A 114699-nucleotide genomic window follows, 5' to 3' on the forward strand; every position below is an offset into this window, starting at 1 on the left:
GCGTGCTCCTGGCTCACGGTGGAAGGTGAGCCAGGAGCACGCACGGTGAGCCAGGACGGCGGGTCGCCGCCCACCCCCGCGCTCCTGGCACGCTGTCCGGCGTGACGCAGACCGACCAGCCCGCCACCGCGTTCGACACCGCCACCGCGCTCACCCGCACCGAGGGGGGCGGCCTGACCGCCGAGCTCGACCCCGGCTGGGACGTCGGCGGCGGGATCCTCAACGGCGGCTACCTGCTCTCGGTCGCCGCCCGCGCCGCGGTGCTCGAGTCGCCGCACCCGCACCCGGTGGCGCTCTCGGCCAGCTACCTGCGCGCCCCCGCGGCCGGCCGGGCGTCGCTGACCGTCGTCCCCGGCCCGGCCGGCCGCACCGTGGCGCACAGCCAGGTGGTGCTCGCCGACGACGCCGGCCCGGCGATCACCGTGCAGGCGACGACGGCGACCCTGGGCGACGAGCCGCCGCAGGTGGTGATGCCCCGGCCGGTGGTCGCCCCGGTCGAGGAGTGCCTGTCCATCGCCGAGCACGCGCACCTGGCACCGCCGGAGATCCAGGTGCCGGGGCTGGTGCGGCGGATCGACGTCCGGCTGGACCCGGCGTGCGCCGGCTGGGCGCTGGGGCAGCCGGGGGAGGAGCCCGTGCTGCGGGCGTGGCTGCGGTTCACCGACGACCGGGAACCCGACCCGCTGTCGCTGGTCGCCTTCGCCGACGCGCTGCCGCCCACGAGCTGGGCGCTGGGCCGATTCGGCTGGGCGCCGACGGTGCAGCTGCAGGTGCTCGTGCGTGCGCTGCCGGCGCCGGGCTGGTGCCTGGTGGAGGCCCGCGCCGGGGAGGTCGCCGATGGCTGGCTGGACGAGGACTACCGGATCTGGGACTCCACCGGCCGGCTGGTCGCGCAGAGCCGCCAGCTCGCCCGCGCCCCCCGGTAGCCGGCGGGGTCCTCCTACTGGCGGAGGACGGTCGCCGGGTCGGCGCGGTCGGCGGCGCGCTGGGCGTACAGCGCCGCCAGCCCGGCCACCACGACGACGACCCCCGCGCTGAGCCCCAGCGCCGGCCACGGCACGTCCAGCAGCGGCGTCGGTGGGCGGAGGAGGTCGACGTCCAGCCGGCGGTACACCAGGGCGACGGCACCGGCGGCCAGCAGCCCGCCGAGCAGCACGCCGACCGCCGCCACCCCGATCAGCTCCACCAGCAGCGAGCGCAGGTGCGCCCTCCGGGTCAGCCCCAGCCGCCGGGCCATCACGTACCCGGCGACCCGGGTGCGTGACCGGGCCTCCAGGTACAGCAGCAGCCCGCCGACGGCGATGACCCCCACGAAGACGGCCAGCGCCGACAGGTAGCCGAAGGTCCAGGTGATGCCGAGGAAGTTGGCGGTGTCCAGCACGGCCGCCGGGGTGATCTCCCGCCCCGGCAGGCCGCCTGCGTCGACCAGGGCGTCGACGGCGGGGGCGAGCCGCCCGTTGGTCCAGATCTCCGACTGCCGCGCGGAGCCGGCGCTGCGCTCGATGGTCGGCACCCGGTCGGCGGCGACCAGGACCACCGGGTCGACGGTGCGCCGGCCGGGGAGCACCCGGGCCTGCGCGACCACCTCGGCGGCCAGTGGCGCGGTGCCCAGCCGCAGCTGCGGATCGCCCAGCGGCACCCCCTGGGCCACGACCGGCACCCGGCCGTCGACCTCCGGGCCCTGCAGCGCGGCCATCAGCTCGGGAAGTGGGTCGTCGGCGAAGGAGTCGTCCCAGAACGCCGTCCCGGCGAAGGTCTCGGGGTCGACGGCGAGCACCTGGACGTCGGTGCGGGCACCCTCGGCACCGACGACGTCGCCGTCGTACCGGACGACGAACGTGCCGATCCGCTCGACCCCGGGGACGGCGTCGAGCCGGGACACCGACGTGAGCGCGCGCCCGGCTCCGACCTGCACCCCGACCTTCGCGTCCAGGGTGGCCTGCGAGCTGGCGGTCAGCGTCGCGGTGTAGCCCAGCACCGCGACCGGCAGGGTCACCGCGGCCAGCAGCGTGCCGGTGGCCAGCCGGGCGGCGGTGAGCCGGTTGACCGCGAGGAACACCGCGGGGGAGCGGCGGCCGGCCCAGCGGCGCAGCCGGGGCAGCAGTGCGGTGACCAGCCGGGCCAGCAGCGCCGCGGCACCGGCGATCGCCAGCAGCGGGAAGGCGACCAGCAACCCGTTCACCTGGGCGACGCCGGCATCGGTGACCACGGCGTCCCGGCCCTCCAGCAGCAGCCAGCACCACGCGGCGGCGACCAGCAGCGCCAGCTCCCACGGCACCGTCGCCGGCCAGCGGGGTGCCGCGCCCAGCGGGCGCTCGGCGGTGCCCCGCGCACGGAGCCCGGCGACGGCGGCCGCCGCGCCCAGGCCGACGACGAAGGCCGCCGCCCCGGCCGCGAGGGCGGCGGTGGTGGCCGAGGGGTCCAGGTCGTCGGCGGGGCCGATGCCGGCGATCAGCAGCCGGGACGCCGCCCAGCCCAGCGCCGCCCCGGCCAGTGCCGGCAGGCCGAGCTCGAGCGCTGCCTTGCCGGCCAGCGGCACCGGGCCGACGCCGCGGGCGGCCAGCAGCCGCACCTCGGTGGTCCGACGGTCGGCCCAGAAGCTGCCCGCCGCGGCGACCAGGACCAGCGCCAGCAGCCCCCCGGCCACCGCCACCGGCACCACCGGGCCGCGCAGACCGCGCTCGACCAGCTCCGCCCGTTCCACCGCGTCGACCAGCCGTGGGTTGACCCAGGTGAGGCCCATCTCGGCGGCAGCGGCGGCGGGGACGCCGAGCAGCTCCCAGGTGTCGGCCTGGGCGCGGTCCTGCGCCGCCAGCAGCGCCCGGGCGTCGGAGATCGACAGCTCGCCGGCCTCGACCGGCACCTGGGCCAGCTGCTGGACGCCGGTGAACCCGGCCGCCACCTCGTGGAAGGTCGCCGGGTCGGTGGCCAGCGCGAAGGCCGGTGGGGGGACGTTGGAGCTGGTGTCGTTGGCGTAGAGCAGCCGGTAGTCGCACCAGTAGGGGCCCGGGTCGACCGCGAAAAGATCCGTGTAGAGCCCGGTCACTGTCACGGGGGTGCCGGCGACGGCGATCCGGTCGCCCAGCGCGATGCCCGCGCCGTCGGCGTACCCCGCCGGCAGCCACAGCCCGGCGCCCGGCTGCTCCGCCACCACCTCGACGTGCTGCAGCGCGTCCGGTCGGTGGAAGAGGCTGACCGGGATCGCGACGTCCCGGCCCGCGGCGTCGGTGACCGAGGCGGCGCCGGGGCCTCGGTCCGGCCCGACCATCTCCGCGGTCGCCAGCACCGGGCGGCTGGTCCGGCCCTGCGCGGCCCAGGCGGCCGCGAGTGCGTCGTCGACCGCGGTGGACGCCGTTCCGCCGGTGGGGACGCCGTTCTGGTCGAACTGCCTGGTCGCGACCCCGGCCTGGACCCAGCCGGCCTCGGCGCACCGCTGCGCCAGCTGCTCCTGCAGGGCGGCGGAGCGGGCGGAGGAGAGGAACAGCGGGGCGGAGGCGACCGCGCAGGCCAGGATCGCGGTGGTCACCAGCACGGCGACCACGGCGGCGGGGGAGCGCAGGCCCAGCAGCGGCGCCCGGGTCCACGGCGCCAGCCGCCACAGCGGCGGCCGGCTCACGAGTGGCCCTCCTCGGTGACGGGGCCCTGGGTGATCCTGCCGTCGCGCATCGACAGCACCCGGTCCGCGCGGGACCAGGCGATCTCGTCGTGCGTGGCGACCAGCACCGCGGCGCCGGCGTCGGCGGCGCCCCGGACGGCGTCCAGCAGCCGGTCGGCGTGGCCGCGGTCCTGGTGCGCGGTGGGTTCGTCGGCCAGCAGCACCGCCGGGCGCAGCAGCAGCGCACGGGCGACGGCGGCCCGCTGCTGCTCACCCAGGGAGGCCTGGTGCGGGTAGCGGTCGGCCAGGTGGTCCAGCCCGAAGCCGGCCAGCAGGTCGGCGGCCCGCGGCTGCTCGTCGGCGAGCGTGCCGCGCAGCCGGGCCGGCAGCAGCACGTTGTCGGCCAGGCTGAGGTCGGCGACCAGGCCGAGGGCCTGAGGCACCAGCGCCAGCTCCGGCCAGCCCAGCGCGTCCGGACGGCGGCCGGACAGCTCCCCGGCGTAGGCCAGCTGCCCGGCGTCCGCGGTCTCCCAGCCGCACAGCAGCGCCAGCAGCGTCGACTTGCCCGACCCCGAGGGCCCGACCAGGGCGACGAACTCCCCGGCGGCCACCGCCAGGTCGACCCCGGCGAGCGCCGCGACCGTCTCCGTGCCCCGCCGGTAGCGCTTGACCAGCCCGGTGCCGGTGAACCCGCCGGCGCGCACCTCGGCGCCGCTCACCGTGCGACCAGCCGGCCGTGGTCGAGCCGGATGAACCCGTCGGCGATCGCCATCACCCGCGGATCGTGCGAGGAGACGACGAACCCCACCCCGTCGGCGGCCAGCTCGGTCATCGCGGCGAGCACCCGCTCGGCCGCGGCGGTGTCCAGCTCGGCGGTGGGCTCGTCGGCGACCACCAGCGCCGGGCCCCCGACCACCCCGCACGCGACCGCCAGCCGTTGCTGCTCACCGCCGGAGAGCTGCTCCGGGCGGTGGCCGGCCCGTCCGGCCAGCCCGAGCCGGTCCAGCAGCGCCCGCGCCTCGTCGTCGGTCACCCGCGCGCCGCGCAGCTGGGCGGCCAGCCGCACCTGGGCGAGGGCGTCGAGGTAGGGCAGCAGGTTGTCTGCGGGCCGCTGGAAGAGGTACGCGACCTGGCGTTGCCGGAGCCGTCGCCGGGCACGGGGGCGGAGCCGGTCGACCCGCTGCCCGGCGACGAGCACCTCGCCGTCGTCCGGGGAGTCGATGCAGGCCAGCAGCCGCAGCAGCGAGGACTTGCCCGACCCGGAGGGCCCGACCACCACCGTCATCCGGGCAGGGGGTACCGCCAGGGTGACGCCGTCCAGCGCGGTGACCGACTCGGTCGCCGTCCGGTAGGTCTTGACCACTCCCCGGCAGGTCGCCGCCGCGTCCGAGTCGCTCATCAGGGCGGGAGCCTAGGGCGTGCCCGGCCCGTTCCCCGGCAGCTCGACCGGCCCGGTGAGGTAACGCTGGACGGTGGGCCCGATCGCGGCGACCAGCTCCTCGGCCGGTGCGGAGGCCAGCGGTTCGAGCCGCAGCACGTAGCGGGTCATCACCACACCGACCAGCTGCGAGGCGGCCAGCGCGCCCCGGGTCTCCGCCTCGGCGGGCGGCAGGTCCAGCGTGCCGAGCACCCGGCGGAGCACCTGGGCGGTGAGGAACTCGCGCAGCAGCCGGGCGGTCCACTCGTTGCTCACCGCGGAGCGGACCAGGGCCAGCCCACCGGCGCGGGCCGGGCCGTCCCACACCCGCAGCAGCATCCGGACGACGTTGGCCCCGAGCTCGGCCGTGCCGCCCGCCAGCACCTCGGGCAGCAGCTCGGCCGGGTCGGCCGGCGCCTCGACGGCGGCGAGGAACAGCTTGTCCTTGCTGCCGAAGTAGTGGTGCACCAGCGCCGGGTCGACGCCGGCGGCGGTGGCGATCAGCCGGATCGAGGTGCCGTCGAACCCCCGCTCGGCGAAGGCGTCGCGGGCAGCGGCGAGCACCGCCTCCCGGGTGCCGGGGTTGCCGGGCCGGCGCCCGGAGGGGCGCCGGCGTGCCGGCCGGGGCGCGGGGTCGCTCAGCTGGTCCTCCTCCGCAGGGTGGTCGCCGCCAGCGCCAGGGCCAGCAGCGCGGCGCCGGCCACGACGGCGACGTCGGTCCACATCGTGCCCGTCGGGGTGGGGGAGCTGCCGACCTCCCGCAGCGCGTCGACGGCGTAGGTGAGGGGCAGGGCGTCGCTGACCGCCTGCAGCCAGCCGGTCAGCTCCTCGCGCGGCACGAGCAGGCCGCACAGGAAGAACTGCGGCAGCACCACCACCGGCATGAACTGCACCGCCTGGAACTCGCTGCGGGCGAAGGCGCTGGCCAGCAGCCCCAGCGCCACGCCGAGCACCGCGTCGACGACGGCGATGAGCACGACCAGGGCGGCCGGGCCGGCGACGTCCAGGTCGTACAGGGTGGTCGCGACGGTCACCGTGACGACCGCCTGCGCCGCCGCGGCAAGCCCGAACGCGGCCCCGTAGCCGAGCAGCAGGTCGCCGCGGGAGAGCGGGGTGGTGAGCAGCCGCTCGAGCGTGCCCGTGGTCCGCTCCCGCAGCATGGCGATGCTGGTGACCAGGAACATCACCACGAACGGCAGCACGCCGAGCATGGTCAGCCCCACCCGGTCGAAGGTGTCCGGCTGCCCGGGGACGGCGGGCACGTCGGCGTAGACCAGGTACAGCAGGCCCAGCAGCGCGCTGGGCAGCACCAGCAGCATCCCCACGGTGCGGTGGTCGTGACGCAGCTGCCGCAGCACCCGGACGGCGGTGGCCCCGGCCAGCGGCGGGTGCAGCGGGGCGGTCACGCCGGCACCTGCTCGGTCTGCCGGATCAGGGTGAGGAACGCCTGCTCCAGGTCGTCGGTGCCGGCGTCGGCGCGCAGCTGGGCGGGGGTGGAGTCGCTGAGCAGCCGGCCGTCGCGCAGCAGCAGCAACCGGTCGCAGCGGCCCGCCTCGTCCATCACGTGGCTGGAGACCAGCAGCGTCGTCCCGCCGTCGGCGAGGGTGGCGAACAGCTCCCACAGCTCGACCCGGAGCACCGGGTCCAGCCCGACGGTGGGCTCGTCGAGCACCAGCAGGGCCGGGCGGGCCACCAGGGCGCACGCCAGCGAGACGCGGCCGCGCTGCCCGCCGGAGAGGTCACCGACCAGCTGCCCGGCGGCACCGCGCAGGCCGACGTCGGCCAGCGCGGCGTCGGCGTCGGCTGAGCTCCGGCCGGCGAGGGCCGCGAAGTGGCGGACGTTCTCCCGCACGGTCAGGTCCGGGTAGACGCTCGGGGCCTGGGTGACGTAACCGATCCGGCTGCGCAGCGCCCGGGAACCGGCGGGGTCACCGAGCACGGTGACTCGCCCGGAGGTGATCCGCTGCACGCCGACGACGGCGCGCATCAGCGTGGTCTTCCCGCCGCCGCTGGGCCCCAGCAGGCCGGTGACCTGCCCGGGTGGGGCGGCGAAGCCCAGGCCGTGCAGCACCCGGCGTCCACCCCGGTGCACGACGAGATCGGTCACGGTCACGGCGGCGTCCATCCCGGCCTCCCGGAGTTCGACGACGGGAACTCAACGGCTGATGAACTCAACGCTAGGTGAGTTGCTGTCCGGTAGTCAAGCCCCGAAGAGGGAGACCCCCGTGCGGCCGGCCTTGGCCCGGTACATCGCGATGTCGGCCTGCCGGAACAGCGTCTCGGTGTCGGCGGCGCCCGGCCCGGAGACGGCGACCCCGAGGCTCGCGTCCACGTCCAGCTCGTGTCCCTCCACCGGGAACGGCAGCTGCAGCGCCGCCCGCAGCCGGGTGGCGGCCGAGACCGCCTCCGCGGGGGTCGCCCCGGGCATCAGGACGGCGAACTCGTCGCCGCCGAGCCGGCCCACCAGGTCGCCGTCGCGCACCAGCGGCCGCAGCCGGGGCCCCACCTGGGCCAGCAGCTGGTCGCCATGCCCGTGGCCGAGGGTGTCGTTGACCTCCTTGAACCCGTCGAGGTCCAGGAAGACCACCGCCAGCCGGCCGCGGCCGCGGGGGTCGTTCAGCAGCGCGTCGGCCCGGTCGAGCACCGCCGCCCGGTTCGGCAGGCCGGTGAGGTCGTCGTGGGTGGCCTGGAACGACAGCCGACGCTGCAGCTCCAGGCGCTCGGTGACGTCACGGGCGGTCAGCAGCACACCATCGATCACCGGGTCGTCCCGGCGGTCGGAGGAGCTGACCTCCAGGTGCCGCCAGCCACCGTTCCGGTGCCGGGCCTGCACCACGAACACCTGCGACCGGTCCTGGTCGCGGATGACCAGGTGCCCCTCGGGGGTGAACAGGTCGCCGTCCTCGGCGTGCAGCAGCTGCCGCACGTTGCGGCCGACGACGTCCTCCCGCGCCCAGCCGAGCACGTCGGTGACCGAGTCGGAGACGAACGCGACCTCCCCGGCCGGGTCGAGCAGGGCCATCACGTCACTGGTCGCGTGCACCACCGACCGGAAGCGGCGCTCGCGCTCCAGGGCGGTCAGCAGGGCGTTGAACGCCGTGACCGTCGTCCCCAGGTCGTCGGCCGACTCGACCGGCAGGCTCAGTCTCGTGGTGTCACCGCCGCCGGCCACCGGGTCACCGACGGTCCGGGCCACGGCGGTCAGCCGGTCGGCGAGCACCCGCAGCCGGCGGCCGAGCACCGCCCGCACCAGCAGCCAGTTGGCGCCGCCGAGCACCAGCCCGGCAGCCAGGCAGGCAGTGCGGAACGAGGGGGCGCCGGCGTACCGGGCCGGCACGCCCAGGAGCTCGGCGAACAGCGGGAACACCGCGCCGACGGCGAGGCCGAGCAGTGCCATGCCCACGGCGAGCCGCGGGAAGACGCCCCACCGGGCGGGGCTTCCCCCGGCTGCGGGTGGGGTGCGGCTCGACACCGGGGGAGCATCGGCCCGACCGGCGCGCTGCCGCAGGCCCGCCGGGCCGACCTCCCCCGGGAGAGTGGGCCTCGCGGGCGCTCGGTCAGCGGGGCGCGGCCAGCGCCCGGCCCAGCTCGGTGCCGGAGCGGAAGGCGCTCTCCACCTTCGGCGGTGCGGACCAGCCGTCGCCGCACACCCCGAGCCCCTCGGCGAGCAGGAACGGCTCCTCCCGCGGCGACCCCGGCCGGGCCATCGCCCAGCGGTGGGTGTGCACCCAGTCCGGGTCGCCGGCGACACCGAGCACCTGCCGGACGGCGGCGACCACCGCGGGGATCACGCCCGCCGGGTCGTCGAGGTGCCGGGCGGCGAGCTCCGCCGTCGTGTGCGCCACCAGCACCGCGGCCCCGTCGCCCCGCCGGGCGCCGTCGTCGGCGACCCACTCCAGGTCCGGGTGGTCGTGCACGAAGACCCCGTGCAGGTCCGCCGGCCAGCGCCGGTCGGGCCAGCCGAGGGCGACGGCGACCGCCGGGCGCCAGCCGTCGGCGTCCAGCCGGGCACGCACCGGGTCGCCGTCGGGCAGCAGCCGGGCCGCCTGCGGGTCGGGCACCGCCAGCACCACCGCGGCCACCGGGTCGCCGTCCACCGTGGGAGCGTCGCCGCCGGACACCGCCGTCACCGCGCGCTCGGGGACCACGTCCAGCCCCTCGGCCAGGTCGACGACGAGGCTGCGCAGGCCGCCGGGGGTGCCGTAGCGCACCGGCCCGGTCGTGGTCCGCTCGATCCCGTCCGGGCCGGCGACGGCGAAGGTGTCGGTCCACGGATGGGCCAGCCCGCGGCGCACCCAGTCGTCGACGACGGGGCGGAGCGGGGAGTCGTCGCCCGCGGTGAGGTAGGAGGCGCCCAGGTCGACGGGTCGCCCGTGCAGGGTGCGGCCGCCCATCCGCCCGCCCGGCCGGCGCCCCCGGTCGAGCACCTGCACCGGCCGGCCGGCCGCTGCGAGGGCCCGGGCGCAGGCGATGCCGGAGATGCCCGCGCCGACGACCACGGTGCTCAGGGAGTCCACGAGGCGATCCTGCGGTGCGCGCCGCCGTCCCGCCCCCCGTGGCCGCTCCGGGATCAGCTCAGCTCACCGTGCCTGCTCCTGGCTCACCTCCCAGCGTGAGCCAGGAGCACGCACGATCAGGTCACCTGATCCCGGGCGGACGGCGACGGGGATGATCGGCGCCGTGCCCGCCGAACCCGTGCTGATCACCGACCCGGCCGACGAGCGGGTCGCCGACTTCCGCGACCTCGTCTCCGGCGACCGCCGACCCGGCACGGAGCGGGGCACCGGGCCGGTCATCGTGGAGGGCGTCCCGGCCGTGGAGCGGCTGCTCGCCTCGCCGTACCGGGTGCGCGCGGTCTTCGGGGTGCCCGGCCGGGTCGCCGCGCTGGGCCTCCCGGACGACGTCGCGGCGTACGAGGCGGACAAGTGGGTGCTCTCCGACGTCATCGGCTTCCGGCTGACCCGCGGCGTGCTGGCCGCCGCTGACCGCCGCCCACCGACGCCGCTGGCCGAGCTGCTCACCGGCCCCGACCCGGCCGCGCCCCGGCGGCTGGCGGTCCTCGAGGCGCTCAACGACCACGAGAACCTCGGCTCGATCGCCCGCTCGGCGGTGGCGCTGGGCGTCGACGGGCTGCTGCTCGACCCGCGCTGCGCCGACCCCCTGTACCGACGCGCGGTGCGGGTCTCGATGGGGCACGTGCTGTCGCTGCCGTTCGCGGTGCTGCCGGACTGGCCGGCCGGCCTCGAGCAGCTGCACGCGGCCGGCTACCGGACCGTCGCCCTCACGCCCGCGCCGGATGCGGTGGACCTGGCCGAGGTCGACCCGGTCGCGCACCCGCGCACCGCGGTGCTGCTCGGCGCGGAGGGGCCCGGCCTCACCGCGGAGGCCCAGGCGGCGGCGCAGGTGCGGGCCCGCATCCCGATGCGCACCGGGGTGGACTCCCTCGGGGTGGCCGCAGCGGCGGCGATCGCCTTCGCCGCGCTCCGCTGATCGGCCGGCCGCGGCCCTGGTGCCCGGAGTTGCGCAGCACTACCGTTCCGCCATGACGTTCTGGGTGGTCGCCACGGTGGTGCTGGTCGTGCTGCTGGGCGGTGCATGGTGGATGGACCGGCGCACCCGGGCGCGGGGCGCCCAGGTGCGCGGCGACATCGGCGCCGGCGTGAGCCGCAGCGCGGTGCGGGGGAACGTCGATGCCTACCGCGGCGCCGACGCGCAGGGCCACCGCAGCGGGGGGTTCTGACCGCCGGGGACGGCGGCCTCCCGGCCGCCGTCCCGGATCGGGCTCAGCCGCGCAGCGACAGCCGCGCGAGCTCCGCGCGGGCCTGCTCGGCGAACTGCGGGTTGCACATCACGTCGTAGCGGTTGGCGACCGTCTGGCTGGTGCTGGTGAAGTCGCGCCGGCCGCCGGTGGCCGCGTAGCCCACCGCGGCGAACACCGCGCCGAACACCAGACCGATCAGCAGGCCGGTGAGCACCGAGCCGATCCAGCTGCTGCCGTCGGGCGCGAAGATGCCCAGCAGCAGGCCGACGAACAGACCGAACCAGGCGCCGCTGGCCGCACCGGCGCCGATCGCCCGGCCCCAGGTGAGCCGGCCGGTGACCTTCTCGACCAGCCGCAGGTCGCTGCCGATGATCGTCACGTTCTCCACGGGGAACTTCTGGTCGGAGAGGTGGTCCACCGCGCGCTGGGCCTGCTGGTAGTCGTCGTAGGACGCCACCTGCACGCCGCCGAGCGGCATCGAGACCGAAGCTGACACGTCTTCCTCCGTTCGGGGTCGGTCCGGTGGCGGCGGCGACCGGAGGGATCCGGCCACCCGTGCGTCCACCGCGGACGACGACCCGTTCCCTACCCGAACGATCATCGGGGAACCCGCGTTCCGCGCCTGGTGCAGCTGCTACACCAGGCTGTCGGCCCAGGCGCGGTGCAGGCCGGCGAACCGGCCGGTGCCGGCGACCAGCTCGGCCGGGGCGCCGTCCTCGACCACCCGGCCGGCGTCCATCACCAGCACCCGGTCGGCGATCTCCACGGTGGACAGGCGGTGGGCGATGATCAGCGCGGTCCGGTCGGCCAGCAGCGTCTGCAGGGCGCGCTGCACCAGCCGCTCGCTGGGCACGTCGAGGGAGCTGGTGGCCTCGTCGAGCACCAGCACCGCCGGGTCGGCGAGGAAGGCACGGGCGAAGCTGACCAGCTGGCGCTGCCCGGCCGACAGCCGCCCGCCGCGTTTGCGCACGTCGGTGTCGTACCCCTCCGGTAGCGACCGGATGAAGGAGTCGGCGCCGATGGCCCGGGCGGCCTCCTCGATCTCGGCGCGGGTGGCGTCGGGGCGGCCGAACGCGATGTTGTCGGCGATCGAGCCGGAGAAGAGGAAGCTCTCCTGGGTCACCATGACCACCGCGCGGCGCAGGTCGGCGTCGGAGAGCCGGTCCAGCGGCACACCGTCCAGCCGCACCTGCCCGGCCAGCGGGTCGTAGAACCGGGCGGCCAGCCGGGCCAGCGTCGACTTCCCCGCGCCGGTGGCGCCGACCAGGGCCACCGTCTGCCCGGCCGGGATGGTCAGGTCCAGCTCCGGGAGCACGGTGGCCGCGCCGTAGCCGAAGCGGACCCCGTCGAACACCAGCTCGCCGGCGGGGTGCGGCAGCGGGGTGGGGTCGGCCGGCTCGGGCACCGTGGAGCGCTCCTCCAGCACCCCGGAGAGCTTCTCCAGCGCGGCGCTGGCCGACTGGTAGCTGTTGTAGAACATCGCGATGTCCTGCAGTGGGTCGAAGAACCGGCGCAGGAGGAGCAGGAAGGACAGCAGCACGCCGACCCGCAGGTCGCCGTCCATCACCCGCAGCGCACCGAACCCGAGCACGCCCACCGTGACCAGGTTGGCCACGGTGGTGACCGCCGGCACGAAGACCGCGATCAGCCAGAAGGCGTGGTGGTGGGCCCGCCGGTTGGCCTCGTTCAGCTCGGTGTGCAGCTCGTCGTTGCGCGGCTCGCGGCGGAACGCCTGGACCGCGCGGATGCCCCCGAAGGTCTCGGTGAACTGCACGATCAGCGCCGCGACCGTCTCCCGGGTGCGGCGGTAGGCGATGGTCGAGTTGCGCTGGAACCAGCGGCCGATGAGGAGCAGCGCCGGGAAGCCGAGCAGCGCGACCGACCCGAGGGGCAGGTCGAGCACCAGCAGGACGACGCCGATGCCCAGGATGCTGAACAGCGCGGTGAGCAGCCCGTCCAGGCCCTCGTCGAGCAGCTCCGCCAGCGCCTCCACGTCGCTGGTCAGCCGGCTGATCGTCTTACCCGAGGTGTAGCGCTCGTGGAACGACAGCGGCAGCTGCTGGACGTGGGTGAACACCCGACGGCGCAGGGCGAGCAGCACCGCCTGGCCGACCCGGCCGGAGCCGGTGAGGAACAGGTAGCGCAGCCCGGCGTCGGCGCAGGCCGCGCCGACCATCGCGGCCGTCGTCCAGACCAGCGGCCAGGGATCCCCGCCCTGCAGCGCCGGCACCGCGACGTCGATGCCGATGCCGATGAGCAGCGGACCGGCCAGCCAGGCCAGGTTCTGCGCCACGATCACCGCCAGCAGCGCCCACAGCGCCCGGCGGTGCGGCCGCAGCAGCTCACCCAGCAGCCGGCGGGAGCGACCGCGCAGGAAGGTGCTGGCCGTGGTGCTCAGCTCGCCGGCGTCCTCCGCGGCGACCCCGCGCCAGTCGGCGTGCGCGTCGGCCGGCGCGCCACCGGGGGAGGTCGCGGCGGCCGCGCCGGTGCCGGGGGTGGTCACCGGGCACCTCCCTCGCCGGCCCCGGCCAGCTCCGGCGCCGAGGAGAGCAGCTCGCGGTAGGCCGGCGCCGTCGCCAGCAGCTCGCTGTGCGGCCCCACCGCGGTGATCCGCCCGTCCTCGAGCAGCGCCACCCGGTCGGCCAGCAGCACGGTGGAGGCCCGGTGGGCGACCACCAGCGCCGTCGTCTCGGCGAGCACCTCGCGCAGCGCCCGCTCGACCAGCGCCTCGGTGTGCACGTCGAGCGCGGACAGCGGGTCGTCGAGCACCAGCACCGACGGCCGGCCGAGCACCGCGCGGGCCAGCGCCAGCCGCTGTCGCTGCCCGCCGGACAGCGACAGGCCCTGCTCGCCGATCCGGGTGTCCAGCCCCCACGGCAGGTCGTGCACGAACCCGGCCTGCGCGACCCGCAGCGCCTCCTCGACCTCGGCGTCCCCGGCGCCGGGCCGGCCGAGCGTGACGTTCTCCCGCACGCTCATCGAGAAGAGCGTGGCCTCCTCGAACGCGGTCGCCACCACGCTGCGCAGCTGGTCCAGCGGCAGGTCACGGACGTCGTGGCCGTCGAGGGTCACCCGCCCGCCGGTGACGTCGTGGAGCCGGGCGACGAGCGCGGTCGCCGTCGTCTTGCCCGACCCGGTGGCGCCCACCAGCGCGACCGTCTCCCCGGGGGCGACGTCGAGGTCGACGTCGCGCAGCACGGGGTCGTCGCTGCCGGGGAAGCGGAAGGAGACGTGCTCGAAGCGCAGCCGGGCCGGCGTGCCCACCGGCTGCGGGCGCACCCCGGGGCGGTCGGTGACCGTGAGCGGTGCGTCGAGCAGCTCGCCGATGCGGTCGCAGGCGCTGGCCGTCTCCTGGGCCTGGGCCAGCAGGAAGCCGAGGGAGAGGATCGGCCACAGCAGCACCGTGAACAGGGCGACGAAGCCGATCAGCGCGCCGGCGGTCATCGCACCGCTGCTCACCGCCAGGGCGCCGCCGACCAGGATCAGCGCGAGCGTCACCTGGGGGTGGAACTCGAACAGGCACCAGATCAGGGCGAGCGTGCGCACCTTGCCCAGCTGCAGGTCGCGCAGCCGGACCGCCTTGCGGTCGTAGCGCCCGAAGACCAGCCCGCTGCGCCCCAGCGACCGGACCACCCGGATGCCCTGCACCGCCTCCTCGACGTCGGTGGCCAGCTCGCCCTGCTCGTCCTGCACCAGGCGCGACTGGGTGTTGTAGCGCTTCTCCCAGCGCATCCCGAGCACGACCAGCGGCGCGCTGGTGGCCAGCACGGCCAGGCCCAGCGGCCAGTGGATGGCCACCAGGACGCCGCCGACGACGACGCAGGTGATCAGGTTGACCAGCAGGAAGACCGCGCCGAACCCGACGAACCGCCGGATGGTGGCGACGTCGGAGGTGGCGCGGGAGAGCAGCTGGCCGGAGGACCAGCCCTCGTGGAAGGCGACCGGGAGCCGCTGCAGCCGCCGGTACAGCGTGTCGCGCAGGTCGCGCTCGATCTGCAGGCTGCTGACGTTCATCGCCCAGCGGCGGAGGAAGAACAGCGCGGCCTCGGCCAGCCCGAACAGCAGCGCCAGCGCCAGCAGCGGCACCAGCGCCCCGCGGTCGCCGTCGGCGATGGGGCCCTCGACGATGCCGCGGACGACCAGCGGGACCACCAGCTGGGTGAGGCTGGCCAGCAGCGCCGCCACGAAGGTCAGCGCGATCAGGCGGCGGTAGGGGCGCGCGAAGGGCCACAACCGGGCCAGCGCGGTGAGCCGCCCCCGGTCGGGTTCGGGAGGGGCGGCGGTCTCGGTCATGGCCAGCGCAGGCTATCCCCGGAGACGGACGGTTCCGACTGGTTTACGGCCTCCCTGCAGGACCCCACCGCGAGCGTGCGAGGGGTGCGGAGGACGGGATCCTCCGACTTCTTCAGCGGCGCCGGCGGACCCCGAAGACGATGTCCTCCCAGGCGGGGATCCGGGCCCGGGGGTCGTCCTCGTCCTCGAACTCGAACTCGTGGTCGCCGCCCGGCTCGGCGAGGCGGCCGAGGACCACGGTGTCCTGGGTGTCGGGGTCGACCTGGGCGGCGCTGGGCGCGGGGTCCGCGGCAGCCGGCCCGGCCTGGGCCGGCGCCGCATCGGGGTCGGCCTCGTCGATGCCGGCCTCGTCGACGCCGGCCTCGTCGACGTCGGCCGGGCCCTCGTCGGGAGCCGGCTCCTCGGCTCCGCCGGGACGCACCACGGAGATGCCGCGGCGGCCGGCCGGCGCGGCCGGCGACCCGGCGGGGACGTCCGGGACCACCCGGACCAGCCGGGTGCCCTCGGCGAAGTCCGTGGTGGCGGCGTCGACCGGCGTCACCGACTTGGCGGGGATCTCGTAGCGCCAGCGGGTGCTGCCGGACTTCTCGCCCGCGTCCCAGTCGGCGCGCACCTGCCAGGCGCCGTCCTCGGTGCGGTGGGCGTCCCAGCGGATCGCGTCGACGTCGGTGCCCAGCAGCCGCAGCCGCTCGGACATGAACTCCTCGAGCGGGATGCCGGGCGTGCCGTCGGACAGCCGGACGCGCGCCTCCCGGGCCTGCTCGGCGACCCGCGCCCGCTCCTGGAGCACCGGGTACGCGAACCGCATGATCCGCTCGACCCGCGTGCCGGAGGCGTGCGCGACCTCCTCCGGGGACTCCCCGGCCCGGATGCGGGCCTGGATGACCCGCGGCGGGAGCTGGTCTCCGGAGGTCTGCCCGGGGGGCCGGGAGCGCTCGGCCAGCGCTTCCCGCAGGCGGTCGTCGACGGGCAGCTGGAACTGCTCGCCGTCCTCGGACGGGGCCGACCCGTCGGCGGCGGGCACCGCGTCGGCGGCGAGCACCAGGTGCTTGCCGTCGTCGGAGAGAGCCACGAGGCGCAGGGCGCGCATGAGGGGCGACCTCCAGCAGGATCCGGTGCGAGCCCGGGGGAGCGGACCGGGGCAACGCTATCGGCCGCCCGGGCGACGCGCGCCACGGACACGCCCGGTCCGGCGCGTCGGCTCGACAACGGAGCCGGCCGTACCCCCGACCCTGGGCGACGGTGCGGTCGCAGGCTGCGCACGGCTCGACCAGAATGGGAGCTTCGGCGTTCGCCGAGCCCCGCCCGGGTCATGTGCTGGAAACACCCGCGGGGGATGGTGGTCAGACGGACGGCGCGGCGCGGCGCCTCCGCGACGAGCGGAAGGGGAGCACGTGTGCGGCATCTCCGGTGAGGTCCGGTTCGACGGCGGCGTGGCCGACATGGCGGCGGTGGCCGCGATGTGCGACCAGCTGCAGCGGCGGGGGCCGGACGGCTCCGGCGGCTGGCAGGCCGGCCCGGTCGCCCTGGGCCACCGGCGGCTGAAGATCATCGACCTGACCGACGCCGGGTCGCAGCCGATGGTGGACGCCGAGCTCGGGCTGACCTTGGTCTTCAACGGGATCATCTACAACTACAAGGAGCTGCGCGCCGAGCTGCAGGCTGCCGGCTACCGGTTCTTCTCCACCTCCGACACCGAGGTGGTGCTCAAGGCCTACCACCGCTGGGGCCGCAACTGCGTCGAGCGCTTCCTCGGCATGTTCGCCTTCGTCGTCGTCGAGCGGGACACCGGGCGCGTGGTCATGGGCCGCGACCGCTTCGGCATCAAGCCGCTCTACCTCAGCCGCGGGCCGGGCCGGCTGCGGTTCGCCTCCTCGCTGCCCGCGCTGGTCCGCGCCGGTGGGGTCGACACCACCATCGACCCGGTGGCGCTGCACCACTACATGTCCTTCCACGCCGTCGTCCCCGCGCCGCGCACGATCCTGGCCGGGGTCGGGAAGCTGCCGCCGGCGACCGTGCGCACCTACGAGCCCGACGGCACCGAGACCGACTGGGAGTACTGGCGCCCGGTGCACCAGCGGCGTCCGGAGCTCGCCGGTCTGCACCCGGCCGAGTGGCAGGAGCGGGTGCTCGAGTCGCTGCGGGTCGCCGTCCGCCGGCGGATGGTCGCCGACGTCCCGGTCGGGGTGCTGCTGTCCGGCGGCATCGACTCCAGCCTGGTCGTCGGACTGCTCGCCGAGGAGGGGCAGAAGGGGCTGGCCACCTTCTCCATCGGCTTCGAGGCGGTGGGCGAGCGCTCGGGTGACGAGTTCGTCTACTCCGACGTCGTCGCGAAGACCTTCGAGACCGACCACCACCGGCTGATGATCCCCAGCGCCGACGTGCACGCCGGGCTCGACGGGGCGATCGCGGCGATGAGCGAGCCGCAGGTCAGCCACGACGCCGTCGCCTTCTACCTGCTCTCGCAGCAGGTGAGCCAGCACGTGAAGGTCGTGCAGAGCGGCCAGGGCGCCGACGAGGTGATGGCCGGCTACGACTGGTACCCGCCGCTGGCCGGCGTTCCGGCCGACCAGGCCGTCGACGCCTACACCCGGCACTTCGTCGACCAGCCGCACAGCCGGCTGGCCCAGGCGCTCTCCCCGCAGTGGCTGACCGCGGACGACGTCAGCCGGCAGCTGGTCGCCGAGCACTTCGCCCGGCCGGGTGCGGAGACGACCCTGGACAAGGCGCTGCGCCTGGACTCCACGGTCATGCTCGTCGACGACCCGGTGAAGCGCGTGGACAACATGACCATGGCCTGGGGCCTGGAGGCCCGGGTGCCGTTCCTGGACCACGAGTTCGCCGAGCTCGCGGCCGCCGTCCCGCCCGAGCTGAAGCTCGCCCACGGCGGCAAGGGCGTGCTCAAGGACGCCGCCCGGAAGGTGATCCCGGCCGACGTCATCGACCGGCCCAAGGGCTACTTCCCGGTGCCGGCGATCATCGACCTGCACGGTGACTACCTGGAGACGGTGCGCGCGGCGCTGCACGCGCCGGAGGCGCGGGAGCGGGGTCTGTTCCGCCCCGAGCACGTCGACCGGCTGCTGGCCGACCCGAACGCCCACCGCACCACGCTGGGCGCCAACCAGCTGTGGCAGGTGGGGCTGCTTGAGCTCTGGCTGCAGCGGCACGGGATCCGCTGACCGGCGTGTGACGGACCTCGCGGCGTGGTGCGGAAGGGTGCGCCGCCGGCGTCTGCTCCACTCTGCCGGGGCCCGCTGACCGGCACCGGGCCCCCGAACGACGCCGACGAGGAGATGCCATGACCGACGTGCTGCGCCGGACCGGCCTCTCCACCGCCGTGCGGCTGGCGATCGCCGAGATCGCCGGCGCCTCCGGCGCCTGGACCCCCGCGCTCGCGCCGACGGGTGACCGGATCGCCTACGTCAGCGACCGCTCCGGGCTGCCGCGGCTGGAGGTGGCCGCGCTCGACCAGCACACCCCGCCGGCGGTGCTGTCGGGCGCCGGCGAGGAGGTCGTCTCGGTGGCCTGGTCGCCGGACGGCGAGTGGCTGGCCTACCTGGTCAGCCCCGGCGGCTCGATCTGCGCCGAGCTGTGGGCGGTGCGCCCGGACGGCACCGACCGGCACCTGGTCGCCGGTGAGGACCCGCGCGCCACGGTGTTCGCCGGCGGCTGGACGCTGCAGCCGGGCCACTACGTCTGCTCGATCGCCCCGGGCGACGGCCCGGACGCCGACGTGGTGCTGGTCGACGTCGTCAGCGGGGCGCACCGCACGCTGGCCCGCGGCGGCTTCCTCGCGGTCACCGCCGTCGCCGCCGACGAGCGGACCGTGCTGGCCCGGCGCGGTCCGCGCGGGCACCGGCACGTGGTCACCGTCGACGTCGCCACCGGCGTGCAGCGGCGGGTCATCCCGCTGGGGGCGCCGGGCGGCGCGGCCAGCGAGGACGGGCGGTTCGCCCTCGACGGCGCGGCGGTCTTCCTGCGCGCCGCGCTGCCGCCCCGGCCGGGGGTGCCCCGCAGCGACCGGACCGCGCTGCTGCGGGTCCCGCTGCACGGGGACGACCGCGTCCCCGGCGAGGCGGAGGTGCTCGTCTCCCGGCCCGACGCCGACCTGGACGCCTACGCGGTCCGCCTCGACGGGACGGTGATCTGCGTGTGGAACTGCGACGGCGTCACGCAGCTGGAGATCCGCCGGGTCGCCGACGGCGGGCTGGTGCGGTCGGTGCCGCTGCCGCAGCCGGTCATGCCCGGCTGGTCGCTGGCGGCCGACGGGCGCACGCTGCTGGCCGAGCTGACCGGCCCGACGGCGCCCCGCGCGCTGTACCGGGTCGCCCTGGACGGTGACGGGGAGGAGCCGGCGCCGCTGCCCTCCACGCCCCGCCGGCCCGACCCGCGGCTGCTGGTCACCCCGGTGCGCTGCGAGTACCGGTCGTACGACGGCACCGAGCTCGACGGCTGGCTGTACACCCCGCCGGGTGCGCAGGGCCCCAACCGCACCGTGGTCAGCTTCCACGGCGGCCCGGAGGGGCAGGAGCGGCCCGCGTACTCCCCGCTCGCCCAGTCGCTGGTCGCGGCTGGGCTCACCGTCTTCGCGCCGAACGTGCGCGGCTCCGGTGGTCGCGGGCACGCCTTCATGGCCGCCGACGACCTGTACGCCCGGGAGGCGTCCTTCGCCGACGTCCCCGCCACCGTCGACCACCTGGTCGCCAGCGGCATCGCCCTCCCCGGCCACCTCGGCGCCTACGGGTGGTCCTACGGCGGCTTCCTGACCCTGGTGGCGCTGACCCGCTGGCCGGAGCTCTTCGCCACCGGCGTGACGCTGGCCGGGATGAGCGACCTGCGCACCTTCTTCGCCGGTACCGAGCCGTGGATGGCGGCGGCGTCGGTCACCGAGTACGGCGACCCGGTCACCGACCGGGACATGCTCGCCGCGATCTCCCCGATGACGATGCTCGACCGGCTCCGCGCCCCGGTGCTGCTCACCCACGGCGACCGGGACACCAACGTGCCGGTGCTGGAGTCGGTGCAGGCGCACCAGGCGCTGGCGGCGCGTGACGCCCCCGCGGAGCTGCTCCTCTTCCGGGGGGAGGGCCACACGATCGTGGGGCGGGAGAACGTGCTGCACCTGTCGGAGCGGGTCACGGAGTGGTTCGATCGCTGGCTGTGAGCCAGCCGCCGGTCAGCCCCCCGGCCCACCCCGCAGGAGACGACCGGCGATGAGCGAGACGGCCGGCGTCTTCGCCCGCTACCCCGGCTCCACCACCGACGAGGCGGTCGACGCCTCCGGCCGGGTGCGCGCGGACTGGTCCCCCGTGGCGCGCGTGCTGGACGAGCTCGGTGGCGAGGGGATCGCCGCCACTGCCCTCGCGGTCGGCCGGGAACGCGAGATGCGCGGCGTCGTGCTCGGCAGCTGGTTCGACGGACGGTTCACCGAACGCCCACTGCCGCTGTGCCCCGTGCCGCGGCTGCTCCCGGCCGCCGACTGGGCGCACCTGGCGCGCGGGGTCGAGCAGCGCGCCCGCGCCCTGAACGCCTACCTCGCCGACGTCTACCGCCCCGCCGGCCGGCGCCGCAGCGACCCGGACGGCGGCCCGGAGGTGGTGCGCGCCGGGGTGGTGCCCGCCCGGCTGGTCAGCGCGAGCCCCGGCCACCGCCCCGACGCCGTGGAGCTGGGCACCCCGACCCGGGCCCGGGCCACCGTGGTGGCGTGCGACCTCGTGCAGGGGCCCCACGGCTGGGTGGTGCTCGCCGACGAGCTGCGGATGCCGGTCGGCATCGGCTACGCCCTGGCCAACCGGGACAGCGGCCGGGCCGCGCTGCCCGGCCTCTACGCCGACGCCGAGGCGCGCGGGCTGGCCGACCCGGCCGGTGCCGTGGCCGTGCTGCGGGCGGCTCTGGCCGAGGCGGCCCCACCTGCGTGCAGCGGCACCCCCCGGCTGGCGGTGCTCAGCGACGGGCCGGGCAGCACCAGCTGGTTCGAGCACCGGCTGCTCGCCGAGGCGATGGGCGTGCCGCTGGCCACCCCGGACACCCTGTGGGCGACGCCGGCCGGCGGGGTCGCCGTCCAGGTGCGTGGGGAGCGGGTGCCGGTCGACGTCCTGTACCGGCGGGTCGACGAGAGCGAGCTCGCCGGCCGCCTCACCGTCGGTGGGCCGCCGCTGGGCGTGTTGACCGGGCAGGCGGTGCGGGCGGGCCGGCTGACCCTGGCCAACGTGCCGGGCAACGGCGTCGCCGACGACCCGGCGCTGCACCGGTACGTGCCCGAGCTCATCCGCTTCTACCTGGCCGAGGAGCCGGTGCTGCCCGGCGTGCCCAGCTGGTCGCTCGCCGAGGACGCGCACCTGGCCGAGGTCCGCGACCGGCTGCACGAGCTGGTCGTCGTCCCGGTCGACGGCTACGCCGGGCAGGGCGTCGTGCACGGGCCGCGGTGCTCGGCCGCCGAGCTGGCCGAGCTGCACGCCGAGGTGGTGGCCGCGCCGCACCGCTTCGTCGTCCGCGAGCCCGTCGAGCCCTCCACGGTGCCCACCGTCGTCGACGGGGTGGTCCGGCCGCGGCGCGCGGGCCTGCGGGTGTTCGCCGTCGCCGGCAGCAGCACGCGGGTGCTGCCCGCCCCGCTCACCCGCGTCGCGGCCGACGAGGACGCCCTGCTCGCCGACGAGGACGCCGGCAGCAAGGACACCTGGCTGCTCAGGTGACGAGAAGGATCTCCCGTCCCCCTCGCAGGCTCGCGGCGAGCCTCCGGACGGGGCCTTACAGCCGGCCGACGACGTGGTCGATGCAGGCGGTCAGCGCGCTGACGTCGTCGGGGTCGACCGCCGGGAACATGCCCACGCGGAGCTGGTTGCGGCCCAGCTTCCGGTAGGGCTCGACGTCGACCACGCCGTGCGCCCGCAGCGTCTTCGCGACCAGCGCCGCGTCGACCGACTCGTCGAAGTCGACCGTGCCCACCACCAGCGAGCGGTGCTCGGGGTCGGTGACGAACGGCGTGGTGTAGGCCGTCTCCTCCGCCCAGCCGTACAGCCGGCTCGAGGACTCCTGGCTGCGCGCCACCGCACCGGACAGCCCGCCGAGGCCGAGCATCCAGTCGATCTGGTCGGCCAGCAGGAACAGCGTGGCGACGGCCGGGGTGTTGTAGGTCTGGTCCTTGCCGGAGTTGTCCACCGCGATGGACAGGTCCAGGAAGCCGGGGATCCAGCGGCCCGAGGCCTTGATCTCCGCGACCCGCTCCAGCGCCGCGGCCGACATCAGCGCGATCCACAGCCCGCCGTCGCTGGCGAAGGACTTCTGCGGGGCGAAGTAGTAGACGTCGCACTGCTGGACGTCGACCGGCAGCCCGCCGGCGCCGGAGGTGGCGTCGACCAGGACCAGGGCGTCGTCGTCGGCCCCGGCCGGGCGGAGCACCGGCGCCATCACGCCGGTGGAGGTCTCGTTGTGCGCCCAGCCGTAGACGTCGACGCCGGCCTCGGCGGCGGGCAGCGCCAGCGAGCCGGGGGCGGCCTTCGCGATCGTCGGGGCGTCCAGGAAGGGCGCCTCGGCGACCCCGGAGGCGAACTTCGCGGAGAACTCGCCGTAGCTGCCGTGCGCGCTCTTCCGGCGCACCAGCCCGATGGTCGCGGCGTCCCAGAACGCCGTCGTCCCGCCGTTGCCGAGCACCACCTGGTAGCCCTCGGGCAGGTCGAACAGCTGGGTCAGCCCCTCCCGCACCCGCTTGACCAGGCCCTTGACCGGGGCCTGCCGGTGGGAGGTGCCCATCAGGCCGGCGCCGTCGGTCGCCAGCGCCTGCAGCGCCTCCGGCCGGACCTTCGACGGCCCGCACCCGAACCGTCCGTCCTTCGGCAGCAGCTCGGTCGGGATGGTGATGCTCATGCTCGTCGTCCTCAACGTCCGGGGGCGGGGTGCACTTTCGGTGCCGAAAGTGGGGCGGTGCAGTCCTTCAGGCGCGGGTGGTGAGGGGCTCGATGGTGTCCCAGCCCTCGACGTCCTGCGGCTTGCGCGGGTCCGGGCCGACGTAGCGGGCCGAGGGGCGCACCAGCCGGCCGGTGTTCTTCTGCTCCAGGATGTGCGCGCACCAGCCCGCGGTGCGCGCGCAGGTGAACATCGAGGTGAACATGGAGCTGGGCACCTCGGCGAAGTCGAGCACGATCGCCGCCCAGAACTCCACGTTGGTCTCGATCGGCCGGTCCGGACGCCGCTCGCGCAGCTCCTTGAGCGCGGCCTGCTCCAGGGCGAGGGCGGCCTCGAAGCGCGGGGCGCCCAGCTGCTCGGCGGTGCGGCGCAGCACCCGGGCCCGCGGGTCCTCGGCCCGGTAGACCCGGTGGCCGAACCCCATCAGCCGTTCCTTGCGGTCGAGCAGGTCCTTGACGTAGGCCTCCGCGTTCCCCGACTGCTCGACCCCGTCGAGCATGTGCAGCACCCGCGAGGGGGCGCCGCCGTGCAGCGGGCCGGACATCGCACCGATCGCGCCGGACAGCGAGGCGGCGACGTCGGCGCCGGTGGAGGCGATGACCCGGGCGGTGAAGGTGGAGGCGTTCATGCCGTGCTCGGCCGCGGAGGTCCAGTACGCGTCGACGGCGGCGACGTGGCGCGGGTCGGGCTCGCCGCGCCAGCGGACCATGAACCGCTCGACGATCGTCGCGGCCTCGTCGACCCGCTTCTGCGGCACGGCGGGAACGCCGATGCCGCGGGCGGACTGGGCGACGTAGGACAGCGCCATGACCGCGGCGCGGGCCAGCTCGTCGCGGGCCTCCTCGGCGGAGATGTCCAGCAGCGGGCGGTAGCCCCAGATCGGGGTGAGCATCGCCAGCGCGGCCTGCACGTCGACCCGGACGTCGCCGGTGTGCACCGGGATCGGGAAGGGCTCGGCCGGCGGCAGGCCGGGGCCGAACTGGCCGTCGACCAGCAGGGCCCACACGTGCCCGAAGGTGACCTGACCGGCCAGGTCCTCGATGTCCACGCCGCGGTAGCGCAGCGCGCCGCCGTCCTTGTCCGGCTCGGCGATCGTGGTCTCGAAGGCGGTGACGCCCTCCAGGCCGGGGACGAAGTCGTCAGCCATCTCGCATGCTCCCTTGCGCGCGGGTGGGGGTGGACGCCGGTGCAGGTCGGTCCACAACTTAGGCCGTGCTGGGTGCCCGCGGTGCAGCCGGGCACCCGGTCGCCCGGCGGTGCGCGGTGCAACGGTGACAGCATGGCGGCGTGCCCGACCTGATCCGCATGCGCAGGGACTACGACGCCCAGGGCCTCTCCGAGGAGACCGTGGCCCCCACCTGGGTCGAGCAGTTCGACCGCTGGTTCGCCGACGCGGTCGCCGCCGAGCTGCCCGAGCCCAACGCGATGGTGGTGGCCACCGCGGACGCCGACGGCGTGCCCGACGCGCGGATCGTGCTGATGAAGGGCTACGACGCGGGCGGCTTCGTCTTCGGCACCAACTACGCATCGGCCAAGGGGGCGCAGCTGGCGGTCAACCCGCGCGCCGCCGTCGTCTTCCCGTGGCACGTCCAGCAGCGGCAGGTGCGGGTCTCCGGCACCGTGGAGCGCGTCGGGGAGGCCGCCTCCGACGCGCTCTGGGACCCCCGCCCGCGCGGGGCGCAGCTGGCCGCCGTCGCCTCGGTGCAGTCGACCGTCGTCGACTCCCGGGACGAGCTGGTCGAGCGGATGCGGCTGCTGGACGCCGAGACCGCGGACGGGCCGGTGCCGCGGCCGCCGAGCTGGGGTGGCTACCGGGTGGTGCCCACGCGGGTGGAGTTCTGGCAGGGCGGCCACGACCGGCTGCACGACCGGCTGGTCTTCGTGCGGGATGACGAGGAGGGGGGCGGCTGGGTCCTGCAGCGCCTCGCCCCGTGAAGGGTGAAGGACCGCGCCGCCCCCCACACCTCGCAAGCTCGGCGCGGGACCCTGCGCCGGGGCCTGGCCACCGCGACCCGCAGGCTCGGCGCGGGCCCCTGCAGCGGGGCCGATCACGCGCCGGTGACGGCGAGCGACTGACGCCGGTCGACCCGGTCGAGGGTGGGCTGGGCGTCGAGGAGCCGACGCCGGTGCCGCGCCGCCGGGGCTGGGCGATCGACACCACCCCGCTGCGCAACCGCGCCTACCGCCGGGTCTTCGGCGGGGTCGCGGTCACCATGCTCGGCCAGCAGATGACGCTGGTCGCCGTTCCGTACCAGGTCTACAGCCTCACCGGCTCGTCGCTGATGGTCGGGCTGACGTCGGTGGTCGCGCTGGTGCCGCTGGTGGTGTTCGGCCTGCTGGGCGGGGCGATCGCCGACGCGATGGACCGCCGCCGGCTGATGGTGATCAGCTCGGTCGGCGCCGCGGTGACCAGCGCGCTGCTGGCGGTGCAGGCGCTGCTGCCCGGCCGCGGCCACCTGTGGGTGCTGTGGGTGCTCGCCGCCGCGGTGTCGGCGTTCGCCGCGGTCAACCAGCCGGCCCGCAGCGCCGTCATCCCGGCCCTGGTCGGCGCGGACGGCGTCGCCGCGGCCAACGCGCTGGCGATGACGGTCCGGCAGGCCGGGGTGATCGTCGGCCCGCTGCTGGCCGGGCTGCTGATCGGCCTGGGCGACCTGTCGATCGTCTACACGGTCGACGCGGTGGGCTTCGTCGCCGCCGTCCTCCTGCTGCGCGGGCTGCCACCGCTGCCGCCCGAGGGGGTGTCCGGCCCGCTGCGGCTGGGCGCCGCGGTGCGCGGGGTGGGGGAGGGCTTCGCCTTCCTGCGCACCCAGCCGGTGCTGCTGATGACCTTCGTCGTCGACGTGATCGCGATGCTGTTCGCCTGGCCGCAGGCGGTCTTCCCGGAGCTGTCCGAGACGACCTACGCCGGCGACGCCAACAGCCTGGGCTGGCTGTTCGCCGGGGTGTCGATCGGCTCGCTGCTGATGGGGCTGACCTCGGGCTGGGTGAGCCGGGTCGACCGGCAGGGCGCCGTGGTGCTGGCCGCGATCGCGGTCTGGGGCGTGGCGATCATCGGGTTCGGGCTGGCCTCCACGCTGTGGCTGGCGGTGCTCTGCCTGGCCGTCGCCGGCGCCGGGGACATGGTCAGCGCGGTGCTGCGCTCCGCGATGCTGCAGACGGCGGCGCCGGACGAGATGCGCGGGCGGATGCAGGGGGTGTTCATCGTGGTCGTCGCCGGCGGCCCGCGGCTGGGCGACCTGCGCGCCGGCGTCATGGCCAGCAGCCTCGGGGTGACCGCGGCGATGGTCTCCGGCGGCGTGGTCATCGTCGTCGCGATGGCCGTGGTCGCCGTCGCCGTCCCGTCCTTCTGGTTCTTCCGGGCCTCCCGCGCGGACGAGGTCGCGGCGCGGGCCCGGGCCCGGATGGCCGGGCGCGCCGACCGCTGACACCTTCGGCGGGCTTGCGCGGGGCCGCAGCGGGTACCGACCCCCCATGGCGCTCCCGAAGGTCCTCGTCCTCGTGCTCGCCGGCGGCCAGGGTGGCCGGCTGGAGCTGCTCACCGAGACCCGGGCCAAGCCCGCCGTCCCGTTCGCCGGGGTCTACCGGCTGATCGACTTCCCGCTGTCCAACTGCGAGCACTCGCAGATCCCCGACGTGTGGGTGTCGGTGCAGTACCAGCCGACGTCGCTGTCCAAGCACCTGGCCGGCGGCCGCCCCTGGGACCTGGACCGGACCACCGGCGGGCTGCTGGTGCTGCCGCCGTTCCAGGCCACCAGTGAGCGGGCCGGCTTCACCGAGGGCACCGCCGACGGGCTCTGGCGGCAGGCCGAGCTCATCCGCGAGTTCGGCGCCGATGCGCTGGTCGTCGTCAGCTCCGACGCCGTCTACAAGCTCGACTACCGCGCCGTCGCCGACGCGCACCTGGAGTCCGGCGCCGAGGTGACCATGGTGACCACCGAGGTCGCCGCCGACGACGCGGCCCGCTACGGGATCGTGCAGACCGACGGCGACCGGGTGACCGACTACGCCTACAAGCCCGACGAGCCGGCGACGACCACCGCCACCAACGAGGTGTTCGTCTTCAGCCCGAACCCGACGCTGGACCGGCTCGAGGCGCTCGACGACGAGGTCGGCGAGGAGGGGCTGGAGGACCTCGGCACCCACCTGCTGCCCGCGCAGACCCGCGACGGCGCCGCCCGGGCGTACCCGCTGGGCGGCTACTGGCGCGACGTCGGCACGGTGGAGTCCTACTGGCAGGCCCACCGGGACTTCCTGTCCTCGGAGCCGCCCATCGACCTGGACGAGGAGGCGTGGCCGGTGCACACCCGTGGCGGCCGGCACAGCGCCGCCCGGGTGCTCGACGGCGCGGCGGTGGAGGGCAGCCTCGTCTCCGGCGGCACCCGGGTCGCCGGGCAGGTCCGCGGTTCGGTGCTGTCGCCGGGGGTGGTCGTGGAGCCGGGCGCCACCGTCGTCGACTCGGTGCTGCTGCCCGGCGCCCGGGTGCGCGCGGGCGCCACCGTGACCCGGGCGGTGCTGGACGACGACGTCGTGGTGGGGCAGGGGGCGACGGTCGGCGGCGACGGCGGGATCGCCCTCGTCGGCCGGCGGGCCCGGGTCGAGGACGGCGCGGAGCTGGCCGCCGGAGCCCGGTTCCCCGAGCCCGAGCGCGGCTGACCACCCCCGCACTTCGCTTTCCGCGCCGAAAGCGGGGCGGGACGGCTCGCTTTCGGCGCGGAAAGCGAAGTGGGGCCGGTCAGGCGAGGGCGGCGGAGACCACCCGCAGGTCGGCGACGAGCGCGTCGTAGGCGGCCTGCCGCCCCTCGTCCGGGGTGCGCAGCACCGCCGAGGGGTGCGTGGTCGCGATGATCCAGGTCTGGTGCGGGGCGTCCTCGTCCTGGTCGGCCTCCGGCACCTGCTCCGCGCCCGGCAGCGTCCAGGGCATCAGCTGGCCGTGCTCGCGGGTGATCCGGAACGACGAGGAGATCAACGCCTTCGCCGCCACCGCGCCCAGGCAGACGACGACCTCCGGCTGCAGGACGGCGAACTCCGCCTCCAGCCACGGCCGGCAGGCGGCGAGGTGCTCGGCGCCCGGTGACTGGTGGATGCGGCGCTTCGGGGTGGGCGTGAACCGGAAGTGCTTGACGCTGTTGGTCACGTAGGCGTCGCGGCGGTCGATCCCCGCCTCGACCAGCGCCTTGTCCAGCAGCCGCCCGGCCGGACCGACGAACGGCTCACCCGTGCGGTCCTCCTGGTCGCCGGGCTGCTCGCCGACGAACACCACGCGGGCGGTCTCCGGCCCCTCGCCGAACACGGTCTGGGTGGCCGGCTCCCACAGCTCGCAGGCGCGGCAGCCCGCCGCGGCCTCCCGCAGCCCGGCCAGCCCGACGCCCTCCGGTGGTCGGGCCGGGGAGTTCTCCGTCGTCATGGCCCGATGACACCGGAAACGGTGCTGTCCCGCAGCATGGGACGCCGCTACCGTCGCGGCCGTTGGGCGACACACCCAGCTGTTCACTTGACGGGACGGAAAGTCGTCCGCCACTCTTTCCGCGACGGAAAGTCAGTCTGGGCGGATCACTGCCCGGCGCCGCGACGACGACGGAGGGTCAGTGCTCGAGATCGACGGCCTGGTCAAGGCCTACGGCGAGAACCAGGTGCTCAAGGGGGTGAGCTTCACCGTCGCACCCGGCCAGATGTTCGGCTTCTGCGGCTCCAACGGCGCCGGCAAGACCACCACCATGCGCATCGCCATGGGCCTGGCTCGCGCCGACGCCGGCGAGGTGCGCTGGAACGGCTCCCCGGTCGACGAGGCGGTGCGCCGCCGGATCGGCTACATGCCCGAGGAGCGCGGCCTCTACCCGAAGATGAAGGTGCGCGAGCAGCTGGCCTACTTCGCCCGGCTGCACGGCATGGACGCCGGCGCGGCCGGCCGCGCTGCCGGCGAGTGGGCCGAGCGCCTCGGTCTCGGGGAGCGGCTGGGTGACCCGGTGGAGAAGCTGTCGCTGGGCAACCAGCAGCGGGTGCAGCTGGCCGCCGCCCTGGTCAGCGAGCCGGACGTGCTGATCCTCGACGAGCCGTTCTCCGGCCTGGACCCGGTCGGCGTCGACTCGCTCGCCGAGGCGCTGCTCGACCAGTGCCGGCGCGGCGTCCCCGTCGTCTTCTCCAGCCACCAGCTGGACCTGGTCGAGCGGCTGTGCGACGCCGTGGGCATCCTCGCCCGCGGCTCGATGGTCGCCACCGGCACCGTCGCCGAGCTGCGCGCCTCGGCCCAGGGCCGGCAGCTCCGGGTCGTCGTCCCCGACGCCCCGGCCGGCTGGGCCGCCGGCCTGCCCGGCGTGCGCATCGTCTCGGAGAGCCGTGGTGACACGGTGCTGGAGCTTGCCCCCGGCGCCGACGACCAGCAGGTGCTGCACGCCGCGGTCGCCACCGGCCGGGTGAACCATTTCGCCTGGCGCGAACCCACCCTGGTCGAGCTGTTCCGCGACGCGGTCAGCGCCACCCGGGCCCCCGAGGCGGTGGCGGCATGAGCACGCCGGTGCGGCACGAGACGACCCCGCAGAGCCCGGCGGCGCTGGTGCGCCTGGTCGCCGCCCGCGAGGTCACGACCCGGATCCGCGACAAGAACTTCCTCATCGGCTCGGCCGTCCTCATCGCGCTGATCGTCGGCATGCTGGTCTTCCAGGTGCTGATCAACAGCGGGGGCGACGAGTCCCGCATCGGCGTCGTCGGCGGCGACCCCGCGGTGACCGCGGCCCTGGAGGACCAGGGCGAGGCGCTGGGCACCGAGGTGACCGTCGTCGAGCTCGACGACGAGGCCGCCGCCCGCACCGCGGTCGAGGACGAGGACGTCGACGGCGCGCTGCTGAGCCCCTCGGGTCAGCAGCCCGAGCTGATCGTCGACAGCGGCGGCGAGAGCACCCGCAACCTGGTGCAGGGCGCACTGTCCAACCTGGCCGTGGCCACCCAGCTCGACCAGGCCGGGGTGCAGCTGCAGCCCGGGCCGGAGGTCCAGCTGACCGCCCTGGACGCCGACGCCGACGACCGGCTGGCCGCGACCATCGTCGCGCTGGTCGGCGTGGTCGTCCTCTACAGCCTGATCATCCTGTTCGGGCAGTTCGTCGCCCAGGGCGTGGTCGAGGAGAAGTCCAGCCGGGTGATCGAGCTGCTGCTGGCCACCATGCGCCCCTGGCAGCTGCTCGCCGGCAAGGTCATCGGACTGGGCCTGCTCGGCCTGGCGCAGATCCTGCTGATCGCCGTCATCGGCGTGGTCGGTGCCCTCGCCTTCGACATCGTGGCGCTGCCCGGCGACATCATCGGCCCGGTGGTCACCGTCGTCGCCTGGTTCGTGCTCGGCTACGCCTTCTACGCCTCGGTCTTCGCCGCGGCCGCCTCGCTGGTCAGCCGGCAGGAGGACCTGGGCACGGTGATCACCCCGACGACGATCCTGCTGGTGGCCGGCTTCGTCATCGCCATCCAGGCCGCGCAGGACCCGGCCAGCACGCTGGCCACGGTCACGTCGTTCGTGCCGGGCCTCTCGCCGATGGTGATGCCGGTGCGGATGGCCGCCGGGGAGGCCGCGGTGTGGGAGGTCGCCGTCGCCGTCGTCCTCATGCTGCTGGCGATCGCCGCGGTGGTGCGGATCGGCGGCCGGATCTACTCCGGCGCGCTGCTGCGCACCAGCGGCAAGGTCAGCATGCGCGAGGCGCTCAAGGCCGAGCGCACCTGAGGAAGGGCTCTCCTGCCCCCACCGCTCGCCAGCTCGCGGCGGGCCCCTGCAGGAGGGCCGCCACCGCTCCCGGCCCCTCGACGCGAGGGGCCGGGAGCTCAGGCTTCGCGCAGGCCGGTGAGCGGGCCGCGGTAGGGGTACGCCGCGGGACCGGTCACCCCGGGCCGGGCGGTGAACAGCCGCCCGGCCTCGGGCTGCGCGGTGCGGGCGGCGTAGTCCAGCCCGTGCGCGGAGGTGCTGATCACCAGCAGGTCGCGGTCTGGCCCGGCGAAGCAGCAGCTCGTGGCGTTCTCGGTGGGGACGTCGACCTCGGCCAGCGGCTCGCCGGCGGGTGACCAGCGGCGCACCGCGCGCCCGCCCCACATCGCCGTCCACACGCAGCCCTCGTCGTCGACGACCAGCCCGTCGGCGACACCGATCGAGCCGTCGAACCGCAGGAACTCCCGCCGCCCCGACAGCTCGCCGGTGTCCAGGTCGTAGTCGAAGGCCCACACCACCGAGTCACCGGAGTCCGACAGGTAGGCGGTGCGGTCGTCGGGCGACCAGCCCAGGCCGTTGGAGATCGTCAGCCCGGGCATCGCGACGGTGACCGTGCCGTCGAGGTCGACCCGGTAGAGGGTGCCGGCGCCCGGTGACTCGTCGAAGGCCATGGTGCCGGCGAAGAACCGCCCCGCCCGGTCACAGGCACCGTCGTTCATCCGCGTGCCGATCTCCTTGGTGCCACCCTCGCGGCCCAGCTCCAGCAGCTCGTGCGCCTCGCCGTCGGGGGAGAGGTGGGTGAACCCGCCGCCGGCGCCCAGCAGCCACCCGCCGTCGGCGGCCGGGACGACGACTCCGACGGTGTCCCCGCCGCGGTGCGCGGCCAGCTCGGTGACCGTCCCGGCGCCGTCCACCCGGCCGCGGCGGACCAGCCCGGCGGTGATGTCGACCCAGAGCAGCTCCCCGCGCGCGCCGTCCCAGACCGGGCCCTCCCCGTGCTCGGCAGGGGACGGGTCGGCGGGTGCGGCGAGCAGCTCGGGCATGCGCTGATCCTGCCCCGTCACCAGCCGGACACACCCGGCCCGGATACTCGTCCCGTGTCCGAAGCCACTGTCGACGTCGCCGACCTCCGCGTTCCCGGGGGCCAGTCCCTGCCCGACGACCGCACCGACGACCTCCAGCTCCGCGAGGACATCCGGCTGCTGGGCCGGGTGCTCGGCGAGGTGATCGCCGAGCAGGCGGGCCCGGAGGTGCTCGAGCTGGTCGAGTCCACCCGCGTCCAGGCGTTCGAGATCCGCCGCGACGAGCGGGACCGGTCCCAGCTCGCCGAGCGCCTCGCCGCCCTCGACCCGCGCAGCGCCAACCACGTCGTCCGGGCGTTCAGCCACTTCTCGTTGCTGGCCAACATCGCCGAGGACGTGCACCACGAGCGGCGCCGCAGGCACCACCGGCGCGAGGGCTCCCCGCCGCAGAAGGGGAGCCTGGCCGCCTCGCTGCAGCTGCTCGACGAGGCCGGCCTGGACGGCGCCACGGTGGCGCGGGAGCTGGCCGGCGCCCTCGTCGTCCCGGTGGTCACCGCGCACCCGACCGAGACCCGGCGGCGCACCATCTCCCAGGTGCAGCGGCAGGTCAGCGAGCTGATCCGGCAGCGCGGCCGGGAGCAGGGGGAGGCCGAGGACCCGGCGTGGTCGGCGCGGCTCTCCCGCGAGGTGCTCACCCTCTGGCAGACGGCGCTGCTGCGGCTGAGCCGGCTCCGGCTGGCCGACGAGATCGACGAGGCGCTGCGCTACTACGAGCTGTCGCTGTTCGACGTCGTCCCGGCGATCAACACCGAGCTGCGCCGCGCCCTGCGGGAGCGGTGGCCGGACGCCGACCTGCTGCGCGAGCCGATGCTGCAGCCGGGTTCCTGGATCGGCGGGGACCGGGACGGCAACCCGTTCGTCACCGCCGACGCCGTCCGCCGGGCCACCACGCGGCAGGCGGCCACCGCGCTGGAGCACCACCTGGCCGAGCTGCTCGCGCTGGGCGCGGAGCTGTCGATGTCCGACCGGCTGGTCCGCCCCACGCCCGAGGTCTACGCGCTGGCCGACGCCGCCCGGGACGACTCCCCGTTCCGGGCCGACGAGCCCTACCGGCGGGCGCTGCGCGGGATGCACGCGCGCCTGGCGGCGACCGCCCGGCGGGTGCTCGGCTCGGTGCCGGGGCAGCAGCCGGAGATCGACCTGCCGCCCTACGGCCTGCCCGAGGAGCTGCTGGCCGACCTGGACACCCTGGACACCTCGCTGCGCAGCCACGGCGCGGGCGCGCTGGCCGACGACCGGCTGGCCCGGCTGCGCGACGCGGTGGAGGTCTTCGGCTTCCACCTGTGCGGGCTGGACATGCGGCAGAACTCGTCGGTGCACGAGGAGGTGCTCGCCGAGCTGCTGGCCTGGGCGGGCGTCTGCGAGGACTACACCGCCCTGGACGAGCAGCAGCGGGTCGAGCTGCTCACCGGGGAGCTGCGGATGCGCCGGCCGCTGGTGCGCCGGGACGCCGAGCTGTCCGAGCTGGCGCGCGGCGAGCTGGACCTGCTGGTCGCGGCGGCCGAGCAGGTCGCGCTGCTGGGCCCCCGCACCATCCCGAACTACGTGATCAGCATGTGCGAGTCGGTCAGCGACGTGCTGGAGGTCGCCGTCCTGCTCAAGGAGGTCGGCCTGCTCGACCCCGACGGTGCCGACGGCCCGCGCTGCTCGGTGGGCATCTCGCCGCTGTTCGAGACGATCGACGACCTGCAGGCCGCCGGCGCGACCCTGAGCGCGATGCTCGACCAGCCGCTGTACCGCGCGCTGGTCGCCAACCGCGGCGACCAGCAGGAGGTCATGCTCGGCTACTCCGACAGCAACAAGGACGGCGGCTACCTGGCCGCCAACTGGGCGCTGTACCGGGCGGAGCTGGCCCTGGTGGAGGTGGCCCGGGCGAATGGGATCCGGCTGCGGCTGTTCCACGGCCGCGGCGGCACCGTGGGCCGCGGCGGTGGCCCCAGCTACGAGGCGATCAAGGCGCAGCCGCCCGGCTCGGTCGCCGGTCAGCTGCGGATCACCGAGCAGGGCGAGGTGATCGCCGCCAAGTACTCCACCCCCGACCTGGCCCGCCGGAACCTGGAGGCGCTGGTCGCGGCGACGCTGGAGTCGACGCTGCTGGACACCGAGGGCCTGGACGACGACGCCGAGGAGACCTACGCGCTCCTGGACGACCTCGCGGAGCGGGCACGCCGGGCCTACAGCGCGCTGGTGCACGAGACGCCGGGCTTCGTCGAGTGGTTCCGCGCCGCCACCCCGATCCGGGAGCTGGCGGAGCTGAACATCGGCAGCCGCCCGCCGTCCCGCAAGGCCGGCGACAAGATCACCGACCTGCGGGCCATCCCGTGGGTGTTCAGCTGGTCGCAGACCCGGATCATGCTGCCCGGCTGGTACGGCACCGGCTCGGCGCTGGAGTCCTGGGTGGACGGTGACGGTCCGGACGGGCGCGAGGCGCGCCTGGCCCGGCTGCAGGACCTGCACCGGCGCTGGCCGTTCTTCCGCACCGTGCTGTCCAACATGGGGATGGTGCTGGCCAAGACCGACCTGGAGCTCGCCGCCCGGTACGCCGCGCTGGTGCCCGAGGCGGAGCTGCGCGACCTGGTGTTCGGGCAGATCACCGCCGAGCACGAGCGCACGGTGCGGATGCTGCTGGCGATCACCGGCGACGACCGGCTGCTGGCCGACAACCCGGCGCTGGCCCGGTCGATCCGCAACCGCTTCCCCTACCTGGAGCCGCTGCACCACCTGCAGGTAGAGATGCTGCGCCGCCGCCGGGCCGGGGACGACGACGAGCTGGTGCGCCGCTGCATCCAGCTGGCGATCAACGGCGTCGCCACCGCGCTGCGCAACTCCGGCTGACGGCCCGGAGGATTCGCTTTCGGCGCTGAAAGTGGGGCGTACCGCCTCGCTTTCGGCGCCGAAAGCGAGGCGGCCCGTCAGCCGCGGGCTGCCTCGATCGCCTCGGCGAGGCGGCGGACGCCCTCGTCGACGTCGCCGGGCTGCACCGCGGAGAAGGCCAGCCGGAAGGCGTTCTCCCCGCCCTCGAGCAGGAAGTCGGTGCCCGGCACGATCGCCACCCCGCGCGCCGCGGCCTCGGCCGAGATCCGGGCGACGTCGTGGCCCTCGCCGGCCGGCAGCGACACCCACAGGAAGTAGCCGCCGTCGGGACGCCGGAAGGTGGCCTGCGGCAGGTGGGTGCGCAGCGCCTGGTCCAGCAGCCCGACCCGCTCGGCCAGCGCGCTCTTCACGGTCTCCAGCGCGCCCTCGTAGCGCGGCCCGGTGACGAACTGGAACACCGTGCCCTGGGCGACCATGTTCGGCGCGATGTAGGTGTTGGTGGCCCGCACCCGGATCCGGTCGATCAGCGCCGGCGGCCCGACCAGGTAGCCCACCCGGATGCCTGGGCAGACGGTCTTGGAGAACGAGCAGGCGTAGACCACGTGGGTGCTGTCGGCGCCGCCGTCGAGCTCCAGCATCCGCGGCAGCGGCTCGCCGCTGAACCGGATGTCGACGTACGGGTCGTCCTCGAACACGAGGAAGTCGTGCTCGTGCGCCAGCTCGAGCAGCCGGCGCCGCTTCGCCAGCGACAGCGTGTAGCCGGCCGGGTTCTGGAAGTTCGGGATGACGTGCGCGAACGCCGGCCGGACACCGCTGCGCAGCAGCTCCTCGATCTCGTCGACGGCGACGCCGTCCTCCTCCAGCGTGACCAGGTGCAGGTCGCCGCCCCGGTTCTTCAGCCCCAGCAGGGTGCGGTCGTAGGTGGGCCGCTCGGTGACCACCGCCGCGCCCGGGGTGACCAGCTCGTCGAAGAGGAACGCGTCGGCCTGCATCGACCCGTTGGTGACCAGCACGTGGCTCTCGGGCACGCCGTGCTTCTCGGCGATCCACCGGCGCAGCGGCACGTAGCCGATCGCCGTCCCGTAGCCGGTCATCCCGGCCGGGTCGGCGTCGAACGCGGCGACGGCGGCCTGCTTGAGGCCCTCGACGTCGACGATGTCGGTCGACGGCGCGCCACGCGCGAAGGAGATGGTGGCCGCGGCCGGCTTGGTCGCCGGGTCGGTCTCGGGCGTCTGGTCGGTGGTGGGACCGGTCACGCCACCGAGTCTGCCGTACCGCGGCTCACTGCTGCCCGGTGGCCGGGGGCCGGTAACGGGCGGTGGCCAGCCAGATCGCCCAGCCGACGGCCCCCGCCAGGAAGGCGACCAGCAGCACGACGGCCCAGCCGGACAGCCCGGTGCCCGCCGCGGCGGCCTGCCCGACGAGCAGGAGCATCGCCGTCAGGAAGAGCATCGTGGCCGCGCCGAACGCGTACAGGTCCGTGCTCAGCCGGTGGCGCAGCTCCGGTTCGTGCTCGGGCGTCTTCCAGTACCGGGCGTGCGGCACGTTGACCAGCTCCAGCGGCAGCCGGCGGGACCACCGGGCGAAGCCGCCGAGGACGCCGGCCAGCAGCACCCCGACCACTCCGGCGACGACGAGGAGCTCACCACGGGACCCCGTGCGGTCCACCTCCCCGCCCGCACCGAAGTGCAGCGGCACGGTGTCCGGCAGGGTCAGCGCCAGGACGGCGACGACGGCGGCGTACAGCAGGCACGAGACGGCGAAGGTGCGGGCGGCCACCCGGTCAGGGTGCCGCAGCGGCGGCCCGGACCGCGGCCAGCAGCGCCTCGCGCTCGTGCAGCGTCGTGCGGTCCCGCCCGCGGGTGGCGCCCAGCGCGACCTCGGCGGCGTCGATCGCCCGCCAGTCCGGCAGCAGCACCGGCTGCACGCCCCGGGCCTGCAGGGTGGACACCAGGTCGTCCGGGTCGCCGCCGGTGCCCAGCCGCCCGGCCGCGGCGTCGGCGAGCAGGCTCGCCACGGTCTCCCGGGCGTCGTGCTTGTTGGTGCCCACCACCCCGGTGGGGCCGCGCTTGATCCAGCCGGCCACGTACTCGCCGGCGCTGACCGCACCGTCGCGCAGCACCCGGCCCGCCTCGTGCGGCACCGTGCCGCCCTCCAGCGGCAGGCCGGGCAGCGGGTGGCCCCGGTAGCCCACCGAGCGGACCACCAGGTCGGCGGCGACGACGTCCAGCTCCCCGGTGCCGGTGGCCCGCCCGTCGGCGTCGACCGTCGTCCGCTCGACCTCGACCCCGGTGACCCGGTCGGTGCCCAGCAGCCGCACCGGGCGGGCGTGGAAGCGCAGCCGGACGACGGGGTTGCCGGGCTCCGCGGTGTGCCCGGAGTACTCGTGCAGCACCGCGAGGTTGCGGGCCACGTGCCGGTCGGCGGCGGCGAGCGCGTCGTCGCCGGGGTCGGTGAGGTCGGCCGGGTCGACGAGCACGGTGGCTTCGGCGAGGTGCCCGAGCTCGCGCAGCTCCTGGGTGGTGAAGGTGGCCTGCGCCGGGCCGCGGCGGCCCAGCACGGTCACGCGTTCGACGGGTGCGGCGGCGAGCGCGTCGAGGACGTGCTGCGGCATCTCGGTCGGGTCCAGCTCGGCGGGCGAGCGGACCAGCACCCGGGCGACGTCCAGCGCCACGTTGCCCACGCCGACCACCACGACGTCGCGGGCGCGGGCCACCGCCTGCTCCACCCGGGCCCGGTCGGCGTCCGGGTGCCCGCAGTACCAGGCGACGACGTCGGTGGCGGCGAGGCTGCCGGGCAGCTCCTCCCCGGGCACGCCCAGCCCCCGGTCGCCGGCCGCGCCGTAGGTGTAGACGACGGCGTCCACGTGCCGGCGCAGCTCGGCGACCGACAGGTCGGCGCCGATCTCCACGTTGCCGACGAAGCGCACCCGCTCGTGGTCGAGCGTGTGGTGCAGCGTCTCGCGCAGCGCCCGCATCTTCCGGTGGTCGGGGGCGATCCCGTGGCGGACCAGCCCGAACGGCGTGGGCAGCCGGTCGATCAGGTCGACGGCGACCGGGACGCCGTCCTGCGCGGCCAGCGCCTCGGCGGCGTAGATGCCCGCGGGGCCGGCGCCGACCACGGCCACCCGCAGCGGGCGCGGTCCGGTCCCGGTCGGCTCCGCCACGTCTGGCATCGTCGTCCTTCCGACGGCCGTGCGCCAGGTCACTCCTGCCGCCGTCCCCGACGACCTCAGGAGGTCTGCGTGTCGTTCGTCATCGTCGCCACCGTGATGCCCAAGCCCGAGAGCCGCGACGCGGTCCGGCAGGCCCTGCTGGCCGCCGTTCCGCAGGTGCACGCCGAGCCCGGTTGCGAGCTGTACTCGGTGCAGGAGGACGAGCAGGGCTTCGTCTTCGTCGAGCGCTGGGCCAGCGAGGAGGCGATGGCAGCGCACGGTCAGGGCGAGGCGCTGCGCACGATGATGGCGACCGTCTCCGAGCACCTGGCCGAGCCGCTGGCCGTGCGGGTGCTGCGCCCGCTGCCGGCCGGTGACCCGGACAAGGGCGCCGTCTAGCGGAAGGACCCCGTCCTCCTCGTCCCTCGCGAGCTCGGGACGAGCCTCTGGACGGGGCCGAGAGACCCCGGGCAGGGTGTCGGCATGACCGACGCCCCGCCCTGGGAACCGCCGCTGGCCGGTACCGAGGCCGAGCACCTGCTCGGCTCGCTGGACCGGCTGCGGACGACGTTCCGCTGGAAGGCCGACGGCCTCGACGCCGCCGGGCTGAGCAGCCGGATCGGCGCCTCGACGCTGACCCTCGGGGGGCTGCTCTCCCACCTCGCGGCGGTGGAGGAGCTGTACTCCACCCACCGGCTCAGCGGGGCGCCGATCGGCGGCGGCTGGGACCCGAGTCGCTGGGACACCGCCGCGGGCTGGGCGGAGACCTGCGCGGGGAAGGGCACGCCGGCGGAGCTCTACGCGCTCTGGGACGACGCCGTCGCCCGGTCCCGGGAGCGCACTGCGGCGGCGCTGGCCGACGGCGGGCTGGACCAGCTGGTGCACACCGGGTGGCCCGACGGCCGGCGGATCAGCCTGCGCCGGCTGCTGTGCGACCTGCTCGAGGAGTACGGCCGGCACACCGGCCACGCCGACCTGCTGCGCGAGGCGGTCGACGGCCGGGTGGGGGAGGACCCGCCCGACGACTGGCGCCCGGTCGGTGCTGGGTGATGGTGCCGGTCCGCGGTCGGCTCGGCGTCATCGGCCGGAGCTGACCCCTACACCGCCTGGCACGTGGGGCACCAGTAGAGGTTGCGGCCGACCATCTCCTGCGTGCGGATCTCGGTGTCGTCGATCCGGCAGGGCAGCCCGGTGCGCCGGTAGACGTAGTGGGCGTCGGCGAGCTCGGCCGGGCCCCGCTTGCGCTGCCGGTCGGCCCGCTCCGTGGTGACGATCCGCCCCTCGCGGACGCCGGCCCGCAGCAGCTTCACCAGGTCCGCCCACATCGCCGCCCAGGTGGCCTCGTCGACGTCCTTGCCGAGCCGAAACGGGTTCACCCGGTGCCGGAACAGGATCTCCGCGCGGTAGACGTTGCCGACGCCGGCGAGCACCTCCTGGTCCATCAGCAGCGCACCGATCGGCGTCTTCGACCGGCTGATCCGGGCGAACGCCTTCCCGGGGTCCGACCGGCGGCGCAGCGGGTCGGGGCCGAGCCGGCCGAGGATCGCGGTGACCTCCGGCTCGGTGATCACCTCGCACACGGTGGCGCCGCGCAGGTCGGTCCACACCCCGGCGCCGTCCGGGCCGTCGCCCTCCCAGCGCATCCGCAGCGCCCCCTTGGCGGGCGGCGGCGTGCCGGTGCCGGTCGTGTACTTCCCGTACAGGCCCAGGTGCACATGCACGGTGTCCGGCCCGAACCGGGCGAACAGGTGCTTGCCGTAGGAGGTCACCTCGTCGAGCACCCGGCCGTCGAGCAGCTCGGCGCCGGCGGTGAACCGGCCCTGCGGGCTGGTGACGTGCACCGGGCGGCCGGCGAACAGCTCGTCCTGCTCCTTCGCCAGCCGGAACAGGGTGTGGCCCTCAGGCACGGGCACCTCGCACGATCACGCCGTCCAGCTTTACCCGAGCCGCCGGTGTCTGCCACGGCGGGTGCCGGCGCCCGGCTGACGAGCCGCGGAGCGGCGGTGGGCAGGAACGGCGCGGCGTCACCCTGCCGGGTGCGGGTCGACCCGGCGAGGGGACGGTCGTTCAGCGGCGGGTGGCGCGGGTGTAGCGGTCCAGGGCGACCAGGCGTTCGTGGGCGTGGTCGACGATCGGCTCGAGGTAGCCGGCCGGGACGCCGCCGGGCGCCGTCCACGGCTCGTGCACGTGCTTGGCGTCCAGACCGCGCAGCTCGGGCACCCAGCGCTTCACGTACGTGCCGTCGGGGTCGAACTTCCTGCCCTGGGTGGTCGGGTTGAACACCCGGTAGTACGGCGAGGCGTCGGTGCCGGTGCCGGCGACCCACTGCCAGCCGTGCTGGTTGCTGGCGAGGTCGCCGTCGACCAGGTGCTGCATGAACCAGCGGGCGCCGAGGGTCCACTCCTGGTGCAGGTCCTTGACCAGGAAGGAGGCGACGATCATCCGCACCCGGTTGTGCACGTAGGCCTCGCCGAGCAGCTGCCGCATGCCGGCGTCGACGATCGGGAACCCGGTGCGCCCGGTCTGCCAGGCCCGCACCAGCGCCTCGGCGTCCGGACCGGAGTCGTAGCCCATCGCCTGCAGTTCGGGCTTGAGGTACTCCCGGGCCGACTCCGGCCGGTGCCAGAGGACGTCGGCGTAGAAGTCGCGCCAGGCGAGCTCGTTCGCGTAGCTCCGCGCCGACTCGGAGTCCTCGACGGCGGGACCGGTCAGGTCGGCCAGCAGGGTGCGTGGGTGGATGCAGCCGTACTTCAGGTACGCCGACAGCCGGCTGGTGCCGTTCGTGCCCGGGGTGTTGCGGCCCTCGGCGTAACCGGGCAGCCGTTCGTCGCGGAAGCGGTGCCAGGCCGCGGTCGCCGCCGCCTCCCCGGCCGGGGGCAGGGCGACCCCGTCGAGGTCCGGGGCCGGGGGTGGCTCGTCGGACCGGACGCCGCCGGTCCAGCGGACGCCGTCCGGGCGGGCGGCGGGGGAGTGCCAGCCGTGCTCCCGCCAGGCGCGGGCGAACGGGGAGAAGACCTGGAACGGCGTTCCGTCGCGCTTGACCACCCGGCCCGGGGAGACCGCGTACGGGGAGCCGGTGCGCACCAGCGGCGCCTCGCCCAGCGCCCGGTCGACGGCGGCGTCGCGGCGGCGGCCGTAGGGGCCGGCGTCGGCGGTGACGTGCACGCTCGACGCCCCGACCTCGGCGGCCAGCGCGGGCAGCACCCGCGCCGGGGCGCCCGACCGGAACACCAAGGCGCCACCGGTCTGCTCGCGCAGGTCGGTCAGGCAGTCGAGCAGGAACCGCCGGCGCGGTGCTCCCGACGGCCCCCACAGCCGGTCGTCGAAGACGAAGACGGGTGCGACGTCACCGCCCGGCCCGGCCGCGTCGAGCGCCGCGAGCAGCGCCGGGTGGTCGGTCAGCCGGAGGTCGCGGCGGAACCAGAGCAGCGCGGTGGGCACCCGGCCGAGCCTAGGGACGCCCCCGGCTCACCGCAGGTCACGGCGGGGGTGCGCTCAGTGGTCGGCGGTGGCCAAGCCGAACGTCGGCTTGTCGTCCTCGGCCACCAGGTCCAGCTCCTCGGGGTGCTCGACCAGGTACTTGCGGACGAACGAGCAGTAGGGGAGCACGGTCAGCCGGCGGTCGCGGGCGGCGACGAGGACGTCGTGCACCAGGCGGGTGCCCAGGCCGCGGCCGCCCATCGCCGGATCGATCTCGGTGTGCGGCAGGGTCATCGAGCCGCCGTCGACGTGGTAACTGGCCAGGCCGACGAGGCGCTCCCCGTCGCGGATCTCGAACCGCCCCTTCTCGGGGACGTCCACCACCGTGATGTCCATCTGCCCTCCACCTCCCGCGCCACCGGCGCCGTTGCCGGGGCTCGTTGCGTGCTGGGACAAGGTAACGGTCACAACACGTCGTCGCCTGCATCTCCTCCGACGAGTTGGACCCCCGCGGCGTTCCCTTCGGCGCCCGCCGGGCGTGGCGGGGCCGCGCCGCGCAGGGGTGGGGAGTGTCCGGCCCAGGCGCGCCCGGTGCCCCATCGGGCCACTCGGCGAGAATGGCGACGAGCGCATTCTTTGCGATCGCGTGAACATCCGCAAACACTTCGCAAACCGTGCGTCCCCTAGTTCTGGCACGAGTCGGTCGTGTCGCGGTCAGCCCATCGGTACTGGTCACGGGGGTGTCGCTCGGCCCTCAGGGGGCGTCCCGAGAGTCGGCTCGCCCGCCGGCGCAGTGTCGTCCGCCACATTGCCCGGGCGTCACGGGCCGATAACAGAATGGCTCGATCGGGCCATTCGTGCATTTTCCGGCCAGCTCCACTGTTAACGTCGTCCACCGAGATGGCGGGTCCTCCCGCCCCCGGCTCGTCGGCCGGCGTCGCGTGAGGCGGGTGGAAGCGCTCGCGGCGCCCCCCGATGCGCCGGAGCCGCGTCGCCAGGCGCTGCTCGCCCGACGAGGGCGGCGCGTCCGGCGGGATGATGAGGCGTTCGACATCGCTCCCGGAGCGGTGCGCCCAGCTGCGTCCCGCCCGGCGGCCGGGTTCGTCCGACGACGAGAGGTGATCGTGCCCGCGATACATGCCGAGGGGTTGTTCAAGGTCTTCGGTCGGCGTCCCGCAGAAGCGGTGCGCCGGCTCCAGGAGGGCGCCTCCGTCGCCGAGGTCAGGGAGCGGGGCGCGACGCCGGCCGTCATCGACGCAGGCTTCACCGTCGAGCCCGGCGAGATCTTCGTCGTCATGGGGCTTTCGGGTTCGGGCAAGTCGACGCTGCTGCGGATGCTCAACGGCCTGCTGCAGACCACCGCCGGCTCCGTGCGCATCGGGGACGCCGAGCTGACCTCGCTGGACGCCAAGGCGCTGCGCCGGCTCCGGCAGGAGCGGATGAGCATGGTCTTCCAGCACTTCGCGCTCTTCCCGCACCGCTCCGTGCTGGACAACGCCGCCTACGCCCTGGAGGTGCGTGGGGTCGACCGCGCCACCCGCCGGACCAAGGCGCGGGAGGCCCTCGCCCTCGTCGGGCTCGAGCAGTGGGCCGACCAGAAGCCGGGTCAGCTCTCCGGTGGCATGAAGCAGCGGGTCGGGTTGGCCCGCGCACTCGCCGCCGAGACCGACCTGCTGCTCATGGACGAGGCGTTCAGCGCGCTGGACCCGCTGATCCGCCGGGAGATGCAGGACCAGCTGCTGGAGCTGCAGGCATCCCTGGGCAAGACCATCGTCTTCATCACCCACGACCTCAACGAGGCCATGCGCCTGGGTGACCGGATCGCCGTCATGCGCGACGGCCGGATCGTGCAGATCGGTACTCCGGAGCAGATCCTCGAGTCCCCGGCCGACGACTACGTCCGGTCGTTCCTGGCCGACGTCGACCGCGGTCGCGTGTTCACCGCCCGGCACGTCATGGCCGAGCCGCCGACGCCGGTCGACCTGGCGTCCGCACCGGAGCCGGTGCTCGCGCTCATGCGGGAGCGGCGTACCGGCACGGTCCTCGTGGACGACGGTGACGGCCGGGTCGCGGGCGTGGCGACCGAGGCCGCCGTGCGGGCCGCCGTCGCAGCGGGGGACGCCTCCCTGGCCCGGGTGGCGCTGCTGCCCCCGGTGGAGGTGCCGGCGACGACCCTGCTGGCGGACCTGCTCGCCCCGGCCGCGCAGGACGAGGTGCCGGTGACGGTCGTCGACGACGACCGTCGCCTGCTCGGGGTGATCCCCCGCAGCGCCGTCCTCGCGGCGCTGGGTGGCGTGTCCCGCCCCGCGCCTGCTGCCGACCCGGAGCCGGACTCCCTGCACCGGGCCGGCGCGACCGCCCTGACCACGAAGGAGGCCGTTCGTGGCTGAGACCGCGATCCGGGCCGCCGAAGACGGCGCCCTGCCGCAGATCCCGGTGGGCGACTGGATCGACACCGGCTTCGACTGGGTGACCGACAACTTCTCCCCGGTCTTCGACGTGATCAGCGACGTGACCCAGGCCGGCGTGGAGGCCCTGCGCGATGCGCTGCTGTTCCCCCCGCCGATCCTGCTGGCCGTGCTGCTGGCCGTGCTCGGTGGCGTGGTGCGGTCGGTGCGCTTCGCCGTCGTCTCCCTGCTGGGCCTGCTGCTGCTGATCAGCATGCGGATGTGGGAGCCGGCCATGGCCACCCTGGCCCTGGTCCTGGTGGCCGCGATCGTCGCGCTGGTGATCGCCATCCCGGCCGGGATCGTCGCGGCCAAGAGCGATCGGGTCAGTGCCGCCATCCGGCCGGTGCTCGACTTCATGCAGACGATGCCTGCCTTCGTCTACCTCGTGCCCGCGGTGACGTTCTTCGGGATCGGCGTCGTCCCGGGCGTCATCACCACCATCATCTTTGCCATGCCGCCCGGCGTCCGGCTCACCGAGCTGGGGATCCGGCAGGTCGACCAGGAGCTGGTGGAGGCCGGGCACGCGTTCGGCAGCCCGCCGGGGAAGATCCTGCGCGGGATCCAGCTCCCGCTCGCCCTGCCGACGATCATGGCCGGGGTCAACCAGGTGATCATGCTGGCGCTGTCCATGGCGGTCATCGCCGGGCTGATCGGCGCGGCGGGGCTGGGTGGCGTCGTCGTCACCAGCATCTCCCGGCTCGACGTCGGGCTGGGCTTCGAAGGCGGCCTCTCGGTGGTCGTCCTCGCCATCTACCTGGACCGGTTGACCAGCGCGTTCGGCCAGCGGCGGGGGCGGTTGTCCGGCTTCCCGTCCTTCCTCAGCCGCGGCGGCACCGTCGCCAAGGGCGGCCTGGCCGCCAGCGGCCGATCCGCCAGTGCGGTCCTGCCCGCCGAGAGCGACCAGACCACCCGGACCGAACCTGCCCGGTAGCCGATCGGGACGGCCCGACCGGGTCGTCCGTCGGCACACCGGAGCACCAACGGTGCGCGGGGCAGTCGACCGCCACCAGAAGTAGGGAGAGGAACCACAGAAGAATGAACAAGAACCTGACCACCCGGGGCGCCCGCCTCGCCGCCGGCCTCGCCGCCGTCGCGCTCACCGCCACCGCCTGCGGCGGCGACAGCGACGAGGACACCACTGCCAGCGGCGGGACGTCGTCCGGCAGTGACTGCGAGAGCGTCAACCTGGGCTTCATCCCGTCCTGGACCGACGGCCTGAGCATGGCCTGGCTGTGGGACGGCATCCTCGGCGAGCAGGGCATCGAGGTCGAGATGACCGAGATCTCCGAGGCGGCCCCGCTGTACGCCGGCCTGGCCGGCGGCGACGTCGACGTCTACCCCTCCGCCTGGTCCGAGGTCACCCACGCGGCCTACATGGAGGAGTACGGCGACCAGGTCGAGGACCTCGGCGCCTGGTACGAGGGCGCGGTGCTGACCTTCGCCGTCCCGGAGTACACCGACATCGACTCCATCGCCGACCTGGCCGGCAACGCCGAGATGTTCGACGGCCGGATCGTCGGGATCGAGCCCGGCGCGGGCCTGACGGCGACCACCAAGGACAGCGTCATGCCGACCTACGGGCTGGAGGAGGACTACACGCTGGTCGAGTCCTCCACCACCGCGATGCTCGCCGAGCTGCAGGCGGCGACCGACGCCAACGAGGACATCGTCGTCACCCTCTGGCGCCCGTTCTGGGCCAACAGCGAGTTCCCGATCAAGGACCTCGAGGACCCGGAGGGCGCGCTGGGTGAGGCCGAGGGGCTGCACACCCTGGCCCGCGAGGGCTTCTCCACCGACTGCGCCGACGTGGCGTCGATGATGGAGAACGCCACCCTCACCGACGAGCAGTACGGCTCGCTGGAGAACCTGGTCGTCAACGAGTACGGCGAGGGCCGGTACGACGAGGCCGTCCAGGCCTGGCTCGAGGAGAACCCGGACTTCGTGGACTCCCTGCAGAGCTGACCGTCCGCCGCGTTCGCCGCGGCAGCAGCGAGGGGCCCGACGGCGACGCCGTCGGGCCCCTCGCCCGTCCGGGCCCAGCTACTCGGTGGCCGCCGCCCGGCCGCATGCCAGGATGGACGCCGCCGCCCCCGTAGCTCAGGGGATAGAGCATCGGTTTCCTAAACCGTGTGTCGCAGGTTCGAATCCTGCCGGGGGCACCAGCAAGACCGCAGGTCGGCGGCCTGCGGTTCATCGAGCGAGGGCCAGCACCGTCCCTTCGGGGCACGAGGGGGGCACAACAGTCCGCTGACGGGCCTCGTCGAGGCGGTCGGCGACGGCGTCCAGGACGTCGTCGAAGAGGTGCGAGTAGCGGTCCAGAGTCATTGCCGCGCTGGCGTGCCCGAGCATCGACTGGACAGCCTTGACGTTCGCGCCGGAGGCGATGGCGAGGCTGGCGGCCGTGTGCCGGAGCTCGTGGGGCACGAGTCCCGGGAGTCCGAGCCCGGTCGCCGCTCGATCGAAGTGGCGCCGCCGGAAGCCGTGCACCCGGAGAACTTCTCCGCGAGGGGACGTGAACAGCAGGTCGTCCGGCCCCTTGCCGGCCATGAGGGCACCGATGGAGTCCCGCAGGAATCCGGGCACTGCCACCCAGCGGTCGGCGTGCGTCTTGGGCGGACCGAAGATCGCCTGGCCGTTGACTTCGGACATGGCCTCGGCGATGTGCACCCGGCGGACGCCGGGAGCCACTCGGCCCACCCGTATCGCAGCCAGCTCGCCCCAGCGGATACCCGTGTAGGCCAGCATCAGCACCACGACGCCGTCGGAGCCGCACTCCTCGGCCAGGCGGGTGACCTGCTCGTGGCTGAGGTAGCGCTTGTGGACCTTCGGCAGCCGGGGGAGTTCGACGCCGGCCGCCGGGTTGGAGGGGAGGCGTCGGCCCTTGACCGCCTCGTCGAGCATCGACGTCAGCAGGTGGTACGCCTGCCGGGTGGTGGAGGGTGAGACCTGCGTGGACATGTCGGACACCCAGGCGGCGACGTCCTCGTACGTGATCCGGTCCAGGCGGACCTCCGCCCAGCGGGGGAGCACCCGGTTGTTCAGCAGGGACCGGTAGGACGCCACGGTCTTCGGCTTGAGGCGCGTGCGGCCTCCCATCCACTGCTCGGCGTATGCCCCGACGGTCACCCGAGAGCGGGACGGGTCCACGTAGGAGCCGGTGTGCAGGCTGCCCTCGATGAACGTCTTGTACCGCTCGGCATCGGACTTCTTCGTGAAGGTCTTCTTGCGCTGTCGGTTGTTCAGCTCCCGCCACCTGGTCTCCCAGGTCACCAGGTCAGGCTTGCCCTCGCGGGGCCGCACGCGCTTGTAGACGCTAGCCACGGGCTGGCCCCTTCCGCGTCTCCCGCTTGCCGGTCTCGACGGTGAGGTACCAGTCGATCGCCGCGAACAACCAGCGCCTGGTCAGGGTGTTCTTGCCCTCCTTCGGTGTCATGGCCTCGCGCACGGCGTGGACGACGGCCCGGACGTCGTCCTCGCGGGTGTAGAGGTAGGACGGCGCGAACATGTAGCCGCCGAAGGGGTCGTGCGGTCGCGCGGCGAAGTGCCAGTCGGCCTCGGCCTCGGCCTCACCCTCTTGGTCGCTGGCTCCCCGGCTCGGACTGGCCGAGTCGTCGACCCAGTAGTCCCCGCACATCCACTGCCACGCGCGGTGCCAGCCCACGCGCCGGTGGGGGGTGAGGGCCACGACCTGGTCCTCACCTTCAGCGGGCGGCTCAGGCATCAGGAGCTGGCTCGGCGTCACGTTCAGGACGACGGCCAGGGCGACGAGGTCGTCCACGTCGACCCGTCGATCGCCGAGTTCGAGCTTCGAGAGCTGCCCGAGCTTGAGGGGGTGGCCTTCCTCGGCGAGCAGCTCGGCGAGCTCGCGGAGGTCCAGACCCCGTTCGCGACGGAAGCGCCGGACCGTGGGACCGATGCGCTTGCTGATGGGCTCTGGGGTCGGTGTGACAAGTGTGTTCTCCATAACCATGAATCTCCGGTATGTCGTTGCGCGTCGCCGAGAACGTGTGCTGTTCTTGGTCTGCGCGAACGATAGCGCACTGATTCCCGGAAATGGAGAACGATGATCGACAACCTCATGACCGTCGACTCGGTGGCGACGTACCTCGGCGTCCCCGTGGCCACCGTCTACGCCTGGAACAGCCGCGGGCTGGGGCCGAAGCGCTACCGCCTCGGCAAGCACGTGCGGTACCGCCGTGCGGACGTGGACACGTGGGTGGATGCGCGGGCGGCGCCGACCTACGCCCTCCCGTGACGGCCACGACCCTGGACCACTCGTGGGGACCGTCCCTGCAGTCCCTCGGTGCCCGGACCGTCGGCGAGGTGCTGGTGGCGAACCGAGGCAGGTCCCGGTTCGTGGTCGAGGGCCTGATCCACGCCACCACTACCCTGGTCTACGGGCTGAGCGAGGCCGGGAAGAGCTGGCTCATGGTGGACCTGGTGGCCGCCGTGGTACGGGGCGAGAAGTGGCTCGGGCGTGCCGTCAACGCGGGCCCACGGCGTTGCCTGGTCCTGCCGTCCGACTCCGGAGGGCAGTGGGAGTACGCCGAGCGACTCGGGGACAGCTTCGCCGATGGGGTGCTGCTCCACGAGCCGCCTCCCGTCGACCCGGACGCGTGGTCGGCCCTCGCTCGGGCCGCCGTCGAGGCGCAGATCGGCCTGGCCGTGATCGACAACCTCTACTCGTGGGCAGGGGCCGTCGACATGAACTCCAACGCCGAGGTCTCTCGTCCGTTGGCATGTCTCGGCGCCCTGGCTCGCGAAGGGATCGCCGTCGTTCTGGTTCACCACACGAATGCGGGTGGTCGCAAGCCGGCCGGCGTCCACGCGATCCCGGCCTACTTCCGCCACTCGCTGGAGGTCAGGCGCGACGGGTTGCGCAGCCACGGCAACGACGCGGCTACGGCGTCCTACTGGCTGACCCGGGACGGTGGACGCGTCCAAGACGGGGGACGGCAAGTGGGATCGAGGACGGTCGAGGAGAAGCCGAATGCCGGCGGCGGCAAACGGGTTCTGCCACGGCACCAGGAAGCCGTCGCGGCGCTGCAGGAGGCAGGGCCGCCCTACTCCGAACGCGCCCTGGCTCGGCACCTCATGGCCTCCATGCCCAGCGTGAGCACGGAGGAGGCGGGCCGGAGCCTCGTCAAGGCGGTCCGCGCCAAGGGCCTTTGGGCACCCCCCCGAAGGGACAGAGAGGCCCTGACCGCCGGGTGAATCTGCGGGGCGACACCCCGTGGGTGGGTGGGTTGGTTCCCCCCTACAACCCCCCTCCCCACCCCGGTACCGATCACCCCGTGTGCCCGCCCCTGTGGGCGGGGCACCCGACACCCGGGACGGGCGCCAAAAAGCGCCCGGACCAGGTCGTTCATCGGTCAAGGCCTGCCGCGCAGAGGCGCGGCTCGTACGCACGCCGAACGGCCTCATGGCCGGAGGCGCCGAAAGGGCGCCACGCAGGGCGCCCGACGCCCTGGTCCGACCCGCAGCGAGGGAAGGCGCTCCGCGCCACGCCCGAGACCGCGGAGGCCTAGGGCCGCCTCGACCGCCCCCGAAGACCCCACCGCTAGCACCCGCTGGCGGCAACAACCCCTGCCCTCAGCAGGGCCCACAGAGAGCCGCACATGATCGACAAGAACCTGAAGTACTTCGCCTACGACGAGCTCGACGGCGGCCAGCTCAAGCCGCACCAGGCCGAGGGGATCGCCGTCATGGCGACGACGTCGAAGACGGTGTGCGCGGACCCTGTCGGGGCCGGCAAGACCGTGCAGGCCGCCGGTCTGATCGCCCACCTCGCAGAGCGCGGAGGCGTGAGCGAGCACCGGCCCGTCCTCTGGCTCACTGAGGGCACCACCCTCGCCGAGCAGACGGCCCGGGAGCTGAGGCGCTTCCTCCCCGCTCTGACCATCCGAAACCTGGCCGGCCTGCGTGCCATGGACGCATCCGAGGAGCGGCGACAGAGGGCCGTGGCAGAACTCGCCCACGTCAAGGTCATGACGTTCGCCCAGTGGGCTGTCCGCGGGCACCTCTGGCACGGACCCATGTCGGTCGTGATCCTCGACGAGGTGTCGGCCCTCAAGGGCGGTGGAGCGCGCTACACCGCCGCCCGGAGCGCGACGGCGGAGGCTGGACGAGTTCATGCCTTCACCGCGACCCTCTACGAGAACGACCCGATGGAGGTGTGGCACGTCTACTCCCTCCTGCACCTGACCCAGCTGCCCAGCAAGCGCGACTTCGGCATCGATTTCGTCGAGTGGCGGGTCTACGAGACCAACGACCAGCCGTGGGGCTGGATCAGCGCGGCAGCTGCAGCTCGGTTCCGGGACCTGACCTCCGCCCACTACTTCCGTCGAGAGGACTGCCTCGCCACGCTGCGACGACCCGAATACGTCCGGCGCGACGTGCTCTGGGTGCCGCTCTCACGTGAGCAGGCCCAGAGCATGAGGAGGATCGACCGCGAGTCGTGGGGCCTGGAGCGCCTGCAGCGGCAGGAGCAGGTCATCACGGGCAAGTGGGTGCCAAGCACGAGGGCGCGCCGTGCCGCGCAGCTGGTGGACGAACTGGTCAGCAGTGATCGCACGGCGAAGGCCTTGCTGATCGCCGAGAGCATGCTCGAACTGGACGCGGTTGCCGCCGAGCTGAGGACGCGCGGGATCGGCTACGTCGAGCTCCGAGGTGCCACCCGGAAGCAGGACCGTTCCAGCCTGGTCGAGGACTTCCGGGCTGACCCGGACGTGTCGGTCCTGCTCGGGTCCAAGGTGGTCGAGCGAGGGCTCAACCTGCAGTTCTGCCGCTACCTCATCTCCGTCGGGTTGCCGGACAACCCGGCGAGGCTCGATCAGGCGGTCGGAAGGGTCACCCGTCACGGCTCCCCGTACCCCCGGGTGGATCACTGGGTGGTCCTCAACGACCACGAATTCGACCGAAAGGCCGTCGACCGCCTGGCACGAAAGGACGAGCAGGCCGGGCTCTTGCGCAGCCAGGTGCTCTGAGACGTCACGAGGCGCCCGTTCCACACCCCACTTCAGGGGTGTGGAACGGGTGTCTTGCATTCCTCCGTCACGGTCGTTCTTACGCTTGCTCTAGGATTCGAGAGTGGACCTAAGGGAGGCACTCTCAGGCGTTGCCGGGTACAGCCATTCGGCAGGCAAGCTGCAGCCGGCCCAGCAGCACCTCAACGCCGTCCGCTCGTCTCCGCCCGCCGAGACGCCTCTTGGTCTCCGTATCCGTGTGAGCGGTAGCGCCTTCAGTCTTCCTCTTGTGCCGTGGATCGCTCTTCTTGACCCCGACGTCACCACCACGGCGACCGACGGGCTCTACCTGGTCTACCTGTACCGAGCGGATATATCGACTGTCTTCCTCTCCATGAACCAAGGAGCTACGCAGCATCGGAGGGTGGCCGAACAGGCTGGCGCGAAAGGTGTTGCGGCGGACAACGCGGCACTTGTCCAGATTGCTAACGAGACCGAAAAGATCCGCGCTGCACTCGATCCGGCCTTCCTGTCGGGCAGGCTAACCACCATCGACCTCGCGGCGCCCGGCTACCTGCCCCGGGCGTACGAGGTTGGCAACATTGTGGCCGCGGCGTATCCGTTGGACGATCTACCTGAGAACGAGACACTCGCAACCGATCTGCAACAGTTTGCCATGATCTACACCGAGGCCGTGTCCATCAAGAAGGACCTGGCTAGCAAGGGGCAGATCGCCACGTCGAGCGTTTCGGAGAAGAAGAGCGACTCGAAACCGGCTACCGCTCCGATATTCGCTCCGAAGGACAGTGCTGAATACTTCGCGAAGGTGGGCGCAGCGCACCAGAAAAAGACCCGCAAGCATGAATCCCTAATTAAGGCGTTTGGGGAAGACGTCCTAGCCGCTGGGGGGGTACCAGCTACTAACGTGCACCCGCGGGACCTCACGGTGGACAGCGGCGGAGCGCATTGGCTCGTAGAAGCGAAAACGGTGGGGCCTAACGCGGAGGTTGCCGTTCGAGAGGCGATCGGGCAGCTCTACAGCTATCGCCACTTCTTTTACCGTGAATTGGGTGAACCTGACCCTCTACTGTTGGCCCTGTTCAGCGACCCCATAGGCGAGGCGCTCGCCCACCTCCTGCAGTCACTGGATATCGACTACGTCGTCCGCGACCAGTCCTCTTGGGCGGGCACTGAGGCGGCATTGGCGCTGATTGACGCCGCGGGCTGACGGAGCGAGAGACATAATCGACTGCGCATCGTTCACAATGCCCACTAAACTGGGCCGATGTCGTGGACGCTTCACCTGCAGCCCATTCGGAATCCGTGGGCTGATGCGGCCCTACTCGTCGGGGGTCGCGCCCTCTATGTGGCCCAGGCTTTCGAAGATAAGTGCCGATCGCTCCTTCGCTTCGGCCATCTTGTAGACGCCCTTCAGGCGGACCCCGTAGCGAAATTGGAAGAACTTATCGGCTCGGTGCCCCGGGATCGTTTACTCAAGCCGACACTTGTCGAGCTTGCCCGACTCTTCCCTGAGGTGGGTGAGCATGAGGCGGTGCTAACTAGGGCTCGCGAAGCGCGCAACTACATCGCCCATGAGGGGCTGCGCTTCTCAATCCATGACGAACGAGCGGCCGGATTGAAGGCTCGGCTACCTGAACTACATCAGCACGTGGAGCACCTCGCAACGGGCGACAACCTCGTATCGGCGCTGTCGTTTCGCCTCCACGAACCGGATCAGCTCTTCCCTGACTGGCTCGTTGAAACGTATGAATCCATGATTGAAAGCTGGGTGTTTGAACCCCTTCAGGACTTCATTGGTGGAGGTGAGCCGGCCGACTAGGCGATCAGCTCCTTAAAGCGCTTGTGAAGCAGTCCACCAATGGCGGTGCAGGTCCCCGTGGTCTTCATTTCATCCACTAGGCCCTCCAAATCAGCATCATCGAGGGCGAGTACGAACCCGCGGTCGTCAGCGGCAGTGTCGTGGCACGAGGCGAGAACCTTTTTCTTGTCCTCGTAGTGGCGGTACACCAGAAGGCCAACCTTCCCTCGCGAGGGCGAGAACCTTCCTGCGATCTGGTCGAACTCGGGATTAGCAATCGGGCGATCGTAGTTCTTGCACTCGGCTACAACGTTTGCGGCAGGGTAGTGCATAGCGACCCAGTAAAAGAACCCTCCTTCCGCGCCCGCATTCGTGAAGGAGATATCTATTCGCTTGCGGTCCTCATGAATCTTCTCCTGACGAATCGGGTTGACCAGGTCGGGGTAAAGTAGGGCGGCCAATAATGACTCCACCGCGCGCTCGTATTTCGTGGCATCCGTTGGCCCCGGCTTCAGCGTAAGAACCGCCTCCAAGAGTGCGCCATAGTCCGGAGTCGAGGTGGCGGTCGCATCCGCGACCTCCTTGTGGGAAGGGGGCGTAGGGGGGTTCTTTAGTTTATCCGACTTGTACTTGCCCAGCAGGTCGGGTTGCTGTTGGGTTCCATCGACGTTAATTCGCTTTTCTACACCCGGGTCACCCTGGTGCTTAGCGCGGTACTTTCTTTCTACGTCGGACTTGTTCACCTTCCTCTGCCCCGATTTGAGCAGGTAGACGAGCGGCGATTCGGCATTGTTCAACTCTTTGTACTTGAAGAGTTCGAGTACGTAGTGGCGGTAATACTCACTAGGATTGAAGAAAAGCGACCGCCGCACAATCGCCTTGGGGACAAGTATCAGCGGGCCATGCTGCGTGACAGGCAGCGTAAAGGCTTGCTGCCTCCATTGCCTTGTTGCCGCATCCCAGTAGGGCCCAACTGCAACGCCGGGCTGCATCGGTATCCCATGGTAAGTCGCGGTGTCTTGTGTGAATTCGATCAACTGACGGCGGATGATATTTGTGGTGACATCCGAGATTCGATCCTCCCGGACGCCCTCGATGAGTAGGGCAGTATCTTCTAGGTCCTTCACAAGCCCGGTTGCTACCGCCTTGCTGGTGGAGAGCTCCTCGAAGAATCGCTCGGAAAGCCCGTAGCCCACGCCGCTGCCCCTCGATGTGGATGAGAAGCCGAGGTGGGTTGCGTTGTCTTCACCCAGGTAGTCCATGAGCGCCATCGCGCCCTCGGAGTCCTTCGCGACCACCCGATCCAGGACTTGTTGAAAAAACGTTTGAACCGCTGCAGTGCAGGCGTCGCCCCATGGCGACTTGAGCTGCGCGATGGCTGCAGGGTCGATGAAGAGAGGCACGTCGCCGTCTACATCAACGTCGACGAACTCGAACGTCCCCTGACTCCCGTTGAGCTTGTAGAGCTGCGAAACACGCATGTCAGGCCCCCGTTCGCACCCTTGGGTGCCGTCGTCTTGAGGTGCGGAGCTTAGCGTCGCTCACTCCTCCTCGTCGTGTAACCGAGTAGATACGGCAGAAGTCAGCCGGCATCGGGTGTTCGAGTCCGATGCCAGCCGGCTTCTGGTCGTGGAGCTTGTGGATACGCCGCCGATGCGGAGCCGTGCTATGCCAGCCTTCGGCGGTGGAGGTAGAGGTCTGGGATAGCTCCGTCACCCTGACGCTTACGTGCTCACGCTGCGGCAGAGTTCCGATGGTCGAAGTTGGACGAACTCCTCTTCCGGGGATTCATGGTGGACCGGCGACCGTGCTCGCGACGTGTAGCCGCTGCACTCGTCCGTCGGTCCATCGGTTGAGCGCCTCCGGGGATCGGCGTTTATGGCAATACGGTGATCGCGTCAGCCGGAGGGCGGATAAGGACCAACCCTGAGTCGGACCCCTTGACGGACTTGATGTCAGGGGTCAGCTACCGAGCGCCGGAGCTCCTATGCGACTCAGCGTTCGGTCCGCTTGACGTCCCGAACGCTCATCCCGAACAACACGTTCGGACCGTCCGTGTACTTGAAGCTGTAGCCGGCGAGGAGTGCTGCAGCGATCAGTTCACCGTTGGTGACGTACCGGCCGATCGCGCGCTCCACCACGTGCTTCATCGTGTAGCTCCCGACACTGGGTGTCTTGATAGGCGCGATGTTTTCGCGGAGCCACGCGGCGACGTCCACCACCGTGGTCTCGTGAGCGGCGAGCACCGCGCGTTCGGCTGCGAGCTCGGCTCGACGCTCACTGGGTGACTTCCGGCGAGAGTCGAAGACGCCGATGCCGAAGCTGTTGAGGAGCGGGTGTTCGCGCATCACGTCGCCGAGAGTCGGTGAGGTGAGCTGTCGGCGGGCCTCCATGTACGGCGCGCCGGTGGCGGCCATCTGTGCCCGTACGGCGGCCTTCTGGCCACGATTCCTGGTCATCATGTTCTCCAAGTCGCGGAGCGCCCCACGTTCGCCCCGCCATGGATGGATGAAGACCTGGCGGAACGCTGTTGCGCGATTCGGAGAACCTTGTCCTCGACGTCAAGGTGAACGTGGGTCACATGACTCGGAGCGGGCAGGCGCGACTGCCGACGTCGAGTGTACTCCTGCCTAGGCCTGGACGGACCATCTGGCTGGCGTCCGCCAGGGTCTGGGCTAGAAGCGTGTCTCTGTCCGGTGGGGCCGCAGACCCACAGGCGTGCCAGCATCGTTGCGATGACCGCGCGTGACCGAACCCGTCAGGCTCTGCTGGCGCTGCGGGAGGAGCTCGTCCGCTTCGAGGCTTCAACACGATTCGTGCCGCAGTCGTCCCTGGACCCCGCTTTCGTCTCCTGGTGGGCCAGGGTCCAGTTGGCGCTGCCGAGAGCTCTGGGGCATGACCACCCCATCACAGCTCAGATTCTCGGTATCGACTGGCAGAAGCCGCTGAGGGTCGGGGATCAGGTGATCCGGCCGCAAGGGCTGTCCATCGTGGCGCGACGGGAAGTCCTGGGTCTACTGGACGCTGCTGTCCACGAGCTTGAGTGGTTAGCGGCCGACGCCGGCGTCTTTGATGCCTCCGGAGTGGACCCTGAGCTGTGGGCCTTCATCGCCACGGACGTTCGATCCGAGCACTGGGGGAAGGCAGTCACGCAGACAGGACTTTTCACGGAAGATCGGGTCCGTCGTTGGACGGGCCAGCCGGCCGTCCTCGTCGGCCAGGCTCTCATGAGCTCGGTGTTCGGAGACAAGGGCAATACCGCCTCGGGGCTACTGACGCGGAGAGGGAGGGGTGGCACCTTCTCGCCCGAGGTATTGCCATGGCGCTGCGCAACCCTGCGGCTCACCGCATCGTCAACCGATCAGATCACCGCCTCTTCGCGTTCGGCGTCATCGGGGCCAGCAGTCTCTTGCTCACCCAACTCCGCTTCGATCACGCGAGTCACTTCATCGACTTGTCGCCGGCCCACCCGGACGAGGCACCCGCCGACGCGGCGGCGGTGACCGAGTAGAACCCGCTTCCGGGCCACTCCCTACCCCTGTTCCTCCGGCGATTGTCGGCGGGGGTAGTACCTGGAAGAACAGCATGCAGGCTTAACAACCCCGGGTCGCCCGGGCGGGGCCGGGGCACGACGGGGGCACGTGAAGACGATGACCGGCGAAGATCACTGACAAGCGACGGAGGCAAACCGGCTGGTCAGCTCGGCGGTGAATCGAAGCCGAGCAGGTAGCGGCGTAGCCCGAAACGGATTCCTAAACCGTGTGCCGCAGGTTCGAATCCTGCCGGGGGCACTCCCGTGGTCGGCCGCTGTCCGACGCTGATGGCGGACTGCCTTCGCCTGGCGGCGTGGGCGGCCGCCCGGGAGCATGACCCTCCGTGCCACCGGAGCCCCTGCCGCGGTTGTTCGTCGTCGGCTGCCCGCGCTCGGGGACGACGCTGCTGCAGTCCTTCCTCGCCGCGCACCCGGACGTGCAGGCGTTCCCGGAGACGCACTTCTTCTACCGGCTGCCGACCGATCTCGACGCCCCGATCGCACCGGACCTGGCGCGGGACCTGCCGGAGATCGCCGGCTTCCTCGGCCGGCCGGCGCTGCGCTGGCCGGAGCCCGCCACCGGGCGGTCGGTGGCCGAGGCGTTCCTGGCCACGGCGGGGGGAGTCACCCGTGCACACGGCCGGCGCACCTGGGTGGAGAAGACCCCGGCCAACCTCTACGCGATCGACCGGGTCGAGCAGCTGGTGCCCGGGGCGCGCTTCCTGCACATCCTGCGCGACGGGGCCGACGTCGTGGCGAGCCTGCGCTCGGTCTCCACGGGGTGGGGGAGCACCTACACCGTCGACCAGGCGGTGGACCTGTGGGCCGAGTGCGTCGGGATCACCGCCGAGCACCGCGGCCGGCCCGGGCACACGGTGCTGTCCTACGCGCGGCTGGCCCAGCACCCCGACCAGGTGCTCCGCGCGGCCTGCGCCGACGTCGGGCTGCCTTACGACCCGGCGATGGTCGCCGGGCGGGCCGGCGCGGCCCAGGGGCTGATCAAGGACTTCGAGACCTGGAAGGGCGACAACACCGGCCCGCTGGTGCACCGCCCCCGGGAGAAGTTCGGCCGGGTCTTCGACGCCGAGACCCAGCGGCACGTGGAGAAGCGGGTCGCCGAGGTCCCCGTTCCCGAGCTCACCGCCGACTGAGCAGGAGCACGGGCCGCCGGGGCTGGCTACCGTGCAGGGATGGGTGCGGTGATCGCGGTCGTCGTGGTGCTGGCCCTGCTCGGCGTCATCGCGGCGTGGGGCTGGGCGGTGGCGCGCGGCCCGGCCGGACCGCCGGCGCTCTCCGAACGTGACCGGGCGCTGCGCGCCCAGGCGATCGCCACGGCCCGCTGGACCACCGCCCACGACGAGGTCGACGGGGTCACCCGGGTGCTGCTCCGCCGCGCCTGCACCGGTCCGGACGGGCGCCCCGAGGTGCTGGAGGAACGGGTCTTCGAGACCTTCCCGGCCCGCGACCCGCTGTGGGAGGCGCGCTTCACCGAGGCGATGGCCGGCGCGCGGTTCCGCTGCCAGTACCTCAACAACGAGGAGGGGCTCGGCGGGACCTGACCGGGGCAGGGGAGGATGGCCGGCATGGGTCAGGTCGTCGCCACCACCGAACGGATCGTCCGCGCGCCCGCCGAGCAGGTGCGCGCCGCGCTCGCGGACTACGCCGTCACCCGCCCGCGGATCCTCCCCGAGCAGTACAGCGAGTACCGGGTGGACGCCGGTGGCGACGGCGCCGGCACCCGTGCGCACTGGCGGCTGCAGGCCACGTCCAAGCGGGTGCGGGTGCAGGACGTCACCGTCAGCGAGGCGCCCGACGGCTCGCTGGTGGAGACCGACGCCAACTCGAGCATGATCACCACCTGGAGCGTCCGGCCCGCCGACGAGGGCGTGAGCACGGTCCGGGTGAGCAGCACCTGGACCGGCGCCGGTGGCATCGGTGGCTTCTTCGAGCGCACCTTCGCGCCGAAGGGGCTCGGCCGCATCCACACCGCGGTGCTCGACCGGCTGGAGCAGGCCGTCACCACCGGCTGAGCCGCCTCCCTCCTGGGGATGAGGTGCCGTCAGGGATCCGCCGCGACCTGTCGACAACACTCCGGTGAGCGATCTCCAGCACGGCACCGGGCTCAGCTCGGACCCGAGCGCGGCCGTGGCCGGCCGCAGCGCCGCCGCCGCGGCGGTCGCCGGCCTGCCGTCGGGCAGCCCCGCGCTCGTGCTGGTGTACGCCTCGGTCCGCTACGACCTCGCCGAGCTGCTCTCCGGGATCCGCTCGGTGACCGGGGACGCGCCGCTCGTCGGCGCCACCAGCTGCGGCCACTTCGCCGGCGCGCAGGTCGCGGGCCCGGGCACCGGCGTCGCCGTCCTGGTCCTCGCCGACGGCGACTACCGCTTCGGTGTCGGCTGGGCCGAGGGCATGAGCACCCGGCCCACCGAGGTCGGCGCCGAGGTGGTGCGCGCCGCGCGCGCCGCCACCGGCGACCACGACCTGCCGCACGCGGCGCTGCTGCTGCTCACCGACGGACTGGTCGGTGGCCAGCAGTCCGTCGTCGCCGGGGCGCACCGGGCGGCCGGGGCCAGCGTGCCGATCGTCGGCGGGGTCGCCGGGGACGACTGGCAACTGACCAGCACCAGCGTGCTGATCGACGACACCGCCCGCACCGACGTCGCCGTCGGTGTGTGGATCGCCTCCCCGCGCCCGCTGCGCGTGGCCACCGCGCACGGCTGGACACCGGTCGGGCCGCCGCAGCTGGTCACCCACGCCGAGCAGGCCGTCATCCACGAGATCGGCGGGCAACCCGGCGCGGCCGTCTACGCCGCCGCCGTCGACCGGGACGAGGCGCCTCGGCGCGGGCTCAGCGAGGCCGTCGCCGAGAGCTCCTACGCCCTCGGCGTCCTGGAGCCCGACGGCTCGCACCTGGTCCGCGCGGTCTTCACCGCCGAGTCCGGCGACCTCACCTGCTTCGAACCGGTGCCCACCTTCGCCGCCGTCCAGGTGATGAGCGCCGAGCGGGAGGTGCTGCTCTCGGTCGTCGACGACGTCGCCGCCGGGGCGCTGGGCACCGGGGAAGAGCAGGTGCTGCTCACCTTCGACTGCGCGGCACGGCAGACGATCCTCGGGGACGCCATCGGCGAGGAGATCTCCCGGCTGCAGCGCGCGGCGGGCGAGGCCACCGCGTTCGGGCTCTACACCTACGGCGAGTTCTCCCGTTCCCGCGGCGCCGGTGGCGTGCACAACGCCACCCTGACCGCGCTGGCGTTGTGACCGCCGACCCCGCCGCGCTGCCCCGGCTGCGGTGGCGCGGCAGCTCGGGAGCGGCGGAGCCGGAGACCGGCGAGCTGTGGGCGATGGTCGCCCAGGCGCAGTCCGCCGCCCAGGACGCCTACCGGCACTCCGCAGGCCTGGTCCGCATGCTCGACGTCATCGGGCAGGGCGGGCCCCCCGAGCAGCTGGCCGCCCGTGCGGTCGAGGCCCTGTCGGAGGTGTTCTCCGCCGACCTCGTGCTCTGGGGCCGCATCGGGTCCGACGGGATGGACGTCGCCGCCGCCTGCGGCTTCGGCGACCAGCACGCCGTCGCCCTGCCGGAGCTGCCCGGCGCTGCCGACCTGTTCACCGCCCGCACCCCGGCGGCCTGGTCCGTGCCGGCCGGCACCCGCCCGCCGGTCGTGGCCGGGGTGGCCGTGCAGCAGGTGGTGCACGTCCCGGTGGCGACCGGCGACCGGCCCGGCCCGGCCCTGCTCCTGCTCTTCTCCACCCCGTCGGGCCTCGGCCCGGGCGACCTGCTCATGCTGCGCGCGGTCGCCCAGCGGCTGTGCTCATCCCTGGAGGACGCCGACCGTCGGCGCACCGTGGAGCGGCTGGCCACCACCGGCTCACGGCTGACCCGTCAGCTCCATCGCCAGCCGCTGCTGGAGGAGGCGGCCCGGATCCTGGCGACCATCAGCGGCGCCCCCTGGACCAGCGCGGTCACCGTCGAGGACGGCATGGCGGCGATGACCGCCACGGCCGAGTGGGTCGAGGACGACACCGCGCAGTGGCCCCGCCCGGTGCAGGAGCTGCGGGCCTGGCCCGCGGCCTGCCGCGGCGAGCCGCACGTCATCCACGACATGGCCACCGGCCCCGGCGCCCTGCCCGGGCACCTGCGAGGTGACGGCCGGGCGCTGCTGTGCATCCCGGTGGTCGTCGACGCCGAGCCGGTGGCGCTGCTGTACGCGGTCGACCCCCGGCCCGGGGCGTTCACCTCCGCCGCGGTCGACGCCGCCTGCCTGCTGGCCGGCTACGTCGCCGCCGCGCTGGTCAACGCCCGGCTGTACTCCGCGCTGGCCGAGAGCGAGTCCCGGCTGCGGGTGCTCACCGACGCGATCAGCGACCTGGTGGCCGTCGTCGAGCGGGCCGGTACGGTGCGCTGGGCGTCCCCGTCCTACGCCCGCGGGCTGGGTGCCGGGCCGTCGGAGCTGGTCGGCACCGACTGGCTGGACCGGGTGCACCCCGACGACCGCGCCGCCGTCCGGGAGGCGCTGGCCGCCTGCCCGGAGGTGAGCAGCGTGGAGCACCGGCTGCGCCAGGGCACCGATGCCTGGGCCTGGGTGGAGACCCGGCTGGCGGTCGCCCCCGGTGACGCCGGCAGCACCGTGCTCTCCTCCCGGTTCGTCGGCGAGCGCCGCCGGCTGGAGGACGAGCTGCGGCTGCAGGCCACCTCCGACCCGCTCACCGGGCTGGCCAACCGGGCGCTGGTGCGCCAGGTCCTGGCCGACCGGCTGACCGGCCCGCGGACGGGGCCGGTGGGCGTGCTCTTCTGCGACCTCGACGAGTTCAAGGCGGTCAACGACCGACTCGGCCACGAGGCCGGCGACGACCTGCTGCGCCAGGTCGCCGACCGGCTGCGCGAGTGCCTCCGCCCCGGCGACCTGCTGGCCCGCCTCGGCGGTGACGAGTTCGTCGTGGTGCTGGACGACGCCGCCGACCGGACCGCGCTGGCCACCGTCGGCGACCGCATGCTGAGCGTGCTGCGCCGCCCGTTCTCCCTCGACGACGAGCTGGTCCGGATCGGCGCCAGCATCGGCGGCGCGCTCGGCGACCGGGCCGGGGCGGCGGCCGTCAGCGACCTGCTGCGCGACGCCGACGCCGCGATGTACGAGGCCAAGCGCGCCGGGCGCGGGCGGGTGCAGGTGTTCGACGCCGCCGCTGCCGAGCGGTCGGTGCAGCGGCTCTCGCTGCGCCAGGAGGTGCAGGGCGCGCTGGCCCGCGCCGAGCTGAGGGTGGTCTTCCAGCCGATGGTCGCCCTGGCCAACGGGCGGCTCGAGGGCGTCGAGGCGCTGCTGCGCTGGCGGCACCCCGGCTTCGGCGACGTCCCCCCGGACGTCTTCGTGCCCCTGGCCGAGGAGACCGGGGCCATCGGCCCGATCGGCGACTGGGTGGTGGAGCAGACCTGCCGCGAGCTGGCCCGCTGGCGCGGCCTGCCCGACGCCGACCACGTGCGGGCGTCGGTGAACCTCTCGGCGGTCCAGCTGGAGGACCCGTCGTTCGTGGACCGGGTGCTGGCCACCGTGCAGCGGCACGGCGTGCCCGCCGGCTCGCTGCGGCTGGAGGTGACCGAGAGCCTGGAGAAGACCGCCGGGCAGCTCGCCCAGCTGCACCGGCTGCGCGCCGCGGGCGTGGGCCTGGTCCTCGACGACTTCGGCGTCTCCTACTCCAACCTGGCGCACCTGCGCGACCTGCCGGTCGACACCCTGAAGATCGACCGGTCCTTCGTCGCCGGGCTCGGCACCGACGGGGACGACGCCCGGCTGAGCACGGGGATCGTCCGTGCGGTGCTGGCGCTGTCGGAGGCCGCGGGCATGGCGGTGATCGCCGAGGGCGTGGAGACCGAGCAGCAGCGCGACGCACTGCTGCGGCTCGGCTGCCGCACCGCGCAGGGCTGGCTGTTCGCCCCGGCGGTCGACGCCGCCGCCGTCACCGCGCTGCTGGTCGACGGCGGCGTGCTGGCCACCACGGGCTGAACGGCACGGGCCGAACGGCGCGGGCTGGACGGCACGGGCGCGCCGGGGCTCCGGCGGGGACGATGGTGCGGTGACCGCAGCACCTCCCGCCGTCGACGGCCTCGACGAGCTCACCGGCCTGCTCACCGACGGCGGTGCGCTGGTGCTCTCCGGCGCCGGGCTGTCCACCGACTCCGGCATCCCCGACTACCGCGGCGTCACCGGCTCGCTGCGGCGGCACACGCCGATGACCTGGCAGACCTTCACCGGCGACCCGCGGGGGCGGCACCGCTACTGGGCGCGCAGCTACGTCGGCTGGCGGCAGATCGCCGGAGCGCGGCCGAACGCGGGGCACGTCGCCGTCGCCGGTCTGCAGGCCGCCGGTGCGCTGGGCCCGGTGATCACCCAGAACGTCGACGGGCTGCACCAGGCCGGCGGCGCCCGGGACGTCGTGGAGCTGCACGGCGGGCTGGACCGCACCGTCTGCCTGGCCTGCGGCGACGTCGCCGACCGGGCGGCGCTCGATGCCCGGTTGCGGGCGGTGAACCCCGGGTTCCGGCCCGAGGTGACCGATGAGGTGAACCCCGACGGCGACGTCGAGCTGCCCGAGGAGGCGCTCGACGGGTTCGTGATGGTCGACTGCCTGGCCTGCGGCGGCGGCCCGCTCAAGCCCGACGTCGTCTTCTTCGGCGAGACCGTGCCGCGGGACCGGGTGGACGCCTGCTTCGCGCTGGTCGAGGAGGCCGGCTCGCTGCTGGTGCTCGGCTCGTCGTTGACCGTGATGAGCGGCTACCGGTTCGTCATCGCCGCGGCCAAGCGCGGCATCCCGGTCGGGATCGTCAACTCCGGCCCGACCCGCGGCGACGCCAAGGCCACCGTCCGGGTGGACGCGCCCCTCGGCGTGGTCCTCCCCGAGCTGGCCCGCCGGCTGCGCTGAACCGGCGGGGCGCGGCCGGTTGACCGAGGATGGACGGCGATGCAGACCTTCCTGCCGGTCGCCGACTTCACCGAGTCCGCCCGGCTCCTGGACAACCCCCGCCTCGGCAAGCAGCGGGTGGAGTGCCTGCAGGTGCTGCGCGCGCTGGAGCTGCCCGACTACGGCTGGGCCAACCACCCGGTGGTCACCATGTGGCGGGGGCACACGGCGGGACTGGTCGTCTACGCGCTGGCGATGGTGCGGGTCTGGCGCGAGCGCGGTTTCGCCGACAGCACCGAGACGCTGATCAGCGAGTTCGCCCCGGACGCCGCACGCATGAGCCAGGACGAGGCGGCCGCGGCCGGGCTGCTGCCCAGCTGGGTGGGCGACGAGGAGCTGCACCTGTCGCACCGGTCGAACCTGCTGGCCAAGGACCCGGGGTTCTACCGCGCGCGCTTCCCCGCCGACCCCGACGACCTGCCCTACAAGTGGCCCGGTGCGGATGACGTGCCCTCGGCCCCGGCACCCGAGGGCGTGCCGGTGTGGGTGGTGCGGCCACGGGCGCACAACGAGCTGGGCGCCGCGCTGGCCACCGGGATCGTGGGGCTGGGCACCCAGTCCGGCGTCGACGTCGACGCGACCGGGATGTCACCGGCCGAGCTGCGCGCGCTGTCCAAGGAGCTGTCCGGCCGGCGCCCGGCCAAGGACCTGCGGCAGCTGTCGGCCTTCCTCGACGAGGTGCGCCCCGGTGACCTGGTCGGGCTGCCCGTCGAGCACGGGGCCGGGCTGCTGCTGGGCGAGGTGGTCGGCGACTACGCCTTCGCCGGCCGCGAGCTGCTGCCGCACCGGCGGGCGGCCCGGTTCGACCGGGTGGTCCCGCGCGCGGCGGCCCGCCCGCCCGCGACCCTGCAGGACCCGCGGGCGCTGTTCCGGGTGGTGCTCGACCCCGATGCCGTCCCGGGGGAGCTGCGGCGTCCGGACCCGTTGACAGGCAAGTCATTGCTTGCCTAACGTCTCGTCCCGTGGGTGACGTGTTCAAGGCGCTCGCCGATCCCACGCGCAGGGCGATCCTCGACGAGCTGACGGACCGGGACGGGCAGACGCTGTTCGAGCTCTGTGCCCGACTCGCCACCAAGCACGGTCTGGGGTCGAGCAGGCAGGCGGTCTCGCAGCACGTCGGCGTCCTGACGTCGGCCGGTCTCGTCCGGACCAGGCGCGAGGGTCGCTACACGTTCCACCACCTGGACCCGGCGCCGCTGCGCGAGCTCACGCGCCGGTGGACCGATCCCCACCCGGAGGAGGACCCATGAGGATCAACGTCATGAGCGTGATGGTCGACGACCAGGCGAAGGCGCTGCGCTTCTACACCGAGGTGCTCGGCTTCGTGCCGAAGCGGGAGATCCCGCTCGGGGAGCACTCCTGGCTGACCGTGGTCTCGCCCGAGGACCCCGACGGCACCGAGCTCTCCCTCGAACCCGACGAGCACCCGGCCGCCCGGCCGTTCAAGCAGGCGCTCGTGGCCGACGGCATCCCGTTCACCTCGTTCCTCGTGGCCGACGTGGCGACCGAGTACGAGCGGCTGGCCGCGCTGGGCGTGCGCTTCACCCAGCCGCCCACCGACATGGGCGTGGTGACGACGGCGGTGCTCGACGACACCTGCGGCAACCTGATCCAGCTCGCGGCCGAGAAGAACTGACCCCGGGCGTCACCGGAGGCCGGCGCCGACCTCCGTGACCGCGGCGGCCAGTCGCTGCCGCGCCTCGGGCAGGTCGGCCGGTTCGCGCGCCGCGTGCACGAACCACCAGGCGGCGGAGTGCAGCTGTCGCAGCTGCAGGAACGGCGCCAGCTCGGCGTCGCCCACCGGGTCGGGCATCGCGTCCAGCGCCTTCCGGCCGTCGAGTCGGGCGGTGGCGCGCAGGCTGGCCAGGTCCCAGGCGCGCGGGCCGCGGGAGGTGTCCTCCAGGTCGGTCCAGCGCAGCCCTTCGCCGGTGACCAGAAGTAGAAGGACCCCGGACTTCTCACCACTCGCAGGCTCGCGGCGAGCCTCGGACCGGGGCCGGCAGGTCACCGGTCTGCCGCAGCAGCGCGGGGTCGGCACCCAGGGCGGTGCCCGAGTCGAGGAAGACCGCCAGGTCGGCCAGCGGCCGGTCCAGCGGCGCGCCGTCCCACAGCGGCGGCAGGGTGCCCAGCACCTCGTGCAGCTCGGTCAGTGACCGGCCGGTCTGCTCGGCGGTGGGTCGATCCGGCGACACGTCGACATGTCGCCAGAACGACACGGTGAGGCCGTCGTGCTCGTGCGGGCCCGGCGGGAGCAGGTCCGATGGTGGGACCACCGCCGCACCCGCCGCGGCCAGCGCCGTCGCGAGGGCCACCTCCCGGGTGAACGGCTCGCGGATCCGCGGGCGCAGCAGCGGGGTGTACACCGCCACCCCGGCCACCACCGGAGCCGGCGGCAGGTGCACCACCGCGTTGACGCCCCAGGACAGCAGGGCGGGTTCCTCGGCGCGGATGCCGTGCTGCCGGGCGACGGCGACCGCAGCGGTGACGGCCTGGTCCGCGGCGGCGGTCACGCCGTGGGCAGCGGCACGTTCTGCAGCCGCACCTGCCCACGGGCGACGATCTTGCCGTCGTCGGCGCGGGTGATCGTGACCAGCCACAGCTGCAGCGTCTTCCCCTGCTGCACCGGCTCGGCGAGCACCTCGACCCGGCCGGCCGTCATCGGGCGCAGGAAGTCGGTGCTGTTGTTGACGCCGACGGCGAACTGGCCGCGCTCGGTGACCGCCAGGCTGGCACCGACGCTGGCAGCGCCCTCCACGATCGTGCAGTAGACGCCGCCGTGCACCACGCCCCACGGGGTGTGGTGCTGCGGCCCCAGCTCCACCGAGCCGGTGACGCGGGCGCCGCTGACCTCGGCGAGCTCCAGCCCGCTGGCGGCGACGAAGGCGCTCGTGTTCGTCAGGTCCGGCGTCACGGGGCGTCCCAGACCAGGCAGAACGGGTGGCCCACCGGGTCGGCGTAGACGCGGAAGTCCCCGCCACCGCCGGGCAGCCGTCGCGCGCCCAGCTCGAGCACCTGCGGCTCCGCCGCGTCGATGTCGGCGACCCGGATGTCGAGGTGGAACTGCTGGGGTCGGGCCGGGTCCGGCCAGTCCGGCGGCACCAGGTCGGGGGCCTGCTGGAAGGAGATGCGGTACCCGGCGCCGGTGATGGTCACCCAGTCGTCGCCGGGGGAGCCGTGCACCTCCATGCCGAGCAGCCCGGCGTAGAAGGTCGCCAGGGCGTGGGCGTCGGGCGCGTCGATGACCACCGAGTGCAGCTGACCGATCATGACCGCATCCTCTCCCGGGCGCTCCGGGCGGCGACAGCGGTGGTCCGGCCACCGACCGCAGCACCCCGGCCGTTCGGCGGACCGGGGCGTGCCGCACGATCGGGGGCATGGCCGACGTCGCACCGTCCCTGGGCACGCTGAGCTGGCTGCCCGCCGCCGAGCACCCCGAGCTGCTGGCCGCACCGGTGGCGGCCGCCCTCCCGGCGCTGGCCGGCCCGGTGTGGGTGGCGTCCATCGACGACGGCGCTGCCGACACCGCGGACTTCACCGACACCTACCAGGTGCCGCTGGCCGCCTCGGCCAACTGCGTGGTGGTCGCCGCCCGGCGCGCGGGGGAGACGACGCTGGCCGCCTGCCTGGTGCTGGCCACCACGCGCGCCGACGTGAACGGGCTGGTCCGCCGGCACCTGGGGGCGCGCAAGGCCTCCTTCGCCCCGCAGGACGTCGCCGTCGCGGAGAGCGGCATGGCCTACGGGGGCATCACCCCGGTCGGGCTGCCGGCCGGGTGGCCGGTGCTGGTCGACGCCGCCGTGGCCGCCAGCGACCTGGTGGTGATCGGCTCGGGCACCCGGGGGAGCAAGCTCGCCGTGCCCGGGCCGGTGCTCGCCGCGCTGCCGGGCGCGGAGGTGCTGGAGGGCCTGGGCCGGCCGGTGGGCTGACCCGGCCGACCTACGCTCGGGGCGTGACCGGATCCGACGCGCAGCCCGCTCAGCCCCCACGGCCCGCCGTGCAGCCGTCGCGGCCCGAGCGCGCGCCGGACGACAGCGACGTCGGCTGGGGCGAGCGGCTGACCGACCCCGACGACGCGGACCGCCGCTACCTGGAGGACCGGCCGCCGCACTGGGGCAGCGACTGAGCGAGGAGCTCGTCCAGAGGCGTTCCAGCACCCCGCCTCGTGAGTTCGGCACCGGCTCGCGGTCACGGCCGGCCGAGGGTGACGGTGAGCGTGCCGGTGGCTGCGGCAGCGGCGAGCCGCCCGGCGGTGTCGGGATCGACGGCGAGCACCAGGAGCCCCGCGTCGTTCGTGGGCGGTCCGTCGCCGCCCGGCGCCGGGGTGGTGACGACGAGCGCCCCCGTGGCGATGACCGCGACCGACGGTTCGGCGCCCTGGCCGGCAGCGGCGAGCACGTCGACCCGGTCGCCCGGGCGCAGCAGGCTGGCGACGGCGAGGTCGGCCAGCCGGACCGGGGCGGCGACCTGACCGTCGGGGACGGCCGACCACAGGCCGGGCCCGACCAGCCGGACGTCGGTGACCGGCTCCCCGGCGCGCACCGGGGACGCCAGCACCTGCCCTGCGAGCGCGCCCGGCTCGGTGGCCGCCCCCGCGGGCGCTGCGGTGCCCGGCAGCCGGACGACGGTGAGCACGTCGGCGGTCAGCGCCGCGCCGGCCGGCAGGTCGGTGGCGGCCACCACGACCGGCACGGTGACCGGCCCGGCCGGGGCGACCGGCGCCGGTCGGGTCGCCAGCACCAGGGCGAGCCCGGCGAGCGTGGCGGCGGCCGCCTGCCGGAGCAGGTGCACGGGGGAGCGCGGGCGGTGGAGGCGGATCACCCACCCAGCGTCGCCCCGGCGCGAGCGGCTGTCGCCGTCGTGCCGGGACCTGGGGACGGAGCGGCCGGCTGTGGACGACGGGCGGCGTGAGCCGGCCGGCGTCAGCTCAGCTGGCGGCCTTGCTGCCCGAGCCGGAGGTGCTGCTGCTCGACCCCGAGGAGCTGCTGGTCGAGCTGGAACTGCTCGCCGAGCCGGAGCTGCTGGAGTCGCCGCTCTTCGCGGTCGAGGTGCTGCTGCCGCCGTCCTTGTTGCCGCTGCCGCCGTCCTTGGTGCCGCCGTCCTTGCTGCCGCTGCGGCTGTCGGTGCGGTAGAAGCCCGACCCCTTGAAGACGACGCCGACCGAGCCGTAGACCTTGCGCACCGGCGCCTCGCACTCCGGGCAGGTCGTGACCGCCGGGTCGCTGAAGGACTGCACGCGCTCGAACTCGTGCTTGACCTCGGGGTTGGTGCAGACGTACTGGTAGGTGGGCACGGTGCTGTGAGCTCCTCGTCTCGTGGCCGGGCTGGCACTCGGCCCCGGCGACTGCCAATGATGCGCTGCGCGGGGCCGCGCCGTCCACGTCGGACACCCGTGCCAGGGGAGTGGGCCGCGTCACACAATGCTGGCGGGTCAGCGCAGGTGCCGCAGGAACGACTCCGGGGCGGCCAGGAACTGACGCCAGCTGGCGGTGAGCTCCAGCTCCGACCACACCGCCGGCCGCAGCCCCCACTCGCCGACCTCCAGCAGCGTCGCGCCGGGCAGCGCGGCCACCACGGGTGAGTGGGTGGCGACGACCACCTGCGCGCCCCGGTCGACCAGCGCCAGCAGGTGCGAGACGAGCGCGAGGCTGCCGCCGAAGGACAGCGCGGCGTCCGGCTCGTCGAGCAGGTAGGTGCCCTCGCCACCGGCCCGGCTGGTGAGCACCTCGAGGAACGCCTCGCCGTGGGAGAGCTCGTGGAAGGCGGGGCCGCCGCCGACCGACTCCAGGTAGCTGTAGAGGCCGTGCAGCGTCTCGTCGCGCAGGAAGTAGCCCCAGCGGGAGGCGCCCGGGCTGCGCTCGACCAGCAGCCCCAGCGACTCCGGTTCGCTGGGCCGGGTGCGGTGTCGGACGTTCGCCGAGCCACCCTCCGGGTTGAGCCCGAGCGTCACCGCCAGCAGCTCCATCACCGTCGACTTGCCCGACCCGTTCTCCCCGACCAGCACCAGCGCACCGGCGGGCAGCTCCAGCCCTTCGTCGACCAGCTGGGCGACCGCCGGCACGGTCAACGGCCAGCGGGCCCGCTGCTCGGCGGTGGGCGGCGCGGTGCGGTCGGGCTTGATGCGGCGGATCGGTCGCTGGTCCACGCCGGACATCCTGGCCGGGCGGTACGACGAACCGGACGTCGTCCTCCCGCACCAATGGCTGTCCTCCCGCACCGACGCTGGTGCGGGGGGACAGCCGGTGATCAGGTCACCTGATCACCGCTGGGCGAGGCGGGGGCAGCGGGGGCCTGCGTCAGCGGCCGAGGTGGCGGTACCGGCGGGTGCGGCTGCGCATCCGCTCGACGTCGTCGCGGCCCAGCAGCCCGGCCAGCTCCTCGGCGAGCACCCGGCCCAGCCGGCGGCAGAACTCCACCGGCTCGTCGGCGGCGTCGGGCCGCTCGGGCACCACCCGGTCGACGATCCCGGCCCGCCACAGGTCGGTGGCCCGCACGCCCTGGGAGGCGGCCAGCTCGTCGGCCCGGTCGACGGTGCGGTGCACGATCGCCGAGGCGCCCTCCGGCGGCAGTGGCCCCAGCCAGCCGTTCGCCGTCGCCAGCACCCGGTCGGCCGGCACGAGGGCCAGCGCACCGCCGCCGGTGCCCTGACCCAGCAGCACCGTGAGGGTGGGGGCGGGCAGCATCACCAGGTCCTGCAGGCAGCGGGCGATCTCCCCGGCCAGCCCGCCCTCCTCGGCCGCGGCCGACAGCGCCGCGCCGGGGGTGTCGATCAGGGTGAGCAGCGGCAGGCGCAGCTCGGCCGCCAGCCGCATGCCCCGCCGGGCCTCCCGCAGCGCCGCCGGCCCCAGCGGCGCGGTCAGCGACTGCCCGCGCCGGTCCTGCCCGAGCACGACGCACGGGGCGCCGCCGAAGCGGGCCAGCGCCAGCAGCAGCCCGGGGTCCTTCTCGCCGGCGCCGGTGCCCGACAGCGTCACGACGTCGGTCGCCGCGGTGCGCAGCAGCTGCCGGACGCCGGGCCGGTCGGTGCGTCGGGACGCGGTGACCACCTGCCACGCCGTCCGGCCGTCCTCGGGGTCGTCGGCGTCGGTGCCGTCGCCGTCGACCGGGCCCTCGACCGACGCGGCGCGGTGCCAGGTCTCCCGGGCGGCCAGCACTCGCAGCGCGCGGTCGGCCACCTCGGCGACGTCCGCGTGCGGCACCACGCCGTCGATCACCCCGTGCTCGGCGAGGTTCTCCGAGGTCTGCACGCCCTCGGGGAAGGCCTCGCCGTACAGCGCGGAGAACACCCGCGGGCCGAGGAAGCCGATCGCCGCCCCCGGTTCGGCGATGGTGACGTGCCCGAGCGAGCCCCAGGAGGCGAGGACCCCGCCGAAGGTGGGGTCGCGCAGGTACACCAGGTAGGGCAGGCCGGCCTCCTTGTGCCGGGCGATCGCCTGGGTGATGCCGATCATCTGCAGGAAGGCGACGGTGCCCTCCTGCATGCGGGTGCCCCCGGAGACCGGGGCGGCCAGCAGCGGCAGGCCCTCGGCGGTGGCCCGCTCGACGGCGGTCATCAGCCGCTCCGCGGTGGCGACGCCGATGGAGCCGGCCAGGAAGCCGAACTCCCCGGCGACGACGGCCACCCGCCGTCCGCGCAGCAGCCCCTCGCCGGTGACCACCGCCTCGTCCTGCCCGGTGCGCTCGACGGCGCGGGCCAGGTCGCGGGCGTAGTCGTCGTCGACCTCCCGCGGCGGTACCGGGGTGTCCCAGCTCCGCCACGACCCGGCGTCCAGCACCAGGTCGCGCAGCGCGCGGGCGTCCAGGCGGGTCACGAGTCGCCGGCCAGCCAGGCGCGGATCGCGTCGCCGTCGGCGCCGAGCACCGGGGGAGCGGTGTGCTCGCGGCGGGTGGTCTCGGTCTCCCCGTCCGGTCCGGGAGCGAAGAACCGGAGTGGCGGGCCGGGCAGCGTCAGCGCACCCGCCGTCGCGTGCTCGACGGTCACCTTCAGCCCCTGCGACTCGACCTGGTCCCAGGCGTAGACCTCGTCCAGGGTGCGCACCTTCCCCGCCGGCACCCCGGCGGCGTCCAGTCGGGCCAGCAGCTCGGCGGCGGGGATGTCGGCGAAGGCGTCCTCCAGCAGCTCGATCACCTGGTCGCGGTGCTCGACGCGCTCGCCGTTGGTGGCCATCCCCGGCGCCGCGGGGTCCAGCCCGAACTCGCTGCACAGCCGCCGCCACAGGCCCTCGCTGCCGCAGGACAGCTGCACGCTGCCGCCGGCGCAGCGGAACAGCCCGTACGGGGCGATCGACGGGTGGTGGTTGCCCTGCGCGCGCGGCACCCGGCCGGCCACCGTGTGCGCCGTGCCCTGGAAGGCGTGCACGCCGACGACCGAGGCCAGCAGCGAGGTGCGCACCACCTGGCCGCGACCGGTGCGCTCGCGCTCGTAGAGCGCGGCGACGACGCCGTAGCCGCCGTACATGCCGGCGAGCAGGTCGCCGATCGGCACGCCGACCTTCTGCGGGTCGTCCGGGCCCGGGCCGGTCAGCGACATCAGCCCGGCCTCGCCCTGGGCGATCTGGTCGTAGCCGGCCCGCTGCCCTTCGGGCCCGTCGTGCCCGAACCCGCTGATCGACAGCTGCACCAGCCGCGGGTTCAGCTCGGCCAGCACGTCGGTGCCGAAGCCGAGGCGGGCCAGCGTGCCCGGGCGGAAGTTCTCCAGCAGCACGTCGGCGCGGCGCAGCAGCTCGGTGAGCACCGCCTTGTCGCCGTCGTCCTTCAGGTCGAGGGTGATCGACTCCTTGTTCCGGTTCGCGGAGAAGAAGTAGGTGGACTCGCGGCCGTCGGGGGTCTCGACGAACGGCGGGCCCCACCCGCGGCTGTCGTCCCCGCTGCCGGGGTTCTCCACCTTGATCACCCGGGCGCCCAGGTCGCCGAGCATCATCCCGGCGTGCGGCCCGGCCAGCGCTCGGGTCAGGTCGACGACGAGCACGCCGTCCAGGGGGCCAGTCACAGCTCGCGGGTCCTCTCGTCGGTGGGTGGTCCGGTCAGCGTCCCACCGGGACGGGACCGCGTCAGGCCGTCTGCCATCCGCCGGTAGGCCGGCGGTCACAGCCAGCCCGGGACGACGAACACCAGCCAGGCCAGCAGCGGCCCGGCGGCGACGACGAGCCCGGAGTAGCCGAGCATCTGCTTGTAGAACCGGTCGCGGTCGACGTGCTGCGCGTTGGCCAGCACGAGCGCCCCGTTGGTGGAGAACGGGCTGACGTCGACGATCGTCGAGGCCACGGACACGGCGACCACGACGCCCACCGCCCCGATGTCCCCGGCGAGCAGGAACGGCACGGCGAGGGAGATCGCGACGCCGATGATCGCCGTCGACGAGGCGAACGCCGAGACCACGCCGCCGATGTAGGCCAGCAGCAGGGCGATCAGCAGGGGTGCGCCGAGGCCGATGACCGCGTCGCCGACGAAGTCGATGGTGCCCGCCTCCTCGAGCACGAAGACGAACGTCAGCACCCCGGCGATGAGCAGGACGGTCGACCAGCTGATCTGCGCGACGGCGCCCTTGTGCTTCTGCGCGGAGAACAGCGCCAGCACCACGGCGACGGTGATCGAGACGAAGCCGATGTCGAGGTCGAAGACCAGGGCCAGGACGGCGAGCGCCGCCAGGCCGACCAGCGTCAGGACCTGCTCGAACCCGACCGGCTCGGGGCGGTCCGGGTGCACGTGCTCGTCGTCGTCGCCGCCGACGCCGGGTCCGGGGGCGGCCCCGTGCCCGCGGACGACGGTGCCGTGCGCGTGCTCGGTGTGCGGCACCGGCCCGGCGGCGACCTTGCGGCCGAGGAGCGTGCGCCCACCGAGCGCGAAGAACAGCACCAGGGCGATCGCGATGTTGAACAGCAGCGCGCCGAGGAACACCACGAGCGGGCTGCCCTCGAGGTCGGACCGGTCGACGATGTCGTTGACGGTGACGCCGTAGACGCTGATGGGCGAGAAGCCGCCGCCCTGCGCCCCGTGGACGACCATCATCCCCATCAGCAGCGGGCTGATGTCGTGCCGCGCGGCGAAGCTCAGCGCGATCGGCGCGATGATCGCCACGGCCGCCGGGGAGAGCGCACCGATGGCGGTGAGCACCGCGGTGACGGCGAACATGACCCAGGGGATGGCTGCCACGTGGCCGCCGACGAGCCGCACCGCGCCCCGGACCAGCAGGTCGACCGTGCCGTTGTTCTGCGCGATGGCGAACAGGTAGGTGACGCCGATCAGCGTCAGCACCAGCTCGCCGGGGAACCCGGCGATGATGTCGTCGGTGGTCATGCCCACCGCGAGGGTACCGACCCCGAAGGCGGCCACGAACGCCAGCGCGCCCATGTTGATCGGCAGGACCGTGGCGATCGCGAAGATCACCACCAGGGCGATGATCGAGATGATCTCGGGCGACACGGGACCTCCAGGGCGTGCTCTTACGGGCCGGGCGCCCGGAGACGGAGGTCACCTTCTCTCACGGTCCGCGCGCGTGCACGCCCGGGTGCCCGGTGGCGCGTGCTCCGACATGTGCCCGGTGGCATGTGCGCAGCGTCGCCTCCCGCCTCACCACCTCGGGTGAGTCGACGACCCGCGCGGGCTGGCTAGGGTGGCCCGCATGCCGAGCCAGCCTGCCGAGCGCCCGACCACGACGAAGGCCGTCATCCCGGTCGCCGGGATGGGAACCCGGTTCCTGCCCGCGACCAAGTCGGTGCCCAAGGAACTGCTCCCGGTCGTCGACCGCCCGGCCGTGCAGTACATCGTCGAGGAGGCGGCTCGCGCCGGCCTGGGCCAGGTGCTCATGGTGACCGGCCGCAACAAGGGCGCGATCGAGGACCACTTCGACCGGACCCCGGAGCTGGAGACGGCGCTGGAGGCCAAGGGCGACCAGGGCCGGCTGGACGCCGTCGCCGAGTCCACCGACGTCGCCCAGGTGTTCTTCGTCCGCCAGGGCGAGGCGAAGGGGCTCGGGCACGCCGTCCTGCAGGCCGACGGCTTCGTCGGGGACGAGCCGTTCGCCGTGCTGCTGGGCGACGACATCATCGACGCCCGCGACCACCTGCTGGAGCAGATGCTCGCCGTCCAGGCCGAGCACGGCGGTGCGGTGATCGCGCTGCTGGACGTGGGTGCGGAGAACATCTCCAAGTACGGCGCGGTCGCCGTCGAGGACGCGCACGTCTCCGGCGACGCCGCCGGCGACCCGGTGTTCCGGGTGACCGGCATGGTGGAGAAGCCCCCGGCCGACGAGGCGCCCAGCTCGCTGGCGATCATCGGCCGCTACGTCCTCCCGCCGGAGGTCTTCCCGGCCATCCGCGACACCCCGCCCGGCCGGGGCGGGGAGATCCAGCTGACCGACGCGCTGCTGAAGCTGGTCGACGACGGCGTGCCGGTGCACGGCGTGGTCTTCTCCGGCCGCCGCTACGACACCGGTGACAAGCTCGACTACCTCAAGGCCGTGGTCCGGCTGGCCTCCGAGCGCGACGACCTCGGCCCCGCGTTCGGCCCCTGGCTGCGTGAGTTCGTCGCCGACCTGCCCGCCGAGGGCGCGTCGCCGGCCTGACCGGAGCCGTCAGGGGGCACCATCGGAGGCCAGGCCCGTCGAACGGCGGCCCGGCCGGGCACCCCGGCCGGCGGAGATGACCGACGACGGTCGGACGACGGTGGTGGGGATGAGCGAGGACGACACCCGAGGCTGGCTGGCCACTGGGACCCGGGACGCGAGCGGCCCGGATCCGGCGGCGGTGGGCGTGCCCACCCCGCGGGACACCCAGCTGATCGACCCCGGCAGCGGCCCGCGGGCGCTGGGCCGGGACACCGTGCAGGTCGACCGGTCGGTGTTCGCCTCCGACCGGGTGCCCTCCCCGGCGATCGCCACCGGTGACCGCACCCCCGACCCGCAGGCCGACACCGGCTCCGTCGACGTCTCCGGCGTGCGGCTGCGCACCGTCGAGCACCACCTGGACGTGATCCTCGGCGCGGTGCCGCAGCCCGACCCGATCGAGCTGGCCGTGCTCGACGCGCAGGGCCTGCTCTGCGCCGAGCTGGTCACCAGCGAGCTGGCGCTCCCGGCGTTCGACCAGGCCGGACTCGACGGGTACGCGGTGCGGTCGGTCGACATCGCCGCGGCCACCGTCGAGGAGCCGGTCGACCTCGCCGTCGTCGGCGACACCGAGGCCGGGTCGACCGGGGCGCCGGCGATCTCCGCCGGGTTGGCCGTGCGGGTCGCGGTGGGCGCGATGCTGCCCGCCGGGGCCGACGTCGTCGTCCCGGCCGCCTGGACCGACCAGGGTGTCGCCCGGGTCCGGGTGTTCGCCGCGCTGGCGCCGGGCAGCTACGTGCGCCGGGTCGGGGACGACGTCTCCCCGGGCGACGTCGCGGTGCAGGTCGGCACCCCGATCGGCCCGGCGCAGATCAGCCTGCTGGCCGCGGTCGGGAGGGAACGGGTGGCGGTCCGGCCGCGCCCGCGGATCTCGGTGCTCGCCGCCGGCGACGAGCTGGTCGACGTCGGCACCCCGCCGGCGCCCGGCCGGGTGGTCGACGTCAACAGCTACGCCCTGGCCGCCGCGGCCCGCGACGCCGGGGCCGAGGCGTACCGGGCCGGCATCCTGCCGCCCGACCGGCGCCGGATGGTGGAGCTCATCGAGGGGCAGACGCTGCGCAGCGACGTCGTGCTGATCGCCGGCACCTTCGCCAACGCCGGCCCCGACCTGCTGCAGGAGGCGCTGGCCGAGCTCGGCGGGCTCACCTTCACCCAGGTCGCGATGCACCCCGGCCCGGTGCACGCCTTCGGCAAGCTCGGGCCCAACGACGTCCCGGTCATCTGCGTGCCGGGGGAGCCGGTCGCCGCGCTGGTGGCCTTCGAGGTGTTCGTGCGCCCCGCGATCCGGCTGATGCTCGGCAAGCGGCAGCTGTTCCGCCGCACCGTGCAGGCCGTCTCAGCGCAGCAGCTGCTCTCGCCGTTGGGCTACCGCCAGTACCTGCACGGTCAGGTGATGCGCCACCCCGACGGCGGCTACGTGGTCGAGCCGATCGGCGACGGAGACCAGGCGATGCTCGCCCGGATGGCCAAGGCCAACTGCCTGATCGTGGTGGACGAGGACGTCACCGAGGTCGCCGCCGGCGGCCTGGTCACCGTCATGCCCATGCTGCTGGGCGGCTGAGCTGGAACCGGTTCCGCACCCGGGCTGGCCGGCGCGGCTGGCCTGGGGCGCGGTCGAGCTGCACCCCCTGCGGCGCGGCGACGCCGCCAGCTGGTCCCGGCTGCGGCTGGACAATGAGCAGTGGCTGGCGCCGTGGGAGCCGTCGTCGGAGGTGCCCTGGGCGCAGCGGCACAGCCCGTCGGCCTATCGCCGGATGCGGCGGGTCGCCGGGCGGCGGGCCCGGACGGGCAGCTCGCTGCCGTTCGCGATCCGCTGGCAGGGCCGGCTGGTCGGGCAGGTCACCGTGGACAACATCGTGCGCGGGGCGCTGCGCTCGGGGCACCTGGGCTACTGGGTCGACCGTTCGGTGGCCGGGCAGGGGGTCACCTCGCTGGCCGTGGCGCTGGTCTGCGACCACGCGTTCGGCCCGGTGGGGCTGCACCGGCTGCAGGCCGACATCCGACCGGAGAACCGGCCCAGCCGGCGGCTGGTGGAGCGGCTCGGCTTCCGGCAGGAGGGGCTGCTGCGCAGATACCTGGACATCGACGGGGCCTGGCGGGACCACCTGGCCTACGCGCTGCTCGCCGAGGACGCGCCCGCCGGGGTGTTCGAGCGCTGGCGCGCCCGCGTCCCGGACGCACCACCCCGGGCGTAGGAGGCTCTGCACCCGGTTCCCCGCCGGAGACCGGGTGCAGAGCTCCCTGTGCCTCGGGGGGGCCCCGTGCCGCGCAGTCCGGCGGTGACGAGGGGGATCGGGCGACGCCGGAACGGGCCCGCTCCGAGACCCGCCGGGGATGCCGACACGCCGGTGCGGGCAGGCATCGCGCCGACACACCGGTGAACGTCCCGTCCATCGGCAGACCGCGCCCTTACCTTGACTCCGCGAGTGACTGATGTGACTCGTGTGGCCCCAGGGATCGGGGTCGTGTCGTGGTGCCAGGGATGGATCGGGGTGTTCGTGATGGGATCAGGCGTGCTGCTGGCCGCTCTCGTCGTGTTGTGGTTCGTGGTCCTGGTGCCGATGGTGGTCACCCGGGGCGACGGCTCCAGCAGGACGGCGGCTCCCGACTCGGGTCGCACGCTCCAGCGTCGGCGGCCGGTGGACCCGGTGGTCCACGCCGAGACCGAGCGGGTGTCGATCGACCGCGCCCTGCTGCGCAGCAGCGGTGAGCTGCAGGTCGACGTGCACGCGCTGCGCCGGCGCACGCTGGCAGGCCTGGTCGCGCTCGCGCTGCTGGCCCTCGTCGGGGCGCTGGCCTGGCGCAGCTGGATGTGGGCGCCGCAGGTGCTGCTCGACGTCGCCGTCGTCGGCTACCTGATGGTCACCCGCGCCGCTGCCCAGCGGGAGCGCCGCGCGGCGGCCCGCCGCGCCGCCCGCGCTGCCCAGCGGCCGGTCCGCCGGCCGGCGCCGCGCGCCGAGGGCCACCCGAGCGCCCGCCCCGCCGCGGGCTGGGACGACGCCCGCCCGGCCTCGGCCGTGGTGCCGCCCCAGGCACCGGCCGCGCAGCACCCCAGCCTGCCGCTGGCGCCGGTGCACCCGCTGCGCCCGGGGCGCGTCGTCGCCGCCCGCACCCCGGCGCCCGCCGGCTGGCAGCACAGCGCGGTCGTGGGCCTCGACGACGACGACATCGGCTTCGCCGACGTCGACGTCTACCAGCCGCGCCGGGTCGCCAACGGCTGAGGCGGACCCGCCGGCGCTGCCCCCCTGACAGCGCCGGCGGGAGCGGGAGGTAATCTCGTTCCCGCACCACGGGGCTGTGGCGCAGACCGGTAGCGCACCTCGTTCGCATCGAGGGGGTCAGGGGTTCAAATCCCCTCAGCTCCACCACCCAGGCCGGGTCCCACCAGGGGCCCGGCCTGTTGCTTTCCCCGGTGGCGGTGGCGGTGCCGGTGCCGGTCCCGGTCGACGGCCGACCACGCCGGCCCGGCGTCCTCGACCACCGGGAGCCGGTCGGCGCCGCCACCCGACCGCGACCCCGTCGGCGGCGCTGTCCTGGACGCCGAGCCCCAGCGCCTGGGCGACCGGACACCGGTTCGAGCGCAGCGCCGGCAGGGCGGTGCAGGGTGGCGGCAGCGTCAGCCCGGTCTCCACCGGCTCGGCCACCGACGGTCCGCTGGTCAACGGCACCGCGCACACCTACACGCTCAGCGCCTACCGGGGGACGTGGATCTCGCCCCGCGGTGACCGTGACGCTGACGCCGTCCTGCTGGGTCCCGCGCGGGGGTGGGGCCCGGCCGCCCTCCCGGCCGGACAGCTCCTAGAACCAGGAGGGGAACCACATCCGCTGCAGCCACTCCGCGTGCGACAGCGGCGACCCGGTGAGCACCGGGTGGAAGAAGACGAACGTCATCGCCACCACCGCCAGGTACAGGCACACCGCGCCCAGGCCCACCTGCCGGCGGAACGTGCCCGCGCCCGGTCGGCCCAGCGCGTCCTGCAGCACCAGCGTCACCGCCAGCACGAAGAACGGCACCGCCGGTGCCATGTAGAAGATGAACATCGTGCGCTCGGTGTTGATGAACCAGGTCAGCCAGCCGGCGGCGATCCCGGTCGCGGCGACGGCCGCGGCCCGGTCGCGGCGGGCCACGATCCGCCAGAGCAGCCACAGCGTCGCCGGCAGGAAGAGCCACCACAGCGTGGGCGTGCCGAGCATCAAGATGTAGCGGACCACCTGCCCGCCGTCGGCGTCGGTGAGCCCCTGCGGGTTCCACAGCAGGATCGGCCGGCCGTCGACGATCCACGACCACGGCCCGGACTCCCACGGGTGCGGGCTGGACAGCCCGCTGTGGAACCTCAGCCACTCGGCGTGCATGTGCCACAGCGCACGCAGCGCCCCGGGGACGAACGGCCAGTCGGTGTCCGGGTTCTGCTCCGCCCAGTGCCGGCCCTGCGCGTTCTCGCCGCGGAACCAGCCGGTGAAGGTGGCCAGGTAGGTGAGCACCGGGACGACCGCCAGCGCCCACGTGGCGCCGGGCAGCCCCCGGCGCAGCGCGGCGAGCGTCGGCCGGGCCGCCCCGGCCTCCCGCCAGGTGGCCCGGTCCCACCACAGCGACAGGACGGCGAAGGCGGCCAGGAACCACACGCCGCTCCACTTCACCCCGCAGGCGCAGCCGAACAGCACCCCCGCGGCGATCCGCCAGCCGCGTGGCCCCAGCCGGAACCCGGTCGCGGTCACCCGGTCGGCGCCGTCGCGGACGCGCTGGGCCACCCGGTCCCGGTCGACGACCAGGCAGGCGACCGCGGACACCACGAAGACCTGCAGGAAGACGTCGAGCAGGCCGATCCTGCCCAGGGTGAAGGAGAACCCGTCCAGCGCCAGCAGCAGGCCGGCGACCAGTCCCAGCAGCGTCGAGCCGGTCAGCCGCCGGGCCAGCCGGGTCAGCACGACGACGGCGATGGTCCCGGCGACCGCGCTGGGGAACCGCCAGCCCAGGGAGTCGTAGCCGAACAGCTGCTCGCCCACCGCGATCAGCCACTTGCCCAGCGGCGGGTGGACGATGAACGTGTACCCGCGGTTGTACTCGTAGCCGAGCTCCAGCAGCTCGGCGGCCTCCGGCGGGTAGTACGCCTCGTCGAAGACCAGCTCCCGCGGGTAGCTGATGCCCCACAACCGGGACGCCAGCGTGGCCAGGCCCAGCAGCGCGGTGAGCACCGCGGCCAGCCGCCGGTCGTCGGGCAGCCGGGGCACCGGCTGACGACTCGGCCGTGGCGGGCGCCGGAGCCGGCGCGGCCGAGCGGGGTCCTCCGGTGCCGACTCGATCCGCTCGGGGGCCAGCACCGCCATGCCGGTCAGGGTAGACAGCGGACCTGCCCGCGCCCGGGAGCTCGCGCCGGGCCCTGCGGGCGGGCCGACGGCGGGCGGCGTGACAGGCTCGGCACCGTGACTGGACGACTCGTGCTCGGCGGTGCCCCGCTGGGTCAGCCCGGCGACGTCGGCCCGCGGCTGCGGCAGGCGATGGCCGAGGCCGACGTCCTGGCGGTCGAGGACACCCGGCGGCTGCACCGGCTGGCCAAGGACCTCGAGGTGACCCTCAGCGGGAAGGTCGTGACCTTCCACGAGAGCGTGGAGCGGGCCCGGCTGCCCGGGCTGGTCGCCGCGCTGACCGAGGGCCGCACCGTCCTGCTGATCACCGACGCCGGCATGCCCTCGGTCTCCGACCCCGGCTACACGCTGGTGCGCGCCGCCATCGAGGCCGGCATCGAGGTCACCTCCGTGCCCGGGCCCTCCGCCGTCGTCACCGCCCTCGCCGTCTCCGGCCTGCCGTGCGACCGGTTCACCTTCGAGGGGTTCCTGCCCCGCAAGGGCGGGGAGCGGCGCTCGACGCTGGCCGCGCTGGCCGCAGAGCCGCGGACGATGGTCTTCTACGAGTCCCCGCACCGGCTGGCCGACGCGCTCACCGACGCCGCCGCGGTGTTCGGCGCCGACCGGCCCGCCGCGGTCTGCCGGGAGCTGACCAAGACCCACGAGGAGGTCCGCCGCGGCGGGCTGGGGGAGCTGGCCACGTGGGCCGCCGAGGGCGTGCGCGGGGAGATCACCCTGGTGGTGGCCGGCGCGGTCGCCGGGCCGGTCTCGCTCGAGCCGGCGGAGCTGGCGGCCGAGGTCGCCGCCGAGGAGGCCGCCGGGGCCGACCGCAAGGAGGCGATCCGCACCGTCGTGGCGCGCACCGGCCTGCCCCGCCGGGTGGTCTACGACGCCGTCGTCGCCGCCAAGTCCCCCTGACGTCCGCGCCGTTGTGCGCTGGTCGTCGGTTCGGCTCACCCGGACCGACGATCACTGCACACCGGCGAGGGCGGCGGCGATGCGGGCGACCAGCCGGCCCGGGTTCCGCAGGTCGGCGCTGGTCACGAAGACCACGCGCCAGCCCGCAGCCGTCAGCCGGTTCAACCGCTCCCGGTCGCGGGCGAACTGGCCGGGTTCGGCGTGCCAGAGCCCGTCGTACTCCAGGGCCACCCGCTGCTCCGGCCAGGCGAAGTCCACCCGCGCGACGAACCGGCCGCGATCGGTCACCCGGTACTGCGCCACGGGTGCCGGCAGCCCACTGCGGCCCAGGATCAGCCGCAAGCGCGTCTCCTGGGGCGACTCCGCGAGCCCGTCGGCGAGCGCGACCGCCTGCCGGGCGCGACGGCAGCCCGGGCCCATCGCGGCGCCGGCCAGCCAGCGCACCTCGTCCAGGTCGGCGCCCGCGAGCACCACCATCTGGTCGACCGCAGCCACCGCGTCGTCCAGCGGGAGCGCTCCGGCCAGCCGGACGGCGGTCGCTTCGGGCGTGGTCAGGTGGACGCCCCGTTGCCAGACCACGTGCTTCTCCTCCAGCTCCGCGCGCCGGACGCGCAGTCCTCGCACGCGCACCGGGTGACTGCCCCGCCAGCGGGTGACCTCGACGTCCTCGTCGGCCCCGGCGAGTGGCAGGCCCCAGAGCACCGCCGCGCTGACCCCGGTGACGACGTCGTCCGGCAGCAGCAGGGCAACGGCCGCGCGAGCCCGCAGTTCGTGCGTGACCTCCACGTCCCGGTGCACGTAGACGTCGGGGAAGAGGCGGACCCAGCAGGACCGTCGCAGCTGTGCCGGGGTCAGCGCACCGTCCCGGACCGCGGCGGAGCCGCGGAACGGGGCAACGCGGAGGTGGTGGGGCACGGCCAGCACCCCTGCACCCTGCCGCGCCCACCGGGTGCACCCCGTTCGTCGTCCACAGGCGCGTCCGTTGTGCGCTGGTCGTCGGTCAGGCGGCCGCGAACCGACGATCAGTGCACAACGGTGGGCGGCGGGGGCGAGGTCAGATCCAGCCGCTGCGCTTGAAGCCGCGGTACAGGCCGAAGCAGACGCCGACCATGAGCAGGAGCGCCGCCGGATAGCCCCACACCTGGTGCAGCTCGGGCATCACGTCGAAGTTCATCCCGTAGATCCCGGCGATGAGCGTGGGGGTCGCGATGATGCCGGCCCAGGCGGAGATCTTGCGCATGTCCTCGTTCTGCGCCACCGAGATCCGGGCCAACGCCGCCTGCAGGATGTTCGACAGCAGCTCGTCGAGCCCGGCGACCTGGTCCCGGGTGCGCAGCGCGTTGTCCTGCACGTCGCGGAAGTAGGAGCGCATGTTCTCGGGCACCAGCTCCAGGGGCCGGTCCGCGAGCGTGGACAGCGGCAGCTCCAGCGGGCCCACCGCCCGGCGCAGCTGCATCAGCTCGCGCTTGAGCTGGTAGATGCGCGGGGTGTCGTCGGTGCGGGCCGCGCTGAACACCGAGACCTCGAGCTCCTCGACGTCGTCCTCGACCGCCTCGGCCACCTCGACGAAGTCGTCGACGACGTGGTCGGCGATGCCGTAGAGGACGGCGGCCGGGCCGAGGCAGAGCAGGTCCGGCTGCTGCTCCAGCGCCTTGCGCAGCCGGCTGAGCTCGCTGTGGTTGCCGTGCCGGACGGTGATCACGTGGTCGGCGCCGACGAACACCATGATCTCGCCGGTCATCACCACCTCGCTGGTGGCGGTGAGCTCGTCGTGCTCCACGTACGCCGCCGTCTTCAGCACCATGAACAGCGCGTCGTCGTAGCGCTCCAGCTTGGGCCGCTGGTGGGCGTAGACGGCGTCCTCCACGGCGAGCGGGTGCAGGCCGTAGTGCTCGCCGATGGCGGTGAGCTCCTCCTCGGTGGGCTCGAACAGCCCCAGCCACACGTACCCGCCCTGCTCGCGGGCCACCGCCAGCGCCTGGTCGGGAGACGTGTCGCGCCGCTCGCCCGCCACGTAGACGGCGCAGTCGACGACCGGGTCGGGGGTGTCGCGGGTCGACCGCCGTGGCAACCGCGGCGCCCCGGCCGGCCGCGGGCGCACCGTCTCGGGGAGAGTCGCCGCCGGCGGGGCCCCGGCAGGTCGCTGGGCACGGGGGTCGGTCTCGCTCACGGCTCTCCTCGAGTGGTCGTGGGGACGGCGGGTGGGCGCCGGCCGGACCCGGGCACGCCCCGCGTCGATGATCACCGCTGCTTCGCCGCTTCGCCCACCCGGGGCCGCGCCGGGGCCTCACCCCTCCGGGTGAGTGCTCGCCGATGGCCCTCGGGCGCCTGCCCGCAGGGGCCGACGGAACCGGTGACACCCGTCCCCGGCCCGGAGAGCTCCCGTGACCAGCGCAGTCCTCGACGTCCCCCGCCCGGCCCTCCGCCCGTCGGCACCGGTCGCGGCCCGCTCGCTGCGGATGCCCGCCGCCGTGGTCGCCGCGGGGGTGCTGGCCGTGGTGGAGGCCCTCGGCCTGCTCGCCCTCGGCCTGGCCGGGCTGGACGGCGTCTTCGGCACCGGCGTGCGGCCCTCCGGGGTCGCGGTGGCGGTCAGCCTGCTGCTGCTGGCCGGCTGGGTGGTGCTCGCCGCCGGTGGCGGGGCCAGCCTGGTCGACGGCGCGGGGCGGGGCCTGCTGGTCGGCGTCAGCTGCGCGGAGATCGCACTGCTGGCGGTGCTCGGCACCGCCGGACTGCTCGGCGCCGAGCTCACCGTGGCCGGGGGGCTGCCGCTGCCCGGCCTGGCCCTGGTCGCCCTGGGCGTGCCGACCGGGAAGCTGCTGCTGGCCACCAGCCCGTCGGCCGGGGCCTGGGTCGCCGCCGGTGGGCGCCCGCGCCCCGCCCGGCGCGCCGTCCCCGTCGTCGAGCGCCGCGGCCTCCGGCTGGTGACGGTCGCCTGCATCGGCCTGGCGCTCACCGCCGTCGCCCTGCTGGGCGCCCCCGCCGCGGAGGCCCCCGCGCCCAGCACCGCCGCCGTCGTCGACGCCCCCTGACCTCCCCGTACCCTCGTGCCGTGACTGATCGGCACATCCTCACCGCCGTCGCGTGGCCCTACGCCAACGGCCCACGGCACATCGGCCACGTCTCCGGGTTCGGCGTCCCCTCCGACGTGTTCAGCCGGTACCACCGGATGACCGGTGACCAGGTGCTGATGGTCAGCGGCACCGACGAGCACGGGACGCCGATCACCGTCGCCGCCGACGCCGAGGGCATCACCCCCCGGGAGATCGCCGACCGCAACAACCGGGTGATCGTGAACGACCTGGCGAGCCTCGGGCTGAGCTACGACCTCTTCACCCGGACGACGACGGCCAACCACCGCGCGGTGAGCCAGGAGATCTTCCTGGGCCTGCTGAAGAACGGCTACGTCTTCCCGCAGACGACGCTGGGCGCGATCAGCCCGTCGACCGGGCGCACCCTGCCCGACCGCTACATCGAGGGCACCTGCCCGATCTGCGGCTACGACGGCGCCCGCGGCGACCAGTGCGACAACTGCGGCAACCAGCTCGACCCGACCGACCTGGTCAACCCGGTGAGCCGGATCAACGGTGAGACGCCGAAGTTCGTCGAGAGCGAGCACTACTTCCTCGACCTGCCGGCGTTCACCCGCGCACTCGGCGACTGGCTGGCCACCCGCAGGAGCTGGCGGCCCAACGTGCTCAACTTCAGCGTCAACCTGCTGGAGGACCTCAAGCCGCGCAGCTACACCCGGGACATCGACTGGGGTGTGCCGGTGCCGCTGGACGGCTGGCGCGACCGCAACGACAAGCGGATCTACGTGTGGTTCGACGCCGTGGTCGGCTACCTGTCGGCGTCCATCGAGTGGGCCCGCCGTTCCGGCGACCCGGAGGCGTGGCGGCAGTGGTGGCAGTCGCCGGACGCCGATGCCTACTACTTCATGGGCAAGGACAACATCGTCTTCCACTCCGAGATCTGGCCGGCCCAGCTGCTCGGGTACAACGGCGCCGGCGACAAGGGCGGGACGCCGGGTTCCTACGGTGCGCTGAACCTGCCCACCGAGGTGGTCTCCAGCGAGTTCCTCACCATGGAGGGGCGCAAGTTCTCCTCCTCGCGCAACGTGGTCATCTACGTGCGCGACTTCCTGTCCCGCTACGACGCCGACGCCCTGCGGTACTTCATCGCGGTGGCCGGGCCGGAGAACCAGGACACCGACTTCACCTGGGCGGAGTTCCTGCGCCGCAACAACGACGAGCTGGTCGCCGGCTGGGGCAACCTGGTCAACCGCACGGTGTCGATGGCCGCCAAGAACGTCGGCGCCGTCCCCACGCCCGGTGAGCTGACCGACGCCGACCGGGCGCTGCTGGCCACCACCTCCGGCGCCTTCGCACCGGTGGGCGAGCTGCTGGGGCGCAACCGGCAGAAGGCGGCGGCCACCGAGGCCATGCGGGTCGTCGGCGAGGCGAACAAGTACCTCTCGGACCAGGCGCCGTGGAAGCTCAAGGAGGACCCGGCCCGCCGGGACACCGTGCTGCACACCGCGCTGCAGGCGATCAAGGACTGCAACGCGTTGCTGACGCCGTTCCTCCCGCACTCCGCGCAGCAGGTGCACGAGCTGCTCGGCGGCACCGGCCCCTGGTCGGTCGCGCCGAGCGTGGTGGAGACCGAGGACCTCGACGACGGCTCGCCGTACCCGGTCATCACCGGGGACTACGCAGCCGGTCAGGCGGTCTGGGCGTCCACGCCGCTGCCGCCGTCGGGCACCCCGCTGGCCCCGCCGAAGCCGGTGTTCACCAAGCTCGACGACTCGATCGTCGCCGACGAGCTCCGGCGGCTCGAGGAGGGCGGCCAGGGCGGCACGGGGAACGGCGAGGCATGAGCCGCTCGGCCGCGTCCCGGGCCAACCGCCGGGGTGAGCCGCCGCCGTCCCCGGAACCGCTGCCGGCGCCGGCGGTCGACAGCCACACCCACTTCGACATCGCCGTCGGCGGTGACGACCGGGCGCCCACCGACGCGGAGGTCGACGAGGCGGTCGCGGCGGCCGTGGCCGTCGGCGTCCCGAGGCTGGTGCAGGTCGGCGTGGACGTCGAGTCCTCGCGCTGGTCGGCCGAGCTGGCCGCCCGGCACCCGAACGTGCTGGCCGCGGTCGCGCTGCACCCCAACGACGCCGGGGCCGGTGCGGCCACCGAGGCGGCGCTGGCCGAGATCGACCGGCTGGCGGCGCAGCCGCGGGTGCGGGCGGTGGGGGAGACCGGGCTGGACCGCTACCGCACCGGCGAGGACGGCTGGGCGGCCCAGGAGGCGTCGTTCCGGGCGCACATCGACATCGCCAAGCGGCACGGCGCCGCCCTGGTCATCCACGACCGCGACGCGCACGAGCACGTGCTGCGCGTGCTGGAGGAGGAGGGCGCACCCGAGCACACGGTGCTGCACTGCTTCTCCGGCGACGCCGCGTTCGCCCGGCAGTGCATCGACCGGGGCTACGTGCTCTCCTTCGCCGGCACCCTCACCTTCGGCAGCGCCGGGTACCTGCGGGAGGCCGCGGCGCTGACCCCGCTGGACCAGCTGCTGGTGGAGACCGACGCCCCGTTCCTCACCCCGGCACCGCTGCGTGGCCGGCCCAACGCGGCCCGGCTGGTGCCGCACACGGTGCGGGCGCTGGCCGAGGTCACCGGCACCGACCTCGAGCAGCTGTGCGGTGCCCTCACCGCCACCGCGGAGCGCGTCTTCGGCGCCTGGGACTGAGGACCCGAAGCGGCTCCGCGCGCACCGGGAACGACACCTGGCCGCGGTGCGGTGCGGAGCACCGCGATGCGCGTGGTGGCGGTGTCGTCCGGAAGGACGACAATGGGCAAGGTGGGCCGCCTCATCGCCGTCGTGCTGTTCATCGCCCTGATGGCACCCGCTGCGCTGCTCGTCCGGGCGTGGGCGCACGCTGCCGGCCGTCGGGCCGTGGCCGCTGCCGCCGTGGCCTTCGTCCCGGTGAGCGCGGGGACGGCGACGGAGCTGCAGCGGCAGGCCGCGCACGGCCGGCGGCTGCGCCGGCTGGGCCTGCTGCTCGGCATCGCCGGGGTCATCGTCTCGGTGGTGCTGCTCGCCGAGGCCTCGGTGTTCCTCTGGGTGCCGTTGCTGGCGGCCGGGCTGCTGGCCGGCGTGCTGCTGGCCGAGGCCACCCGGCCCCGCCCGCGCTGGGCCGTCGCCTCGCCGGCCCGCCGGCCGCGCCGGTCGGACCAGATCTCCCCCTGGCTGCTGTGGACGATGCGCGGCGCCGTCGCCGGGGAGGTGGCGATCGCCCTGCTGCTGCGCGAGGACCTCCCGGAGCCGGTGCTGGTGGCGGCCCTGGTCGCGCCGCTGACCGGCTGGGTGCTGGCCGAGGTCGCGCTGCTGCGGGTGCTGCTGCGGTCGCTGCCCGCCGAGGGCGCCGACGTGCCGGTCGACGAGGCGCAGCGCACCTGGACGGCGCACCTGGTGGTCGCGGCGGCCAGCGTGCTCGCGCTGCTCCCGGCGGGCGGGCTGCTGCTGCGGGCGGCCATCGACCTCGACGAGCGGGTCACCTCCGACGCCGGTGGGCTGGTGCCGGTGGCGCTGGTGGCCGGCGGCTTCTCCACCCTGGTGGCCGGGCTGGCGGTGGCCGGTTTCCTGATCACCTGGCTGCGGCCGGTCCAGCAGCGCTCCCCGGCGCTGACCTGAGGGCCAGCGGCTGCGCACCCGTGTGCGGTTGCCCACGCCACTGACCGATGGACGACGCGCGGACACGCCGTCCAGTCTCACGCCCCGTGTCGGCGTGCCTGCGAAGCGACGTGTCGACACGGTGATCTGCTGTTCCGGCACGGTTGTGTCAGCGAGCCCGTTCGTTATCGTGTCGTGACCGACAGCCGGGGTGGGGAACGCCCAGGTGGTCGTCCACCGCCCCGGGAGAGCCGGGACCACGACGACGACGGGTCCGCATGGTCCCGGGCGCCACCTCTCCGGTGGAGCCCACCGCCTGCTGCCCGGTTCCCCTGCCCGGGTCCTGTGAACCTGGATGTGTTGTGCGCCGATCGCTCCGAGTCAGCCTGTTCGCCCTGGTCCTGCTGGGCCTGGTCGGCGGCTCCGCCGCCTTCTACCTCGCCCAGAAGTCGGTGACCCTCACCATCGACGGCCAGTCGCGGGAGATCAGCACCTACGCCGGCACCGCCGGTGAGGTGCTCGCCGACGAGGGGTTGACGCCGGCCGCCCACGACGTGGTCCTGCCCACCGCAGACTCGGTGGTGCACGACGGGGACACCGTCGTGCTCAACCGGGCCCGCCCGCTGACGCTGACGGTCGACGGCGTGCGCAGCGAGGTGCTCACCACGGCTCTCTCGGTCGACGGCGCCCTGCAGGAGCTGGGCCTGCGCGGGGACGACCTGGTCCTCTCCGCGTCCCGCAGCGAGCGGGTGCCGCTGAACGGCATGGACCTGGCGATCAGCACCAGCAAGGACATCACCCTCATCGCCGACGGGCAGCACCGGACGCTCACCACGACCGCCGCCACCGCCGGCGACCTGCTCGCCGAGCAGGGGATCGCCCTGTCGGCGACCGACCGGATCTCGCTCTACCCCGACCAGCCGCTGCTGGACGCCATGGTGCTGCAGGTGACCCGGGTCCAGGTCGCCGAGGTCGTCGAGGTCCAGCCGGTCGAGTTCGCCACCGTGGAGACCCCGGACCCGGACGTCGTCACCGGGCAGAAGACGGTCACCCAGGAGGGCGTCCCCGGCGAGCGGACCGTCACCTGGCGCGTCACCGTCACCGACGGCGTCGAGACCGGCCGCGAGCAGCTGTCCACCGCCGTCACCAAGGCCCCGGTCGACCAGCTGGTCACCGTCGGCACCAAGCCCCGGCCCGCCGGCGCCGTCCCGGCGACCGCCGACGGGCTGAACTGGGCCGCGCTGGCCAACTGCGAGTCCGGTGGCCGGGCCGACGCGGTCAGCGGCACCGGCAAGTACCGCGGCATGTACCAGTTCTCGACGAGCACCTGGGCCGCCGTCGGTGGCTCCGGTGACCCGGCCGCCGCCTCCGCCGAGGAGCAGACGATGCGGGCCCAGATGCTCTACGCGCGATCCGGTGCCGGTCAGTGGCCGCACTGCGGGTCCCGCCTGTTCGGCTGAGTCGGACGCTGAGCAGCATCCCGGAGCAGCCCGGCGGGCTGCTGGGCCCGGCCGCGATCCGCGAGCTGGCCCAGCAGCTCGACCTGCGCCCCACCAAGACCCTCGGGCAGAACTTCCTGCACGACGCCAACACGATCCGGCGGATCGTGCGCACGGCCGACCTCGCGCCCGACGACGTCGTCCTGGAGGTCGGCCCCGGACTCGGCTCGCTGACCCTGGGGCTGCTCGGCGCCTGCGCGCACGTCACCGCCGTGGAGATCGACCCCCGGCTGGCCGACCAGCTCCCGCACACGGTGGCCGACCGGCTGCCCGGGCTGGCCGGGCGCCTCACCGTGGTCACCGCCGACGCGCTGCGGGTCACCGAGCTGCCCGGCCCGCCGCCGACGGCCCTGGTCGCCAACCTGCCGTACAACGTCGCCGTGCCGGTGCTGCTGCACCTGCTGGAGCTGCTGCCCTCGCTGCGCAGCGCGCTGATCCTGGTGCAGGCCGAGGTCGCCGACCGGCTCGCCGCGGGGCCCGGCAGCCCCGCCTACGGGGTGCCCAGCGTGAAGGCCGCCTGGTACGCCGACGTCCGCCGGGCCGGCAACGTCCCCCGGCCGGTCTTCTGGCCGGTGCCCAACGTCGACTCCGGGCTGGTGGCGCTGACCCGCCGCCCGCACCCGTCCGGTGACCGGGCCGCCACCTTCGCCGTCGTCGACGCCGCGTTCGCCACCCGGCGCAAGGGCCTGCGTGCGGCGCTGGCCCGCTGGGCGGGCAGCCCGGCCCTGGCCGAGCAGCGGCTGCGCGCCGCCGGCATCGACCCCACCACCCGGGGTGAGCAGCTCTCCGTCGAGCAGTTCGCCCGGCTCGCCGCGACCGACCCGGTGGGCGGGTAGCGGATGCCGGCGACGACGGGCAGGGTGCTCCGGTGAGCAACGCGACCGCCGGTGGGCCCGGCCGGCTCGCCGGCAACGGTGCGGTGAGCGCCCGTGCGCCGGCCAAGATCAACGTGCACCTGGGGGTCGGGCCGCTGCGGCCCGACGGCTTCCACGAGCTGGAGACGGTGTTCCTGGCCGTCTCCCTGTTCGACACCGTCACCGTGCGCCCCGGCGACGGGCTGTCGCTGAGCCTGCGCGGGGAGGGCAGCGAGACCGGCCACGGAGCCGGCACCGTGCCGACCGACCGGGGCAACCTGGTGTGGCAGGCGGCGGAGCTGCTGGCCCGGCACGCCGGGGTGCGGCCCGACGCCCACCTGGAGATCGACAAGTCGATCCCGGCCGCGGCCGGGCTGGCCGGGGGCAGCGCCGACGCCGCCGCCGCGCTGGTGGCCCTGGACGCGCTCTGGGGCACCCACGCGACCCGCGGCGACCTGACCCGGCTCGCCGCCGAGCTGGGCAGCGACGTCCCCTTCAGCCTGCTCGGCGGCGTCGCGCTGGGCACCGGGCGGGGGGAGCAGCTGTCCCCGGTGCTGGCCCGTCGCCGGTGGGACTGGGTGCTCGGCATCGCCGGCGAGGGCCTGTCCACGCCGACGGTCTTCCGGGAGCTCGACGACATGCGGGCGGCCGGCGCCGTACCGGACGGCGAGGCCGGGGCCGGCACCGAGCCGGTCATCGCCGCCCTCCGGAGCGGACCACCGTCGGCGCTGGCCGCGGTGCTCGGCAACGACCTGCAGGCCCCGGCGCTGCGGCTGCGGCCCGGGCTCGGCCGGGCGCTCCGCGCGGCCACCGAGGCCGGCGCCCGCGCCGCCCTGGTCAGCGGCTCCGGCCCGACCGTCGCCGCGCTCGCCGAGGACTCCGACGCCGCCGTCGCGCTGGCCGCGCAGCTGGCCGGCGCCGGCGTGTTCCGGACGGTCCGCGCGGTGCACGGGCCGGTCCCCGGAGCGCGCCTGGTCGGTTGAAGGACCCTCCTGCCCGCCACCGCTCGCGAGCTCGCGGCGGGCCCCTGCAGGAGGGCCGGGAGGAGGGGGTCCTTCAGCGGCGGCGGTCGACGAGCCTCGGTTCCGGGTCCAGGTGGGACAACCCGTTGTAGGCGAGGTTGACCAGGTGGGCGGCCACCTCACGCTTGTCCGGTGAGCGGGTGTCCAGCCACCACTGCCCGGTGAGCGCGACCATCCCGACCAGCGCCTGGCTGTAGAGCTCGGCCAGCCCCGGGTCGTAGCCGCGCAGCGCGAAGTTCTCGCCCAGGATGTGCTCCACCTTGCTGGCGACCTCGCTGATCAGCGAGGAGAAGCCGCCCTGGGTGCCGGCCACCGGGGAGTCGCGGACCAGCACCCGGAAGCCGTCGGTCTGCTCCTCGATGTAGTCCAGCAGCACCAACGCGGCCCGCTCGGTCAGCTCCCGCGGGTGCCCGCTGATCGACAGGGCGGAGGTGAAGCGGTCCAGCAGCTGCTGCATCTCCCGGTCGACGACGACCGCGTAGAGGCCCTCCTTGCCGCCGAAGTGCTCGTAGACCACGGGCTTGGAGACGTCGGCGCGCGCCGCGATCTCCTCGATCGAGGTGGCCTCGTAGCCGCGCTCGGCGAACAGCTCACGGCCCACGTCGAGCAGTTGCCTGCGCCGCTGGGCGCCGGTCATCCGCACCCGGGCACGGCCCGTGCCGCCGCCGGAGGGTGCGCTGCCGGCCGCCGGCCCCGGGGTGCTCATCGCCCCATGGTGCCCCGGGAGGCGCCGGCCGGGGCGGTCACCCGGTCCGCGTCGCGCGGCGGACGCCGGGCGGTGGTGGATGCCCCGATCGGGGCGCGGCCCTACGCTCAGGACGGCCCCGGTCGCTCGCGACCGCCGGCCGCGCCACCCGCGCGGACCTCCGCGCGGATGGGGGATGGGGTAATCGGCAGCCCGCCGGCCTTTGGAGCCGGGAAGTCTCGGTTCGAGTCCGAGTCCCCCAGCCAGCGCACACCCCCGCACCCCTGCCGAGGAGACCCGTGAGCCCGTCCGACCCCCGTGCCGCCGTCGGCGCCGTCATCGTCCTCGCCGCCGGGCAGGGCACCCGGATGCGCTCGCGCACGCCCAAGGTGCTGCACGAGATCGGCGGGCGCAGCCTGCTCGGGCACGTCCTCGCCGCGGCCGAGCCGCTGGGCGCGACGCAGACGGTCGTCGTCGTCGGCTCCGGGCGCGAGGCCGTCGAGGAACACCTCGCGCGGACCGCGCCGCTGGCCCGGCCGGTCGTGCAGGAGGAGCAGCGGGGCTCCGGCCACGCCGCCGCCGTCGCCCTCGACGCGCTGCCCGGGCTCACCGGCTCGGTGGTCATCCTCAACGGCGACGCCCCGCTGGTGCGCCCGGAGACGCTCAGCGGGCTGGTCGCCGCGCACTCCGCCGCGGGCGCCGTCCTCACCGTGCTCACCGCCGAGGTCGACGACCCGACCGGCCTCGGGCGGATCGTCCGGGACGACGACGGCGCGGTGCGCGCCATCGTCGAGGAGAAGGACGCCGACGCCGCGCAGCGGGCCATCACCGAGGTCAACGCCGGGGTCTACGTCGGTGACGCCGCCGCCGTCCGGGAGGCGCTGTCCCGGGTGGGCTCGGCCAACCAGCAGGGCGAGCAGTACCTCACCGACGTGCTCGGCCTGCTCGTCGCCGACGGGCGGCCGGTCGGCGGGCACCGGGCCGACGACCCGGACGACACCCTGGGCTGCAACGACCAGCGGGAGCTGGCCGCCCGCCGCCGCACGCTCAACGACCGGGTGCTCGACCGGTTGATGCGGGCCGGTGTCGTCGTCGTCGACCCGCTGACCACGTGGGTCGACGTCACCGTCGAGGTCGCCGCCGAGGCCGTGCTGCACCCCGGCACCCAGCTGCTGGGGGCCACCACCGTCGCCGCCGGCGCGGTCGTCGGCCCGGACACCACCCTCGTCGACACCGAGGTGGGGGAGGGCGCCTCCGTGGTCAGGTCGCACGTCCACCTGGCCGAGATCGGCCCGGAGGCCTCCGTCGGGCCGTTCAGCTACCTCCGCCCGGGCTCGCGGCTGGCCCGCAAGGCCAAGGTGGGGGCCTACGTCGAGACGAAGAACGTCCAGCTCGGCGCGGGATCGAAGGTGCCGCACCTGTCCTACGTGGGCGACGCGACGATAGGCGAGGGCACCAACATCGGGGCCGCCACCGTGTTCGTCAACTACGACGGCGTGGCCAAGCACCACACCACCGTGGGCGACCACGTCCGGATCGGCTCCGACACCATGCTCGTGGCGCCGGTCACCGTCGGCGACGGGGCCTACACCGCCGCCGGCTCCGTGATCACCGGCGACGTCCCCCCGGGCGCCATGGGCGTGGCCCGGGCCACTCAGCGGAATGTGGCAGGCTGGGTGAGTCGCAGGCGTCCGGGATCCCCCGCGGCGCAGGCCGCGGAAGCGGCGCAGCGATCAGCAGCACCGGCCGCGGACGCGGCGGGCGCAGGACCGATCCCGATCACGGACGAGGGCACCACCCCGTCCGCTGGCTCGGGGGCCGACCAGTAGGGGCGGGGCAATGAGCGCCATCCGGCAGACCACCAACAAGAGCCTGATGCTCTTCTCCGGGCGCGCGTACCCGGAGCTGACCGACGAGATCGCCGGGCACCTGGGCGTCACCGCGACCCCGACCGCGGCCTACGAGTTCGCCAACGGCGAGCTGTTCGTGCGCTTCGAGGAGTCGGTGCGCGGGTGCGACGCCTTCGTGGTGCAGAGCCACACGGCGCCGATCAACACCTGGCTCATGGAGCAGCTGATCATGGTCGACGCGCTCAAGCGCGCCTCGGCCAAGCGGATCACCGTCGTCGCGCCGTTCTTCCCCTACGCCCGGCAGGACAAGAAGCACCGCGGTCGCGAGCCCATCTCCGCCCGGCTGGTCGCCGACATGTTCAAGACCGCCGGCGCCGACCGGCTGATGACCGTCGACCTGCACACCGCGCAGATCCAGGGCTTCTTCGACGGGCCGGTCGACCACCTGTTCGCCATGGACCTCCTCATCGAGGAGGTCAAGCGCAAGTGGGGGCACTGCGACCTCACCGTCGTCTCCCCGGACTCCGGGCGGGTCCGCGTCTCCGAGCGGTGGAGCGACAAGCTCGGCGGCACCCCGCTCGCCTTCATCCACAAGACCCGCGACGTCACCCGGCCGAACGAGGTCGTCGCCAACCGCGTCGTCGGTGAGGTCGAGGGCCGGGTCTGCATCCTGGTCGACGACATGATCGACACCGGCGGCACCATCGCCAAGGCCGCCGAGACGCTCTTCGAGGCCGGTGCCGCCGACGTGATCATCGCCGCGACCCACGGCGTGCTCTCCGGCCCGGCCGTCGACCGGCTCAAGAACAGCCGGGTCAGCGAGGTGATCGTCACCAACACGCTGCCGATCGAGCCGGCCCGCCAGTTCGACAAGCTCACCGTGCTCTCCATCGCCCCGCTGCTCGGCCGGGCGATCAGGGAGGTCTTCGAGGACGGCTCGGTGACCAGCCTCTTCGGGGGAGCCAGCTGATCTGTCGTCCTACCGGACGACACCGCGGCCAACGGCCGTCCCCGACGGCCGTTGAGCCGTTGCCCGCGGCGGCGGCAGGAACCCTCCGGGGCGGGCGGTCCGGGCGCTCTCGGCTGGTCACTCCGCTCGTCCCCGACCCGCGGGCTCGTGGCGGGGCTCGTGTAATCTCGCTCCCGTTGCCCGGCGAGGGAGCGGTTCGTCCGACTCCGTGATCGACGTGCGTGTGCTCCTCACGGTGTGCTGCGCGCCGAGCGCCGGCCCCCGACCACTGATCTAGGAGCACACCACCGTGGCTGACTTCCGCCTCGTCGCCGAGCCCCGCACCGAGTTCGGCAAGGGCAGCGCCCGCCGCACCCGCCGGGCCGGCCGCGTCCCCGCCGTCATGTACGGACACGGCCAGGACGTCGTCCACCTGTCCGTGCCGGCCCTCGAGTTCGCCGCGGTGCTGCGCAACGGCGGCACCAACGCGCTGATCACCGTCACCCTGGACGGCAAGGACCAGCTCGTGCTCATCAAGGCCGTGCAGCGCGACCCGCTGACCCGCGTGCACGAGCACGTCGACCTCGTGGTCGTCCGCCGGGGCGAGAAGGTCACCGTCGACGTGCCGGTCCTCATCACCGGCCAGGCGGCCCCCGACGCGATCAGCAACCACCAGCTGAACGCCGTCTCCCTCGAGGCCGACGCGACGAACCTGCCCGAGTCGATCGAGGTGGACATCACCGGCCGGGGCGCGGGGGAGAACATCACCGCCGCCGACCTCACCCTGCCGGCCGGCGCGACGCTGATCACCGACCCGGAGGCGCTGGTCATCGGCTTCCTGGGCGCGCCGTCGGCGGCCGAGCTCGAGGCCGACCTGGGCACCGACGCGACCGACGCCCCCGAGGGCGACATCGTCCCCGAGCCGCTGGACCAGGGCAGCGGTGAGTCGATGGACTCCGCCGAGAAGTCCAGCGACGACTGAGGCGATCCGCTGACCGAGAGCACGACCCGCAGGGGCGCCGGCGCTGCCGGCGCCCCTGCGGCGTCTCCCGTCTCCGAGGGGCCCTTCCTCGTCGTGGGCCTGGGCAACCCCGGCCCCGGCTACGCGGGCAACCGGCACAACGTCGGCGCGATGGTGCTGGCCGAGCTGGCCGCCCGGGCCGGGGTGAAGCTGTCGGCCGGCAAGGGGCCGCGCGCCCGGGCGCTGTCCGGTGAGGGGCGCCTGGCCGGCCGCCGGGTCGTCCTCGCCCAGCCGCTCACCTACATGAACGAGTCCGGCGGTCCGGTGCGCGGGCTGCTGGACTACCACCACCTCCCCGCCACCGACCTCGTCGTCGTGCACGACGAGCTGGACCTCGACTTCGAGGTGGTGCGGCTCAAGCGCGGTGGGGGAGAGGGCGGGCACAACGGGCTGCGCTCGATCACCCGCTCCACCGGAACCAAGGACTACCTGCGCGTGCGCGTCGGCATCGGTCGCCCGCCCGGGCGCCAGGACCCCGCCGACTTCGTGCTCAAGGACTTCTCCGCCACCGAGCGCAAGACGCTGGACCTGCTGATCGCGGAGGCCGCCGACGCCACCGAGCTGCTCCTGGAGCGCGGCCTGGAGGCCGCGCAGAACGTGGTGCACCCCCGCGGCTGACCAGTCCGTCCGTCCCGGTCGCGGCCGGAGCCCGGTCGGGTGAACTGCCGCACCAGCACGGTCCCTGACGGGTGAACTTCCCCATCGCCGGTGGTCGGCGTCGTCACGGGGTGTGAGTGTCCCGGGGGGAGGTCCGGTCCGGGGAGGCCTTCGTCGGACGAGGGGGCAACGCGATGGTCGTGCACACCAGCCCGCGCTGCCGTCTCGGTGATCCGGCGGAGGGGACATGTCGTCGGCCGGGGATGCCCCGCCGCCGGTTCCTGTCCACGGCGCTCTACGCGCTGGCAGGAACCCTCACGGTGGCCGCTGTGGCCGCACTCACCCCTGGGGCGAGCGGCGCCCGGGCCGATGAGGCCGGGACCACCCCAGCGGCGGCGACAGCGCCGGCAGTGGGGGAGGGGGCCGTCCGGACGGACGGCCCGCCCGGTGACCCGGCGTCCTGGCGCCAGGTCTTCGGTGACGACTTCAACGGGACGCAGATCGATCGGCAGGTCTGGCGGGTGAACCGCTACGGGGGCGCCGACGATGACGGCGCGTTCAACCCGCCCATCGAGGGCGCCTACTACTCCCCGGACAACGTGGGGGTCGCCAACGGCAGCGCGTACCTCGAGATCCGGCCGGAACCGGCGACCGTCGAGGGGACCGGCTACACCCATTCCTCGGGTTGCCTCACGACCGAGGACTCCTTCCTGCTCGAGGACGGCGACTACGTCGAAGCCCGGATCTGGATCCCGGAGGGCGACCAGCTCTGGCCGGCGTTCTGGACCGTCTCGCCCGACTCGTGGCCACCGGAGATCGACATCGCCGAGTTCATGCCGAGCTCGCTGCAGCAGCAGCCGGTGATCGTGCACCACTCGGTGGACGGCTCCACCAACTACCAGAGCGCCTACGGCGAGGCCGGAGTGGACTACCGAAACGGCTGGCACACCTATGGGCTGCTACGGGAGAACGGGCGGCTGCTGCCCTTCCTCGACGGAGTCCCCTACCCGCAGGCCGGCCTGGTGGCGGGGGCCGACACCCAGCCGCAGTACATCGTGCTCAACCTGGCCCTGTACGCCGGCGGCGAGCCCACCCCGGAAACCCGGATGATGGTCGACTTCGTCCGCGCCTGGCGTCGCGCCTGAGGAACGGGTCCCCTGACCCGGCCGCGGACGCCGCCGGCACCCACGCCCGGCTCGCGGACGGCGGGCCCCCGGACGCGAGGGGTCGGCGCGGTCGCCCCGCCGGGACTAACCTGTGTTCGGTCCCCGCGCGCATTCGGCGCGCCGTGTCGGACCGTCACAACCCAGGAGTTGCCCCCGTGAGCTTGCGCGGCGTGCTCGACGTCGTCCTGACCGACGCCGGACTGTCCTCGGTGGTGAGCCGGGCCGGCTCCGCCGAGCTGGCGGTCACCGCACCGCCGGCGGTGCAGCCGCTGGTCGCCGCCGCGCTCGCCGCGGACCGGCCGGGTGCCGGGGTGCCGGTGCTCGTGGTCACCGCGGGGGAGCGCGACGCGGACGCCGTCGCGGCGGTGCTCCGCTGCTTCGTGCCCGACCGCCGGGTCGAGGTCTTCCCCGCCTGGGAGACGCTGCCGCACGAGCGGCTCAGCCCCCGCGCGGACACGGTCGGCCGGCGCCTCGCGGTGCTGCGGGACCTGACCCACCCCGGGGAGAACGGCACGGTCGACGTGCTGGTCGCCCCGGTGCGCAGCGTGCTGCAGCCGCTGGCCCCCGGCCTCGGCGACCTGGTGCCGGTCGAGCTGGCCCCGGGGCAGAGCGCCGAGCTGGACGACGTTGCCCGGGCGCTGGCCGACGCCGCCTACACCCGGGTCGAGCTGGTGGAGAAGCGCGGCGAGTTCGCCGTCCGCGGTGGCCTGCTTGACGTCTTCCCGCCCACCGAGCCGCACCCGGTGCGGGTGGAGTTCTGGGGGGACGAGGTCGACGAGCTGCGCTACTTCTCCGCCGCCGACCAGCGCTCGCTGAACGAGCGGCCCGACCGGCTGTGGGCCCCGCCGTGCCGCGAGCTGCTGCTCACCGCCGACGTCCGGGCCCGCGCGGCGCAGTTGGCCGTCGACCACCCGGAGCTGGCCGAGGTGGCCGGCAAGCTGGCCGAGGGCATCGCCGTGGAGGGCATGGAGTCGCTCACCCCGGCGCTGATCGGCGACTCCCGGATGGAGCTGCTCACCGACCTGGTCGCGCCGGGTGCGCACGTGCTGGTCCTCGACCCCGAGCGGGTGCGCAGCCGCGCGGCGGACCTGGTGCGCACCGCCGAGGAGTTCCTCGCCGCGTCCTGGCAGACCGCGGCCGAGGCCGGGCAGGCGCCGATCGACCTGGGTGCGTCGTCCTTCCGGGACCTGGAGGACGTCGCCGACGCCGCCCGCGGCCGGGGGCTGCCCTGGTGGACGACCGGCGTGTTCACCCTGCAGCCGGACGACGACGCCGCCCAGGTGACGCTGGACGCCACCGGTGTCGAGCGGTTCCACGGCGACCAGGAGCGCGCCTTCGACCAGTTCCGCCGCTGGGGCCGCGATGGCTGGCGCACCGTGCTCACCTTCGCCGGTCCGGGCCCCGCGCAGCGCGCCGCGGACCAGCTCACCGAGGCCGACCTCGGCGCCCGGCTGGTGCCCGGCATCGAGACCGCCCCCGAGGCGGGTGTGCCCTTCGTCACCCAGGGCAACCTGGAGGCTGGCTTCGCCTTCCCCGGTGTCGGGCTGGCGCTGGTCACCGAGGGCGACCTGACCGGCCAGCGCGGCACGAGCATGCGCGACGCGACCAAGATGCCGGCCCGGCGGCGCAACGCCGTCGACCTGGTGCAGCTGCAGCCGGGTGACCTGGTGGTGCACGAGCAGCACGGCATCGGCCGGTACGTGGAGATGGTCAGCCGCACCGTGCACGGCGGGCAGCGCGACTACCTGATCGTCGAGTACGCGCCGGGCAAGCGGAACCAGCCACCGGACCGGCTGTTCGTGCCCACCGACTCCCTGGACCAGCTCACGCGCTACGTCGGCGGGGAGGCCCCGGCCCTGTCCAAGCTGGGCGGCGCCGACTGGACCAAGACCAAGAACCAGGCGCGCAAGGCGGTCAAGCAGATCGCCGCGGAGCTGATCCGGCTCTACTCCGCCCGGATGGCGACCAAGGGCCACGCCTTCGGCCCGGACACCGTCTGGCAGCGTGAGCTGGAGGACGCCTTCCCGTTCCAGGAGACCCCCGACCAGCTCGCCGCGATCGACGAGGTCAAGGCGGACATGATGAACCCGGTCCCGATGGACCGGATCATCTGCGGCGACGTGGGCTACGGGAAGACCGAGATCGCGGTGCGCGCGGCGTTCAAGGCGGTGCAGGACGGCAAGCAGGTCGCCGTCCTGGTGCCGACCACGCTGCTGGCCAACCAGCACTTCAAGACCTTCGCCGAGCGGTTCGCCCAGTTCCCGGTGACCGTCGCCGTCCTCTCCCGGTTCCAGTCGACGGCAGAGTCGAACGAGACGCTGCGGAAGCTGGCCGACGGGGAGATCGACGTGCTGGTCGGCACCCACCGGCTGCTGCAGCCCACCACCCGGTTCAAGGAGCTGGGCCTGGTGATCGTCGACGAGGAGCAGCGCTTCGGCGTCGAGCACAAGGAGTACCTGAAGACGATGCGGACGGCGGTCGACGTGCTGTCGATGTCCGCGACGCCGATCCCGCGCACGCTGGAGATGAGCCTGACCGGCATCCGCGAGATGTCGACGATCCTCACCCCGCCGGAGGAGCGGCACCCGGTGCTGACCTACGTGGGCGCCTGGGACGACAAGCAGATGGCCGCGGCGATCCGCCGGGAGCTGCTGCGCGACGGCCAGGTCTTCGTGATCCACAACCGGGTGCAGTCGATCGACAAGGCGGCGGCGAAGATCCGCACGCTGGTGCCCGAGGCCCGGGTGGCGGTCGGCCACGGGCAGATGAAGGAGCACGAGCTCGAGAAGATCATGGTCGGCTTCTGGGAGAAGGAGTACGACGTCCTGGTCGCCACCACGATCGTCGAGTCCGGCCTGGACATCCCCAACGCCAACACCCTGATCGTCGACCGGGCCGACACCTTCGGCCTCTCCCAGCTGCACCAGATCCGCGGCCGGGTCGGCCGGGGCCGGGAGCGCGCCTACGCCTACTTCACCTACGACCCGTCGCGCCCGCTGACCGAGACCTCGGTCGACCGGCTGACCACGATCGCGCACAACACCGATCTCGGCGCCGGCATGGCGGTGGCGATGAAGGACCTGGAGATCCGCGGCTCGGGCAACCTGCTCGGCGGCGAGCAGTCCGGGCACATCGCCGGGGTCGGCTTCGACCTCTACGTGCGGCTGGTCGGCGAGGCGGTCACCGACTACCGGGCGCAGGCGACCGGGGAGGCGCCGCCGGTGGAGCCGGCGGAGGTCCGGGTCGACCTGCCGGTCGACGCGCACCTGCCGCACGACTACGTGCCCGGCGAGCGGCTGCGGATGGAGGCCTACCGCAAGGTCGCCAGCGTGCAGGACGACGACCAGGCGCAGGCCGTGCTCGACGAGCTCACCGACCGCTACGGCCCGGCGCCGGCCCCGGTGCTCAACCTGCTGGCGGTGGCCCGGTTCCGCGCCGCCATGCGCCGGCTCGGCGTCACCGAGGTGTCGATGCAGGGCCGCAACATCCGGGTCGGCCCGGTGGAGCTCCGGGAGAGCCAGGTCATGAAGCTGTCCCGGCTCGCCGAGGGCGCCACCTACAAGGAGGCGGTCCGCACCGTGTCGATCAAGGTGCCGGTGGGCCCGGACCGGCGCACCCCGCTGCGCGACGTGGCGCTGCTGGAGAAGCTGCACGCGCTGCTGTCGGCCGTGGTCGAGCCACCGCTGGCCGTCGCCGCCTCCTGACCCCTCGGCCGTCCCCCCCCCGGGATCAGGTCAGCTGATCGAGCACCGCAGCTGAGCTGATCGTGGGCCACACCCGCGCGGAGGGCGACGCAGGGCACGGCGTCGTCCAGCTCCCGGCCGACGGCGCGGCGGCGGCTGCCGGAGACTGGGCGGGTGCCGATCGCCCTGCTGATCACCGTCAGCCCCCGCCTGCCCGGACTGCTCGCCCCCGCCGGCTGGCGGGCGGTCACCACCGCACCGCTCGTGCTCGCCCTGCCCGGGGCGGCGGACACCGCCGCCGCGCTGCGCGCGGAGGGCGCGCCGGTCACCGACGTCGCCGACCCGGCCGAGGCGGCCGGCGCGGCCGCCCCGGTGCCGGACACCGTCCTGCTGGCCACCCCGGAGGAGGCCGCCGGCTGGGAGGTCGTGCCGCGGGTCGCCGGCGCGCCCGAGCCGCCCGGCGCCCGGCTGCTGGACGTCGTCGCCGTGATGGACCGGCTGCGCTCGCCCGGCGGCTGCCCGTGGGACGCCGAGCAGACCCACGCCTCCCTGCGCGGCTACCTGCTGGAGGAGGCGCACGAGGCCTACGACGCGATCGTCGACGAGGACCCGGTCGCCATGCGCGAGGAGCTCGGCGACGTGCTGCTCCAGGTGGCCTTCCACGCCCGGGTGGCCGCCGAGGCGCCCGGGGAGCGGCGCTTCGACGTCGACGACGTCGCCGCCGAGCTGGTCGACAAGCTGGTGCGCCGGCACCCGCACGTGTTCGCCGACGCGGGCCCCCGGGACGTGGCGCAGGTCGAGGCCGGGTGGGACGAGATCAAGAAGACCGAGAAGCAGCGGCGCTCACCCACCGAGGGCGTCTCCCGCTCGCAGCCGGCGACCTCCTGGGGCGCGGCGCTGGCCGGGCGGGCCGAGCGGGCCGGGTTGCCCACCCCGCCGGCCGGGGAGCTGGCCGCCCGGGACGCCGAGGAGCTCGGCACCCTGCTGCTGGGGCTGGTGGTCGCCGCCCGACGGCGTGGCTGGGACGCCGAGGACGCGCTGCGCGCCGCCGTCCGCCGGTACGCCGACGAGCTGGACGCCGCGGCCGCCCGGGCGGCGGAGCACCCAGCCGGGTGAGGGCACGAGGCGCGCCCGGGGCGGAACGCCCTAGCGTGGAGGGCCGGCCTTGTCCACGTCCGCGAAGGAGCCGCCCCGCGTGCCCACGACACTGCTCGCTGCCGACGACGGCACGGTGACCGAGGCGCTGCCGACCAGCACCTGGCTGCTGCTCGTCGTCGTCGCCGGCGCCGCCCTGGTCGCCTGGCTGATCGCCCTCGTCGTCGGGGTGGTGATCACCCGGTTCGCCCGCCGCTCGCCGGCGCTGGCCGACCTGTCCCGCCGCGGCCGCCGGCCGTTCCGGCTGTTCTGCCTGCTGCTCGCGGTCACCGTGGTGCTGGACGCGGCGCCCGGGGTGGGCGACTGGCGGGACGTCGTCGTCCGGGCGCTCGGGCTGGCGCTGATCGGCGTCGCCGCGTGGCTGGTCGCCGTGGGCGCGTTCGTGGTCGAGGACCTGGCGCTGGCCCGCTACGACGTCGACGTCGTGGACAACCGGCACGCCCGCCGGGTGCGCACCCAGGTCACCCTCGTCCGCCGGCTCACCGTGGCGTTGATCGCCGTCCTCGCGGTCGCCGGGATGCTGCTGACCTTCCCCTCCGCCCGGGCCGCCGGCACCAGCATCCTGGCCAGCGCCGGTCTGCTGTCCGTCGTCGCCGGTCTGGCCGCGCAGACCTCGCTGGCCAACGTCTTCGCCGGGATGCAGCTGGCGTTCACCGATGCGATCCGGGTCGACGACGTGGTGGTCATCGAGGACGAGTGGGGCCGGATCGAGGAGATCACGCTGACCTACGTCGTCGTGCACATCTGGGACGACCGCCGGCTGGTGCTGCCCTCCACCTACTTCACCACCACCCCGTTCCAGAACTGGACCCGCAAGGAGTCCGCCGTCCTGGGCTCGGTGGAGCTCGACGTCGACTGGACCGTGCCGTTCGAGGAGATGCGCACCGAGTTGGTCCGGCTGGTCGAGCACAACGAGTTGTGGGACGGCCGGGTGCAGGTGCTGCAGGTGACCGACGCCGTCGGGTCGGTCGTGCGGGTGCGGGTGCTGGTCAGCGCCAAGGACGGCCCGACCCTGTTCGACCTGCGCTGCCACGTGCGCGAGGGCCTGGTCGGCTGGCTGCAGCGCGAGCACCCCGACGGCCTGCCCCGGGTGCGGTACGAGGGCGTCGCCGGCCACCTGACCCCGGCGCCGGCGGCCCGCCCGCCCGCGGCGCCCCGGTCGGCACCGACCCGGCCCGTGCCGCAGCCGGTCGACGACGGCGAGCGCCCCGCGCCGGCACCGGGGCCGCAGACCGGGCTGTTCACCGGCAGCGTCGAGGCCCTCGAGCGATCCCGGGCGTTCACCGGGCCGAGCGAGGAGGAGCTGGCCGAGCGCGCCCGGGAGGACGCCGAGTCGTCCGAGCGGCGGCCGACCGGCGAGTGACCGGGCCGGGGGCCCAGCGGTCGGCTCAGCCGGCCCGGGTGGCGCGCGGGTCGGAGCCCAGCAGCTGGGGGAGCCAGAACAGCACGGCGGCGGAGACCGCCGTCGCCAGCACGAAGCCCTCCGCGCCGCTGCCCATCACGTAGGCCCACAGCAGGCCCACGCCGGGGGCGCCGACGGGCAGCGCGGCGTCGGCCCGCGCCTGCCGGAGCAGGCCGACGTCGCCGGCCGCCGGGTCGACGGGGGCCGGACGCAGCTCACCGCGCGGGGGTCGGCGGTGCAGCCACCCCGAGGGCCACAGCTCGGTACCGTCGAGGACCGGTAGCACCAGCCGGTCGCGGGCCGGGTCGCCGCGCACCTCGACGGGGGTGTCGGGGACCAGCCGGTCCAGCTCGGGGGCCCAGTGCACCGGCAGCCAGCGCAGCCCGGCGGTCGTGGACAGCTCCAGCCAGCTGCGCACCAGCAGGCCCTGCCGCAGCACCAGGTGCGCGGCGGTCACCCGGGTGGCGGGGCGGCGGCGCAACCGGGGCCGGCCGAGCAGCCGGCCGGCGGTCAGCCCGGCGACGACCAGGACCACGAGGGCCACCACGACCAGCCCGAAGACCACCTCGGCCAGCGCGGCGGAGACGGCGTCACCGTCGGCGTGCACCGGCACCGGCCCGTCGTCCGCCAGGGCATCCGTGTCGTACCGGACGGTGACCTGGGCACCCACCGGCACGTCCTGCGGCTCGGGCAGCTCCAGCCGGCCGGTCAGCTCCGTGCCTCCGGGCCCGGGGAAGCGCAGTACGAGGCCCCGCCCCTCCGGCGGCGCGCCGACGCCGGTGACCGTGGCGACCGCCGTCGCGTCGGCGGCGGCCAGCGGCGCCCGCAGCTCGGTCAGCCGCAGCGCCAGCAGCACCAGCACGGCGGCCCCGACGACGAGCACCGGTACCAGGCCCAGCAGCAGCTGACGGCCGGCCCGCCGGTGCGGACGCGGCATCGGGGGAGCGCTCATCGGCGTCATGTTCCCAGGCGTCGGCGCGCGTCCGGCGCCGATCCCCGGCCCGGCCCCGGCCCCGGTCACTGCGGCGCGGGTGTGCACCTCCACCGGAGCGGCTGGCTAGGCTGCTGCACGTGGCCAGCATCGACGCAGTAGGCGCGCGGGAGATCCTCGACTCGCGCGGTAACCCGACCGTGGAGGTCGAGGTCGCCCTCGACGACGGCACGATCACCCGTGCCGCGGTCCCGAGCGGCGCCTCCACCGGCGCATTCGAGGCGGTGGAGCTCCGCGACGGCGGCGACCGCTACAACGGCAAGGGCGTGACCAAGGCCGTCGACAACGTGCTCGACGTCATCGGCCCCGAGCTCGTCGGCTACGACGCCGCCGAGCAGCGGCTGGTCGACCAGCGCCTGCTCGACCTCGACGGCACCCCCAACAAGGAGCGGCTGGGCGCCAACGCCATCCTCGGCGTGAGCCTCGCGGTCGCCAAGGCCGCGGCCGAGTCCGCCGGGCTGCCGCTGTTCCGCTACGTCGGCGGCCCCTCGGCGCACCTGCTGCCGGTGCCGATGATGAACATCCTCAACGGTGGCGCCCACGCCGACAGCAACGTCGACGTCCAGGAGTTCATGATCGCCCCGATCGGGGCGGCGACCTTCGCCGAGGCGCTCGCCGTGGGCACGGAGACCTACCACGCGCTGAAGTCGGTGCTGAAGAAGCGCGGCCTGGCCACCGGGCTGGGCGACGAGGGCGGCTTCGCCCCCGACCTGCCGAGCAACCGGGACGCCCTGGACCTGATCGCCGAGGCGGTGGAGAAGGCCGGCTACACCGTCGGCACCGACATCGCCTTCGCCCTGGACGTCGCCGCGACCGAGTTCCACAGCGACGCCGGGTACGCCTTCGAGGGCAAGACCCTCTCGGCCGACCAGCTCGTCGAGTACTACCGCGGCCTGGTCGACGCCTACCCGGTCGTCTCGATCGAGGACCCGCTGTCCGAGGAGGACTGGGCCGGCTGGGTGGCGATGACCGAGGCCCTCGGCGACCGTGTGCAGATCGTCGGCGACGACCTGTTCGTCACCAACCCCGCGCGCCTGGCCGACGGCATCGAGAAGGGCGCGGCGAACGCCCTGCTGGTCAAGGTCAACCAGATCGGCACGCTGACCGAGACCCTCGACGCGGTCAACCTCGCCCACCGCAACGGCTACCGCTCGATGATGAGCCACCGCTCCGGCGAGACCGAGGACACCACGATCGCCGACCTCGCCGTCGCCACCGACTGCGGGCAGATCAAGACCGGTGCCCCGGCCCGCAGCGAGCGCGTGGCCAAGTACAACCAGCTGCTCCGCATCGAGGAGGAGCTCGACGACGCCGCCCGGTACGCCGGCGCCGCCGCCTTCCCGCGGCTGGCCCGCAGCTGACGACGCCGTGAGCACCGCCCGCACCCGCCGCGGTCGGCCCGGTGGCGCTCGCCGCCGGGCCTCCTCGCGGCCGGTGCGGGCGGCTGCGCGCAGCAGCGGCGGCAGCCGGCCCGGACGGCGCAGCACGCGCAGCCCGGCCCGTGCCGCCCCTTCGCGCCGTGGCCCCCGGGTCACCGGCCGGGCCGTGCTGCTCGGCGCGCTCGTGCTGCTGCTCGCGCTCACCCTGGCCGGCCCGCTGCGCCAGTACGTGGCCGGCCGCCAGGAACTGGCCGAGCTCGCGGCCGAGCACGACGCGCTCACCTCCCGCGCCGAGCAGCTGCAGGCCCAGCTCGACCGCCAGGCCGACCCCGCCTACATCGCCCAGCGGGCCCGCGAGCGGCTCACCTACGTGCTCCCCGGCGACCGGCTGGTGATCGTCGGGGACGCCGGCGACCCGGGGGACACCGCCGACGCCCCCGTCCAGGCGCCGCGCCCGGACGGCCGCGTGCCCTGGTACGAGGGCCTGCTCGGCTCGGTGGCGGCGGCCGACGGAGACCCAGCGGCAGCCGGCGGGTAGCCCTGCCGCAGCAGAAGAACCCCCTCCTCCCCACCCATCGCGAGCTCAGGGTGGTGCCCGGGAGGGGGCCGTGACGGGACGGTCGAGGCGCTGCCGCAGACTCGTGGGGTGTCCACACCTGAGCCGGCGCCGGTGTCCCCGCCCGTGACGGCCGAGGACCGCGCGGTCGTCGCGCGCCAGCTCGGCCGGCCCCCGCGCGCCCTGGTCGGCGTCGCCCACCGCTGCCCCTGCGGCCAGCCCGACGTGGTGGAGACCTCGCCGCGGCTGGAGGACGGCACGCCGTTCCCCACGCTGTACTACCTGACCTGCCCGCGGGCCAGTGCCGCCGCCAGCCGGCTGGAGTCGGCCGGCCGGATGAAGGAGTGGCAGGCCGAGCTCGGCACCGATCCGGACCTGGCCGCCGGCTACCAGGCCGCGCACGAGTCCTACCTGGCCACGCGCGACGCCCGCGACGTGCTGCCCACCCGGGCCACCGCCGGCGGGATGCCCGACCGGGTCAAGTGCCTGCACGCCCTGGCCGGCCACGCGCTGGCCGCCGGGCCGGGCGTGAACCCGATCGGGGGGGGGGGGGGGGGGGGGGGGGGGGGGGGGGGGGGGGGGGGGGGGGGGGGGGGGCGGCGCCCCCCCCCCCCCCCCCCCCCCCCCCCCCCCCCCCCCCCCCCCCCCCTGGGCGAGGCCGGCATCGACATCGTCTCGGTCGACGTCCTGGAACGCGGCAACGGCGTGGCCGTCGACGACATCGTGGTCGAGCTCCCGCCCGACCGGGTGGCCGACAGCCTGATCACCGCGGCGACCGCGGTCGACGGGGTGCAGGTGGAGTCGCTGCGCCCGTTCGCCGGGCCGCTGGACACCCATCGGGAGCTGAACCTGCTGGAGGCGCTCGCACCGGCCGGCGAGGGCACGGCGAAGACGCTGGCCGCGGAGCTGCCGCGGGTCTTCCGCAGCGGCTGGGCGGTGGTGCTCACCGGCTCGGCGGAGGACGTGCAGGTGCTGGCCGCCTCGGACGCCGCACCCTCGCTGGACGGGGTCTCGATGCCCTGGCTGCCGCTGACCGGGCCGCTGCTGCTGCCCAGCGAGGCGGAGTGGGTGCCGAGCCGCTGGCAGGAGCTGGCCGTCGAGATGATGGCCGCCCCGCTGGACGGCGGTCAGGCGGTGCTGCTCGGCCGCTCCGGCGGGCCGGCGTTCCGGCGCTCGGAGCTGTTGCGGCTGGCACACCTCACCGGCCTCGCCGCGACCGTCGCCCGGATGCCCCCGGCCTAGTCGAAGGACCCCCTCGCCCCCCCACCACTCGCGAGCTCGCGGCGGGACCCTGCGAGGGGGCCGGAAGACCTACTCCGCATCGCTCCCGTCGCCGATGGTGGCGATCTCACGGGCGGCGTCCGGGCCCTGCTCGAGCAGCACCTGGAACCCGTCGTCGTCCAGGATCGGCGCCTTCACCTGCACGGCCTTGTCGTACTTGCTGCCCGGGTCGGCGCCGACCACGACGAAGCCGGTCTTCTTCGACACCGACCCGGTGACCTTGCCGCCGCGCTGCTGGATCGCGGCGATCGCCTGGTCGCGGCTGTGGTCGCGCAGCGACCCGGTGACGACGACGGTGACCCCGGTGAGCGGGCCGGGGCCGGCGTCCTCCCCCTCGTCGGCCATCCGGACCCCGGCCCGGCGCCACTTCTCCACCACCTCGCGGTGCCAGTCGACGGCGAACCAGTCGCGGACCGCGGCGGCGATGGTCGGGCCGACGCCCTCGGCGGCGGCCAGCTCGTCCTCGCTGGCGGCCATCAGCCGGTCGATCGAGCGGAACTCGCGGGCCAGCGCCTGGGCGGCGGTGGGCCCGACGTGCCGGATGGAGAGGGCGACGAGCACCCGCCAGAGCGGGACGTCCTTGCGGGTCTGCAGGTTGGCCAGCAGCTTCTGCCCGTTGGCCGAGAGGGTGCCGTCCTTCTTGGTGAAGAAGTCGGTGCGGCACAGCGCGTCCTCGTCGAGGAAGAAGACGTCGCCCTCGTCGGTCAGCAGGTGCGACTCCAGCAGCGCGATCGCTGCCTCGTAGCCGAGCACCTCGATGTCGAAGGCGCCGCGGCCGGCGACGTGGAAGACCCGTTCCCGCAGCTGGGCGGGGCAGGAGCGGGAGTTCGGGCAGCGGATGTCGGCGTCGCCCTCCTTCTCCGGCCGCAGCTCGGTGCCGCACTCGGGGCAGTGGGTGGGCATGACGAACGCCCGCTCGTCGCCCGTGCGCGCCGCGACGACGGGGCCGAGCACCTCGGGGATGACGTCGCCGGCCTTGCGGATGACCACCGTGTCGCCGATGAGCACGCCCTTGCGCTGCACCTCGCTGGCGTTGTGCAGGGTGGCCAGCTGGACGGTGGAGCCGGCGACCTTGACCGGCTCCATGTAGGCGAACGGCGTGACCCGCCCGGTGCGGCCGACGTTGACCCGGATGTCCAGGAGCGTCGTGGTGGCCTCCTCCGGCGGGTACTTGAAGGCGATCGCCCAGCGGGGGGCGCGGCTGGTCGAACCGAGCCGCCGCTGCAGGGCCACCTGGTCGACCTTGACGACGACGCCGTCGATCTCGTGCTCGACCGAGTGCCGCTGGTCGCGGTAGCGCTCGATGTAGGCCCAGACGGCCTCGAGGTCGTCGACGACCTCGTACCGCCCGCTGGTGGGCAGGCCGAGCTCGCGCAGCCGGGCGTAGGCCTCGGACTGCCGTTCGGGCTGCCAGCCGTCGTGCGCACCGATGCCGTGCACGATGAGCTGGAGCGGGCGGGAGGCGGTGACCTTCGGGTCCTTCTGGCGGAGGGATCCGGCGGCGGCGTTGCGCGGGTTGGCGAAGGGCGGCTTGCCCTGCTCGACCATCGCGGCGTTGAGGTCGGCGAAGGCGGCGACCGGGAAGTAGATCTCCCCCCGCACCTCGAGGCGGTCGGGCAGGTCTCCGTCGTCGTCGCTGCCGGTCAGCTGCTGCGGGACGTCGCGCATGGTGCGCACGTTGGCGGTGACGTCCTCACCGGTGGCGCCGTCGCCGCGGGTGGCGGCGCGCACCAGCCGGCCCTTCTCGTAGAGCAGGGCGACGGCCAGGCCGTCGATCTTGAGCTCGCAGAGCCAGCTGACCGCGGTGCCCGCGTCGCGCTCGACGCGGGCGGCCCAGGCCGACAGCTCGTCGGAGGAGAAGACGTTGTCCAGGCTCTGCATCCGCTCGAGGTGCTGGACCGGGGCGAAGGTGGCGGCGAAGCCGCCGTTGACCTTCTGGCTCGGCGAGTCGGGGGTGACCAGCGCCGGGTGGGCCGCCTCGATCGCCTTCAGCTCGGCCATGCGCTCGTCGTACTGGCCGTCGCTGACCAGCGGAGCGTCCTGCACGTAGTAGGCGAAGGCGTACCGGTCGAGCTCCTCGGACAGGTCGCGGTGCCGGGTGCGCGCCTCGTCGGGGACCTCGGTGAGGTCCTCCCGGTCGACGGCGGCCTCGACCACGGGCTGGTCGCGCCCGTCGACCGCGTCCTGCTCCACCCCTGCCTCGGTGCTCACGCGGGAAACCGTAACCGGCGGGTCCGACGAGGAACGGCGGTCGCCGCCGCGTCACCCGCGCGGGTGCGCCGCGGTCGCCGGTGGTGCCTGCCGCCGCCCGGCCCTGCCAAGGCAGCGGGCAGCGCAGCGGCCGACCTCAGGTGAGCCGTGGTCCGATGAGGATCTCGGTGCCGTCGGGTCTCCAGGTGCGCCATCGGCCGTCGGGTTGTCGCTCGACCCGGAACCCGTGGTGGACCTTGGTGTGGTGCCGTTCGCACAACAGTGCGGAGTTGCTCAGGTTGGTCTCGCCGCCGTGGAGCCAGTGGATCAGGTGGTGGACATCGCACCACCAGGTCGGGGCACCGCAGCCGGCGAACACGCACCCCTTGTCCCGGCGTTCGACCGCCCGGCGCAGTCCGAGGGTGACCACCCGGTGGTCGCGGCCCAGCTCCAGCGGCACCCCATCCGGGCCCATCACGATCCGGGAGATGCTCCCGTCGCACGCCAGCCAGCGGGCCCGGGCCGCGGAGATCAGCTGACCCGACCCGGTGGTCGCCGCCGCCGCACCGGTCGCCGGGGCGATGAGGGCCTCGACGTCGAGGGTGAGGACCACGTGCGGCTTCTGCGTGCGCAGCGTCGGCAGCGAACCGGCCGCCAGCTGGTTGTCACACAGCTGCGCCAGGGCATCGGCCAGCTGCTGGGACCGGGTCCGCAGGTCGCCCTTCGGGCGGTCGGCCTGCACGAGCGACTCCAGCGCCGCGGTGAACTTCTCCCCCGCCACCGCCTCCAGCTGCCCACCGAAGGCCAGCCCCTCGGCGTTCCGCGACAGCCACAACCGCCGCCCCTCGGTCGGATCCGGCTCCGGGCCGTCCGGGTCGACCCCGGCCGCGTACCGGGTGAGCACACCGACGAACTGCTCATGGGTCTGAGTGGCCGCCGCCAGCGCCAACGCCCCGTCGACCTCGCCCAGGTCGTGTCCCTGCTCCTCGGCGGCGGCCAGCCGGGCAGGGGCCAGCCGCCGAGCCGCCTCCGCCATCTTCCCCGGGGTCACCACCCCCGCCGCCGCAGCGCCCGCCAGCACCGGCAACCGCTCACCCACCCGGCCGGCGCCCACCACCCGCTTCGCCTCCGGGGCGGCCAGCAGCCCGTGCCCCACCAGCCACGAGCGCATGCTCGTGAGCCCGTCGACCTCCGCGGCCTGGGTCAGCTCGCACTCCCGCACCGTGCGCGCCACCTCCGCCGCCAACCGGTTCTGCGCCACCAGCAACCCACGCAGCCGGTCCAGCAGTTGCGGCCCGAACCGAGGCTTCAGGTCCTCAGCGACCAACTGATCCAACGCGGCACTCAACGACAGGTCGGGCAGGTCGCCCGCGGCAAGCCCGGCCACCACGTTCGAGGCAGGGGCGTCCAGTGTCGTCGCCTCGCTCACGGACACCCCCCGCATCATTCGAATGTGCGTTCGACGTCTATCGCCACACGACCGCTCCCACCACACGAATCCGCAGGTCAACCGCCTGCCCACAGACCTGCATCAGGTCTTGACAACGGACGAGCCGAGGATTCGGGAGCGGGCCACCATGGACGCGTGGACGCGCAGTTGACCCGGGCGCTGGCCCCCGTGCTGACCGACCTGTCGGCGACCGGGGCGCCCGTGCCGCGCATCGAGGCCAGCGACTGGCCGGACGACCCGGGCCGGGCCGGCGCGATGCTGTGGAGCGCCGACGGGAGCGGCCAGGGCGTCGCCGTCACCCTCGGCCAGCCCTACGCCGAGCAGGTGGCCGCGGTGACCGACACCGTGCAGGAGTGGGCCTTCGAGGCGCTGTGGGGCTCTCGGCCGACGAACTGGCCACCCTGCCCGCGGCACCCGACCACGCACCCGCTCACCCCGACACTGCAGGACGGCGAGGCGGTGCGGGTCTGCCCGCGAGACACCGGCGTGGTGTCACCGGTCGGCGGGCTCGGCTGAGCGGGGCCCGCTCACTCGGGCAGCAGGTACTTCGCCGCCTCCCGGACGTGCTCCATCGCCGTCCGGGCGTAGGCCGGGCTGGCCCCGGCAAGGCCGCAGGCCGGTGTCAGGGCCACCGCCTCGTGCAGGTGCTCGATCGGGAAACCCAGCTCCCGCCACCACGACTGCACCCGGCTGGCGGTCACCTTCGGTGCGCCCAGGGGCGCGTCGGTGCCCGGCACGACGCCGACCAGCAGGTGGGTGCCCGCCTCGACCGCGGTGCCGATGTCGTCGAGGTCCTGCACCATCCCGAGGTCGAAGGAGACGGCGGCGGCCCCGGCGGCGCGGAAGAGCTCCAGCGGCGCCCGGTTGGCGCAGCAGTGCACGACGACGGGTGCTGCGATGCGGCCCACCACGTCGGCGAGCTCCTCCTCGACCACCTGCGCCTCGACGGCGGGCAGCTTGCCGAACCCGCTCACCGTGGGCAGCCCACCCTGCAGCACGGCGGGCACCGAGGGCTCGTCGAGCTGGACGACGACCCGGGCGCCGGGCACCCGCCCGACCACCGCGGCGACGTGGGCGGCGACGCCCTCGGCCAGCGACTGGGCCAGGTCGCGCCGGGCGCCGGCGTCGACGACGGCCCGGTCACCTCGCGTGCGCTCCAACCCGGCGGCCAGCGTCCACGGGCCGGTGACCTGCACCTTGAACGGACCGGTGTAGCGGTCGGCGACCTCGTGGAGGGCGTCGAGGTCGCGGGCCATGAGCTCCCGTGCGCGGCGCTGGTCGGTGCCGGGGCGCGGGACGAGCCGCCAGCCGGCCGGGGTGAGGTCGACGGCGAGGTCGACCAGCAGGCCGGCGGAACGGCCGATCATGTCGGCCCCGGCACCCCGCCCGGGCAGCTCGGGCAGGTGCGGGAAGTCCGGCAGCTCACCGAGCACCACCCGCATCGCCTCGACCGGGTCGGCGCCGGGCAACGACCCGACCCCGGAGGCCGGCCCCCACGGGAAGGGGCCAGCGGTCAGGTCCTCCTCCCCCGGCACGGCCGTGCCGGAGGTGCTGCTGTCGTCCGGGGAGTCACTCGGCGAGGCCACGGCGCCGACGGTAGCCCGCCCCTCCCGGGCACCCGCCGACCGCCGTCGTCACTGCGCGCGGCGGACGGCGGCCTGGCCGAGCACCCGGTCACCCCGCACCGGGTCCGGCTCGTACAGCACCGCGGACTGCCCCGGCGCGACGCCGCGCTGCGGACGGCCCAGCTCGATCCGCAGGCCGCCGTCGCCGGCCGCGGTGACCGTGCACGGCACCGGGGTGCCGTGCGCGCGCAGCTGCACCTCCGCGGTGAACGGCAGCGCCGGCGCCGGGCCGGTCCACGTCGGTGTCCCGGTGCACACCTCGCCGACCTCGGCCTGCTCGGCGGTGCCGACGGTCACCGTGCGGCTCACCGGCTCGATGCCCAGCACGTAGCGCGGCCGCTGGTCGCCGGTGCTGATCCCCAGCCCGCGCCGCTGACCGACGGTGAACCCGTAGGCACCGGCGTGGGTGCCGACGGTCTCCCCCGTCAGCGCGTCGACCACCGGCCCGGGCTGCTCGCCCAGCCGGCGGGCGAGGAAGCCGCGGGTGTCGCCGTCGGCGATGAAGCAGATGTCGTGCGAGTCGGGCTTGGCGGCCACCGCGTACCCACGCTCGGCGGCGAGCTCGCGCACGCGCTCCTTGGTCATGCCCCCGAGCGGGAAGGCGGCGCCGGCGAGCTGCGCCGGCGTCAGCACGCCCAGCACGTAGGACTGGTCCTTCGCCGCGTCGACCGAGCGGCGCAGCTCACCGTCGGCCAGCCGGGCGTGGTGGCCGGTGACGACGGCGTCGAAGCCGAGCGCCTGCGCCCGGTCCAGCACCGCGGAGAACTTGATCTTCTCGTTGCAGCGCAGGCAGGGGTTGGGCGTGCGGCCGGCCGCGTACTCGGCGACGAAGTCCTCGACGACGTCCTCCCGGAACCGCTCGGCCAGATCCCACACGTAGAACGGGATGCCGAGCTCGTCGGCGACCCGCCGGGCGTCGTGCGCGTCCTCGACGCTGCAGCACCCCCGCGACCCGCTGCGCAGCTGCTGGCGGTCCGGGGAGAGCGCCAGGTGCACGCCGGTGACGTCGTGCCCGGCCTCCACCGCCAGCGCGGCGGCGACCGCCGAGTCCACTCCCCCGCTCATCGCGGCGATGACCCGCACGGTCAGGACCGCCCGGTGCCGGCCCGGCGCGCCCGCTCGACCACCGGCGCGATGACCTCGAGCACGGCGTCGACGTCACCGTCGGTGGAGGTGTGCCCCAGGCTGAACCGCAGCGAGCTGCGCGCCCGCGCGGCGTCCGCCCCGGTGGCGAGCAGCACGTGGCTGGGGCGCGCGACGCCGGCGCTGCACGCCGACCCGGTCGAGCACTCGATGCCGCGCGCGTCGAGCAGCATGAGCAGCGCGTCACCCTCCGCGCCCGGGAAGGACAGGTGCGCGTTGCCGGGCAACCGACCCGGGCCACCGGCCACGACGTCGTCCAGCGCCGGGCCGTTGAGCTGGGCGTCGGGCACCTGGGCGACGACGCCGGCCACCAGCCGGTCGCGCAGCGCCGCGATCCGCGTGCCCCGCTCGACCCGGTCGGCGACGGCCAGCCGCGTCGCGGTCGCGAGCCCGACGATCGCGGCGACGTCGAGGGTGCCCGACCGCACGTCGCGCTCCTGACCCCCGCCGTGCAGCAGCGGGGTGCACTCGGCGTCCCGGCGCAGCAGCAGCGCGCCGGCGCCCATCGGCCCGCCGAGCTTGTGCCCGGTCATGGTCAGCGCGTCGACGCCGCTGGCGGTGAAGTCCACGGCCAGCTGGCCGACGGCCTGCACCGCGTCGGTGTGCAGCGGGACGCCGACGGCGTGCGCGACGTCGGCCAGCGCGGCGACGTCGCTGACCGCGCCGATCTCGTTGTTGGCCCACATGACGCTGACGAGCGCCACGTCGGTGCCCTCGCCGAGGGCGTCGGCCAGCGCCCCGGGGGTGACCCGACCGCTGGGCTCGACCGGCAGCCAGGTGACCTCGGCGCCGTCGTGCTTCTCCAGCCACTCCACGCTGTCCAGGACGGCGTGGTGCTCGGCCGG

General features: G+C 74.3%; 104 protein-coding genes, 3 tRNA genes and 2 pseudogenes (1 of these 109 only partly in view). 63 read left to right on the forward strand and 46 right to left on the reverse strand.

What is annotated here, in order from left to right; translation table 11 throughout:
- Positions 1-101 precede the first annotated feature (101 nt).
- The gene (locus ACI79A_RS07095) at positions 102-926 is read left to right on the forward strand and encodes an acyl-CoA thioesterase (RefSeq protein ID WP_457081413.1); all 825 of its coding nucleotides are present in this window, start codon (positions 102-104) and stop codon (positions 924-926) included.
- 14 nt (positions 927-940) lie between these two features.
- Here ACI79A_RS07095 and ACI79A_RS07100 read toward each other — a convergent pair whose 3' ends face one another.
- From ACI79A_RS07100 to ACI79A_RS07135, 8 genes are all read right to left on the reverse strand, one after another.
- Entirely contained in the window at positions 941-3616 is a 2676-nt protein-coding gene (locus ACI79A_RS07100; RefSeq protein WP_457081415.1) for a hypothetical protein, read from the reverse strand.
- The gene (locus ACI79A_RS07105) at positions 3613-4314 is read right to left on the reverse strand and encodes an ABC transporter ATP-binding protein (RefSeq protein ID WP_457081417.1); all 702 of its coding nucleotides are present in this window, start codon (positions 4312-4314) and stop codon (positions 3613-3615) included. The genes ACI79A_RS07100 and ACI79A_RS07105 overlap by 4 nt, the downstream gene beginning before the upstream one ends.
- Positions 4311-4994, reverse strand: coding sequence for an ABC transporter ATP-binding protein (locus tag ACI79A_RS07110; RefSeq protein ID WP_457081420.1), 684 nt, complete (start codon positions 4992-4994; stop codon positions 4311-4313). The genes ACI79A_RS07105 and ACI79A_RS07110 overlap by 4 nt, the downstream gene beginning before the upstream one ends.
- Before the next feature lie 12 nt (positions 4995-5006).
- Positions 5007-5576, reverse strand: coding sequence for a TetR/AcrR family transcriptional regulator (locus ACI79A_RS07115; RefSeq protein WP_457081422.1), 570 nt, complete (start codon positions 5574-5576; stop codon positions 5007-5009).
- 74 nt (positions 5577-5650) lie between these two features.
- Positions 5651-6418, reverse strand: a complete 768-nt coding sequence (locus ACI79A_RS07120; protein ID WP_457081424.1) for an ABC transporter permease — start codon at positions 6416-6418, stop codon at positions 5651-5653.
- Positions 6415-7137, reverse strand: a complete 723-nt coding sequence (locus tag ACI79A_RS07125) for an ABC transporter ATP-binding protein (RefSeq protein WP_457081426.1) — start codon at positions 7135-7137, stop codon at positions 6415-6417. Before ACI79A_RS07125 ends, ACI79A_RS07120 begins: the two co-directional genes overlap by 4 nt.
- Positions 7138-7212: 75 nt before the next feature.
- Entirely contained in the window at positions 7213-8484 is a 1272-nt protein-coding gene (locus ACI79A_RS07130; protein ID WP_457081428.1) for a diguanylate cyclase domain-containing protein, read from the reverse strand.
- An 85-nt stretch (positions 8485-8569) separates the two neighbouring features.
- Complete coding sequence (locus ACI79A_RS07135) at positions 8570-9529, reverse strand: NAD(P)/FAD-dependent oxidoreductase (RefSeq protein ID WP_457081430.1); 960 nt, start codon at positions 9527-9529, stop codon at positions 8570-8572.
- A gap of 163 nt (positions 9530-9692) precedes the next feature.
- Between ACI79A_RS07135 and ACI79A_RS07140 the strand changes: the two genes are divergently transcribed.
- Both ACI79A_RS07140 and ACI79A_RS07145 read left to right on the forward strand, forming a co-directional pair.
- Positions 9693-10502 (forward strand): TrmH family RNA methyltransferase, encoded by an 810-nt coding sequence (locus tag ACI79A_RS07140; RefSeq protein ID WP_457081432.1) that lies wholly within the window; start codon positions 9693-9695, stop codon positions 10500-10502.
- Positions 10503-10554: 52 nt separating this feature from the next.
- A complete protein-coding gene (locus ACI79A_RS07145) occupies positions 10555-10752 on the forward strand; it encodes a hypothetical protein (RefSeq protein WP_457081434.1) in 198 nt (65 codons plus the stop codon).
- A 43-nt stretch (positions 10753-10795) separates the two neighbouring features.
- Here the strand turns inward: ACI79A_RS07145 and ACI79A_RS07150 are convergent, their stop codons facing one another.
- From ACI79A_RS07150 to sepH, 4 genes are all read right to left on the reverse strand, one after another.
- On the reverse strand, positions 10796-11269 hold the full coding sequence (locus ACI79A_RS07150) for a general stress protein (protein ID WP_457081436.1): 474 nt from the start codon (positions 11267-11269) through the stop codon (positions 10796-10798).
- A 138-nt stretch (positions 11270-11407) separates the two neighbouring features.
- On the reverse strand, positions 11408-13276 hold the full coding sequence (locus ACI79A_RS07155) for an ABC transporter ATP-binding protein (RefSeq protein WP_457081439.1): 1869 nt from the start codon (positions 13274-13276) through the stop codon (positions 11408-11410).
- Positions 13273-15066: an ABC transporter ATP-binding protein gene (locus tag ACI79A_RS07160; RefSeq protein ID WP_457081441.1), complete on the reverse strand. Its 1794-nt coding sequence runs from the start codon at positions 15064-15066 to the stop codon at positions 13273-13275. The genes ACI79A_RS07155 and ACI79A_RS07160 overlap by 4 nt, the downstream gene beginning before the upstream one ends.
- 112 nt (positions 15067-15178) lie before the next feature.
- Complete coding sequence (gene sepH, locus ACI79A_RS07165; protein WP_457081443.1) at positions 15179-16156, reverse strand: septation protein SepH; 978 nt, start codon at positions 16154-16156, stop codon at positions 15179-15181.
- Positions 16157-16460: 304 nt separating this feature from the next.
- Here sepH and ACI79A_RS07170 point away from each other — a divergent pair, with 304 nt between their 5' ends.
- From ACI79A_RS07170 to ACI79A_RS07180, 3 genes are all read left to right on the forward strand, one after another.
- Positions 16461-18245 carry an N-acetylglutaminylglutamine amidotransferase gene (locus tag ACI79A_RS07170; RefSeq protein WP_457081445.1) on the forward strand — a complete coding sequence of 595 codons (1785 nt, stop codon included), beginning with the start codon at positions 16461-16463 and terminating at the stop codon, positions 18243-18245.
- Between the two features lie 119 nt (positions 18246-18364).
- Positions 18365-20230 carry a S9 family peptidase gene (locus ACI79A_RS07175; protein WP_457081447.1) on the forward strand — a complete coding sequence of 622 codons (1866 nt, stop codon included), beginning with the start codon at positions 18365-18367 and terminating at the stop codon, positions 20228-20230.
- A gap of 49 nt (positions 20231-20279) precedes the next feature.
- On the forward strand, positions 20280-21758 hold the full coding sequence (locus ACI79A_RS07180; protein ID WP_457081449.1) for a circularly permuted type 2 ATP-grasp protein: 1479 nt from the start codon (positions 20280-20282) through the stop codon (positions 21756-21758).
- Between the two features lie 55 nt (positions 21759-21813).
- Here the strand turns inward: ACI79A_RS07180 and serC are convergent, their stop codons facing one another.
- Both serC and ACI79A_RS07190 read right to left on the reverse strand, forming a co-directional pair.
- Positions 21814-22929, reverse strand: a complete 1116-nt coding sequence (gene serC, locus ACI79A_RS07185; protein WP_457081451.1) for a phosphoserine transaminase — start codon at positions 22927-22929, stop codon at positions 21814-21816.
- A 67-nt stretch (positions 22930-22996) separates the two neighbouring features.
- Positions 22997-24115 carry a citrate synthase 2 gene (locus tag ACI79A_RS07190; RefSeq protein ID WP_457081453.1) on the reverse strand — a complete coding sequence of 373 codons (1119 nt, stop codon included), beginning with the start codon at positions 24113-24115 and terminating at the stop codon, positions 22997-22999.
- A 140-nt stretch (positions 24116-24255) separates the two neighbouring features.
- Between ACI79A_RS07190 and pdxH the strand changes: the two genes are divergently transcribed.
- From pdxH to ACI79A_RS07205, 3 genes are all read left to right on the forward strand, one after another.
- Positions 24256-24903 carry a pyridoxamine 5'-phosphate oxidase gene (gene pdxH, locus ACI79A_RS07195; RefSeq protein ID WP_457081455.1) on the forward strand — a complete coding sequence of 216 codons (648 nt, stop codon included), beginning with the start codon at positions 24256-24258 and terminating at the stop codon, positions 24901-24903.
- A 191-nt stretch (positions 24904-25094) separates the two neighbouring features.
- Positions 25095-26393: an MFS transporter gene (locus ACI79A_RS07200; protein WP_457081457.1), complete on the forward strand. Its 1299-nt coding sequence runs from the start codon at positions 25095-25097 to the stop codon at positions 26391-26393.
- 46 nt (positions 26394-26439) lie between these two features.
- Positions 26440-27621 (forward strand): glucose-1-phosphate adenylyltransferase family protein, encoded by a 1182-nt coding sequence (locus ACI79A_RS07205; RefSeq protein WP_457081459.1) that lies wholly within the window; start codon positions 26440-26442, stop codon positions 27619-27621.
- A 79-nt stretch (positions 27622-27700) separates the two neighbouring features.
- Here ACI79A_RS07205 and ACI79A_RS07210 read toward each other — a convergent pair whose 3' ends face one another.
- Positions 27701-28486: a UdgX family uracil-DNA binding protein gene (locus ACI79A_RS07210; RefSeq protein WP_457081461.1), complete on the reverse strand. Its 786-nt coding sequence runs from the start codon at positions 28484-28486 to the stop codon at positions 27701-27703.
- A 67-nt stretch (positions 28487-28553) separates the two neighbouring features.
- Here ACI79A_RS07210 and ACI79A_RS07215 point away from each other — a divergent pair, with 67 nt between their 5' ends.
- Together ACI79A_RS07215 and ACI79A_RS07220 are read left to right on the forward strand one after the other, a co-directional pair.
- The gene (locus ACI79A_RS07215; RefSeq protein WP_457081463.1) at positions 28554-29471 is read left to right on the forward strand and encodes an ABC transporter ATP-binding protein; all 918 of its coding nucleotides are present in this window, start codon (positions 28554-28556) and stop codon (positions 29469-29471) included.
- Positions 29468-30670 carry an ABC transporter permease gene (locus ACI79A_RS07220; protein WP_457081466.1) on the forward strand — a complete coding sequence of 401 codons (1203 nt, stop codon included), beginning with the start codon at positions 29468-29470 and terminating at the stop codon, positions 30668-30670. Before ACI79A_RS07215 ends, ACI79A_RS07220 begins: the two co-directional genes overlap by 4 nt.
- Before the next feature lie 98 nt (positions 30671-30768).
- On the opposite strand, the gene ACI79A_RS07225 is transcribed toward ACI79A_RS07220, so the two are convergent.
- Positions 30769-31692 carry an SMP-30/gluconolactonase/LRE family protein gene (locus tag ACI79A_RS07225; protein ID WP_457081468.1) on the reverse strand — a complete coding sequence of 308 codons (924 nt, stop codon included), beginning with the start codon at positions 31690-31692 and terminating at the stop codon, positions 30769-30771.
- 54 nt (positions 31693-31746) lie between these two features.
- Between ACI79A_RS07225 and ppc the strand changes: the two genes are divergently transcribed.
- Complete coding sequence (gene ppc, locus ACI79A_RS07230; protein WP_457081470.1) at positions 31747-34566, forward strand: phosphoenolpyruvate carboxylase; 2820 nt, start codon at positions 31747-31749, stop codon at positions 34564-34566.
- Between the two features lie 77 nt (positions 34567-34643).
- Here ppc and ACI79A_RS07235 read toward each other — a convergent pair whose 3' ends face one another.
- Genes ACI79A_RS07235 through ACI79A_RS07245 form a run of 3 tightly spaced genes read right to left on the reverse strand, consistent with a single transcriptional unit; the run spans position 34644 to position 37720 of the window.
- A complete protein-coding gene (locus tag ACI79A_RS07235; RefSeq protein WP_457081472.1) occupies positions 34644-35801 on the reverse strand; it encodes an aminotransferase-like domain-containing protein in 1158 nt (385 codons plus the stop codon).
- Positions 35802-35826: 25 nt separating this feature from the next.
- Positions 35827-36324 carry a DUF1648 domain-containing protein gene (locus ACI79A_RS07240; protein WP_457081474.1) on the reverse strand — a complete coding sequence of 166 codons (498 nt, stop codon included), beginning with the start codon at positions 36322-36324 and terminating at the stop codon, positions 35827-35829.
- A 4-nt stretch (positions 36325-36328) separates the two neighbouring features.
- Positions 36329-37720 carry an FAD-dependent oxidoreductase gene (locus tag ACI79A_RS07245; protein ID WP_457081476.1) on the reverse strand — a complete coding sequence of 464 codons (1392 nt, stop codon included), beginning with the start codon at positions 37718-37720 and terminating at the stop codon, positions 36329-36331.
- 69 nt (positions 37721-37789) lie between these two features.
- Here ACI79A_RS07245 and ACI79A_RS07250 point away from each other — a divergent pair, with 69 nt between their 5' ends.
- Both ACI79A_RS07250 and ACI79A_RS07255 read left to right on the forward strand, forming a co-directional pair.
- Complete coding sequence (locus ACI79A_RS07250; protein WP_457081478.1) at positions 37790-38098, forward strand: putative quinol monooxygenase; 309 nt, start codon at positions 37790-37792, stop codon at positions 38096-38098.
- 84 nt (positions 38099-38182) lie between these two features.
- Entirely contained in the window at positions 38183-38749 is a 567-nt protein-coding gene (locus ACI79A_RS07255; protein ID WP_457081480.1) for a mycothiol transferase, read from the forward strand.
- Between the two features lie 47 nt (positions 38750-38796).
- Here the strand turns inward: ACI79A_RS07255 and ACI79A_RS07260 are convergent, their stop codons facing one another.
- From ACI79A_RS07260 to ACI79A_RS07270, 3 genes are all read right to left on the reverse strand, one after another.
- Positions 38797-39606 carry an Fpg/Nei family DNA glycosylase gene (locus ACI79A_RS07260; RefSeq protein ID WP_457081482.1) on the reverse strand — a complete coding sequence of 270 codons (810 nt, stop codon included), beginning with the start codon at positions 39604-39606 and terminating at the stop codon, positions 38797-38799.
- A gap of 160 nt (positions 39607-39766) precedes the next feature.
- Positions 39767-41140 carry a cryptochrome/photolyase family protein gene (locus ACI79A_RS07265; RefSeq protein WP_457081484.1) on the reverse strand — a complete coding sequence of 458 codons (1374 nt, stop codon included), beginning with the start codon at positions 41138-41140 and terminating at the stop codon, positions 39767-39769.
- A gap of 54 nt (positions 41141-41194) precedes the next feature.
- Positions 41195-41515, reverse strand: a complete 321-nt coding sequence (locus ACI79A_RS07270; protein WP_457081486.1) for a GNAT family N-acetyltransferase — start codon at positions 41513-41515, stop codon at positions 41195-41197.
- A 722-nt stretch (positions 41516-42237) separates the two neighbouring features.
- Here ACI79A_RS07270 and ACI79A_RS07275 point away from each other — a divergent pair.
- The 4 genes from ACI79A_RS07275 (at position 42238) to ACI79A_RS07290 (ending at position 45731) form a co-directional block, all read left to right on the forward strand.
- Positions 42238-43509, forward strand: a complete 1272-nt coding sequence (locus ACI79A_RS07275; RefSeq protein ID WP_457081488.1) for a quaternary amine ABC transporter ATP-binding protein — start codon at positions 42238-42240, stop codon at positions 43507-43509.
- Positions 43502-44500 (forward strand): ABC transporter permease, encoded by a 999-nt coding sequence (locus ACI79A_RS07280; RefSeq protein ID WP_457081490.1) that lies wholly within the window; start codon positions 43502-43504, stop codon positions 44498-44500. The genes ACI79A_RS07275 and ACI79A_RS07280 overlap by 8 nt, the downstream gene beginning before the upstream one ends.
- 104 nt (positions 44501-44604) lie before the next feature.
- Complete coding sequence (locus ACI79A_RS07285) at positions 44605-45531, forward strand: glycine betaine ABC transporter substrate-binding protein (protein ID WP_457081492.1); 927 nt, start codon at positions 44605-44607, stop codon at positions 45529-45531.
- 124 nt (positions 45532-45655) lie between these two features.
- A tRNA-Arg gene (locus ACI79A_RS07290) sits at positions 45656-45731 on the forward strand.
- Between the two features lie 28 nt (positions 45732-45759).
- Here ACI79A_RS07290 and ACI79A_RS07295 read toward each other — a convergent pair.
- Positions 45760-46890: a tyrosine-type recombinase/integrase gene (locus ACI79A_RS07295; RefSeq protein WP_457081494.1), complete on the reverse strand. Its 1131-nt coding sequence runs from the start codon at positions 46888-46890 to the stop codon at positions 45760-45762.
- A complete protein-coding gene (locus tag ACI79A_RS07300) occupies positions 46883-47533 on the reverse strand; it encodes a helix-turn-helix domain-containing protein (RefSeq protein ID WP_457081496.1) in 651 nt (216 codons plus the stop codon). Before ACI79A_RS07300 ends, ACI79A_RS07295 begins: the two co-directional genes overlap by 8 nt.
- Before the next feature lie 99 nt (positions 47534-47632).
- Between ACI79A_RS07300 and ACI79A_RS07305 the strand changes: the two genes are divergently transcribed.
- The 5 genes from ACI79A_RS07305 (at position 47633) to ACI79A_RS07325 (ending at position 52374) form a co-directional block, all read left to right on the forward strand.
- Positions 47633-47824 (forward strand): helix-turn-helix transcriptional regulator, encoded by a 192-nt coding sequence (locus ACI79A_RS07305; protein ID WP_457081498.1) that lies wholly within the window; start codon positions 47633-47635, stop codon positions 47822-47824.
- A 101-nt stretch (positions 47825-47925) separates the two neighbouring features.
- Positions 47926-48783, forward strand: coding sequence for an AAA family ATPase (locus ACI79A_RS07310; protein WP_457081501.1), 858 nt, complete (start codon positions 47926-47928; stop codon positions 48781-48783).
- Positions 48784-49187: 404 nt separating this feature from the next.
- The gene (locus ACI79A_RS07315) at positions 49188-50555 is read left to right on the forward strand and encodes a helicase-related protein (RefSeq protein ID WP_457081503.1); all 1368 of its coding nucleotides are present in this window, start codon (positions 49188-49190) and stop codon (positions 50553-50555) included.
- A 103-nt stretch (positions 50556-50658) separates the two neighbouring features.
- Positions 50659-51762, forward strand: a complete 1104-nt coding sequence (locus tag ACI79A_RS07320; protein WP_457081505.1) for an MrcB family domain-containing protein — start codon at positions 50659-50661, stop codon at positions 51760-51762.
- 57 nt (positions 51763-51819) lie between these two features.
- Positions 51820-52374 carry a hypothetical protein gene (locus ACI79A_RS07325; protein ID WP_457081507.1) on the forward strand — a complete coding sequence of 185 codons (555 nt, stop codon included), beginning with the start codon at positions 51820-51822 and terminating at the stop codon, positions 52372-52374.
- Here the strand turns inward: ACI79A_RS07325 and ACI79A_RS07330 are convergent.
- Both ACI79A_RS07330 and ACI79A_RS07335 read right to left on the reverse strand, forming a co-directional pair.
- On the reverse strand, positions 52371-53834 hold the full coding sequence (locus tag ACI79A_RS07330) for a hypothetical protein (RefSeq protein ID WP_457081509.1): 1464 nt from the start codon (positions 53832-53834) through the stop codon (positions 52371-52373). The two genes, ACI79A_RS07325 and ACI79A_RS07330, sit on opposite strands and share 4 nt — an antisense overlap.
- Before the next feature lie 513 nt (positions 53835-54347).
- On the reverse strand, positions 54348-54812 hold the full coding sequence (locus ACI79A_RS07335) for a hypothetical protein (RefSeq protein ID WP_457081511.1): 465 nt from the start codon (positions 54810-54812) through the stop codon (positions 54348-54350).
- A gap of 276 nt (positions 54813-55088) precedes the next feature.
- Here ACI79A_RS07335 and ACI79A_RS07340 point away from each other — a divergent pair.
- From ACI79A_RS07340 to ACI79A_RS07390, 11 genes and pseudogenes are all read left to right on the forward strand, one after another.
- Positions 55089-55595, forward strand: a pseudogene (locus tag ACI79A_RS07340) (TIGR02391 family protein); the annotation flags it as partial.
- Positions 55541-55864 carry a TIGR02391 family protein gene (locus ACI79A_RS07345; RefSeq protein WP_457081647.1) on the forward strand — a complete coding sequence of 108 codons (324 nt, stop codon included), beginning with the start codon at positions 55541-55543 and terminating at the stop codon, positions 55862-55864. The pseudogene ACI79A_RS07340 and the gene ACI79A_RS07345, both read left to right, overlap by 55 nt.
- 365 nt (positions 55865-56229) lie before the next feature.
- A complete protein-coding gene (locus ACI79A_RS07350; RefSeq protein WP_457081513.1) occupies positions 56230-57036 on the forward strand; it encodes a sulfotransferase family protein in 807 nt (268 codons plus the stop codon).
- Between the two features lie 39 nt (positions 57037-57075).
- Positions 57076-57444, forward strand: coding sequence for a hypothetical protein (locus ACI79A_RS07355; RefSeq protein ID WP_457081515.1), 369 nt, complete (start codon positions 57076-57078; stop codon positions 57442-57444).
- Positions 57445-57468: 24 nt separating this feature from the next.
- Entirely contained in the window at positions 57469-57915 is a 447-nt protein-coding gene (locus ACI79A_RS07360; protein WP_457081517.1) for an SRPBCC family protein, read from the forward strand.
- A gap of 64 nt (positions 57916-57979) precedes the next feature.
- Positions 57980-59143, forward strand: coding sequence for an FIST signal transduction protein (locus ACI79A_RS07365; protein ID WP_457081519.1), 1164 nt, complete (start codon positions 57980-57982; stop codon positions 59141-59143).
- Positions 59140-61878, forward strand: a complete 2739-nt coding sequence (locus tag ACI79A_RS07370) for a putative bifunctional diguanylate cyclase/phosphodiesterase (RefSeq protein ID WP_457081521.1) — start codon at positions 59140-59142, stop codon at positions 61876-61878. The genes ACI79A_RS07365 and ACI79A_RS07370 overlap by 4 nt, the downstream gene beginning before the upstream one ends.
- 70 nt (positions 61879-61948) lie before the next feature.
- Positions 61949-62794 carry an NAD-dependent protein deacetylase gene (locus tag ACI79A_RS07375; RefSeq protein ID WP_457081523.1) on the forward strand — a complete coding sequence of 282 codons (846 nt, stop codon included), beginning with the start codon at positions 61949-61951 and terminating at the stop codon, positions 62792-62794.
- Between the two features lie 39 nt (positions 62795-62833).
- On the forward strand, positions 62834-63784 hold the full coding sequence (locus ACI79A_RS07380; protein ID WP_457081525.1) for an MSMEG_6728 family protein: 951 nt from the start codon (positions 62834-62836) through the stop codon (positions 63782-63784).
- Between the two features lie 11 nt (positions 63785-63795).
- Positions 63796-64083 (forward strand): ArsR/SmtB family transcription factor, encoded by a 288-nt coding sequence (locus ACI79A_RS07385; RefSeq protein WP_457081527.1) that lies wholly within the window; start codon positions 63796-63798, stop codon positions 64081-64083.
- Positions 64080-64469 (forward strand): VOC family protein, encoded by a 390-nt coding sequence (locus tag ACI79A_RS07390; protein ID WP_457081529.1) that lies wholly within the window; start codon positions 64080-64082, stop codon positions 64467-64469. The genes ACI79A_RS07385 and ACI79A_RS07390 overlap by 4 nt, the downstream gene beginning before the upstream one ends.
- Before the next feature lie 9 nt (positions 64470-64478).
- Here ACI79A_RS07390 and ACI79A_RS07395 read toward each other — a convergent pair whose 3' ends face one another.
- From ACI79A_RS07395 to ACI79A_RS07410, 4 genes are read right to left on the reverse strand one after another with little or no spacing between them, the layout of a single operon-like run.
- A complete protein-coding gene (locus ACI79A_RS07395) occupies positions 64479-64841 on the reverse strand; it encodes a hypothetical protein (protein WP_457081532.1) in 363 nt (120 codons plus the stop codon).
- Positions 64792-65343, reverse strand: coding sequence for a hypothetical protein (locus tag ACI79A_RS07400; protein ID WP_457081534.1), 552 nt, complete (start codon positions 65341-65343; stop codon positions 64792-64794). Before ACI79A_RS07400 ends, ACI79A_RS07395 begins: the two co-directional genes overlap by 50 nt.
- Complete coding sequence (locus tag ACI79A_RS07405) at positions 65340-65744, reverse strand: PaaI family thioesterase (protein WP_457081536.1); 405 nt, start codon at positions 65742-65744, stop codon at positions 65340-65342. Before ACI79A_RS07405 ends, ACI79A_RS07400 begins: the two co-directional genes overlap by 4 nt.
- The gene (locus tag ACI79A_RS07410; RefSeq protein ID WP_457081538.1) at positions 65741-66100 is read right to left on the reverse strand and encodes a VOC family protein; all 360 of its coding nucleotides are present in this window, start codon (positions 66098-66100) and stop codon (positions 65741-65743) included. Before ACI79A_RS07410 ends, ACI79A_RS07405 begins: the two co-directional genes overlap by 4 nt.
- Positions 66101-66207: 107 nt before the next feature.
- On the opposite strand from ACI79A_RS07410, the gene ACI79A_RS07415 reads away from it, so the two are divergent.
- Together ACI79A_RS07415 and ACI79A_RS07420 are read left to right on the forward strand one after the other, a co-directional pair.
- On the forward strand, positions 66208-66759 hold the full coding sequence (locus tag ACI79A_RS07415) for a YbaK/EbsC family protein (RefSeq protein WP_457081540.1): 552 nt from the start codon (positions 66208-66210) through the stop codon (positions 66757-66759).
- Between the two features lie 23 nt (positions 66760-66782).
- Entirely contained in the window at positions 66783-66956 is a 174-nt protein-coding gene (locus tag ACI79A_RS07420) for a hypothetical protein (RefSeq protein ID WP_457081542.1), read from the forward strand.
- Positions 66957-67018: 62 nt separating this feature from the next.
- On the opposite strand, the gene cpaB is transcribed toward ACI79A_RS07420, so the two are convergent.
- The 6 genes from cpaB to ACI79A_RS07450 all read right to left on the reverse strand — a co-directional run bounded on the left by cpaB (position 67019) and on the right by ACI79A_RS07450 (position 73252).
- A complete protein-coding gene (gene cpaB, locus ACI79A_RS07425; RefSeq protein WP_457081544.1) occupies positions 67019-67651 on the reverse strand; it encodes a Flp pilus assembly protein CpaB in 633 nt (210 codons plus the stop codon).
- Positions 67652-67757: 106 nt separating this feature from the next.
- Complete coding sequence (locus tag ACI79A_RS07430; RefSeq protein ID WP_457081546.1) at positions 67758-68123, reverse strand: FmdB family zinc ribbon protein; 366 nt, start codon at positions 68121-68123, stop codon at positions 67758-67760.
- Positions 68124-68261: 138 nt separating this feature from the next.
- Positions 68262-68975 carry an AAA family ATPase gene (locus ACI79A_RS07435; protein ID WP_457081548.1) on the reverse strand — a complete coding sequence of 238 codons (714 nt, stop codon included), beginning with the start codon at positions 68973-68975 and terminating at the stop codon, positions 68262-68264.
- 151 nt (positions 68976-69126) lie between these two features.
- A complete protein-coding gene (locus tag ACI79A_RS07440; protein ID WP_457081550.1) occupies positions 69127-70641 on the reverse strand; it encodes a carboxyl transferase domain-containing protein in 1515 nt (504 codons plus the stop codon).
- On the reverse strand, positions 70638-71819 hold the full coding sequence (locus ACI79A_RS07445; protein ID WP_457081552.1) for a CaiB/BaiF CoA transferase family protein: 1182 nt from the start codon (positions 71817-71819) through the stop codon (positions 70638-70640). The genes ACI79A_RS07440 and ACI79A_RS07445 overlap by 4 nt, the downstream gene beginning before the upstream one ends.
- A 95-nt stretch (positions 71820-71914) precedes the next feature.
- Positions 71915-73252, reverse strand: coding sequence for an SLC13 family permease (locus ACI79A_RS07450; RefSeq protein WP_457081554.1), 1338 nt, complete (start codon positions 73250-73252; stop codon positions 71915-71917).
- A gap of 199 nt (positions 73253-73451) precedes the next feature.
- On the opposite strand from ACI79A_RS07450, the gene ACI79A_RS07455 reads away from it, so the two are divergent.
- The 5 genes from ACI79A_RS07455 to ACI79A_RS07475 all read left to right on the forward strand — a co-directional run bounded on the left by ACI79A_RS07455 (position 73452) and on the right by ACI79A_RS07475 (position 77800).
- Positions 73452-74393 (forward strand): UTP--glucose-1-phosphate uridylyltransferase, encoded by a 942-nt coding sequence (locus ACI79A_RS07455; RefSeq protein WP_457081556.1) that lies wholly within the window; start codon positions 73452-73454, stop codon positions 74391-74393.
- 109 nt (positions 74394-74502) lie between these two features.
- Positions 74503-75993 carry a molybdotransferase-like divisome protein Glp gene (glp, locus tag ACI79A_RS07460; RefSeq protein ID WP_457081558.1) on the forward strand — a complete coding sequence of 497 codons (1491 nt, stop codon included), beginning with the start codon at positions 74503-74505 and terminating at the stop codon, positions 75991-75993.
- Between the two features lie 67 nt (positions 75994-76060).
- On the forward strand, positions 76061-76627 hold the full coding sequence (locus tag ACI79A_RS07465) for a GNAT family N-acetyltransferase (protein ID WP_457081649.1): 567 nt from the start codon (positions 76061-76063) through the stop codon (positions 76625-76627).
- Positions 76628-76933: 306 nt separating this feature from the next.
- A complete protein-coding gene (sepX, locus tag ACI79A_RS07470; RefSeq protein ID WP_457081560.1) occupies positions 76934-77653 on the forward strand; it encodes a divisome protein SepX/GlpR in 720 nt (239 codons plus the stop codon).
- 70 nt (positions 77654-77723) lie between these two features.
- Positions 77724-77800 (forward strand) — tRNA-Ala (locus tag ACI79A_RS07475).
- A 430-nt stretch (positions 77801-78230) separates the two neighbouring features.
- Here ACI79A_RS07475 and ACI79A_RS07480 read toward each other — a convergent pair.
- Positions 78231-79757: a dolichyl-phosphate-mannose--protein mannosyltransferase gene (locus tag ACI79A_RS07480; protein WP_457081562.1), complete on the reverse strand. Its 1527-nt coding sequence runs from the start codon at positions 79755-79757 to the stop codon at positions 78231-78233.
- Between the two features lie 96 nt (positions 79758-79853).
- Between ACI79A_RS07480 and rsmI the strand changes: the two genes are divergently transcribed.
- Positions 79854-80693, forward strand: coding sequence for a 16S rRNA (cytidine(1402)-2'-O)-methyltransferase (rsmI, locus tag ACI79A_RS07485; protein WP_457081564.1), 840 nt, complete (start codon positions 79854-79856; stop codon positions 80691-80693).
- Between the two features lie 51 nt (positions 80694-80744).
- On the opposite strand, the gene ACI79A_RS07490 is transcribed toward rsmI, so the two are convergent.
- Both ACI79A_RS07490 and corA read right to left on the reverse strand, forming a co-directional pair.
- The gene (locus ACI79A_RS07490; RefSeq protein ID WP_457081566.1) at positions 80745-81617 is read right to left on the reverse strand and encodes an endonuclease domain-containing protein; all 873 of its coding nucleotides are present in this window, start codon (positions 81615-81617) and stop codon (positions 80745-80747) included.
- 130 nt (positions 81618-81747) lie between these two features.
- Complete coding sequence (gene corA / locus ACI79A_RS07495) at positions 81748-82863, reverse strand: magnesium/cobalt transporter CorA (protein ID WP_457081568.1); 1116 nt, start codon at positions 82861-82863, stop codon at positions 81748-81750.
- 214 nt (positions 82864-83077) lie between these two features.
- On the opposite strand from corA, the gene ACI79A_RS07500 reads away from it, so the two are divergent.
- The 7 genes from ACI79A_RS07500 to ACI79A_RS07530 all read left to right on the forward strand — a co-directional run bounded on the left by ACI79A_RS07500 (position 83078) and on the right by ACI79A_RS07530 (position 90692).
- Positions 83078-83722: a hypothetical protein gene (locus tag ACI79A_RS07500; RefSeq protein ID WP_457081570.1), complete on the forward strand. Its 645-nt coding sequence runs from the start codon at positions 83078-83080 to the stop codon at positions 83720-83722.
- Positions 83723-83742: 20 nt separating this feature from the next.
- Complete coding sequence (gene metG / locus ACI79A_RS07505; protein WP_457081572.1) at positions 83743-85566, forward strand: methionine--tRNA ligase; 1824 nt, start codon at positions 83743-83745, stop codon at positions 85564-85566.
- Positions 85563-86432 carry a TatD family hydrolase gene (locus ACI79A_RS07510; RefSeq protein WP_457081574.1) on the forward strand — a complete coding sequence of 290 codons (870 nt, stop codon included), beginning with the start codon at positions 85563-85565 and terminating at the stop codon, positions 86430-86432. The genes metG and ACI79A_RS07510 overlap by 4 nt, the downstream gene beginning before the upstream one ends.
- A gap of 102 nt (positions 86433-86534) precedes the next feature.
- Entirely contained in the window at positions 86535-87377 is an 843-nt protein-coding gene (locus ACI79A_RS07515) for a hypothetical protein (protein ID WP_457081576.1), read from the forward strand.
- Between the two features lie 341 nt (positions 87378-87718).
- Positions 87719-88816: a ubiquitin-like domain-containing protein gene (locus ACI79A_RS07520; RefSeq protein WP_457081578.1), complete on the forward strand. Its 1098-nt coding sequence runs from the start codon at positions 87719-87721 to the stop codon at positions 88814-88816.
- On the forward strand, positions 88783-89691 hold the full coding sequence (rsmA, locus tag ACI79A_RS07525; RefSeq protein WP_457081580.1) for a 16S rRNA (adenine(1518)-N(6)/adenine(1519)-N(6))-dimethyltransferase RsmA: 909 nt from the start codon (positions 88783-88785) through the stop codon (positions 89689-89691). Before ACI79A_RS07520 ends, rsmA begins: the two co-directional genes overlap by 34 nt.
- A gap of 32 nt (positions 89692-89723) precedes the next feature.
- Positions 89724-90692, forward strand: coding sequence for a 4-(cytidine 5'-diphospho)-2-C-methyl-D-erythritol kinase (locus ACI79A_RS07530; protein WP_457081582.1), 969 nt, complete (start codon positions 89724-89726; stop codon positions 90690-90692).
- Positions 90693-90765: 73 nt separating this feature from the next.
- Here ACI79A_RS07530 and ACI79A_RS07535 read toward each other — a convergent pair whose 3' ends face one another.
- Positions 90766-91437 carry a TetR/AcrR family transcriptional regulator gene (locus ACI79A_RS07535; RefSeq protein WP_457081584.1) on the reverse strand — a complete coding sequence of 224 codons (672 nt, stop codon included), beginning with the start codon at positions 91435-91437 and terminating at the stop codon, positions 90766-90768.
- 169 nt (positions 91438-91606) lie between these two features.
- Between ACI79A_RS07535 and ACI79A_RS07540 the strand changes: the two genes are divergently transcribed.
- The 9 genes from ACI79A_RS07540 (at position 91607) to ACI79A_RS07580 (ending at position 103200) form a co-directional block, all read left to right on the forward strand.
- Positions 91607-91682, forward strand: a tRNA-Gln gene (locus tag ACI79A_RS07540).
- Positions 91683-91715: 33 nt separating this feature from the next.
- A complete protein-coding gene (gene glmU / locus ACI79A_RS07545) occupies positions 91716-93245 on the forward strand; it encodes a bifunctional UDP-N-acetylglucosamine diphosphorylase/glucosamine-1-phosphate N-acetyltransferase GlmU (protein ID WP_457081586.1) in 1530 nt (509 codons plus the stop codon).
- Between the two features lie 10 nt (positions 93246-93255).
- Entirely contained in the window at positions 93256-94236 is a 981-nt protein-coding gene (locus tag ACI79A_RS07550; RefSeq protein WP_457081588.1) for a ribose-phosphate diphosphokinase, read from the forward strand.
- A 289-nt stretch (positions 94237-94525) separates the two neighbouring features.
- Complete coding sequence (locus tag ACI79A_RS07555; protein WP_457081590.1) at positions 94526-95197, forward strand: 50S ribosomal protein L25/general stress protein Ctc; 672 nt, start codon at positions 94526-94528, stop codon at positions 95195-95197.
- A 93-nt stretch (positions 95198-95290) separates the two neighbouring features.
- Entirely contained in the window at positions 95291-95854 is a 564-nt protein-coding gene (gene pth, locus ACI79A_RS07560) for an aminoacyl-tRNA hydrolase (RefSeq protein ID WP_457081592.1), read from the forward strand.
- 389 nt (positions 95855-96243) lie between these two features.
- On the forward strand, positions 96244-96978 hold the full coding sequence (locus tag ACI79A_RS07565) for a glycoside hydrolase family 16 protein (protein WP_457081594.1): 735 nt from the start codon (positions 96244-96246) through the stop codon (positions 96976-96978).
- Positions 96979-97154: 176 nt separating this feature from the next.
- Positions 97155-100703, forward strand: coding sequence for a transcription-repair coupling factor (gene mfd / locus ACI79A_RS07570; protein ID WP_457081596.1), 3549 nt, complete (start codon positions 97155-97157; stop codon positions 100701-100703).
- Between the two features lie 153 nt (positions 100704-100856).
- Positions 100857-101798, forward strand: a complete 942-nt coding sequence (locus ACI79A_RS07575; RefSeq protein WP_457081598.1) for a MazG family protein — start codon at positions 100857-100859, stop codon at positions 101796-101798.
- A 79-nt stretch (positions 101799-101877) separates the two neighbouring features.
- Positions 101878-103200: a mechanosensitive ion channel family protein gene (locus ACI79A_RS07580; protein WP_457081600.1), complete on the forward strand. Its 1323-nt coding sequence runs from the start codon at positions 101878-101880 to the stop codon at positions 103198-103200.
- Between the two features lie 25 nt (positions 103201-103225).
- On the opposite strand, the gene ACI79A_RS07585 is transcribed toward ACI79A_RS07580, so the two are convergent.
- Positions 103226-104191 carry a hypothetical protein gene (locus ACI79A_RS07585; protein ID WP_457081602.1) on the reverse strand — a complete coding sequence of 322 codons (966 nt, stop codon included), beginning with the start codon at positions 104189-104191 and terminating at the stop codon, positions 103226-103228.
- A gap of 119 nt (positions 104192-104310) precedes the next feature.
- Here ACI79A_RS07585 and eno point away from each other — a divergent pair, with 119 nt between their 5' ends.
- The 4 genes and pseudogenes from eno to ACI79A_RS07605 all read left to right on the forward strand — a co-directional run bounded on the left by eno (position 104311) and on the right by ACI79A_RS07605 (position 107407).
- Positions 104311-105591 carry a phosphopyruvate hydratase gene (gene eno / locus ACI79A_RS07590; RefSeq protein ID WP_457081604.1) on the forward strand — a complete coding sequence of 427 codons (1281 nt, stop codon included), beginning with the start codon at positions 104311-104313 and terminating at the stop codon, positions 105589-105591.
- 7 nt (positions 105592-105598) lie between these two features.
- Entirely contained in the window at positions 105599-106147 is a 549-nt protein-coding gene (locus ACI79A_RS07595; RefSeq protein ID WP_457081607.1) for an FtsB family cell division protein, read from the forward strand.
- Between the two features lie 144 nt (positions 106148-106291).
- Positions 106292-106696, forward strand: a pseudogene (locus ACI79A_RS07600) (DUF501 domain-containing protein); the annotation flags it as partial.
- A gap of 174 nt (positions 106697-106870) precedes the next feature.
- On the forward strand, positions 106871-107407 hold the full coding sequence (locus ACI79A_RS07605) for an amino acid-binding protein (protein ID WP_457081651.1): 537 nt from the start codon (positions 106871-106873) through the stop codon (positions 107405-107407).
- 69 nt (positions 107408-107476) lie between these two features.
- Here the strand turns inward: ACI79A_RS07605 and ligA are convergent, their stop codons facing one another.
- Both ligA and ACI79A_RS07615 read right to left on the reverse strand, forming a co-directional pair.
- Positions 107477-109657, reverse strand: coding sequence for an NAD-dependent DNA ligase LigA (gene ligA / locus ACI79A_RS07610; RefSeq protein ID WP_457081609.1), 2181 nt, complete (start codon positions 109655-109657; stop codon positions 107477-107479).
- 136 nt (positions 109658-109793) lie between these two features.
- The gene (locus ACI79A_RS07615) at positions 109794-111065 is read right to left on the reverse strand and encodes a DUF222 domain-containing protein (RefSeq protein ID WP_457081611.1); all 1272 of its coding nucleotides are present in this window, start codon (positions 111063-111065) and stop codon (positions 109794-109796) included.
- Positions 111066-111221: 156 nt separating this feature from the next.
- On the opposite strand from ACI79A_RS07615, the gene ACI79A_RS07620 reads away from it, so the two are divergent.
- Positions 111222-111602 (forward strand): hypothetical protein, encoded by a 381-nt coding sequence (locus tag ACI79A_RS07620; RefSeq protein WP_457081613.1) that lies wholly within the window; start codon positions 111222-111224, stop codon positions 111600-111602.
- 11 nt (positions 111603-111613) lie between these two features.
- On the opposite strand, the gene ACI79A_RS07625 is transcribed toward ACI79A_RS07620, so the two are convergent.
- The 3 genes in view from ACI79A_RS07625 to ACI79A_RS07635 are tightly spaced (at most 48 nt apart) and all read right to left on the reverse strand, a layout consistent with a single transcriptional unit that may run on beyond the window.
- Entirely contained in the window at positions 111614-112672 is a 1059-nt protein-coding gene (locus ACI79A_RS07625) for a methionine synthase (protein ID WP_457081615.1), read from the reverse strand.
- Between the two features lie 48 nt (positions 112673-112720).
- Positions 112721-113794, reverse strand: coding sequence for a tRNA 2-thiouridine(34) synthase MnmA (gene mnmA / locus ACI79A_RS07630; RefSeq protein WP_457081617.1), 1074 nt, complete (start codon positions 113792-113794; stop codon positions 112721-112723).
- A 2-nt stretch (positions 113795-113796) separates the two neighbouring features.
- On the reverse strand, positions 113797-114699 hold the 3' portion of the coding sequence (locus tag ACI79A_RS07635) for a cysteine desulfurase family protein (RefSeq protein WP_457081619.1). 288 nt of this gene lie beyond the right edge of the window; 903 of the gene's 1191 nt are visible here — the last part of the coding sequence; the start codon falls outside the window, past its right edge; the stop codon is at positions 113797-113799.

This window comes from Modestobacter sp. SYSU DS0657 (genome assembly GCF_054050925.1).

Coding starts and splice junctions, on each gene's coding strand:
- serC (WP_457081451.1), bottom strand. CDS start 22,929: ATGAGCATCACCATCCCGACCGAGCTGCTGCCGAAGGACGGACGGTTC.
- ACI79A_RS07190 (WP_457081453.1), bottom strand. CDS start 24,115: ATGGCTGACGACTTCGTCCCCGGCCTGGAGGGCGTCACCGCCTTCGAG.
- ACI79A_RS07285 (WP_457081492.1), top strand. CDS start 44,605: ATGAACAAGAACCTGACCACCCGGGGCGCCCGCCTCGCCGCCGGCCTC.
- ACI79A_RS07455 (WP_457081556.1), top strand. CDS start 73,452: ATGCCGAGCCAGCCTGCCGAGCGCCCGACCACGACGAAGGCCGTCATC.
- ACI79A_RS07110 (WP_457081420.1), bottom strand. CDS start 4,994: ATGAGCGACTCGGACGCGGCGGCGACCTGCCGGGGAGTGGTCAAGACC.
- ACI79A_RS07300 (WP_457081496.1), bottom strand. CDS start 47,533: ATGGAGAACACACTTGTCACACCGACCCCAGAGCCCATCAGCAAGCGC.
- ACI79A_RS07550 (WP_457081588.1), top strand. CDS start 93,256: ATGAGCGCCATCCGGCAGACCACCAACAAGAGCCTGATGCTCTTCTCC.
- sepH (WP_457081443.1), bottom strand. CDS start 16,156: ATGCGCGCCCTGCGCCTCGTGGCTCTCTCCGACGACGGCAAGCACCTG.
- ACI79A_RS07305 (WP_457081498.1), top strand. CDS start 47,633: ATGATCGACAACCTCATGACCGTCGACTCGGTGGCGACGTACCTCGGC.
- ACI79A_RS07330 (WP_457081509.1), bottom strand. CDS start 53,834: ATGCGTGTTTCGCAGCTCTACAAGCTCAACGGGAGTCAGGGGACGTTC.
- ACI79A_RS07480 (WP_457081562.1), bottom strand. CDS start 79,757: ATGGCGGTGCTGGCCCCCGAGCGGATCGAGTCGGCACCGGAGGACCCC.
- ACI79A_RS07510 (WP_457081574.1), top strand. CDS start 85,563: ATGAGCCGCTCGGCCGCGTCCCGGGCCAACCGCCGGGGTGAGCCGCCG.
- ACI79A_RS07355 (WP_457081515.1), top strand. CDS start 57,076: ATGGGTGCGGTGATCGCGGTCGTCGTGGTGCTGGCCCTGCTCGGCGTC.
- ACI79A_RS07535 (WP_457081584.1), bottom strand. CDS start 91,437: ATGAGCACCCCGGGGCCGGCGGCCGGCAGCGCACCCTCCGGCGGCGGC.
- ACI79A_RS07145 (WP_457081434.1), top strand. CDS start 10,555: ATGACGTTCTGGGTGGTCGCCACGGTGGTGCTGGTCGTGCTGCTGGGC.
- ACI79A_RS07245 (WP_457081476.1), bottom strand. CDS start 37,720: ATGCCAGACGTGGCGGAGCCGACCGGGACCGGACCGCGCCCGCTGCGG.
- ACI79A_RS07390 (WP_457081529.1), top strand. CDS start 64,080: ATGAGGATCAACGTCATGAGCGTGATGGTCGACGACCAGGCGAAGGCG.
- ACI79A_RS07585 (WP_457081602.1), bottom strand. CDS start 104,191: ATGAGCGCTCCCCCGATGCCGCGTCCGCACCGGCGGGCCGGCCGTCAG.
- ACI79A_RS07255 (WP_457081480.1), top strand. CDS start 38,183: ATGACCGACGCCCCGCCCTGGGAACCGCCGCTGGCCGGTACCGAGGCC.
- ACI79A_RS07180 (WP_457081449.1), top strand. CDS start 20,280: ATGAGCGAGACGGCCGGCGTCTTCGCCCGCTACCCCGGCTCCACCACC.
- ACI79A_RS07225 (WP_457081468.1), bottom strand. CDS start 31,692: ATGCCCGAGCTGCTCGCCGCACCCGCCGACCCGTCCCCTGCCGAGCAC.
- ACI79A_RS07360 (WP_457081517.1), top strand. CDS start 57,469: ATGGGTCAGGTCGTCGCCACCACCGAACGGATCGTCCGCGCGCCCGCC.
- glp (WP_457081558.1), top strand. CDS start 74,503: ATGAGCGAGGACGACACCCGAGGCTGGCTGGCCACTGGGACCCGGGAC.
- ACI79A_RS07415 (WP_457081540.1), top strand. CDS start 66,208: ATGGCCGACGTCGCACCGTCCCTGGGCACGCTGAGCTGGCTGCCCGCC.
- ACI79A_RS07175 (WP_457081447.1), top strand. CDS start 18,365: ATGACCGACGTGCTGCGCCGGACCGGCCTCTCCACCGCCGTGCGGCTG.
- ACI79A_RS07325 (WP_457081507.1), top strand. CDS start 51,820: ATGTCGTGGACGCTTCACCTGCAGCCCATTCGGAATCCGTGGGCTGAT.
- ACI79A_RS07205 (WP_457081459.1), top strand. CDS start 26,440: ATGGCGCTCCCGAAGGTCCTCGTCCTCGTGCTCGCCGGCGGCCAGGGT.
- ACI79A_RS07125 (WP_457081426.1), bottom strand. CDS start 7,137: ATGGACGCCGCCGTGACCGTGACCGATCTCGTCGTGCACCGGGGTGGA.
- ACI79A_RS07220 (WP_457081466.1), top strand. CDS start 29,468: ATGAGCACGCCGGTGCGGCACGAGACGACCCCGCAGAGCCCGGCGGCG.
- ACI79A_RS07160 (WP_457081441.1), bottom strand. CDS start 15,066: ATGACCGAGACCGCCGCCCCTCCCGAACCCGACCGGGGGCGGCTCACC.
- ACI79A_RS07315 (WP_457081503.1), top strand. CDS start 49,188: ATGATCGACAAGAACCTGAAGTACTTCGCCTACGACGAGCTCGACGGC.
- ACI79A_RS07270 (WP_457081486.1), bottom strand. CDS start 41,515: ATGGACATCACGGTGGTGGACGTCCCCGAGAAGGGGCGGTTCGAGATC.
- ACI79A_RS07335 (WP_457081511.1), bottom strand. CDS start 54,812: ATGACCAGGAATCGTGGCCAGAAGGCCGCCGTACGGGCACAGATGGCC.
- ACI79A_RS07380 (WP_457081525.1), top strand. CDS start 62,834: ATGCAGACCTTCCTGCCGGTCGCCGACTTCACCGAGTCCGCCCGGCTC.
- sepX (WP_457081560.1), top strand. CDS start 76,934: ATGGGATCAGGCGTGCTGCTGGCCGCTCTCGTCGTGTTGTGGTTCGTG.
- ACI79A_RS07410 (WP_457081538.1), bottom strand. CDS start 66,100: ATGATCGGTCAGCTGCACTCGGTGGTCATCGACGCGCCCGACGCCCAC.
- ACI79A_RS07515 (WP_457081576.1), top strand. CDS start 86,535: ATGGGCAAGGTGGGCCGCCTCATCGCCGTCGTGCTGTTCATCGCCCTG.